85 protein-coding genes, 2 tRNA genes, 4 pseudogenes and 1 riboswitch (1 of these 92 cut by a window edge) are annotated in these 85,080 nt (G+C 57.6%); of the genes and pseudogenes, 51 read left to right on the top strand and 40 right to left on the bottom strand.

All coding sequences use genetic code 11. The annotated features are described in order from the left end of the window. Nucleotides 1-292 precede the first annotated feature (292 nt). From HMPREF1024_RS12760 to HMPREF1024_RS28830, 10 genes are all read left to right on the top strand, one after another. Nucleotides 293-580: a hypothetical protein gene (locus tag HMPREF1024_RS12760; RefSeq protein ID WP_009308682.1), complete on the top strand. Its 288-nt coding sequence runs from the start codon at nucleotides 293-295 to the stop codon at nucleotides 578-580. 39 nt (nucleotides 581-619) lie between these two features. Continuing rightward, a complete protein-coding gene (locus tag HMPREF1024_RS12765) occupies nucleotides 620-1,777 on the top strand; it encodes a phage tail protein (RefSeq protein ID WP_009308681.1) in 1,158 nt (385 codons plus the stop codon). Between the two features lie 110 nt (nucleotides 1,778-1,887). Further along, on the top strand, nucleotides 1,888-3,069 hold the full coding sequence (locus tag HMPREF1024_RS12770; RefSeq protein WP_009308680.1) for a phage tail sheath protein: 1,182 nt from the start codon (nucleotides 1,888-1,890) through the stop codon (nucleotides 3,067-3,069). Between the two features lie 13 nt (nucleotides 3,070-3,082). After that, entirely contained in the window at nucleotides 3,083-3,598 is a 516-nt protein-coding gene (locus tag HMPREF1024_RS12775) for a phage major tail tube protein (protein ID WP_009308679.1), read from the top strand. A gap of 59 nt (nucleotides 3,599-3,657) precedes the next feature. Next, nucleotides 3,658-3,933, top strand: coding sequence for a phage tail assembly protein (locus HMPREF1024_RS12780; protein ID WP_009308678.1), 276 nt, complete (start codon nucleotides 3,658-3,660; stop codon nucleotides 3,931-3,933). A gap of 32 nt (nucleotides 3,934-3,965) precedes the next feature. Continuing rightward, nucleotides 3,966-4,085 carry a GpE family phage tail protein gene (locus HMPREF1024_RS0126555; protein WP_014343413.1) on the top strand — a complete coding sequence of 40 codons (120 nt, stop codon included), beginning with the start codon at nucleotides 3,966-3,968 and terminating at the stop codon, nucleotides 4,083-4,085. Next, nucleotides 4,078-6,516: a phage tail tape measure protein gene (locus HMPREF1024_RS12785; protein WP_009308677.1), complete on the top strand. Its 2,439-nt coding sequence runs from the start codon at nucleotides 4,078-4,080 to the stop codon at nucleotides 6,514-6,516. Before HMPREF1024_RS0126555 ends, HMPREF1024_RS12785 begins: the two co-directional genes overlap by 8 nt. A 16-nt stretch (nucleotides 6,517-6,532) precedes the next feature. Next, nucleotides 6,533-7,012, top strand: coding sequence for a phage tail protein (locus HMPREF1024_RS12790; protein ID WP_009308676.1), 480 nt, complete (start codon nucleotides 6,533-6,535; stop codon nucleotides 7,010-7,012). Beyond that, nucleotides 7,012-8,178, top strand: a complete 1,167-nt coding sequence (locus HMPREF1024_RS12795) for a phage late control D family protein (protein WP_009308675.1) — start codon at nucleotides 7,012-7,014, stop codon at nucleotides 8,176-8,178. The genes HMPREF1024_RS12790 and HMPREF1024_RS12795 overlap by 1 nt, the downstream gene beginning before the upstream one ends. A 67-nt stretch (nucleotides 8,179-8,245) precedes the next feature. After that, nucleotides 8,246-8,464, top strand: a complete 219-nt coding sequence (locus HMPREF1024_RS28830; RefSeq protein WP_032420109.1) for a DNA-binding transcriptional regulator — start codon at nucleotides 8,246-8,248, stop codon at nucleotides 8,462-8,464. 155 nt (nucleotides 8,465-8,619) lie between these two features. Here the strand turns inward: HMPREF1024_RS28830 and HMPREF1024_RS12800 are convergent. Further along, nucleotides 8,620-8,695 (bottom strand) — tRNA-Ile (locus tag HMPREF1024_RS12800). Between the two features lie 124 nt (nucleotides 8,696-8,819). Between HMPREF1024_RS12800 and mug the strand changes: the two genes are divergently transcribed. Then, complete coding sequence (gene mug / locus HMPREF1024_RS12805) at nucleotides 8,820-9,326, top strand: G/U mismatch-specific DNA glycosylase (protein ID WP_002917636.1); 507 nt, start codon at nucleotides 8,820-8,822, stop codon at nucleotides 9,324-9,326. A gap of 99 nt (nucleotides 9,327-9,425) precedes the next feature. Here the strand turns inward: mug and rpoD are convergent, their stop codons facing one another. From rpoD to rpsU, 3 genes are all read right to left on the bottom strand, one after another. Continuing rightward, the gene (rpoD, locus tag HMPREF1024_RS12810) at nucleotides 9,426-11,267 is read right to left on the bottom strand and encodes an RNA polymerase sigma factor RpoD (RefSeq protein ID WP_004174339.1); all 1,842 of its coding nucleotides are present in this window, start codon (nucleotides 11,265-11,267) and stop codon (nucleotides 9,426-9,428) included. Nucleotides 11,268-11,485: 218 nt separating this feature from the next. Beyond that, complete coding sequence (gene dnaG / locus HMPREF1024_RS12815; protein ID WP_004149864.1) at nucleotides 11,486-13,231, bottom strand: DNA primase; 1,746 nt, start codon at nucleotides 13,229-13,231, stop codon at nucleotides 11,486-11,488. 111 nt (nucleotides 13,232-13,342) lie between these two features. Then, nucleotides 13,343-13,558, bottom strand: a complete 216-nt coding sequence (rpsU, locus tag HMPREF1024_RS12820; RefSeq protein ID WP_001144069.1) for a 30S ribosomal protein S21 — start codon at nucleotides 13,556-13,558, stop codon at nucleotides 13,343-13,345. 237 nt (nucleotides 13,559-13,795) lie between these two features. On the opposite strand from rpsU, the gene tsaD reads away from it, so the two are divergent. Continuing rightward, nucleotides 13,796-14,809 carry a tRNA (adenosine(37)-N6)-threonylcarbamoyltransferase complex transferase subunit TsaD gene (gene tsaD, locus HMPREF1024_RS12825; protein WP_004900709.1) on the top strand — a complete coding sequence of 338 codons (1,014 nt, stop codon included), beginning with the start codon at nucleotides 13,796-13,798 and terminating at the stop codon, nucleotides 14,807-14,809. A 44-nt stretch (nucleotides 14,810-14,853) separates the two neighbouring features. Here the strand turns inward: tsaD and HMPREF1024_RS12830 are convergent, their stop codons facing one another. From HMPREF1024_RS12830 to HMPREF1024_RS12865, 8 genes are all read right to left on the bottom strand, one after another. After that, nucleotides 14,854-16,461: a cytosine permease gene (locus HMPREF1024_RS12830; RefSeq protein ID WP_004181356.1), complete on the bottom strand. Its 1,608-nt coding sequence runs from the start codon at nucleotides 16,459-16,461 to the stop codon at nucleotides 14,854-14,856. Between the two features lie 153 nt (nucleotides 16,462-16,614). Next, entirely contained in the window at nucleotides 16,615-17,232 is a 618-nt protein-coding gene (ureG, locus tag HMPREF1024_RS12835) for an urease accessory protein UreG (protein WP_002916877.1), read from the bottom strand. 8 nt (nucleotides 17,233-17,240) lie between these two features. Beyond that, nucleotides 17,241-17,915, bottom strand: coding sequence for an urease accessory protein UreF (locus HMPREF1024_RS12840; RefSeq protein WP_016532672.1), 675 nt, complete (start codon nucleotides 17,913-17,915; stop codon nucleotides 17,241-17,243). Nucleotide 17,916: 1 nt separating this feature from the next. Then, nucleotides 17,917-18,393, bottom strand: coding sequence for an urease accessory protein UreE (gene ureE / locus HMPREF1024_RS12845; RefSeq protein WP_004215466.1), 477 nt, complete (start codon nucleotides 18,391-18,393; stop codon nucleotides 17,917-17,919). 9 nt (nucleotides 18,394-18,402) lie between these two features. Then, the gene (gene ureC, locus HMPREF1024_RS12850; protein WP_002916874.1) at nucleotides 18,403-20,106 is read right to left on the bottom strand and encodes an urease subunit alpha; all 1,704 of its coding nucleotides are present in this window, start codon (nucleotides 20,104-20,106) and stop codon (nucleotides 18,403-18,405) included. Beyond that, on the bottom strand, nucleotides 20,099-20,419 hold the full coding sequence (locus HMPREF1024_RS12855; protein ID WP_002916872.1) for an urease subunit beta: 321 nt from the start codon (nucleotides 20,417-20,419) through the stop codon (nucleotides 20,099-20,101). Before HMPREF1024_RS12855 ends, ureC begins: the two co-directional genes overlap by 8 nt. Before the next feature lie 9 nt (nucleotides 20,420-20,428). Further along, complete coding sequence (locus tag HMPREF1024_RS12860; protein ID WP_002916871.1) at nucleotides 20,429-20,731, bottom strand: urease subunit gamma; 303 nt, start codon at nucleotides 20,729-20,731, stop codon at nucleotides 20,429-20,431. A gap of 9 nt (nucleotides 20,732-20,740) precedes the next feature. After that, nucleotides 20,741-21,565, bottom strand: coding sequence for an urease accessory protein UreD (locus HMPREF1024_RS12865; protein ID WP_004174349.1), 825 nt, complete (start codon nucleotides 21,563-21,565; stop codon nucleotides 20,741-20,743). Here HMPREF1024_RS12865 and HMPREF1024_RS0126545 point away from each other — a divergent pair. Beyond that, nucleotides 21,555-21,701 (top strand): short-chain dehydrogenase, encoded by a 147-nt coding sequence (locus HMPREF1024_RS0126545; RefSeq protein ID WP_004144529.1) that lies wholly within the window; start codon nucleotides 21,555-21,557, stop codon nucleotides 21,699-21,701. The genes HMPREF1024_RS12865 and HMPREF1024_RS0126545 overlap by 11 nt on opposite strands. A 10-nt stretch (nucleotides 21,702-21,711) precedes the next feature. On the opposite strand, the gene HMPREF1024_RS31325 is transcribed toward HMPREF1024_RS0126545, so the two are convergent. Continuing rightward, on the bottom strand, nucleotides 21,712-21,831 hold the full coding sequence (locus tag HMPREF1024_RS31325) for a hypothetical protein (RefSeq protein WP_020324810.1): 120 nt from the start codon (nucleotides 21,829-21,831) through the stop codon (nucleotides 21,712-21,714). Nucleotides 21,832-21,962: 131 nt separating this feature from the next. After that, on the bottom strand, nucleotides 21,963-22,580 hold the full coding sequence (gene plsY / locus HMPREF1024_RS12870; protein ID WP_004144530.1) for a glycerol-3-phosphate 1-O-acyltransferase PlsY: 618 nt from the start codon (nucleotides 22,578-22,580) through the stop codon (nucleotides 21,963-21,965). A gap of 107 nt (nucleotides 22,581-22,687) precedes the next feature. Here plsY and folB point away from each other — a divergent pair, with 107 nt between their 5' ends. Beyond that, the gene (folB, locus tag HMPREF1024_RS12875) at nucleotides 22,688-23,071 is read left to right on the top strand and encodes a bifunctional dihydroneopterin aldolase/7,8-dihydroneopterin epimerase (protein ID WP_004150923.1); all 384 of its coding nucleotides are present in this window, start codon (nucleotides 22,688-22,690) and stop codon (nucleotides 23,069-23,071) included. 198 nt (nucleotides 23,072-23,269) lie between these two features. Then, entirely contained in the window at nucleotides 23,270-24,091 is an 822-nt protein-coding gene (bacA, locus tag HMPREF1024_RS12880; RefSeq protein WP_004144532.1) for an undecaprenyl-diphosphate phosphatase, read from the top strand. 11 nt (nucleotides 24,092-24,102) lie between these two features. Here the strand turns inward: bacA and HMPREF1024_RS12885 are convergent, their stop codons facing one another. Together HMPREF1024_RS12885 and HMPREF1024_RS12890 are read right to left on the bottom strand one after the other, a co-directional pair. Further along, entirely contained in the window at nucleotides 24,103-25,344 is a 1,242-nt protein-coding gene (locus HMPREF1024_RS12885; RefSeq protein ID WP_009308673.1) for a multifunctional CCA addition/repair protein, read from the bottom strand. Between the two features lie 61 nt (nucleotides 25,345-25,405). Next, the gene (locus tag HMPREF1024_RS12890) at nucleotides 25,406-26,026 is read right to left on the bottom strand and encodes a TIGR04211 family SH3 domain-containing protein (protein WP_002916862.1); all 621 of its coding nucleotides are present in this window, start codon (nucleotides 26,024-26,026) and stop codon (nucleotides 25,406-25,408) included. Between the two features lie 214 nt (nucleotides 26,027-26,240). Between HMPREF1024_RS12890 and HMPREF1024_RS12895 the strand changes: the two genes are divergently transcribed. The 3 genes from HMPREF1024_RS12895 to hldE are packed head-to-tail and all read left to right on the top strand — an operon-like array spanning nucleotide 26,241 to nucleotide 31,889. After that, entirely contained in the window at nucleotides 26,241-27,539 is a 1,299-nt protein-coding gene (locus HMPREF1024_RS12895) for an inorganic triphosphatase (RefSeq protein WP_009308672.1), read from the top strand. Nucleotides 27,540-27,559: 20 nt separating this feature from the next. Then, a complete protein-coding gene (glnE, locus tag HMPREF1024_RS12900) occupies nucleotides 27,560-30,397 on the top strand; it encodes a bifunctional [glutamate--ammonia ligase]-adenylyl-L-tyrosine phosphorylase/[glutamate--ammonia-ligase] adenylyltransferase (RefSeq protein ID WP_002916860.1) in 2,838 nt (945 codons plus the stop codon). A gap of 58 nt (nucleotides 30,398-30,455) precedes the next feature. Next, a complete protein-coding gene (gene hldE / locus HMPREF1024_RS12905; RefSeq protein ID WP_002916858.1) occupies nucleotides 30,456-31,889 on the top strand; it encodes a bifunctional D-glycero-beta-D-manno-heptose-7-phosphate kinase/D-glycero-beta-D-manno-heptose 1-phosphate adenylyltransferase HldE in 1,434 nt (477 codons plus the stop codon). Between the two features lie 77 nt (nucleotides 31,890-31,966). On the opposite strand, the gene HMPREF1024_RS31320 is transcribed toward hldE, so the two are convergent. Next, nucleotides 31,967-32,116 carry a hypothetical protein gene (locus HMPREF1024_RS31320; protein WP_004144536.1) on the bottom strand — a complete coding sequence of 50 codons (150 nt, stop codon included), beginning with the start codon at nucleotides 32,114-32,116 and terminating at the stop codon, nucleotides 31,967-31,969. Here HMPREF1024_RS31320 and glgS point away from each other — a divergent pair. Then, nucleotides 32,108-32,305: a cell surface composition regulator GlgS gene (gene glgS, locus HMPREF1024_RS12910; RefSeq protein WP_002916857.1), complete on the top strand. Its 198-nt coding sequence runs from the start codon at nucleotides 32,108-32,110 to the stop codon at nucleotides 32,303-32,305. The two genes, HMPREF1024_RS31320 and glgS, sit on opposite strands and share 9 nt — an antisense overlap. A 35-nt stretch (nucleotides 32,306-32,340) precedes the next feature. Here glgS and HMPREF1024_RS12915 read toward each other — a convergent pair whose 3' ends face one another. Beyond that, entirely contained in the window at nucleotides 32,341-32,613 is a 273-nt protein-coding gene (locus HMPREF1024_RS12915) for an accessory factor UbiK family protein (protein WP_002916856.1), read from the bottom strand. 120 nt (nucleotides 32,614-32,733) lie between these two features. Beyond that, nucleotides 32,734-32,885, top strand: a riboswitch (FMN riboswitch). Between the two features lie 105 nt (nucleotides 32,886-32,990). Here HMPREF1024_RS12915 and ribB point away from each other — a divergent pair. After that, on the top strand, nucleotides 32,991-33,644 hold the full coding sequence (ribB, locus tag HMPREF1024_RS12920) for a 3,4-dihydroxy-2-butanone-4-phosphate synthase (protein ID WP_004174356.1): 654 nt from the start codon (nucleotides 32,991-32,993) through the stop codon (nucleotides 33,642-33,644). 61 nt (nucleotides 33,645-33,705) lie between these two features. Here ribB and zupT read toward each other — a convergent pair whose 3' ends face one another. Next, nucleotides 33,706-34,476, bottom strand: coding sequence for a zinc transporter ZupT (gene zupT, locus HMPREF1024_RS12925; protein WP_004213783.1), 771 nt, complete (start codon nucleotides 34,474-34,476; stop codon nucleotides 33,706-33,708). A 186-nt stretch (nucleotides 34,477-34,662) separates the two neighbouring features. On the opposite strand from zupT, the gene ygiD reads away from it, so the two are divergent. Then, nucleotides 34,663-35,454, top strand: a complete 792-nt coding sequence (gene ygiD, locus HMPREF1024_RS12930) for a 4,5-DOPA dioxygenase extradiol (RefSeq protein ID WP_004174357.1) — start codon at nucleotides 34,663-34,665, stop codon at nucleotides 35,452-35,454. A gap of 44 nt (nucleotides 35,455-35,498) precedes the next feature. Here the strand turns inward: ygiD and HMPREF1024_RS12935 are convergent, their stop codons facing one another. The 3 genes from HMPREF1024_RS12935 to tolC form a co-directional block, all read right to left on the bottom strand. Next, the gene (locus tag HMPREF1024_RS12935) at nucleotides 35,499-36,659 is read right to left on the bottom strand and encodes a glutathionylspermidine synthase family protein (protein ID WP_004900674.1); all 1,161 of its coding nucleotides are present in this window, start codon (nucleotides 36,657-36,659) and stop codon (nucleotides 35,499-35,501) included. A 5-nt stretch (nucleotides 36,660-36,664) separates the two neighbouring features. After that, nucleotides 36,665-37,336: a DUF1190 family protein gene (locus HMPREF1024_RS12940; RefSeq protein ID WP_009308671.1), complete on the bottom strand. Its 672-nt coding sequence runs from the start codon at nucleotides 37,334-37,336 to the stop codon at nucleotides 36,665-36,667. A 167-nt stretch (nucleotides 37,337-37,503) separates the two neighbouring features. After that, nucleotides 37,504-38,973 carry an outer membrane channel protein TolC gene (gene tolC, locus HMPREF1024_RS12945; protein ID WP_009308670.1) on the bottom strand — a complete coding sequence of 490 codons (1,470 nt, stop codon included), beginning with the start codon at nucleotides 38,971-38,973 and terminating at the stop codon, nucleotides 37,504-37,506. Between the two features lie 196 nt (nucleotides 38,974-39,169). On the opposite strand from tolC, the gene nudF reads away from it, so the two are divergent. Genes nudF through parE form a run of 5 tightly spaced genes read left to right on the top strand, consistent with a single transcriptional unit; the run spans nucleotide 39,170 to nucleotide 43,574 of the window. Continuing rightward, nucleotides 39,170-39,802, top strand: a complete 633-nt coding sequence (gene nudF, locus HMPREF1024_RS12950; RefSeq protein ID WP_002916848.1) for an ADP-ribose diphosphatase — start codon at nucleotides 39,170-39,172, stop codon at nucleotides 39,800-39,802. Then, nucleotides 39,799-40,221 (top strand): DUF1249 family protein, encoded by a 423-nt coding sequence (locus HMPREF1024_RS12955; protein ID WP_002916847.1) that lies wholly within the window; start codon nucleotides 39,799-39,801, stop codon nucleotides 40,219-40,221. Before nudF ends, HMPREF1024_RS12955 begins: the two co-directional genes overlap by 4 nt. A 24-nt stretch (nucleotides 40,222-40,245) precedes the next feature. Continuing rightward, nucleotides 40,246-41,073: a 3',5'-cyclic-AMP phosphodiesterase gene (gene cpdA, locus HMPREF1024_RS12960; protein ID WP_002916846.1), complete on the top strand. Its 828-nt coding sequence runs from the start codon at nucleotides 40,246-40,248 to the stop codon at nucleotides 41,071-41,073. Next, the gene (gene yqiA / locus HMPREF1024_RS12965; protein ID WP_002916845.1) at nucleotides 41,073-41,648 is read left to right on the top strand and encodes an esterase YqiA; all 576 of its coding nucleotides are present in this window, start codon (nucleotides 41,073-41,075) and stop codon (nucleotides 41,646-41,648) included. The genes cpdA and yqiA overlap by 1 nt, the downstream gene beginning before the upstream one ends. Nucleotides 41,649-41,678: 30 nt before the next feature. Then, a complete protein-coding gene (parE, locus tag HMPREF1024_RS12970) occupies nucleotides 41,679-43,574 on the top strand; it encodes a DNA topoisomerase IV subunit B (RefSeq protein ID WP_002916844.1) in 1,896 nt (631 codons plus the stop codon). A gap of 72 nt (nucleotides 43,575-43,646) precedes the next feature. On the opposite strand, the gene HMPREF1024_RS12975 is transcribed toward parE, so the two are convergent. The 4 genes from HMPREF1024_RS12975 to qseB all read right to left on the bottom strand — a co-directional run bounded on the left by HMPREF1024_RS12975 (nucleotide 43,647) and on the right by qseB (nucleotide 46,735). Next, entirely contained in the window at nucleotides 43,647-43,961 is a 315-nt protein-coding gene (locus HMPREF1024_RS12975) for a putative quinol monooxygenase (RefSeq protein ID WP_004205233.1), read from the bottom strand. Between the two features lie 80 nt (nucleotides 43,962-44,041). Next, nucleotides 44,042-44,623, bottom strand: coding sequence for an NAD(P)H-dependent oxidoreductase (locus HMPREF1024_RS12980; RefSeq protein ID WP_004900659.1), 582 nt, complete (start codon nucleotides 44,621-44,623; stop codon nucleotides 44,042-44,044). A gap of 106 nt (nucleotides 44,624-44,729) precedes the next feature. Further along, the gene (gene qseC, locus HMPREF1024_RS12985; protein WP_004149844.1) at nucleotides 44,730-46,079 is read right to left on the bottom strand and encodes a quorum sensing histidine kinase QseC; all 1,350 of its coding nucleotides are present in this window, start codon (nucleotides 46,077-46,079) and stop codon (nucleotides 44,730-44,732) included. Further along, entirely contained in the window at nucleotides 46,076-46,735 is a 660-nt protein-coding gene (gene qseB / locus HMPREF1024_RS12990) for a quorum sensing response regulator transcription factor QseB (RefSeq protein WP_009308669.1), read from the bottom strand. The genes qseC and qseB overlap by 4 nt, the downstream gene beginning before the upstream one ends. A gap of 150 nt (nucleotides 46,736-46,885) precedes the next feature. Between qseB and HMPREF1024_RS12995 the strand changes: the two genes are divergently transcribed. From HMPREF1024_RS12995 to HMPREF1024_RS13020, 7 genes and pseudogenes are all read left to right on the top strand, one after another. After that, nucleotides 46,886-47,281 carry a YgiW/YdeI family stress tolerance OB fold protein gene (locus tag HMPREF1024_RS12995; RefSeq protein WP_002916833.1) on the top strand — a complete coding sequence of 132 codons (396 nt, stop codon included), beginning with the start codon at nucleotides 46,886-46,888 and terminating at the stop codon, nucleotides 47,279-47,281. 77 nt (nucleotides 47,282-47,358) lie between these two features. Further along, nucleotides 47,359-48,227: pseudogene (locus HMPREF1024_RS0126530) on the top strand (GyrI-like domain-containing protein). Between the two features lie 121 nt (nucleotides 48,228-48,348). After that, complete coding sequence (gene parC, locus HMPREF1024_RS13000) at nucleotides 48,349-50,607, top strand: DNA topoisomerase IV subunit A (protein ID WP_004181324.1); 2,259 nt, start codon at nucleotides 48,349-48,351, stop codon at nucleotides 50,605-50,607. A gap of 191 nt (nucleotides 50,608-50,798) precedes the next feature. Further along, nucleotides 50,799-51,536 (top strand): 1-acylglycerol-3-phosphate O-acyltransferase, encoded by a 738-nt coding sequence (gene plsC / locus HMPREF1024_RS13005; RefSeq protein ID WP_002916826.1) that lies wholly within the window; start codon nucleotides 50,799-50,801, stop codon nucleotides 51,534-51,536. An 83-nt stretch (nucleotides 51,537-51,619) separates the two neighbouring features. After that, a complete protein-coding gene (gene ftsP / locus HMPREF1024_RS13010; protein WP_004144547.1) occupies nucleotides 51,620-53,032 on the top strand; it encodes a cell division protein FtsP in 1,413 nt (470 codons plus the stop codon). Between the two features lie 33 nt (nucleotides 53,033-53,065). Continuing rightward, a pseudogene (locus HMPREF1024_RS13015) lies at nucleotides 53,066-55,397 on the top strand (YgiQ family radical SAM protein). Beyond that, a complete protein-coding gene (locus tag HMPREF1024_RS13020; protein ID WP_004144550.1) occupies nucleotides 55,397-55,924 on the top strand; it encodes a GNAT family N-acetyltransferase in 528 nt (175 codons plus the stop codon). The pseudogene HMPREF1024_RS13015 and the gene HMPREF1024_RS13020 overlap by 1 nt, the downstream one beginning before the upstream one ends. A 35-nt stretch (nucleotides 55,925-55,959) precedes the next feature. Here the strand turns inward: HMPREF1024_RS13020 and dkgA are convergent, their stop codons facing one another. Beyond that, the gene (gene dkgA, locus HMPREF1024_RS13025; RefSeq protein WP_002916796.1) at nucleotides 55,960-56,787 is read right to left on the bottom strand and encodes a 2,5-didehydrogluconate reductase DkgA; all 828 of its coding nucleotides are present in this window, start codon (nucleotides 56,785-56,787) and stop codon (nucleotides 55,960-55,962) included. 145 nt (nucleotides 56,788-56,932) lie between these two features. Beyond that, nucleotides 56,933-58,096: an alcohol dehydrogenase gene (gene yqhD / locus HMPREF1024_RS13030; protein WP_004144551.1), complete on the bottom strand. Its 1,164-nt coding sequence runs from the start codon at nucleotides 58,094-58,096 to the stop codon at nucleotides 56,933-56,935. A 196-nt stretch (nucleotides 58,097-58,292) separates the two neighbouring features. On the opposite strand from yqhD, the gene HMPREF1024_RS13035 reads away from it, so the two are divergent. Further along, on the top strand, nucleotides 58,293-59,192 hold the full coding sequence (locus HMPREF1024_RS13035) for an AraC family transcriptional regulator (RefSeq protein WP_004144552.1): 900 nt from the start codon (nucleotides 58,293-58,295) through the stop codon (nucleotides 59,190-59,192). Nucleotides 59,193-59,241: 49 nt separating this feature from the next. Here the strand turns inward: HMPREF1024_RS13035 and yghB are convergent, their stop codons facing one another. Further along, nucleotides 59,242-59,901, bottom strand: coding sequence for a DedA family general envelope maintenance protein YghB (yghB, locus tag HMPREF1024_RS13040; RefSeq protein ID WP_002916791.1), 660 nt, complete (start codon nucleotides 59,899-59,901; stop codon nucleotides 59,242-59,244). 131 nt (nucleotides 59,902-60,032) lie between these two features. Further along, complete coding sequence (gene metC, locus HMPREF1024_RS13045; RefSeq protein ID WP_004149836.1) at nucleotides 60,033-61,220, bottom strand: cystathionine beta-lyase; 1,188 nt, start codon at nucleotides 61,218-61,220, stop codon at nucleotides 60,033-60,035. 42 nt (nucleotides 61,221-61,262) lie between these two features. Between metC and HMPREF1024_RS0126525 the strand changes: the two genes are divergently transcribed. The 8 genes and pseudogenes from HMPREF1024_RS0126525 (at nucleotide 61,263) to HMPREF1024_RS13075 (ending at nucleotide 67,771) form a co-directional block, all read left to right on the top strand. After that, on the top strand, nucleotides 61,263-61,478 hold the full coding sequence (locus tag HMPREF1024_RS0126525; RefSeq protein ID WP_014599264.1) for a hypothetical protein: 216 nt from the start codon (nucleotides 61,263-61,265) through the stop codon (nucleotides 61,476-61,478). After that, on the top strand, nucleotides 61,471-62,202 hold the full coding sequence (exbB, locus tag HMPREF1024_RS13050) for a tol-pal system-associated acyl-CoA thioesterase (RefSeq protein ID WP_004174395.1): 732 nt from the start codon (nucleotides 61,471-61,473) through the stop codon (nucleotides 62,200-62,202). Before HMPREF1024_RS0126525 ends, exbB begins: the two co-directional genes overlap by 8 nt. 6 nt (nucleotides 62,203-62,208) lie before the next feature. Next, the gene (gene exbD, locus HMPREF1024_RS13055; protein ID WP_002916785.1) at nucleotides 62,209-62,634 is read left to right on the top strand and encodes a TonB system transport protein ExbD; all 426 of its coding nucleotides are present in this window, start codon (nucleotides 62,209-62,211) and stop codon (nucleotides 62,632-62,634) included. A gap of 204 nt (nucleotides 62,635-62,838) precedes the next feature. Beyond that, nucleotides 62,839-64,257 (top strand): glycoside-pentoside-hexuronide (GPH):cation symporter, encoded by a 1,419-nt coding sequence (locus HMPREF1024_RS13060; RefSeq protein WP_002916782.1) that lies wholly within the window; start codon nucleotides 62,839-62,841, stop codon nucleotides 64,255-64,257. Nucleotides 64,258-64,270: 13 nt separating this feature from the next. Beyond that, nucleotides 64,271-65,794: a glycoside hydrolase 43 family protein gene (locus tag HMPREF1024_RS13065; protein ID WP_009308665.1), complete on the top strand. Its 1,524-nt coding sequence runs from the start codon at nucleotides 64,271-64,273 to the stop codon at nucleotides 65,792-65,794. Between the two features lie 106 nt (nucleotides 65,795-65,900). Continuing rightward, a pseudogene (locus HMPREF1024_RS0126520) lies at nucleotides 65,901-66,396 on the top strand (TIGR00645 family protein). A 121-nt stretch (nucleotides 66,397-66,517) separates the two neighbouring features. Further along, nucleotides 66,518-67,405: a YghX family hydrolase gene (gene yghX, locus HMPREF1024_RS13070; RefSeq protein ID WP_004144560.1), complete on the top strand. Its 888-nt coding sequence runs from the start codon at nucleotides 66,518-66,520 to the stop codon at nucleotides 67,403-67,405. Nucleotides 67,406-67,483: 78 nt separating this feature from the next. Beyond that, a complete protein-coding gene (locus tag HMPREF1024_RS13075; protein ID WP_002916743.1) occupies nucleotides 67,484-67,771 on the top strand; it encodes a DUF2623 domain-containing protein in 288 nt (95 codons plus the stop codon). Between the two features lie 72 nt (nucleotides 67,772-67,843). Here the strand turns inward: HMPREF1024_RS13075 and yghU are convergent, their stop codons facing one another. Beyond that, entirely contained in the window at nucleotides 67,844-68,710 is an 867-nt protein-coding gene (yghU, locus tag HMPREF1024_RS13080) for a glutathione-dependent disulfide-bond oxidoreductase (RefSeq protein WP_002916742.1), read from the bottom strand. A 47-nt stretch (nucleotides 68,711-68,757) separates the two neighbouring features. Beyond that, on the bottom strand, nucleotides 68,758-69,318 hold the full coding sequence (locus HMPREF1024_RS13085) for a thioredoxin domain-containing protein (protein ID WP_009308659.1): 561 nt from the start codon (nucleotides 69,316-69,318) through the stop codon (nucleotides 68,758-68,760). Between the two features lie 20 nt (nucleotides 69,319-69,338). Here HMPREF1024_RS13085 and HMPREF1024_RS31315 point away from each other — a divergent pair, with 20 nt between their 5' ends. From HMPREF1024_RS31315 to HMPREF1024_RS13095, 3 genes are all read left to right on the top strand, one after another. After that, nucleotides 69,339-69,461: a hypothetical protein gene (locus tag HMPREF1024_RS31315; protein ID WP_004217169.1), complete on the top strand. Its 123-nt coding sequence runs from the start codon at nucleotides 69,339-69,341 to the stop codon at nucleotides 69,459-69,461. A gap of 76 nt (nucleotides 69,462-69,537) precedes the next feature. Next, nucleotides 69,538-71,403 carry a bifunctional glutathionylspermidine amidase/synthase gene (gene gss / locus HMPREF1024_RS13090; protein ID WP_009308657.1) on the top strand — a complete coding sequence of 622 codons (1,866 nt, stop codon included), beginning with the start codon at nucleotides 69,538-69,540 and terminating at the stop codon, nucleotides 71,401-71,403. 145 nt (nucleotides 71,404-71,548) lie between these two features. Beyond that, on the top strand, nucleotides 71,549-72,730 hold the full coding sequence (locus HMPREF1024_RS13095) for a PLP-dependent aminotransferase family protein (RefSeq protein WP_009308655.1): 1,182 nt from the start codon (nucleotides 71,549-71,551) through the stop codon (nucleotides 72,728-72,730). Between the two features lie 176 nt (nucleotides 72,731-72,906). Here HMPREF1024_RS13095 and HMPREF1024_RS13100 read toward each other — a convergent pair whose 3' ends face one another. The 3 genes from HMPREF1024_RS13100 to HMPREF1024_RS13110 all read right to left on the bottom strand — a co-directional run bounded on the left by HMPREF1024_RS13100 (nucleotide 72,907) and on the right by HMPREF1024_RS13110 (nucleotide 74,328). Further along, nucleotides 72,907-73,095 (bottom strand): hypothetical protein, encoded by a 189-nt coding sequence (locus HMPREF1024_RS13100; protein WP_002916738.1) that lies wholly within the window; start codon nucleotides 73,093-73,095, stop codon nucleotides 72,907-72,909. A 199-nt stretch (nucleotides 73,096-73,294) separates the two neighbouring features. After that, nucleotides 73,295-73,639: a hypothetical protein gene (locus HMPREF1024_RS13105; protein WP_004185642.1), complete on the bottom strand. Its 345-nt coding sequence runs from the start codon at nucleotides 73,637-73,639 to the stop codon at nucleotides 73,295-73,297. A gap of 86 nt (nucleotides 73,640-73,725) precedes the next feature. Next, nucleotides 73,726-74,328: a short chain dehydrogenase gene (locus HMPREF1024_RS13110; RefSeq protein ID WP_009308651.1), complete on the bottom strand. Its 603-nt coding sequence runs from the start codon at nucleotides 74,326-74,328 to the stop codon at nucleotides 73,726-73,728. Between the two features lie 97 nt (nucleotides 74,329-74,425). Between HMPREF1024_RS13110 and HMPREF1024_RS13115 the strand changes: the two genes are divergently transcribed. Further along, nucleotides 74,426-75,337, top strand: coding sequence for a LysR family transcriptional regulator (locus HMPREF1024_RS13115; protein WP_004188550.1), 912 nt, complete (start codon nucleotides 74,426-74,428; stop codon nucleotides 75,335-75,337). On the opposite strand, the gene HMPREF1024_RS13120 is transcribed toward HMPREF1024_RS13115, so the two are convergent. Together HMPREF1024_RS13120 and HMPREF1024_RS13125 are read right to left on the bottom strand one after the other, a co-directional pair. After that, nucleotides 75,338-76,486 (bottom strand): PLP-dependent aspartate aminotransferase family protein, encoded by a 1,149-nt coding sequence (locus tag HMPREF1024_RS13120; protein ID WP_004174416.1) that lies wholly within the window; start codon nucleotides 76,484-76,486, stop codon nucleotides 75,338-75,340. A gap of 10 nt (nucleotides 76,487-76,496) precedes the next feature. Beyond that, a complete protein-coding gene (locus tag HMPREF1024_RS13125) occupies nucleotides 76,497-77,873 on the bottom strand; it encodes a cystathionine beta-synthase (RefSeq protein WP_009308648.1) in 1,377 nt (458 codons plus the stop codon). A gap of 642 nt (nucleotides 77,874-78,515) precedes the next feature. On the opposite strand from HMPREF1024_RS13125, the gene HMPREF1024_RS13130 reads away from it, so the two are divergent. The 4 genes and pseudogenes from HMPREF1024_RS13130 to HMPREF1024_RS13145 all read left to right on the top strand — a co-directional run. Next, complete coding sequence (locus HMPREF1024_RS13130; protein ID WP_004150912.1) at nucleotides 78,516-78,809, top strand: DUF1778 domain-containing protein; 294 nt, start codon at nucleotides 78,516-78,518, stop codon at nucleotides 78,807-78,809. Beyond that, the gene (locus tag HMPREF1024_RS13135) at nucleotides 78,806-79,291 is read left to right on the top strand and encodes a GNAT family N-acetyltransferase (protein ID WP_009308645.1); all 486 of its coding nucleotides are present in this window, start codon (nucleotides 78,806-78,808) and stop codon (nucleotides 79,289-79,291) included. The genes HMPREF1024_RS13130 and HMPREF1024_RS13135 overlap by 4 nt, the downstream gene beginning before the upstream one ends. A 703-nt stretch (nucleotides 79,292-79,994) precedes the next feature. Further along, nucleotides 79,995-80,588 (top strand): hypothetical protein, encoded by a 594-nt coding sequence (locus HMPREF1024_RS13140; RefSeq protein WP_004188553.1) that lies wholly within the window; start codon nucleotides 79,995-79,997, stop codon nucleotides 80,586-80,588. A gap of 96 nt (nucleotides 80,589-80,684) precedes the next feature. Then, a pseudogene (locus tag HMPREF1024_RS13145) lies at nucleotides 80,685-80,901 on the top strand (transposase); the annotation flags it as partial. Between the two features lie 333 nt (nucleotides 80,902-81,234). Here the strand turns inward: HMPREF1024_RS13145 and HMPREF1024_RS13150 are convergent. Both HMPREF1024_RS13150 and HMPREF1024_RS13155 read right to left on the bottom strand, forming a co-directional pair. Beyond that, nucleotides 81,235-81,310, bottom strand: a tRNA-Phe gene (locus HMPREF1024_RS13150). A gap of 105 nt (nucleotides 81,311-81,415) precedes the next feature. Beyond that, entirely contained in the window at nucleotides 81,416-82,129 is a 714-nt protein-coding gene (locus HMPREF1024_RS13155) for a DUF554 domain-containing protein (protein ID WP_009308640.1), read from the bottom strand. A gap of 419 nt (nucleotides 82,130-82,548) precedes the next feature. Here HMPREF1024_RS13155 and HMPREF1024_RS13160 point away from each other — a divergent pair, with 419 nt between their 5' ends. Next, nucleotides 82,549-84,687, top strand: a complete 2,139-nt coding sequence (locus tag HMPREF1024_RS13160) for an ornithine decarboxylase (protein ID WP_009308638.1) — start codon at nucleotides 82,549-82,551, stop codon at nucleotides 84,685-84,687. Between the two features lie 43 nt (nucleotides 84,688-84,730). On the opposite strand, the gene HMPREF1024_RS13165 is transcribed toward HMPREF1024_RS13160, so the two are convergent. After that, nucleotides 84,731-85,080, bottom strand: the 3' portion of a protein-coding gene (locus HMPREF1024_RS13165) for a nucleoside permease (protein ID WP_004144787.1). It continues 904 nt past the right edge of the window; the window shows 350 of its 1,254 coding nt (coding positions 905-1,254); its start codon lies beyond the right edge, outside the window — the gene reads right to left on this strand; the stop codon is at nucleotides 84,731-84,733.

The raw sequence follows: 85,080 nt of genomic DNA, 5'->3' as shown, positions 1-85,080 counted from the left end.
GCATGCGACTTTCAGAATCGAAACCACGTCAATGGCGCTGACGACAGGAGGCGCGGTAGTGATATCAGGGCTTCCGTTCACGGTTGCTGCACTGAGTGACGGGGGATTAACAGTTTCCCCGATAATTTGCAGTCGCGCAGGCTCTGCCATATTGCTTGCGCAAACGAACCCGACAACGAGGGACATCTTGCTGCTAACAAATAGCTCGCCATCCGCTTTCTCAATAACCGGCGGAACCGGTTTAACTATTTACGGTTCAGTTCAGTACGTTCTGACAGAATAAGGATTTGCCATGTTTACGATAGAGAAAGAAGTTGCAGTTAAACAGGTTACTTCCGATGGTATCGCGGTTGGAACTGCGACGCTAAAAGTCACCCTGACATACACCATCGAGAGGATCGAGCTTGAAGGGGCGAACGGTATCGCTTTTTACACTGTTACGTCTGGCGCGGATGCTGAGGGTGCGAGGAACTACATCCCATTCATTTATTCAGGGAACGGTGATCCACTGCCTGAAGCCGAGGCAGCATTAAAAGAATCGCAATCCCGGCACGATGACATGCAGAAGCGCACCACCTGACGCTCATGATTCAGGACAAACAAGGCGGAAAAATTAGAGATGAGCAAAATTTTTAAATCGCTAATAACGGTTGCCGGTTCGGAAAAGATAGCCGCCGCAATCGTTAGCGGGGAAAAGGTCATTTTCTCGCAAATGTCTGTCGGCGATGGCGGAGGGAGTGCAACAACCCCGAGCGACGGTCAAACCGCGTTAGTTAACGAGCGCTTCAGGACACAACTGAATAGCCTGAAATTATCCGATACTGAAAATATCATTATTGCCGAGATGATTATCCCGCCGGAGGTGGGCGGGTTTACCATCCGGGAGGCGGCGCTGTTTGATGACTCTGGCGCGTGTATGGCGGTCGCCAACGTCCCGGAAACCTACAAGCCCGCACTCGCAGAAGGTTCAGGGCGTTTTACCATTCTCCGCATCTGGCTGGCGGTAAGCAGCACTGAAGCTGTAGAGCTGGTTGTTGACCCTGGCATTGTGCTGGCAACCGTTGAGGATGTGATTAACGCTGGTAACGAGATTAAAGACTATGCCGACGAACAGCTGGACGAGCATGCAAAATCAAGAAATCACCCGGATGCCACACTGGACGAAAAGGGCTTTACCCGACTCAGCAACGCCATTAACAGCAAAGACCAGGACAAAGCCGCCACGCCACTGGCCGTAAAGCTGGCTATTGAATCAGCAATCCGTTCAGCCTGGGAGCTGGATAATCCTGTTGGCACGGTGAAATTTTACGCGCAGAACGTCAACCCTAACAAGCGTTATCCGTGGTCAGAGTGGGTTTACACCGGCGAAAATAAAACAATCCGCGTGGGCAAAGCTGACGGCTCGGATGTCGGCGCGACCGGCGGCAGTGATACCGTCACGCTCCAGCGTACTAACCTGCCAGCTGTACAGATTGATGTGAGCGGTGAAACCAGCGAGCAGATAGAGCAAAAACTGACAACCACGAAAAACGGTAAACATAATCATGGTGGTGTGGCCGGTAAAGATGACCCGTGGGAAATTGGCGGTGATGTGCGGCAGCTCTTTAACCCGAAAGAGCTGGGTGTGACCGATGACGCCGGAGAGCACGACCACGAAGTCACGGTGCCGGCGCACAAACACACGACCCGTGGCAAAACCGCCAACCTCGGCGAAGGTAAATCGTTCAGCGTGGTGGAAGCCCACACCCTGCTGATGTGCTGGAGCCGCGTTGCCTGACCCTGTGACGGTCATTCCTGTTGTACCGTCCCTGTTACAGCGGGGATGACTCGTCACCCTTTCCTACACGACTGAAAATAATGCTCACCCTTAACCACGGAGTTAAACGGATGAGCGATTTTCATCACGGCGTCCAGGTTGTCGAGATTAACGACGGCACCCGCGTCATTTCCACCGTATCAACAGCGATTATTGGCATGGTCTGCACGGCCAGCGATGCCGATGCCGCCACCTTCCCACTCAATAAGCCGGTACTGATTACCAGCGTGCAAAGCGCCATTGCGAAAGCGGGTACAAAAGGCACCCTGGCCGCATCCCTCCAGGCAATCGCCGACCAGTCGAAACCGGTCATTGTCGTTGTGCGCGTTGCCGAAGGTACCGGCGACGATGCCGAGGCTCAGACTATCTCTAATATCATCGGCGGCACCGACGAAAGCGGCAATTACACCGGGCTGAAAGCGCTACTCACGGCGGAGGCCGTCACCGGCGTTAAACCGCGCATCCTTGGCGTGCCGGGTCTCGATTCCCTTGAGGTTGCGACCGCGCTTGCGCCGATTTGCCAGAAGCTGCGCGCCTTTGGTTATATCAGTGCCTGGGATTGCCAGAACATTTCCGAGGCGATGCTCTATCGCGAGAATTTCAGCCAGCGTGAGCTGATGGTTATCTGGCCGGATTTTTTGGCATGGGATACCACGGCGAACGCGACCGAAATCGCCTGGGCGACCGCCCGCGCGCTGGGCCTGCGCGCCAAAATCGACCAGGACACCGGCTGGCATAAAACCCTGTCAAACGTTGGCGTGAATGGCGTCACCGGCATCAGCGCGTCGGTCTTCTGGGATTTGCAGGAATCCGGCACCGATGCCGACCTGCTTAACGAGGCAGGCGTTACCACGCTCATTCGTAAAGACGGTTTCCGCTTCTGGGGCAACCGCTGCTGCTCCGATGACCCGCTGTTCCTGTTTGAGAACTACACCCGCACCGCGCAGGTTATCGCTGACACAATGGCCGCTGGTCACATGTGGGCGGTCGACAAGCCGATCACTGCCACGCTGATTAAGGACATCGTTGCGGGTATCAATGCGAAATTCCGCGAGATGAAAACGGCGGGCTATATCGTCGATGCGACCTGCTGGTTTGATGAATCGGCCAACGACGCGGCGACCCTCAAAGCCGGGAAACTGTATATCGATTACGACTATACGCCGGTTCCCCCTCTCGAAAACCTGACGCTACGCCAGCGCATTACCGATAAATACCTGGCGAATCTGGTGTCATCGGTTAACAGCAATTAAGGAGCCCTGACCAATGGCAATGCCGCGCAAGCTCAAATATCTGAACACGTTTCTGGATGGCGTCAGCTATCTCGGCGTTATCGAGTCCGTCACCCTGCCAAAGCTGACCCGTAAGCTGGAAAATTACCGGGGCGGCGGGATGTCAGGCTCAGCCCCTGTCGATTTCGGCCTCGACGATGACGCGCTGGCGATGGAGATTTCCCTCGGCGGCTTCCCTGATGATGCGATCTGGTCGCTTTATGGTGCCGTCGGTACCGGGACGCTACTGCGCTATGCAGGCTCTTACCAGCGGGACGATACCGGCGAAACCGTGGCGGTGGAAGTTGAGACCCGTTTCAAGGTGAAGGAAGTCGATAACGGCGAGAGCAAACAGGGCGAGGATACCAGCAGCAAATTATCGCTGGTCTGCACGTACTACAAGCTGACCATGAACGGTCAAGAGCTGGTAGAAATCGACGTCCTCAACATGATTGAGAAGGTGAACGGCGTCGACCGACTCGACCAGCACCGCCGCAATATTGGCCTGTAATTTTCCCCGGCCAGCATGCCTGGCCGGTTAATCCCGAATCCGTAAACAGCGAGAAAATCATGAGCAAACAAAACATCGTCAGCCTGGAAAACCCCATCAAACGCGGCGAGCAGGTCATCGAAAAAATCACCCTGATGAAGCCCAACGCCGGAACCCTGCGCGGTGTCAGCCTGGCCGACGTTGCGCGCTCTGAAGTCGACGCCCTGATTAAAGTGCTGCCGCGTATGACCAGCCCATCACTTACCGAGTCGGATGTCGTCATGATGGATTTACCCGATTTGATGGCGCTGGCAACAAAGGTGATTGGTTTTTTGTCGCCGAATTTGGCGGATTAAATTTTCCGAAAGATATGTCGGTCGATGACCTGATGGCGGATATCGCGGTGATTTTTCACTGGCCGCCATCAGAGTTATACCCCATGAGCCTGACCGAGCTCACCACCTGGCGCGAAAAGGCGCTACAGCGAAGCGGAAACACGAATGAGTAACGACGTTAAATTGCAGGTATTACTCAAGGCTGTTGACCAGGCGACCCGCCCGTTTAAAACCATCCAGACAGCGAGCAAAACGCTGTCTGGTGATATCCGGGACACTCAAAAATCACTGCGTGAACTGAATGGCCAGGCATCCCGTATTGACGGTTTTCGCAAGGCAAGCGCGCAACTCGCCGTTACCGGTCAGGAGCTGAAGAAAGCTAAGCAGGAAGCCGCCGCGCTGGCGATCCAGTTTAAAAATACGGAACAGCCGACGCGCGCGCAGGCGCAGGCAATGGATGCCGCACGTAAAAGCGCCGCCGCGCTACAGCTTAAACACAACAGCTTACGGCAGGCTGTACAGCGCCAGCGGCAGGAACTCAGCCAGGCGGGAATTAATACCCGTACCCTGGCCGCGGATGAACGCCGGTTAAAAACCAACATTAGCGAAACGACAGCACAGCTCAATCGTCAGCGTGAAGCGCTGGCGCGGGTCAGCGCGCAGCAGGCAAAGCTCAATGCTGTTAAGCAGCGATATCAGGCCGGTAAAGAGCTGGCAGGAAATGCGGCCGCAATGGGTGCCGCCGGTGTCGGTATGGCGACGACAGGCACGCTGGCCGGTGTTGCACTGATGAAACCGGGTTATGATTTTGCGCAGAAAAATTCCGAGTTACAGGCTGTACTCGGTGTGGCGAAAGACTCCGCAGAAATGACGGCTTTGCGAAAACAAGCCCGACTGCTGGGCGACAATACTGCCGCCTCTGCCGATGATGCTGCCGGAGCTCAGATTATCATCGCGAAAGCGGGCGGCGATGCGGCAGCAATCCAGGCTGCGACCCCCGTCACGCTGAATATGGCGCTCGCTAACCGGCGGACGATGGAAGAGAACGCACAGCTTTTGCTCGGTACCAAAAACGCTTTCCAGCTTTCAAATGACCGGGTAGCCCATATCGGCGATGTGCTTTCAGCAACGATGAATAAATCAGCGGCCGATTTTCAGGGATTAAGCGACGCCTTAACCTATCTGGCCCCAGTTGCCAAAGCTGCGGGAGTAAGCCTCGAAGAAGCCGCCGCCATGACGGGTGTGCTTCATGATAACAATATCACGGGATCGATGGCCGGTACCGGGAGCAGCGCTGTCGTCAGCCGGTTACAGGCCCCAACAGGTAAGGCATGGGCGGCATTAAAAGAGCTGGGGGTTAAGACGGCAGATAGCAAGGGCAACATGCGGCCCGTATTTACCATTCTGAAAGAAATCCAGGCCAGTTTTAAAAAGAATAAGCTCGGAACAAGTCAGACAGGCGAATACCTGAAAACGATATTCGGCGAGGAAGCGCTGAAATCGTCTAATGCCCTGTTAGACGCTGCGGCCAGCGGGAAACTCGATAAGCTGACAGCGGCATTTAAAGCCTCGGACGGCAAGACCGAGGAGCTGGTTAAAGTCATGCAGGATAACCTCGGCGGCGACTTCAAAGAGTTTCAGTCTGCGTATGAGGCTGTTGGCACAGACCTGTTTGACCAGCAGGAATCCTCATTACGCAAACTGGTGCAGACTGCGACCGGTTACGTGCTCAAACTTGATAAGTGGATCCAGCGAAATAAAGAGCTCGCGCAGACGCTTGGGGTGATTACCGCCGTGGCGCTTGGCGTGGTGGGTATGATTGGGGCCATTGGGCTGATTGCCTGGCCGGTTATAACGGGAGTTAATGCCATCATCGCCGCTGCGACGGCGCTCGGTACCGTATTTACAACGGTGGCCGGAGGCATCATTACCGCTATTGGCGCGATTTCCTGGCCGGTTGTCGCTGTTGTGGCCGCGATTGTCGCCGGGGCATTGCTCATCCGTAAATATTGGGAGCCCATCAGCGCATTTTTCGGCGGAGTGATTGAAGGGATGCGGGCCGCATTTGCGCCAGTAGCTGAACTGTTTGCGCCGCTTAAACCGATGTTTGACTGGCTGGGCGGAAAACTGAAAGCCGTGTGGGACTGGTTTAACAACCTGATTGCGCCGGTCAAGTCATCGCAGGAAACCTTAAACAGTTTTCGTGATGCCGGTGTGTTGTTCGGTCAACGGCTGGCGGATGCCTTAACGCTGCCGCTGACGGCATTTAATAAGCTGCGCAGCGGTATTGATTGGGTGCTTGAGAAACTCGGCATTATTAATAAAGAGTCCAGCACGCTTGACCAGACTGCCGCAAAAGCGAACGCAGCCACGCAGGGTAACTCTTATATTCCGGCAACCGGCACTTACGGTGGCTATCAGGCATATCAACCCGTCACCGCACCGGCGGGACGTTCTTATATAGACCAAAGTAAAAACGAATATCACATTGACGTTCAGGGGGGCGGCAGCGGTACGCAGCTCGATCGCCAGCTACAGGATGCGCTCGAAAAATTTGAGCGTGAAAAACGCGCCCGACAGCGTGCCAGCATGAACCACGACTGACAGGAGGTAACGAAAAATGATGCTTGCACTCGGCATGTTTGTTTTTATGCGCCAGACGTTGCCACACCAGACGATGCAACGCGATGCAGAATATCGGTGGCCGTCAAACTCCCGCGTAGGTAAGCGGGATTCTTTCCAGTATCTGGGGCCGGGGGATGAAAAAATTACCCTGGCCGGTGTGTTGTACCCTGAGCTCACCGGCGGAAAGTTGACGATGACGGCCATTCGTTTAATGGCTGACGAGGGGCGCGCCTGGCCGTTACTGGATGGTACCGGCACGATTTACGGTATGTACGTCATCAATAATATCAGCGAGACAGGAAGCCTGTTTTTTGCTGACGGAACGGCGCGCAAAATTGATTTTACGCTGACGCTCACCCGCGTGGATGAATCCCTTGCGGCGCTGTATGGCGATATCAGCGAACAGGCAAAATCACTGATTGGCAAGGCGGGAAATATGGCCTCATCAGTGTCCGGCATGGTGGGGATTAGCTGATGCTGGATATGCTGAATCTGAATGCGGGTGGCGAACTGACGCCCGATTTTATGCTGATGCTCGACAGCAAAGATATTACCGGCAACATCAGTAATCGGTTGATGAGTCTGACCATGACAGACAATCGCGGATTCGAGGCCGACCAGCTCGACATCGAGCTTGATGATGCTGACGGGCTGGTCGAGCTGCCGTTACGCGGTGCCGTACTGACGCTTTACCTCGGGTGGAAAGGCTTTGCGTTGATTGGTAAGGGAAGTTTTACCGTCGATGAGGTTGAACATCATGGCGCGCCAGATACAGTGACAATCCGCGCCCGTAGCGCCGATTTTCGGGGAACGCTTAACTCACGTCGGGAAGAGTCCTGGCATGACAAGACGCTCGGCGAGATCGTGGCAGCAATAGCGACACGTAACAAACTGACGTCGAGCGTTATACCGGAGCTGGCCGGAATAAAAATTCCGCATATCGACCAGTCACAGGAATCGGATGCCAAATTTTTGACACGGCTCGCCGAGCGAAACGGCGGTGAGGTTTCGGTAAAAGCGGGAAAGTTACTTTTCCTCAAAGCCGGTCGTGGGGTTACAGCCAGCGGAAAAGCCATTCCGCAGATAACGATCACCCGCAGCGATGGCGACCGCCATCAGTTTTCGATTGCTGACCGTGGGGCATATACCGGCGTTACGGCAAAATGGTTGCACACCAAAGACCCGAAACCACAAAAGCAAAAGGTTACGTTAAAACGCAAACCCAAAGAGCAGCATTTACGCGCGCTACAGCACCCCAAAGCCAAACCGGTAACGAAGAAAAAAACGGTGAAGGCGCCGGAAGCCAGGGAGGGCGAATACATGGTCGGCGAGGATGACAACGTGTTTGCCCTGACGACAATTTTTTCAACCAAAGCGCAGGCCATGCGAGCCGCCCAGGCTAAATGGGACAAACTGCAACGTGGGGTTGCTGAGTTTTCTATCAGGCTGGCGACGGGGCGAGCAGACCTTTACCCGGAGACGCCGGTGCAGGTTTCAGGCTTTAAGCGCGTCATAGACGAGCAACCGTGGACAATTACTAAGGTTATGCACTCTCTGAGTAATAGCGGATTTACGACGAGCCTAGAGCTTGAGGTTAGATTGTTGGATGTAGAGTACGGGACTGAAGGGGAGGAAGAATAAAGCTATTCTCAAATAGTGAAAAATTGAGTATCATTTATTCACTTTATGTGAATTGTTGGGGTGTGAAATGTTCCATTGTCCAAAATGCCAGCACGCGGCACATGCGCGCACCAGTCGCTATCTAAGTGAGAATACCAAAGAGCGTTACCATCAATGCACTAACATAAATTGCAGTTGTACGTTTGTAACGATGGAATCGGTGGAGCGTTTTATTGTTACACCAGGTACGATAGTACCGGCCCCACCTCACCCGACTGTTGGTGGTCAGCGGCCATTGTGGCTCTGATAAATTTCCGCTAAATGCCCGCCGTGCGCGGGTTTTTTATGCGGCATGGAAAGTGGCGGTAAAAATTCACCGCCATTTTATCGCCATCCAAAAACGAGACAACAAAAAAGCCACTCAATTGAGTGGCTTAATTATATGATTTTAAAGCTAAAATTTGGTGGCCCCTGTTGGGTTTGAACCAACGACCAAGCGATTATGAGTCGCCTGCTCTAACCACTGAGCTAAGGGGCCGTGGCGAGGGATTATAAAGTAACTGGCGATTGCAATCCAGCGTAAAGCGCGCAGCTGCTGTTTTTATAAACAATGCATTTTCAATCCTTTATAATCATGTTTTAGCCATACAGCCGGAGAAAACATGATTAGCGATATCCTTGCGCCGGGCCTGCGCGTTGTCTTTTGCGGTATCAACCCGGGGAAGTCCTCCGCCCATACCGGCTTTCATTTTGCCCATCCTGGCAATCGCTTCTGGAAGGTCATCCATCAGGCCGGGTTCACCGATCGGCAGCTCAGGCCGGAAGAGGAGCTGCAGCTGCTGGATACGCGCTGCGGCATCACCATGCTGGTAGAGCGTCCGACGGTGCAGGCTAGCGAGGTCGCCTTGCAGGAGTTACGCAGCGGCGGCCGTGAGCTGGTGCGGAAAATTGAGGAGTATCAGCCGCAGGCCCTGGCGGTGCTCGGCAAGCAGGCCTTCGAGCTGGCCTTTAACCAGCGCGGCGCGAAGTGGGGGAAACAGGCCATGACCATCGGGACGACCCAGGTGTGGGTGCTGCCTAATCCCAGCGGCTTAAACCGGGCGACGCTCGATAAGCTGGTGGCGGCCTATCGTGAACTGGACGATGCGCTGGCAACCCGCGGCCAGTAGCGGAGAGAGGCGACTTTCCCGGGATGGCCACCTGAACGCCATAAAAAAAGCTCCCCGTAGGGAGCTTTTTAACAGGCTGTAGACGATGCCCCGCGACGATTAATCGTCGAGGAAGCTACGCAGCACTTCAGAACGGCTCGGGTGGCGCAGTTTACGCAGCGCCTTCGCTTCGATCTGACGGATACGTTCGCGGGTAACGTCGAACTGTTTACCCACTTCTTCCAGCGTGTGGTCGGTGTTCATGTCGATACCGAAACGCATACGCAGCACTTTCGCTTCACGAGCGGTGAGGCCGGCCAGCACGTCATGCGTTGCCGCGCGCAGGCTCTCGGTGGTCGCAGAATCCAGCGGCAGCTCGAGGGTGGTATCCTCGATGAAATCCCCCAGATGCGAATCTTCATCGTCGCCGATCGGCGTTTCCATGGAGATAGGCTCTTTGGCGATCTTCAGCACTTTACGGATTTTGTCTTCCGGCATCAGCATACGCTCAGCCAGCTCTTCCGGGGTCGGTTCACGGCCCATCTCCTGCAGCATCTGACGGGAGATACGGTTGAGCTTGTTAATGGTCTCAATCATATGCACCGGAATACGGATGGTGCGCGCCTGGTCCGCGATAGAGCGGGTGATGGCCTGACGGATCCACCAGGTGGCGTAGGTCGAGAACTTGTAGCCGCGACGGTATTCGAACTTATCGACCGCTTTCATCAGACCGATGTTGCCTTCCTGAATCAGGTCGAGGAACTGCAGACCGCGGTTGGTGTATTTCTTGGCGATAGAGATAACCAGACGCAGGTTCGCTTCAACCATCTCTTTCTTCGCACGACGGGCTTTCGCTTCGCCGATGGACATGCGACGGTTGATATCTTTAACCTGCTCGATGGTCAGGCCGGTCTCTTCTTCAATCTGCTGCAGCTTCTGCAGGCCGCGCTGCACATCTTCTTTCACTTCCAGCAGCTTCTCAGACCACGGCTTGTTCATTGCCACCGCGGCGTTGAACCAGGTTTCGCTGGTTTCGTTGCCGGTGAACAGGGTGATGAAGTTTTTCTTCGGCATTTTGCACTGCTCAACGCACAGCTTCATGATGATACGTTCCTGAGTACGAACGCGATCCATCATGCTGCGCATGCTGTTGACCAGGTAATCGAATTGCTTCGGCACCAGGCGGAACTGCTTGAAGACTTCAGACAGCTTCAGGATCTCTTCCTGGGCGGCGGCATGGCTACGACCTTTGGCTTTGATGGTGTCGCGCGTCAGCTCGTACTGGGTACGCAGCTCGGCGAATTTCTCACGGGCCAGCTCTGGGTCGATGCTGTTGTCGTCATCGCTGTTGTCGTCGGCGTCTTCATCTTCGTCTTCGTCTTCGTCGTCATCCATCTCTTCCTGAGACAGCTCGGAGCCAACGTGGGTGGCGGTTGGCGCCATATCTTCTTCGGCGTTCGGATCGACGAAACCGGTGATCAGATCGGACAGACGGGCTTCTTCCGCTTCAACGCGGTCGTACTGCTCAAGCAGGTAGGTGATCGCTTCCGGATATTCGGCAACGGAGCACTGCACCTGATTGATGCCGTCTTCGATGCGTTTGGCGATGTCAATTTCGCCTTCACGGGTCAGCAGCTCTACGGTACCCATTTCACGCATGTACATACGCACCGGGTCGGTCGTGCGCCCGATTTCGGATTCCACGCTGGAGAGCACCTGCGCGGCGGCTTCGGCAGCATCTTCATCCGCGGTGTTTTCGGCAAGCATCAGATCATCGGCATCCGGTGCTTCTTCCATCACCTGAATACCCATGTCGTTGATCATTTGGATGATGTCTTCGATCTGATCGGAATCGACGATATCTTCCGGCAGATGGTCATTGACCTCGGCATAGGTCAGATAGCCTTGCTCCTTACCACGTTGGACAAGAAGCTTCAGCTGTGACTGCGGGTTTTGCTCCATAAGACGGTATCCACACTTAATTCGTTTGATTGGTGTCGGCAGACGGGCTGTCGACATTTAAAGCGAGGGCGTACTTATATTATTGCCGCTGCGCCTCTGCGCGGCTGTCGGGGGCTTCCCGATCGATACTCGGCACTTAAGCCGTTAAATATTTTTCCTTCACGTTGTTCTGCGTTTTCTTACTGCTTTGATACAACGTGAAGGATATTGTCTGTCATTTATTTTTTCGCCAGCTCCTGGCTGATGGTCCAGAGCTCCCGGCGTTCTTCACTGCTTAAACCGTGTGTGCGATCGCGAGCTATCAACTCTTCCTGTCGCAGTTCCAGCAGTGAATCAAACATATGGTTGAGCGAGTCGGTGAAGGTTTGTTCAGCGATGTCTTTATCTGCTATATCGTCCCACATCGACAGTTTTTCAAGGGTTGCCGCCTCTTTTGTGCCGCGATATTGCTCTAAAAGTTGCCCGGTTGTCAGACCAGGCTGCGCCAGACAGCTCTTCACCAGTTCGCTGAACAGGCTCAGTCCCGGCATTTTGCGCGAGTCCAGTCCCTCCAGCGGCGGGACTAACGGCGCCAGATCCGGGTTTTGCACCAGCAGTCCTATCAGTATACGCATGGTCGTGCGTTTTAGCTGCGGTGCGGGACGCGGCGCGCCATTTTCCGCCTGTTTTGGCATTAATCGTTCAAGCTGCGCGTCATCTAAAATGCCCAGCTTATTGCCCAACTCCTGACGCAAATAGATGCGCAGCGTTTCGCCCGGGACCTGGGTTATCAGCGGCAGCGCCAGCGTGCTCAGCTGCGCGCGCCCGTCCGGAGTACTCAGATCGACCTGCGGCAGCAGGCTGTTAAACAAGAACGTGGAGAGCGGCTGAGCCTGCTCCATCCGCGCCTCGAACGCCGCTTTGCCCTCTTTACGCACCAGCGTATCCGGGTCTTCGCCGTCAGGCAGAAACATAAAGCGTAGCTGGCGACCATCGGTCATGTACGGCAGCGCCGTCTCCAGCGCGCGCCAGGCGGCATCGCGGCCGGCCCGGTCGCCGTCGTAGCAGCAGATGACGTTATTGGTCACCCGGAACAGCAGCTGGATATGGTCGGCCGTGGTCGAGGTACCCAGCGAGGCCACGGCATAATTAATGTCGTACTGCGCCAGCGCCACGACGTCCATATACCCTTCGACAACCAGCAAACGCGGTGGTTCGGGGTTATCCTGCTGCGCTTCATACAGGCCATACAGCTGGCGGCCTTTATGGAATATGTCGGTTTCCGGGGAGTTCAGATACTTCGGCAGGGCATCGCCCAGCACCCGTCCGCCAAACCCAATCACCCGGCCTCGCTTATCGCGGATGGGGAACATCACCCGTTCGCGGAAGCGGTCGTAACTGCGTCCCTGATCGTTGGTGACCAGCATGCCGGCATCAATAAGCGACTGGCGGTTTTCCTGATTGCCGCCAAACCGTTTTAAAACGTTATCCCAACCTGGGGGAGCATAGCCGATGGCAAAGCGCGTAATCACCTCGCTGCTTAACCCCCGTTTCGCCAGGTACTGGCGCGCAGGATCGGCGGCGGGCTGCATCAGAGACTGTTGATAAAACGCATTCAGACCATCCAGTAACTGGTAGAGGTTCTGCCGTTGATGGCGCTCTATCTGGCTGGGTCCGTTGCCTGCTTCATAAGGCACTTCGAGGTTGTGCATGGCGGCCAGCTCTTCGACCGTTTCCACGAACTCGAGCTTGTCGTAGTTCATCAGGAAGTCGATAGCATTGCCGTGCGCCCCGCAGCCGAAGCAGTGGTAAAACTGTTTTTCACCGTTGACGGTGAAAGAGGGGGTTTTTTCGTTATGGAACGGACAGCACGCGTGAAAATTTTTGCCCTGCTTTTTCAGCTTTACCCGCGCATCGATCAGATCGACGATGTCGGTTCTGGCAAGCAGATCGCTAATAAATACACGTGGAATTCGTCCAGCCATAAGCCCCGTTATTTCTGATGACTATAAACGAAAATAAGCCGCGCATTCCTTTCGGAAGCACGGCCTTACAACTACAACTCGGTCTGAATTGAGAGCGTCGCTCTCAACAGATTAGTACAGACGAGTACGGCGTGCGTTTTCGCGAGCCAGTTTCTTCGCGTGACGTTTCACTGCAGAAGCTTTAGCGCGCTTACGTTCGGTAGTCGGTTTTTCATAGAACTCACGACGACGAACTTCCGCCAGAACACCTGCTTTTTCGCAGGAACGCTTGAAGCGACGCAGAGCTACGTCGAACGGCTCGTTTTCACGTACTTTAATTACCGGCATGTGCCTCTCACCTTTGATTAATTCGGTTTGCCGCTGGCCGCAATGCCAGCTTATTTCAAAATGGTGCGGAATTTTACTGCAACTACTGCTGCTTTGTAAAGCACCGGCGCCTTTTTTGAAAGGGACTTTTATAAGGGTGAGGAGTATACACGAAGAGAGCACCAGGGGTGAGCAAAGTTTTACATCGCCGGTCATTGGACCTACACTGCGCGGTATTGAAGCGAGGTAAAACAACTCATGCGTGTACTGGGCATTGAAACATCCTGCGATGAAACCGGCATCGCGATTTATGACGACCAGCAAGGTCTGTTAGCCAACCAATTGTATAGTCAGGTGAAACTGCATGCGGATTACGGCGGCGTGGTGCCGGAGCTGGCATCGCGCGACCACGTGCGCAAAACGGTGCCGCTGATCCAGGCGGCGCTGAAAGAAGCCGGTCTGACGGCGAAAGATATCGACGCCGTCGCCTATACGGCGGGTCCAGGCCTGGTCGGCGCGCTGCTGGTCGGGGCGACCGTTGGCCGGGCGCTGGCCTTCGCCTGGAACGTGCCGGCGATCCCGGTACACCATATGGAAGGGCATCTGCTGGCGCCGATGCTGGAAGATAATCCGCCGGCGTTCCCGTTCGTCGCGCTGCTGGTTTCCGGCGGCCACACCCAGTTGATTAGCGTCACCGGTATTGGTCAGTATGAACTGCTGGGCGAGTCGATTGACGATGCGGCGGGCGAAGCCTTTGATAAGACGGCGAAACTGCTGGGACTGGATTATCCCGGCGGGCCGATGCTGTCGAAAATGGCGTCCCAGGGCACCGAAGGCCGCTTTGTCTTCCCGCGGCCGATGACCGACCGTCCGGGGCTGGACTTCAGCTTCTCCGGCCTGAAGACCTTCGCCGCCAACACCATTCGCAGCAACGGCGACGATGAGCAAACCCGCGCCGACATCGCCCGGGCGTTTGAGGATGCGGTCGTCGATACGCTGATGATTAAATGTCGCCGCGCGCTGGAGCAAACCGGCTTTAAGCGTCTGGTGATGGCGGGAGGCGTGAGCGCCAACCGTACCCTGCGGGCGAAGCTGGCGGAGATGATGCAAAAACGCGGCGGCGAGGTGTTCTACGCTCGCCCTGAGTTCTGTACTGACAACGGCGCGATGATCGCCTACGCCGGCATGGTGCGTCTGCAAACCGGCGCCAAAGCCGAGCTCGGCGTGACGGTTCGCCCGCGCTGGCCGCTGGCCGAGCTGCCTGCCGCCTAACGCATCCTGAAACAGGCCGACGTCACGTCGGCCTGCCTTCCTGACTACTCCATACTTTTACACAGCGAGCAGATGGCTCCCTGATGCTTGTGCGAGTGCATCACGTCCGGGCGCTCGTACTCTTCCTCACAGCTAACGCATTGATACACGGTGGTGGAGGCGTTCCCCGCCGCGTCATAGCGCGGCTCGGCGATGCCGTCATCCACCTGCTTAATATAGTAGCGCCCGCGGGTAAGGAGCCCCATCAGCGGGGTCATGACAAAGGCAACGACCAGCGCAATCAGCGGCGAGAACGGCGCCAGCGTCGCCCCCAGCAGACCGAAGAAGGCGCAGATCGACAGCCCGGCGGCCAGACCAAAGGAGACCACGCCCACCGGGTTAACGTTGTAGATCATGCCGCGACGATACTCCGGCTGCGCCGGCGCCAGCTTGAGCAAGCCTTTATTAAAGGTGATGTCGGTCGCCACCACCACGACCCAGGCGATGGCGAAGTTGGAGTAAAAGCCGAGGATCCACGACAGGGCGCTGAACATATCGCCCTCCATCAGCGCCAGGGCAATCGCCAGGTTGACCACCACAAAAATAATCCGTCCCGGATAGCGTTTGGTGGTGCGGGTCCAGGCGCTGGTCCACGCCAGCGAGCCGGAGTAGGCATTGGTGACGTTAATTTTGATCTGCGAGATCACCACCAGCACCACCGCCAGCGTCAGGGCCAGCCAGCCGGGCACCAGGTTATCGAAGACGCTGACGAACTGCTGCACCGGTTCGGTATTGTGCACCGCCGGGAAACGGGTCAACAGATAGAAGCCGAGGAAGGCGCCGATGATCTGTTTGATCGCGCCTAACACCACCCAGCCCGGGCCGGCGGAAAAGACCGCCAGCCACCAGCTTTTACGGTTCTCCGCGGTCTTAGGCGGCATAAAGCGCAGGTAATCAATTTGCTCGCCAATCTGCATGATCAGCGACAGGCATACCCCGGCGCCGAGCATGATGGCGGTGATATCCACCGTCGACGCGCTGTTTTTACCGGCGAAATGCAGGAAGCCGTCCACCAGCTGCGGATCTTTGACAATCAGCCACACCACCGGCACCACCATCAGCACCAGCCACAGCGGCGTGGTCCACACCTGCAGGCGGGTCAGGGCTTTCATGCCATAGACCACCAGCGGGAGCACCATCAGGGTGGCGATCAGATACCCCATCCACAGCGGGATCCCGAGGCCCACCAGCAGCCCCTGGGCCATGATCGAGCCTTCGAGGGCGAAGAAGATAAAGGTGAAGCCGGCAAAAATAATGCTGGTGATCACCGAGCCGAAATAGCCGAAGCCGGCGCTGCGGGTGATCAGGTCAAGGTCAATGTTGTAGCGCGCGGCGGTGATCGCCAGCGGAATGCCGGTGAGGAAGATCACCAGCGCCGCCACCAGGATCGAATAGATGGCGTTGCTGGTGCCCCAGGCCATACCGATGCTGGCGCCGATGGAAAAGTCGGCCAGATAGGCGATGCCGCCCAGCGCGGTGACCGCGACGACGCCCGGACCCCAGCGGCGGAAGCTCAGCGGGGCGTAACGTAAGGTGTAATCTTCTAAGGTTTCCCGGGAGCCGGAAGTCCGCGTTGTCGCGGGTAATTCAGGGTTAAGATCAAGTGATGACATAGTCATTCCTTAATGGTTAGGCATGACTTGAATTAGCAAACCTTATGCCATATTGCAGGGCAGGCGTGGCGCGGAGGTGGAGGCAGGATGATATAAAGAGAGAGCAGAGGCTGCACCATCCGGACGCGCTTGCGCCCGGCTGGTGCAACAGGCCTATTTGCCAAGCATGCCTTTGTCTTCGAGGAAGGCGATAATGGTGCTCAGGCCGTCGCCCTGCTTCAGATTGGTGAAGGTCCATGGGCGATCGCCGCGCATACGCTGGGTATCGCTCGCCATCACCTCCAGCGACGCGCCCACATAGGGGGCAAGGTCGGTTTTATTGATCACCAGGAAATCGGATTTGGTGATCCCCGGTCCGCCTTTGCGCGGGATCTTCTCCCCTTCGGCCACATCGATGACGTAGATGGTCAGATCCGCCAGCTCCGGGCTGAAGGTGGCGCTCAGGTTATCGCCGCCGCTTTCCACGAAGATAAGGTCGAGGTTACCGAACTTTTCACTCAGCGCTTCCACGGCGGCGAGGTTCATTGAGGCATCTTCGCGGATCGCCGTATGCGGGCAGCCGCCGGTTTCCACACCGACGATGCGTTCAGGCGCCAGCGCGCCCGCTTCGGTGAGGATGCGCTGATCTTCTTTGGTATAGATGTCGTTAGTGACCACCGCCAGCTGCCAGGTATCGCGCATCGCTTTACACAGTGCTTCCAGCAGAGCGGTTTTACCGGAACCGACCGGGCCGCCGACGCCGACGCGCAGCGGGTGTTTATAAGAGTTCATGGCTTCTCCTAGGAACGGAATAATCGAGAGTATTGGGTTTCATGCCGGGCAGAGGCGATGGCGGCGAGCGGAGTGGCCGATCCGATATCGCCGTCCGGCGCGGCCAGCGCGCGGGGCATCTCGGCCGCGTAGTGGTCACAAAGACGTAAAATCAGCTGCTGGGCGGCCTGCTGGCCGAAGGGGACCAGCTTGACGCCGGCCATCACGGCGCTCTCAATCCAGCTGTAGCCCAGGCTGAGGGCCATCTCGGGCAGGGCGATACGCCAGCGCACGCCGAGCCAGGCCATCCCGGCGAGCTGGCTTTGCTGGCACAGGGAGCGCCACGGCGGCGGACAGTCCGGCTGCCAGTCGCTCAGCAGACGGGCAAACGCCGCGCCGCGGTTGCGCTCTTCCTCCCGCAGTTCACGAGTTTCCCGGCAGGCCAGCAGATAGGCGGTCCAGCGCTGGGCCGCAGCGATATCGCCTTGTTCGCAGGCGCGGTACAGGCGGGCGAACAGCGGCAGGTCAACGGTAAAAAAGCCTTCCGTCATCTGGCGTCGCTGCCAGCGCTCGAAGGCCGCGACGTCCGGCACCCAGCCGGCTTCCACAGCCCACTCCAGCCCCTGGGACCAGCTGTAACCCCCTACCGGCAGGTTGCTGCTGGCCAGCTGCATCAGCCGCAGGCGTTGTTCCGCTGTCGACATGCTAGTGGCTGTGAGCGTGGTGGTCATGATGAGCATGATGATGACCGTGGCTCTCGCTGGCGTAAGCGCCGGCTTCCGGCTCGAACGGCAGCTGGCCAAAGGTCACCGTCAGGCCGAACTGGCGCAGCATATCGTCCAGCACGTGATCGTGATGGTAGCGCAGCTCGCCAGGCATGATCTGCAGCGGCACGTGACGGTTGCCGAGGTGGTAGCAGGCCTTCGCCAGCATAAACGGATCGTCGCAGCGCACTACCGACACCCCTTCATCAGCGGCAATCACCTGCACAAACTCGGTGCCTTCTTCGTTGCTGAGCACATCGCCGCCGCGCAGCAGCAGGCCGCGGGGCAGCAGCAGGCCGGCTTCCCGGCCATCGTTGAGGGTGACCTTAACCCGGCTTTTGACGCGAACATCAATCGGCAGCGTAACGCTGGCGGTCGCGGCGCTGGGGATCTCCAGACGTTGAGTTAAATAAAGCATCCGCTCTCCTTAAAACAGAAAATATCGTTGCGCCATCGGCAGAACGTCTGCCGGCTCGCTGGTGATAAGTTCGCCATCCACCCGCACCTCATAGGTCTGGGCGTCGACGGTGATGTTAGGCTGCAGGCTGTTGTGCACCATGTCGGCTTTCTGCACCGTACGGCAGCCTTTCACCACGGCGATCGCGCTGCGCAGGTTCAGCCGCTCGGCAACGCCATTGGCTGCCGCCGCCTGCGACAGGAAGGTGAGGCGGCAGTGATGGCGGGCGCTGCCCAGCGCGCCAAACATCGGGCGGTAGTGCACCGGCTGCGGGGTCGGAATAGAGGCATTGATATCGCCCATCGGCGCGATGGCGATCATGCCGCCTTTGATCACGGTGGCCGGTTTCACGCCGAAGAAGGCTGGTGACCAGACCACGAGGTCAGCCAGCTTACCCACCTCAATGGATCCGACTTCGTGTGCGATGCCGTGGGTCAGCGCCGGGTTGATGGTGTATTTGGCGATGTAGCGCTTCACGCGGAAGTTGTCGTTATCCCCGGTCTCCTCCGCCAGCGCTCCGCGCTGCACCTTCATGCGATGCGCCACCTGCCAGGTGCGGAGAATCACTTCCCCGACGCGGCCCATGGCCTGCGAATCGGAGGAGGTGAGCGAGAAGGCACCGAGATCGTGCAGCACGTCTTCCGCAGCGATGGTTTCCCGGCGAATGCGCGACTCGGCAAAGGCCACGTCCTCAGCGATGTCCGGGTCCAGATGGTGGCAGACCATCAGCATATCGAGATGTTCATCGATGGTGTTGAGGGTGTAGGGCAGCGTTGGGTTGGTGGACGACGGCAAAATGTTCGGGTGGGCGCAGGCGGTGATGATGTCCGGCGCATGGCCGCCGCCGGCCCCTTCGGTATGGAAGGTGTGGATGGTGCGCCCGCCGATGGCGGCGAGGGTGTCTTCCACAAAACCGGATTCATTCAGGGTGTCGCTGTGCAGGGCGACCTGGATGTCCATTTCATCGGCGACGGTTAACGCACAGTCGATCGCCGCCGGGGTGGCGCCCCAGTCCTCATGGATCTTCAGGCCAATAACGCCCGCCGCCACCTGCTCGCGCAGGGCATCCGGCTGAGAAACGTTGCCCTTGCCCAGCAGGCCGATATTGACCGGCAGGCTGTCGGCCGCCTGCAGCATGCGTGAGATATACCACGGGCCCGGGGTGCAGGTGGTGGCATGGGTGCCCGCGGCCGGGCCGGTGCCGCCGCCGACCATGGTGGTCACGCCGGAGACCAGCGCCTCTTCCGCCTGCTGCGGACAGATCCAGTGAATATGGGTATCGATCCCGCCGGCGGTGACAATTTTTCCTTCGGCGGCAATCACTTCCGTCGAGGCACCGATGGGGATGGTGACGTTGGGCTGGATGTCGGGGTTACCGGCTTTGCCGATGGCGAAGATCCGGCCGTCCTTCACGCCGATATCGGCCTTAACGATCCCCCAGTGATCGACGATCAACGCGTTGGTGAGCACCAGGTCGACACAGTCGGCGGCCAGCATCTGCCCCTGGCCCATGCCGTCGCGGATCACTTTGCCGCCGCCGAATTTGACCTCTTCCCCGTAGGTGGTCAAATCGTCCTCCACCTCGATCCACAGCTCGGTATCGGCCAGGCGCACCTTGTCGCCGACGGTGGGGCCGAACATATCGGCATAGGCCTGGCGTGAAATATTACTCATCGTTTACCTCCAGAGGGCCCATGACCTCGCCGCGGAAGCCGAAGACGGCGCGGTGACCGGCGAAGGCCACCAGCTCGACCTCGCGTTTCTGGCCGGGTTCAAAGCGTACCGCCGTGCCCGCCGGGATATTCAGGCGATAGCCGGCGGCCTGCTGACGGTCGAACTTCAGCGCCGGGTTAACCTCGGCGAAATGGTAGTGCGAACCGACCTGAATCGGCCGATCGCCGTGGTTCTCAACGACCACGCGACAGGTTGCCCGGCCGGTATTCAGGGCTATCTGACCGGGCTTAACGTGATATTCACCGGGGATCATGGCGCTACCTCAGATAATCGGGTTGTGAACGGTGACCAGCTTCGAGCCGTCCGGGAAGGTGGCTTCGACCTGGATATCCGGGATCATTTCCGGGACGCCCTCCATCACCTGCTCGCGGGTCAGGACGTGACGGCCTTCCTCCATCAGCGAGGCCACGCTTTTGCCGTCCCGAGCGCCTTCCATAATAAAGGCGCTGATGAGGGCCACGGACTCCGGATAGTTGAGCTTCAGGCCGCGGGCCAGGCGACGCTCCGCCACCAGCGCGGCGGTAAACAGCAACAGCTTGTCTTTTTCTCGGGGGGTCAGTTCCATAACGTTCTCTTAAGTCAGCCAGATTCGGGGAAGTACGGGAGATTTACCGGTGAGATGAGGGCGCAGAAACTGCCATACGTCGCGCATCACCCGCTGGCAAATCAGATTATCGTCACTGAGGAAACGCACCGTCAGCAGGCGGTCGGTCAGGCTGGCGCCGGCGTAGAGACCGAGCGGCGCCAGCGCGTCGCGCACCCCGTCGAGCAGGGCATCGGTAGCCGGATAGCACAGCAAAGTGCCGACCCAGGGACGTTCGGCGACGCTGGAGAGCTCTCCCTCCTGCAGCTGCAGGCGCTCGACCAGCAGCGGCTCATCGTCCACCCATACCTCCAGCCGGTTGCTGAGGGTGCCGTGGCTGAAGGTTTCGCCAATCACCGGGCGGCCAAGGCAGAGCAGATCCCAGGCCAGCAGCCTGCTGGAGGCGCAAAGATGAAAGGTAGTGAACAGCCGGGCATTGGCCCCGGGAAAGAAGATGGCATCCTGCGGGAGCCACTCCAGGGTCGCCTGCGGGGCAAGGGTCAACTGCTGGCGAACTAGCGCTTGCGCGCCGCTGCTGCGGTAAAACTTGCTGGCGCCAGGCATGGTTATCAGCGTATGGCAGCCGGGGGCAAGGTGCGCGCTAATTGTCAGCTCATCACCGCCGACGATGCCGCCGGGCGGGTGAAGCAGATAGAGGTGACAGGTCTCTTCTTCCGGGTAAAACGGGCGCTGGACGGTCAGCGGGCCGACGTGTTGGGCGCTGGCGAGAACGGTCTTGCCGCCGGCCTGCTGAAAGCGGAGATCCAGCGTGGCCTGCCAGCCTTTTTTGAGTGGTGGTAACACGGTGCCGTGCAATGTTGCGCCCCTGCAAAATCAAGATAAAACAGCAGCAATGAGTATTGATCGGCGGGAGTTTATCCCGGTCATACGAAACGCTTATGTCATCCGTAACCCGGAGCGTCGCGACGGGCGCGAGGGGAAAGCGGCATAACCGCTCCGGATTATTCACCCGGATAATCTTTGCCGTCAATATCCTGATCCGCAGCCTGGGCGCGGCGGAAAAGGCGGCGGATCGGGTTGCGCCGCGCCGCCAGCCGCCAGCGCAACTTTTGCCTTTCCATGCTGCTAACGTATTGTTACAAAAGGAGGATGTGGCGATGATCGCCTTTGATGGCGAGGAAGCGTAAAAGGGCGGATGAAAGGCGCGATTAGCGCAGGGGAGTTCCCCGCCTGGCGGAGCCGGGAGGGGAGATTACTTCTGCTCTGGCGTTTTTTTCTTCTTCACGCGGGTCCAGATTTTGCTCTCCTGGCGGCGCCACAGACGCTGAATGTTGTCGTGATGGCGCAGGAGGATCAGGCAGGAGAGCATCGACACCGGAAAGGTGTACTGCGGTTTGAACCACCAGACGTAGAACGGGGCGATCAGCGCGCTGACGATAGCGCCCAGGGAAGAGTAACCGCTGAGCAGGATGGTCAGCAGCCAGGTCCCGGCCATCACCCCGGTGAGATCGAGCCCGATGGGGGCGATAGCGCCGAAGGCCGTGGCGACACCTTTACCGCCGCGGAAATGAAAGAAGACTGGCCAGATATGGCCCACGCAGGCGGCAATCGCCACTAACCCCAGCCAGAACGGCGTAAGGCCCAGCGCCCAGGCGCCCCACACCGGGAGCATGCCCTTCAGCACATCAAAAATAAGTACCGCTACGGCCGCCCCTTTTCCGCCAATTCGTAGTACGTTAGTGGCCCCGGGGTTGCCTGAGCCGCTGTCGCGTGGGTCGGGCAGGCCAGCAAGGCGACATACCAGAATGGCGCTGGAAATGGAGCCGCAGAGGTAGGCGAGGAGTACCAGTCCAGGCGCGATTGCACTCATAACGCTGTTCCGTTTTGAAAATGTCGTTGTATTCTCTGCATCTGTGGATAATACGCATAATTCGCCGGAAGTGGTATCCGGTTTAGCTAAAAAGCAGGCAGGGCGTGATGGATATTGTATTTATAGAGCAACTTTCGGTAATCACCACCATTGGTGTTTATGACTGGGAACAAACCATTGAGCAGAAGCTGGTGTTCGATATCGAAATTGCATGGGATAACCGCAAGGCGGCCGCCAGCGATGATGTCAGCGATTGCCTCAGCTATGCTGATATCAGCGAGCGCGTGATCGCGCATGTGGAAGGGGGAAAATTTGCGTTAGTGGAGCGGGTGGCGGAAGAGGTGGCCGACCTGCTGCTGGAAACATTCCAGTCGCCATGGGTGCGCATAAAAGTCAGCAAACCTGGCGCCGTGGCTCGCGCGGCAAACGTCGGGGTGATTATTGAACGTGGCCTTAATCTGAAACAAAACTTTTCAGGTCATACTTGTTAAACAAATTGCGTTTATACCGGTCATAGCATCCGGTCATCAGGCAATTTTACTGGCGATGTCCTTCCAGAACGGTGGACGAATCCGCGTGTACTTCCTGTGCGCTGCGGATTACGCGCACTCTGGCAGCCGGGTTGTGCCTGTTGAACGATACCGTGTTCCTGGTTTTTTTCATTTTACTTTTTTAAAGGGTTTAATTGGATGAGCGATATACACTCGCTGCTGGTGGCGGCAATATTGGGTGTGGTTGAGGGTTTGACAGAGTTTTTACCTGTTTCCAGTACCGGTCATATGATTATTGTTGGTCACCTGCTGGGGTTTGAAGGTGATACCGCAAATACCTTTGAAGTGGTGATTCAGTTAGGTTCGATACTCGCCGTGGTGGTGATGTTCTGGCGTCGCCTGTTCGGCCTGATCGGCATCCATTTCGGGAAACCGCCGGCGCATGAAGGCCAGGGCAGCGGCCGTTTGTCGCTTATCCATATCCTTCTCGGCATGATCCCCGCGGTGGTGATGGGGCTGATTTTCCATGACACCATTAAATCCTTGTTTAACCCGGTGAACGTGATGTACGCCCTGATTGTCGGCGGCGTATTGCTGATTGCAGCGGAAGTGCTGAAGCCGAAACAGCCGCGCGCGGTCGGGATTGACGATATGACCTACCGTCAGGCGTTCGTCATCGGCTGCTTTCAGTGCCTGGCGCTGTGGCCAGGTTTCTCCCGCTCGGGGGCGACTATCTCCGGCGGCATGCTGATGGGCGTCAGCCGCTATGCGGCCTCGGAGTTCTCTTTCCTGCTGGCGGTACCGATGATGATGGGCGCCACCGTGCTGGACGTCTACAAGAGCATCGGCTTCCTGAACATGGGCGACGTCCCGATGTTCGCCGTCGGCTTCGTGATGGCGTTTATCGTGGCGCTGATTGCGATTAAAACCTTCCTGCAGCTGATCAAACGGATCTCGTTCATTCCGTTCGCTATCTACCGCTTTATCGTCGCGGCAGCGGTGTACGTGGTCTTCTTCTAAGGCCTGCGCCCTCAGCCTTGCGGCTGGGGGCAACGCTGTTCCTTCCACTGCGCTACCGCCGCAATTCTCCGCCGCGTCAGCTCCTCGTGAATTTCCGCCCCTTTAAAGCCCGCCGCCACGACCTCTTTAGTGGAGACCGACTGCGCCACTTCCCAGGCCTCCAGTAGCAGGCGCCCCTGCGGGTAATCGCTGGCCTCGAAACCGGTGCGTCCGCGGACGTCGGCTTCGCTGGTGAGCGCGATCTGCTGCACGCGCTGCGGTTTGCGCCACGCGTCAATGCTGTCGAAGAGTTTGACGAGGGTTTTCGGCTGCAGAATTGGCAGGGTGTGGATTAGGTCATGGTACTCCGCCACCAGTTTCGCGAGATCGCGGATATCGTTCGGCACCCGCAGACGCGCGCAGAGCTGCTCCACCAGCTTGACTCCCGCCGGACCATGGCCGTGGTGACGCGGCCAGAGCGCCTTCGGCGTCAGCCCTTTGCCGAGGTCATGGCACAGGGTGGCGAAACGTACGTCGACATCCGGCGACAGCATCGCGGCCATCGTGACGGTCATCAGGGTGTGCAGGCCGGTGTCGATTTCCGGATGCCATTTCGCCGGGGCCGGCACGCCGTACAGGGCGTCAATCTCCGGGAACAGCACCTTGAGGGCCTGACAGTCGCGCAGCGTCTGGAAAAATACCTGCGGGTTGCGAGTAGTTAATGCGCTTTCCGTCTCCTTCCACACCCGCTCCGGCGTTAAATGCGCCAGCTCGCCGGCCTCAACCATCGCGGCCATCAGGGCCTGGGTCTCTTCGGCAATGCGAAAACCGAGGTGGGCGTAGCGGGCGGCAAAGCGCGCGACGCGCAGCACGCGCAGCGGATCTTCACTAAACGCGGGAGAGACATGGCGCAGCAGGCGCTGACGGAGATCGTTCTGTCCGCCGTAGGGGTCGATAATTGCGCCGTCGGCATCCTGGGCGAGAGCGTTGACCGTCAGGTCGCGGCGCAGCAGATCGGCTTCGAGGGTGACGTCCGGGGCGGCATAGCAGGTAAAACCGGTATAGCCCGCGCCGGATTTGCGCTCGGTGCGGGCCAGGGCATACTCTTCCCGGCTTTGCGGATGGAGGAACACGGGAAAATCGCGGCCTACCTGTTGATAGCCCGCGTCTAGCATCTGTTGCGGGGTGGCGCCCACCACCACCCAGTCTCGGTCTTTGACCGGCAGCCCTAACAGCGCGTCACGCACCGCGCCACCGACCAGATAACTCTTCACGCCTGATTCTCCCGTATCCGTTTTTCGCAAGATGATACGTAAGTCTGGCAGAGAAGACGAATTAGTTCATCCACCGGTCTTTACGTTTGCGGCTTGGCACCAGATGCGGCAGCACCAGACCGAGCAGCAGACCGACGCCCAGCACACCGCCGCCGTACATAAACCACTGCATGATAATGGTGCGCTGTTTATCATCAAGCTGCAGATTTGCCGCATTCACCTTCTTCTGCGCGACAACCAGCTCGTTTTTCAACTTTTGGTTCTCGTCCTTCAGCGCGTTAATCACGCTGTCGCTGCCGGCGACTTTCTTCTGCATATCCGCCGTGCGCTGGTTCCAGGTGGCATCGATGTTATTCAGCTTATCGGTCAGCGTTTTGACCTGGTTTTCCAGATCCGGGACGCGGGTACGCAGGCTGGGCTCGTTGCTCAGCTCTTTCAGCGGGATCCAGGCGGTACGGCCGTTGCTATCGCGAATTTGCGCGTAACTGGTGCTGTCGTTCGTTTGCAGTACCGACACTTCTTCCCCGGCGTTGATGGTGCCGACCAGACGATAATTATCGCCCGGGCCGCTGCGAACCCAGGTGTTCAGCTCATCGGAAACGTAGCGCTTTTCTTCTGCGTGAACCGCCGTGGCGGCGCTAAGCGCGAGCAAAGTAAAAGTAATCAGGCGTAATTTTGGCATCAGGTCATCGTTTGGTCATAAAAAGTGGAACGATAGTAGAGGCATCGCCAGAGCGACGCAAAGTTTTCCGCCACAATCGGAATCATCCAGGAGGTGGCCCGGCAAAAAGCGCGTTGCATGGCGATTCACCGCAAAATACTATCTACTGACAAAAAATATTGTCGTAAGTTCGCCGCAATTTGTCGGCGCAGCACAGAAGCGGAAGAATTCAGTCATGGCTCAAGAAATCGAACTCAAGTTTATCGTCGCTCAGGATGGGGTAGAGACGCTGCGCGAGCAGCTCAATGCGCTCGAGGCGAAACATACGCCCGCGGGCCAGTTGCTGAACATTTATTACGAAACCGCCGATAACTGGCTGCGTCGTCACGATATGGGGCTGCGCATCCGCGGCGATCAGGGGCGTTATGAGATGACGCTGAAAATCGCCGGTCGGGTGGTCGGCGGCCTGCACCAGCGCCCGGAATATAATATTCCACTGGATAAACCGGAGCTGGCGCTTGAGCGCCTGCCGGCGGAGGTCTGGCCGCAAGGGGAACTTCCGGCCGCGCTGGCGGAGCATGTCCAGCCGCTGTTCAGCACCGATTTTGCCCGTGAACGCTGGGTGATCCAGGAAGGAAAGAGTGAGATTGAGATTGCCCTCGATCGTGGCGAAGTGAAGGCGGGCGAACATCAGGAGCCGATCTGCGAACTGGAGCTGGAGCTGCTCGCCGGGGAGACCGCCGATCTGCTGCGCCTCGCGCATCGTTTGCTGGAGAGCGGCGTCCTGCGTCAGGGGAGCCTGAGCAAAGCCGCGCGCGGGTATCATCTGGCGCAAGGTAACAATGAGCGTCCGGTGACCCGGCTGGCGGTGCTGCCGGTGGCAGCGAAGGCCAGCGTGGAGCAGGGGCTGGAGGCGGCGCTGGAGAGCGCCCTGGCGCATTGGCTGTATCACGACGAGATCTGGCTGCGCGGCAACGCAAAAGCCAAAGCGGAAATTCTGCTGGCGATAGCCCGCGTGCGCCATGCCCTCGTGCTGTTCGGCGGCATCGTGCCGCGTAAGGCGACCACCCACCTCCGCGCGTTGCTGAACGACGCCGACGCCGTTCTGCTGGCTGCGGACACCGCCGACGAAGCGTTATTCCGCACCGAGGTCGTTGGCGCCAAACTGGCCCTGACCGAATGGCTGGTCCAGCGCGGGTGGCGTTCGTTCCTCAACGAGGCGGGAGAGAAAAAAATAGCCGGATCGTTCAAACGGTTTGCCGATATTCACCTCTCGCGGGTGGCGGCCGAGCTGCGCAGCGCCGTGCAGCATCTGGCGATAGAAGATGCCGCTGACCAGTTGCCGAAGCTGTCCCGCGACATCGACAGCGTCCAGCTGCTGGCGGGCGCCTATGGCGACGCCGTCGCGCCCTGGCTGGAGAACTGGCAGGAACTTCAGCGTGCGATAGAGCATGACGACCGCAGCGTGTTTGAATATTTCCGTCGCCAGGCGCTGGCTGCCGAGCCGTTCTGGCTGCATAGTGGAAAACGATAATTACAGGCCAGGGAGCCCTTATGATGCCGCTTTCTCCGCAGTTACAGCAGCACTGGCAGACGGTCGCTGACCGTCTGCCAACGGATTTTCCCGTTGCCGAACTGAGCCCACAGGCCAGGTCGGTGATGGCGTTCAGCGATTTTGTCGAACAGAGTGTGATCGCTCAGCCGGGCTGGCTGAATGAGCTTGCGGACTCCGCGCCGGCGGCGGAAGAGTGGCGGCATTACGAAGCCTGGCTGCAGGAGCGCCTGCAGGCCGTCACTGACGAAGCGGGGTTGATGCGAGAGCTGCGTCTCTTCCGCCGCCAGATGATGGTCCGCATCGCCTGGGCGCAGGCGTTGTCGCTGGTGCGCGAAGAAGAGACGCTGCAGCAGCTGAGCGTCCTGGCGGAGACCCTGATTGTCGCCGCCCGCGACTGGCTGTACGCCGCCTGCTGTAAAGAGTGGGGAACGCCATGCAACGCCGAGGGTCAGCCGCAGCCGCTGCTGATCCTCGGGATGGGAAAGCTGGGCGGCGGCGAGCTGAACTTCTCTTCCGATATCGATCTGATCTTTGCCTGGCCGGAGCATGGCGCCACCCGCGGCGGCCGCCGCGAGCTGGATAACGCCCAGTTCTTTACCCGCCTGGGGCAGCGGCTTATCAAGGCGCTCGACCAGCCGACGCAGGACGGCTTTGTTTATCGGGTGGACATGCGCCTGCGGCCGTTTGGCGACAGCGGGCCGCTGGTGCTCAGCTTTGCGGCGCTGGAAGATTATTACCAGGAGCAGGGGCGGGACTGGGAACGCTACGCGATGGTGAAAGCGCGGATCATGGGCGATAACGACGGCGCCTACGCCAGCGAACTGCGCGCGATGCTTCGCCCCTTCGTCTTCCGCCGCTATATCGACTTCAGCGTGATCCAGTCGCTGCGTAACATGAAAGGCATGATCGCCCGTGAAGTGCGGCGTCGCGGGCTGAAAGACAACATCAAGCTCGGCGCCGGCGGCATTCGTGAAATTGAATTTATCGTTCAGGTCTTTCAGCTGATCCGCGGCGGTCGCGAACCTGCGCTGCAGCAGCGCGCGCTATTGCCGACACTGGCGGCGATTGATGAGCTGCATCTGCTGCCGGAAGGCGACGCGACGCTGCTGCGCGCGGCCTATCTGTTCCTGCGCCGGCTGGAAAACCTGCTGCAAAGTATCAACGATGAACAGACCCAGACCCTGCCACAGGATGAACTGAACCGCGCCAGACTGGCGTGGGGGATGCATACCGATGACTGGGAGACGCTGAGCGCGCAGCTGGCGAACCATATGGCCAACGTACGGCGGGTGTTTAATGAACTGATCGGCGATGACGAGGCTCAGTCGCCAGATGAGCAGCTGGCCGAGTACTGGCGCGAGCTGTGGCAGGATGCGCTGGAAGAAGATGACGCCAGTCCGGCGCTGGCGCATTTAAACGACGCCGACCGCCGCAGCGTGCTGGCGCTGATTGCCGATTTCCGCAAAGAGCTGGATCGGCGCACCATCGGCCCGCGCGGCCGCCAGGTGCTGGATCAGCTGATGCCGCATCTGTTGAGCGAAATCTGCTCGCGCGCCGATGCGCCGCTGCCTCTGGCGCGGATCACGCCGCTGTTGACCGGGATCGTCACCCGCACCACCTATCTTGAACTGCTGAGCGAATTCCCCGGCGCGCTGAAACACCTGATTACGCTCTGCGCGGCATCGCCGATGGTCGCCAGCCAGCTGGCGCGCCACCCGCTGCTGCTGGATGAGCTGCTGGATCCCAACACCCTCTATCAGCCGACGGCGACCGATGCCTATCGCGACGAGCTGCGTCAGTATCTGCTGCGGGTGCCGGAAGAGGATGAAGAGCAGCAGCTGGAGGCGTTGCGCCAGTTCAAGCAGGCGCAGCAGCTGCATATCGCGGCGGCGGATATCGCCGGCACCCTGCCGGTGATGAAGGTCAGCGATCATTTAACCTGGCTTGCCGAAGCGATCCTCGACGCGGTGGTGCAGCAGGCATGGGGGCAGATGGTGGCTCGCTACGGCCTGCCGACCCACCTGCACGATCGCCAGGGGCGCGGCTTCGCCGTCGTCGGCTACGGCAAGCTCGGCGGTTGGGAGCTGGGCTACAGCTCCGATCTCGACCTGGTGTTCCTCCATGACTGCCCGGCGGAGGTGATGACCGACGGCGAGCGGGAGATTGACGGCCGTCAGTTCTACCTGCGGCTGGCCCAGCGGATCATGCATCTGTTCAGCACCCGCACCTCGTCCGGTATTCTCTACGAAGTGGACGCCCGGCTGCGCCCTTCCGGCGCGGCGGGGATGCTGGTTACCACCGCTGACGCGTTTGCCGACTATCAGCAGAACGAGGCCTGGACGTGGGAGCATCAGGCGCTGGTGCGCGCCCGCGTGGTCTATGGCGACCCGGCGTTGCAGGCGCGCTTTGACGCCATTCGTCGCGATATCCTGACCACCCCGCGGGAGGGCGCAACCCTGCAGACCGAGGTTCGCGAGATGCGCGAGAAGATGCGCGCCCACCTCGGCAACAAGCATCCCAATCGTTTTGATATCAAAGCCGATGCCGGCGGGATCACGGATATTGAATTTATTACCCAGTATCTGGTCCTACGCTATGCCAGCGACAAGCCGAAGCTGACCCGCTGGTCTGATAATGTGCGTATTCTCGAGCTGCTGGCGCAGAACGACATCATGGACGAAGAGGAAGCGCGCGCCTTAACGCACGCGTACACCACCTTGCGTGACGCGCTCCATCACCTGGCCCTGCAGGAGCTGCCGGGACACGTGGCGCCAGAGGCCTTCAGCCGGGAGCGCGAGCAGGTCAGCGCCAGCTGGCAGAAATGGCTGATGGCTTAACTATAAAATCGGGTGTGCTATTATCGCGCGCAAAGTTTGCGTCTCGCAGGAGAGAGTCATGAAAGTAACGCTGCCGGAGTTTGAACGTGCAGGAGTGTTGGTGGTGGGTGATGTGATGCTGGACCGCTACTGGTACGGCCCCACCAGTCGTATTTCCCCGGAAGCCCCGGTGCCGGTGGTGAAGGTGGAAAATATCGAAGAACGTCCTGGCGGCGCGGCAAACGTAGCGATGAACATTGCCTCGCTGGGGGCAACCTCGCGCCTGGTGGGATTGACCGGGATTGATGACGCCGCCCGCGCGCTGAGCCAGGCGCTGGCCAACGTCAATGTGAAGTGCGACTTCGTCTCCGTCCCGACTCACCCGACTATCACCAAGCTGCGGGTGCTGTCGCGCAATCAACAGCTGATCCGCCTCGACTTTGAAGAGGGCTTCTCCGGCGTCGATCCGCAGCCGATGCACGAGCGCATTCAGCAGGCGCTGGGCTCTATTGGCGCGCTGGTCCTTTCGGACTATGCCAAAGGGGCGCTGACCAGCGTCCAGACCATGATCCGACTCGCACGCGAAGCGGGCGTGCCGGTGCTGATCGATCCGAAAGGCACCGATTTCGAACGCTATCGCGGCGCGACGTTGCTCACCCCGAACCTCTCTGAGTTTGAAGCGGTGGTGGGCAAGTGCCAGGATGAAGCGCAGATCGTTGAGCGCGGCATGAAGCTCATCGCCGAATTCGAACTGTCGGCGCTGCTGGTGACGCGCTCTGAGCAGGGGATGACGCTGCTGCAGCCGGGGCGTCCGCCGCTGCATATGCCGACCCAGGCCCAGGAAGTGTACGACGTGACCGGCGCCGGCGACACGGTGATTGGCGTGCTGGCGGCGACCCTGGCGTCCGGCAACACCCTGGAAGAGGCCTGCTATTTCGCTAACGCCGCGGCGGGCGTGGTGGTCGGTAAGCTGGGTACATCCACCGTTTCCCCTGTCGAGCTGGAAAACGCGGTCCGCGGCCGGGCTGAGACCGGCTTTGGCGTGATGAGCGAAGAGGAGCTCAAACAGGCGGTTGCGGCGGCGCGCAAGCGCGGCGAGAAAGTGGTGATGACCAACGGCGTCTTCGACATTCTGCATGCCGGTCATGTCTCCTATCTGGCGAATGCGCGCAAGCTGGGCGACCGTCTGATCGTGGCGGTCAACAGCGATGCCTCCACCAAACGTCTGAAAGGCGAAACCCGCCCGGTGAACCCGCTGGAACAGCGGATGATCGTGCTGGGGGCGCTGGAAGCCGTCGACTGGGTGGTCTCCTTCGAAGAAGATACTCCGCAGCGCCTGATCGCTGGCATCCTGCCGGATCTGCTGGTCAAGGGCGGCGACTACAAACCGGAGCAGATCGCCGGCAGCGAAGAGGTCTGGGCGAACGGTGGCGAAGTGCTGGTGCTCAACTTTGAAGATGGCTGCTCAACTACCAATATTATTAAGAAAATACAAAAAGATAGCGACAAATAAGCTTTTCGCTATTCACCGGTTTGTACGGTGAAGCATCACGGCCTGCGATAGACGTATCGCGGGCCGTTTTTATTTAATCATGTGGAAAATGATTTAGCGCAATAAATAATCATGTTAAGCGCATTTTTCGTACAAATCGCGTTAAGGTAAGCGTAAATACTGAAGTGAGTAAAAGGCATATGACTTATCAGAACATCCACCGCTGAAGGAGTATGCGCATGAACCATAACGATATGTATTCAATGAAGAATTTTGATTTTTTGGCGCGGAGTTTCGCCAGAATGCACGCCCAGGGCCAGCCAGTTGATCTTCAGGCCATTGTCGGCAATATGGATGAAGAACATCGTGAATGGTTTTGCCAGCGCTATGAACTGTACTGTCGCCAGGTGAGTAGTCAGGCGGAAGCCGCCCATTAAGCCAAACGCAAAACGGGCCCCCAGGGGCCCGTTTTTTACTGCTGCTCTTCGCTGCCCGGCGTCGCCGCCGGGCGGTTTTCGAGGTCATTCAGGCGCTGCTCCAGCAGCGCCAGTTTTTCCCGGGTCCGCAGCAGCACCTGAGTCTGCACGTCAAACTCTTCGCGGCTAACCAGATCCAGACGGGTCAGCTGCGACTGCAGCGCCTGGCGGATTTTCTTCTCAACATCCTCACCCAGATCGCGAAGTCCTTTTGGCATCGACTCATGGACCTGGCGGGCGATTTGTTCAATTTTTTTCGGGTCAATCATGGTGGTTTCCTGCTCGGGTCGGATGATTGATCATTGTAGTGCGAACCAGGCCGCCTATAAACCAGAAATGTTTGAAGCTTATGCATTGCCGAGGATAGTCAATAGCGTTATAGTTATCTCGCTTATTCTCAGGGCGGGGCGAAATTCCCCACCGGCGGTAAATCAACCATGGCGTTGAAAGCCCGCGAGCGCTTCCCGTGACTACGGGAAGGTCAGCAGATCCGGTGTAATTCCGGGGCCGACGGTTAAAGTCCGGATGGGAGAGAGTAACGGCACAGTCGGGCCTAGGCCCGCTCGCGTTGACTTTTGCCGCTAAACCGGCGCTCCTAAGACTGCCCTGATTCTGGTAACCATAATTTTAATGAGGTTTTTTTACCATGAATCAGACGCTCCTTTCTTCTTTTGGTACCGCTTTTGAACGTGTGGAACACGCTTTGGACGCCCTGCGCGAAGGCCGCGGCGTGATGGTGCTTGATGATGAAGACCGTGAAAACGAAGGCGATATGATCTTCGCCGCCGAAACCATGACCGTTGAGCAGATGGCGCTGACCATTCGTCACGGCAGCGGCATTGTGTGCCTGTGCCTGACCGAAGATCGCCGCAAACAGCTGGATCTGCCGATGATGGTAGAGAACAACACCAGCGCCTACGGCACCGGCTTCACCGTGACCATCGAAGCGGCCGAAGGTGTGACCACCGGCGTCTCCGCTGCCGACCGCGTGACCACCGTCCGCGCGGCCATCGCCGACGGCGCGAAACCTTCCGATCTCAACCGTCCAGGTCACGTCTTCCCGCTGCGTGCGCAGCCGGGCGGCGTACTGACCCGCGGCGGCCACACTGAAGCCACTATCGACCTCGTGACCCTGGCTGGCTTTAAACCGGCAGGCGTGCTGTGCGAGCTGACCAATGACGATGGCACCATGGCCCGCGCGCCGGAGTGCATCAAGTTCGCTCAGCAGCACAATATGGCGGTAGTCACGATTGAAGATCTGGTGGCCTATCGTCGCGAACATGAGCGTAAAGCCAGCTAAATAGCGGTTCGCTACGCCCAAGCACAGCCCACTTGTTAGTGGGCTGTGTTGTTTCTGCGCTTTAACCGATGCCCATCGTCTGGAGTACCACCAGGCTCAGCCCCATGACCGACATCCCGCACAGGACGCCGTAGCTTGGATTGCTTTGCGGATCGATCTCTTTCGCCAGCGGCATCAGTTCATCGACCGACAGCGCCACCATAATCCCGGCGACGGCAGCCATGATCGCGCCCATCACCAGCGGCGAGACCAGGCTCCCCAGAATCAACCACGCCAGCACGCCGCCCAAAATTTCCGCCATGCCGGAAAGCCCGGCCCAGAGCACCGCTTTGCTGCGCGAGCCGGTGGCGGCATACACCGGTCCGGCAACCGCCAGTCCTTCCGGAATATTGTGCAGGGCGACGGCAAGGGCGACGCCCATGCCAAGCTCGAGGTTGTTGCTGGCCGTGACATAGGTGGCGATCCCTTCCGGAAAGTTATGCAGGCTGATCCCCAGCGTCAGAAGAATAGCGGTGCGGCGTAAGTTGCGCGGGCGCGGCATGGCGGGAATCATCAGATCCTGCGGGTGGGCGTGCGGCAGCAGGCGGTCAAGGCCAAAGTAACCCAGCAGGCCGACAACAAACATTCCGTAGCCGAGCAGCGGCGACATGCCCTCGGCGGCCAGCGCGGCAGGCAGCATTTCCATCAACGAAATTAATAGCATAATCCCGGCGGCAAAGCCGAGGGAGAAGCCAAGCAGGCGGTTAGAGGGTTTCTGGCCAATCACGCCGAATATGGCGCCAATGAAGGTTGCGCTACCGGCTAACAGCGTCAATATTAAGGGTGATGACATCGCTTCTCTCCCTGTGAAAATAATTACATACGAGTATATTGCCTGAGGATGCGCGTACGGGACACGTCCCTTTACCGCGAATTACATTCAAATTTTCTGACGATCATCATCATGGTTATCTGAGTTTATCCTGGCGCAAAAGCGCGTAATGTGAGCACATCACATTGACACCCTAAGGATATCATCATGTCCCGTACCCGAATGCCCGCGTTGTTTCTCGGCCATGGCAGCCCAATGAACGTGCTGGAAGACAACCGTTATACCCGCGCCTGGGCTCAACTGGGCGAAACCCTGCCGCGTCCGAAAGCGATCGTGGTGGTCTCTGCGCACTGGTTTACGCGCGGTACGGGCGTAACGGCGATGGAGGCGCCGAAGACCATTCATGACTTCGGCGGTTTTCCGCAGGCGCTGTATGACACGCATTATCCGGCGCCGGGCTCTCCGGCGCTGGCGCAACGGCTGGTGGAGCTGCTCTCGCCGGTGCCGGTCACCCTCGATACAGAAGCCTGGGGATTTGACCATGGCTCGTGGGGCGTGCTGATTAAAATGTATCCGCAGGCGGATATCCCGATGGTTCAGTTGAGCATCGACAGCACCAAACCGCCGGCCTGGCATCTCGAAATGGGGCGGAAGCTGGCCTCGCTGCGTGATGAAGGCATTATGCTGGTGGCCAGCGGCAACGTGGTGCATAACCTGCGCACCGCCCGCTGGCATGGCGAGAACACGCCGTACCCTTGGGCAGAGTCCTTCAATAACTACGTGAAGGCGAATCTGCAATGGCAGGGGCTGGACGAGCAGCACCCGCTGGTTAACTACCTGGCACACGAAGGGGGCTCGCTCTCCAACCCGACGGCGGAGCATTTCCTGCCGCTGCTGTATGTCCTGGGGACGTGGGATGGCGTTGAGGCGATGACGATCCCAGTCGATGGCATCGAGATGGGCTCGCTGAGCATGCTGTCGGTGTTGGTTGGCGCCTGATGATAGCGCGCTCCGGCGGCATTTACCGTCGCCGGAGCGCGGCATTATTCGACGAAAATGTGCGGATAGAAGCGCGACAGATCCTGGGTGATCAGCGCCCGGTCTTCGCGAATACCGATCCCTGCAGGCTGGTCGTTGATGAGCCAGCTGCCAATCAGCGTATAGCTATCGCCAAACTTCGGCAGCGGGTAAAACGCCTGCACGATGGTGCCTTCTTCCCCGTACGGGCCTTCTACTGCCTCCACCACTTTGCCATTTTCAACGATCGACACGTTAGCGCCTTCGCGGGAGAAGATTGGCTTAATGACGTACTTCTCCATCTCCGGGTGAGCATCTTCGCTGAAGTAGGCCGCCAGCAGATTAGGGTGATTGGGGAACATCTCCCACAGCATCGGCAGCAGCGCCTTGTTGGAGATAATGCTTTTCCACGCCGGCTCCAGCCAGCGGACGCCAGCGTCTTCCAGCTTGGTGGAGAACATCTCCCGCAGCATAAACTCCCACGGATAGAGCTTGAACAGATTGCCAATCACCTGATCCTGCAGATCGGTAAACTGGCCTTTTTCGCCCAGGCCGATATCTTCAACGTAGAGGAATTCCGTCGCCAGCCCCGCTTCAGCGGCGCAGTCCTGCAGATACTGCACGGTACCGCGATCTTCAACGGTATCGCGGCAGCAGGCCATATGCAGCAGCTGAAAGCCAAACTGCTCGCGCAGCTCGCCGAAGCGATCGATCAGCTTTTCCTGCAAACTGTTGAACTGGTCGCTGCCCGCCGGCAGCTTGCCGGCGTTGAGCTGATCTTCCAGCCAGATCCACTGGAAGAAGGCCGCTTCATACAGCGAGGTCGGGGTGTCGGCATTGTTCTCCAACAGCTTCGGTTCGCCGACGCCATCCCAGGCCAGGTCGAGACGTGAGTAGAGCGACGGCTGGTTGGTTTTCCACGACTGGCGCACAAAACCCCAGGTGTGTTTAGGGATGCGGAATTTGGTCATCAGCTCATCGCTGGCGATCACTTTTTCCACCACCTGGAGGCACATCTGATGTAGCTCAGCGGTGACCGCTTCCAGCTTTTCCACCTGCGCGAGGGTCAGCTTGTAATACGCCTCTTCGCTCCAGTAGGGCTCGCCGTACATGGTATGGAAGTTGAAACCGTACTCGGTCGCTTTCTCGCGCCAGTCCGGGCGCTCGGTAATACTGACTCTTTCCATGTTGCTTAGCCGCCCATTGAGCGAGAAGAGGACGTTGAGCCTGCGGCGCTACGCTGCATGGTCGACTGTTTCGCTACCGACTCGCCAAAGCCGCCGCGGGTGACGGCGGTGGTGGTGGCTGGCTTCGGCGCCATCGCGGTTTTCGGCACATTTATGGTGCGGCCCGGCTGGGCGGCGCCATAGCTCTTGCCGCTGGCGTCAGTGTACTGACCGTAGGCCGGGCTGGCCGGATTTTTCGAGCTGAACAGCGGCTGCTGTTGCGCCATGCCGCCGCCCATCAGGCGGCCCATCATGTAGCCGGCCATCAGCGGCATCCAGAAGCTGCCGCTGCTTTGCGCCTGCGCCTGGTTTTCCGGGGCGACGCCCGCCTGGGCTGGCGTCTGCTGGCACTGGCCTTCGCCAAACTCGGCGACGCAGTCTTCGCGGGTGGCATACTTCGGCGCAGTGCGCTCTGCCTCTTTTACCGCGTTGGTGTAGGCCGTGGTGCATTCGGCTGCTTTGCCCGGGTTGGCGGCGGAGCAGTCATCGGCGTTCTGGTACAGCGACACCGTTTCGTCGCTTTTTTCACAACCGGCGAGCATAAAGACCGCGGTAACGGCCAGCGCGACCGGCGTCAGATGGCGTGCGCTCCAGCTTTTGCGGAACGACGAATGATTAATATTTTTTGTCCGTTTCATATTTGTCTTCCAGGACCCAGTGGTATGGCGTGTGTTAACGCTCAGGATAGAGGATGAGTGGTGGAAAATGAAGCGAAGAGGGGCGCTAAGCGGGGGATCTTTACGTTGCCTTACGTTTAACGCATCGCCTGTCCGACGGACAGGCGATGCGCATCACAGTATGAGAATTACTGACGGAACGGATTGCTGCCGCTGCTCTGGGTGGTCCGTGCGGACACCGGCTTCACCGCCGCGGTAGTGTTGCCGTAGCCATCAGCGGTGGCATCCTGTTGCGGATTTTCCGGCGCGACGCTATCTGCGGAGGTGGAGATGGGTTTACCCAGCGTGTTGTTCAGGGCGACCAGATCCTGCTCGTTCAGGGTACCTAACGCCGATTTAATGTTCAGCTCGTTGATCAGGTAGTTGTAGCGCGCATTCGAGAGCTGCTGCTTAGCGTTATACAGCGTAGTGGTGGCGTCGAGGACGTCAACGATAGTACGCGTACCCACCGAGTAGCCTGCTTCCATGGCATCCAGGGAGCTTTGCGCGGAGACCACCGCCTGTTTGTAGGCGTTGATGCTGCTGATGGAGGCGTTCACGTTGTTAAACGATGAACGCACAGTCTGCACGACGCTGCGGTGGGCGCTTTCCAGCTGCTCGCTGGCGCCAACGAAGTTGTATTGTGCCTGCTTGACCTGCGAGGTCACCGCGCCGCCCTGGTACAGTGGCAGAGAGAAGTTCAGGCCGATTTGGTTCTGCCCGTTATCACTGTCGTTGTAGGCGAGCGGGGTATTGGTTTTCGAACCGTTGTAACGCGTATTCGAGACCCCGGTAGAGGCGGAAAGGTTCAGGGTCGGCAAATGGCCGTCCTGCGCCTGACGAATCTGCTCGCGGGCCAGGTCCTGGCTCAGACGCGCCTGCAGCAGCGACAGGTTGCGGTTCTCCGCTTCCTTCAGCAGGGCGTTGACCGCCTGCGGCTTGTTGGTTTTAAAGCCGTTCACGTTCAGGGAGGCCAGCTCCGGATAGTAATTACCGGTGACCTGACGCAGTCCTTCGACGGCGTTGTCGAGATCGTTACGCGCGGTGACTTCGTTCGCCAGCACGGCATCGTATTGTGAACGGGCGTTCTGTACGTCGGTGATCGCCACCAGGCCTACGTTAAAGCGCTGCGTGGTTTGATCCAACTGGCGGTAAATAGCCTGTTTCTGCGCTTCGGTATAGGAGAGCGTGTCGATGGCGGCCAGCACTTTAAAATAGGCCGTCGCGGTATTCAGAATCAGTGTTTGCTGATCGGTCTGATACGTGACATCCTGAATCCCTGCCGTTTTTTCCTGCAGCGTCAGGGCGCGCCATTTCGACATATCAAACAGAACCTGCGTTAACTGCAGCGAACCGCTGGTGACGTTAGAGTTGACGCCGTTGCTGTCGCGATAGCCATTGGTATAGGTATAATCCGCTCCCAGCCCAAGCTGAGGCAGTAATGGACTGCGCGCTTCGTTGATCTTTTCGAACGCGGCGTCACGATCGGCTGCCGATTTACGCAGATCGGGGTTGCTGATGCGTGCCTGCTGGTAAACCTGAAGCAGGTTTTCCGCCTGGCTCATGGCGCTGAACCCGGTCAGGCTCAGGCCGATAAGAATGGGGAGCAATTTCTTCATTTGCATTCCTTGTTGTGAAGCATTTAGCGCTGGTCTAATTCTAAGAAAAATTCCGCTGATTGTATCGATTCTGCCGCCGTAAAAAGTTGGCGTTACGTGCCATCCGGCGGTAATTTGCACCAATCTAACATACGGACCGTAAAACGGTAGCCAAACGGTTTGGAAATCCCTAATTTCAGATTCGCAGGACATGACAATGAGCAAACCCACGCAGCAGGGAATTACCTTCTCCAAAAATGATGTAGAAATTATTGCACGCGAAACGCTATATCGTGGTTTTTTTTCGCTCGATTTATACCGTTTTCGCCACCGCCTGTTTAACGGCGGCATGAGTGGCGAAATCACCCGTGAAATTTTTGAGCGCGGGCACGCCGCCGTCTTGCTACCCTTTGACCCGGTGCGCGACGAAGTGGTGCTGGTCGAACAAATCCGTATCGCCGCCTATGATACCAGCGAGAGCCCGTGGCTGCTGGAGATGGTCGCCGGCATGATTGAAGCGGGTGAAACGGTGGAAGATGTTGCCCGTCGGGAAGCGCTGGAGGAGGCCGGGCTTGAAGTTGGGCGGACGAAACCAATATTAAGCTATCTGGCCAGTCCCGGCGGCACCAGCGAACGGTTATCGATCCTGGTGGGAGAAGTTGATGCATCGACGGCAAAAGGCATTCACGGCCTGGCCGAGGAAAACGAGGATATTCGGGTGCATGTGGTGAGTCGGGAGCAGGCTTACCAGTGGGTAGAAGAGGGGAAAATCGACAACGCAGCCTCTGTCATCGCCTTGCAATGGCTGCAATTGCATTATCACAATTTACGAAATGAGTGGACAAAATGAAGCGTTATACACCTGACTTCCCTGAGATGATGCGCCTGTGCGAGACCAATTTCGCGCAGTTGCGCCGCCTGTTGCCGCGAACGGATGCAGCGGGTGAGAAGGTAAGCTATCAGGTGGGAAGCGCGCAGTATCGGTTAACGATAGTTGAATCGACCCGCTACACTACTCTGGTGGCAATAGAGCAGACTCTGCCTGCAGTGAGCTACTGGAGCCTGCCATCGATGACCGTCCGCCTCTACCATGACGCCATGGTGGCCGAAGTGTGTTCGAGTCAGCAGATCTTTCGCTTCAAAGCGCGATATGATTATCCTAATAAAAAGTTGCATCAACGCGACGAAAAGCATCAAATTAACCAGTTTTTGGCCGACTGGCTGCGTTACTGTTTAGCACATGGAGCGATGGCGATTCCGGTTTGTTAGCGTCGTTAAACCTAAGGACACCATTTGGAAAGCCTGTTAAACCTACCTCTGGCTGGTGAGGCCAGAGTCAGGATATTACAAATTACTGATACTCACCTGTTTGCTGAAAAGCATGAGACGTTGTTAGGCATCAATACCTGGGATAGCTATCAGGCCGTACTGTCGGCCATTCATGCCTCACAGCGTCCATGCGATCTGATTGTCGCAACAGGCGATCTGGCGCAGGACCACTCCTCCGCGGCCTATCAGCATTTTGCTGAGGGCATCGCGAGTTTTGCTGCACCCTGCGTCTGGCTACCGGGCAACCATGATTTCCAGCCGGCGATGTACAGCACCCTGCAGGAGGCGGGCATTTCCCCTGCCAAGCGCGTGTTTCTCGGCGATCGCTGGCAGATCCTGCTGCTCGACAGCCAGGTGTTTGGCGTTCCCCATGGCGAGCTGAGCGACTTCCAGCTGGAGTGGCTCGAACATAAGCTGGCGGAGGCGCCGGAGCGCTATACCTTACTCCTGCTGCACCATCATCCGCTGCCGGCCGGCTGCAGCTGGCTGGATCAGCATAGTCTGCGCAACGCCGGCGCGCTGGACAGCGCGTTGAGCGCCTGGCCGCGGGTGAAGCATCTTTTGTGCGGCCATATTCATCAGGAACTGGATCTCGACTGGAATGGCCGGCGCATGATGGCGACGCCGTCGACCTGCGTCCAGTTTAAACCGCACTGTGCCAATTTCACTCTGGATACGGTGTCACCGGGCTGGCGCTGGCTGGAGCTTCACCCTGACGGGACGCTGACCACCGAAGTGTGCCGCCTGGAAGGCGCCGCGTTTCATCCGGATATTGCTTCAGAAGGCTACTGATGGCGACGCTCCTTTATCTGCACGGCTTTAACAGCTCTCCGCGCTCGGCGAAGGCGACGGCGTTAAAAACCTGGCTGGCGCAGCACTATCCTGAGATCACCATGGTGGTGCCGGAGTTGCCGCCTTACCCGGCGGAAACGGCGGAGCTGTTGGAGTCCATCGTGCTGGAGCACGGCGGCGAGCCGCTGGGGGTCGTAGGGTCGTCGCTGGGCGGCTACTACGCGACCTGGCTTTCGCAGTGCTTTATGCTGCCGGCGGTGGTGGTTAACCCGGCGGTGCGGCCGTTTGAACTACTAAACAATTTTCTCGGCCACAATGAGAATCCATACACCGGGCAGCAATATGTGCTAGAGTCTCGCCATATTTACGATCTCAAAGTCATGCAAATCGACCCGCTCGAAGCGCCGGATTTACTCTGGCTGCTACAGCAGACCGGGGATGAAGTGCTTGATTACCGCCAGGCCGTTCATTACTACGCCTCTTGCCGGCAGACGGTAGAGGAGGGCGGTAATCACGCATTTGTCGGCTTTGACGATCATTTCACTCAGATTATCGAATTTCTCGGCCTGCGCTAAACGGCCCTGAACGACCTACGAATACACACCATGACGCAATCTTCATATAATGCTGATGCCATTGAGGTACTCACCGGGCTAGAGCCGGTGCGCCGCCGTCCGGGCATGTATACCGACACCACTCGTCCTAACCATCTTGGTCAGGAAGTTATTGATAACAGTGTGGATGAAGCGCTGGCAGGCCACGCCAAACGCGTGGAAGTTATCCTTCATGCCGACCAGTCCCTGGAGGTCATTGACGATGGTCGTGGGATGCCGGTCGACATCCACCCGGAAGAGGGCGTGCCGGCGGTTGAGCTGATCCTCTGCCGGCTGCATGCGGGCGGTAAGTTTTCCAATAAAAACTATCAGTTTTCCGGCGGCCTGCACGGGGTGGGGATCTCGGTGGTCAACGCCCTGTCAAAACGCGTGGAGGTCAACGTGCGTCGCGACGGTCAGGTCTACAGCATCGCCTTTGAAAATGGTGAAAAAGTGGAAGACCTGCACGTCACCGGCACCTGCGGCAAACGCAATACCGGGACCAGCGTCCATTTCTGGCCGGACGAAAGCTTCTTCGACAGCCCGCGCTTTTCCGTTTCACGTCTGACCCACCTGTTAAAAGCGAAAGCGGTGCTGTGCCCGGGCGTGGAAATTGTTTTCCGCGACCAGGTGAACAACAGCGAGCAGAGCTGGTGCTATGCCGATGGCCTGAACGATTACCTGAGCGAAGCGGTGAACGGCCTGCCGCTGCTGCCGGAAAAACCNTTCGTCGGCGCCTTCTCCGGCGAGACGGAGGCGGTGGACTGGGCGCTGCTGTGGCTGCCGGAAGGCGGCGAACTGCTGACCGAAAGCTACGTGAACCTGATCCCGACTATGCAGGGCGGGACGCACGTTAATGGCCTGCGTCAGGGGCTGCTGGACGCGATGCGTGAGTTCTGCGAGTACCGTAATATCCTGCCGCGCGGCGTGAAGCTGTCAGCGGAAGATATCTGGGATCGCTGCGCCTACGTGCTGTCGGTGAAGATGCAGGATCCGCAGTTCGCCGGGCAAACCAAAGAGCGCCTGTCGTCGCGCCAGTGCGCGGCGTTCGTCTCCGGCGTGGTGAAGGACGCCTTCAGCCTGTGGCTGAATCAGAACGTGCAGGCCGCGGAGCTGCTGGCGGAGATGGCCATCTCCAGCGCCCAGCGCCGTCTGCGCGCGGCCAAAAAAGTGGTGCGCAAAAAGCTGACCAGCGGTCCGGCGCTGCCGGGTAAGCTGGCGGACTGTACCGCCCAGGATCTGAACCGTACCGAGCTGTTCCTTGTCGAAGGAGATTCGGCGGGCGGCTCAGCCAAGCAGGCGCGCGATCGCGAATATCAGGCGATCATGCCGCTGAAGGGCAAGATCCTTAATACCTGGGAAGTCTCCTCCGATGAAGTGTTAGCTTCGCAAGAAGTGCACGACATTTCGGTGGCGATTGGTATTGACCCGGACAGCGATGATTTAAGCCAGCTGCGCTACGGTAAAATTTGTATTCTGGCGGATGCGGACTCCGATGGTCTGCACATTGCCACCCTGCTGTGCGCGCTGTTCGTAAGACATTTCCGTACCCTCGTGAAAGAGGGGCACGTCTATGTGGCGCTACCGCCGCTGTACCGTATCGACCTCGGTAAAGAGGTTTACTACGCGCTAACGGAAGAAGAAAAAACCGGCGTGCTGGAGCAGCTAAAGCGCAAGAAGGGCAAGCCAAACGTCCAGCGCTTTAAAGGGCTCGGTGAGATGAACCCGATGCAGCTGCGCGAAACCACCCTTGACCCGAATACCCGCCGCCTGGTGCAGCTGGTGATCAGCGATGAGGACGAGCAGCAGACCACGGCGATAATGGATATGCTGCTGGCCAAAAAGCGTTCGGAAGATCGTCGCAACTGGCTGCAGGAGAAGGGCGATATGGCGGATCTGGAAGTGTAAGTCTGTACGCTGCGCCAGACGTAAAAGGGAGCCTCAGGCTCCCTTTTTCATGGCATTACTGAGTCGGCGGACTTAAACGCCGGCCTGCAGAATACGGATGGTGGTCTCCAGCACATCGCCTTTGACCGCTTCCGACCAGGCTTTCATGTGCGGGGTTTGCAGGTGTGCTTCAAGATGCGCGACGCTTTCCCACTGCTCGACCATGACGATAGAGTCGGGCGCCGTGGTCTGGAAGCTGACGCCGGCGGCATGATCCACCATAGGCGCATAGCCGTGGCAGCCGGCCTCCTGCAAAACGGTCGGAATAATTTTCGCGAACTGATCGAGAACCGCCTGGCGGTGGTGCTGGCCCGGGCGGGTACGGATTTCTGCAATCACTGTTAACATGGTTAACTCAACTCCTTCTGTGTGGATCTCGTCATACTCCAGGTTCGAATAACTCGAAATATGTAGAGCTAGACCTCTAGTTAACCAAAAATTTCCGCCAGATGCTTGCGATATTCTGCGATATACCGTGGGACATCAGGCATTTTAATCACGTCGTTGGCGATAAAGGTCGGCAATGCCTCCATGCCGAGGAACTGATTGGCTTTATGGAACGGCAGGTAAACGCCGTCAACGCCGACGCCGTGGAAGAACTGGTCCTGGTCGGTGAAGGCTTCCATCGGCGCGTTCCAGGTCAGAGAAAGCATATATTTTTTCCCCTGCACCAGGCCGCCGGAGCCATATTTTTTGCTGGCGTCGGAGCGGGTACGGCCATCGCTGGCGTACAGCGAGCCGTGGCCTTCGGTAAAGACGTCATCCATATATTTTTTCACCGTCCACGGAGCGCCCATCCACCAGCCCGGCATCTGCCAGATCACCACATCGGCCCACAGGAAATTCTGTACTTCTTCTTTTACGTCGTACTCGCTTTCGGCGCGAACGCTTTTAACATCGTGCCCGGCGTCGCGCAGATAACTCTCCGCGACCTCGGTCAGGGTGTCGTTCAGTTGACCATTAGAGTGCGCGAACTTTTTCGCCCCATTGATAATCAGGATGTTGCTCATTTTTTACCCTCATATATGAAAATTTGCCGACGATCTTACCCCGCGAAGCGGGGCAGTAAAATGAGCAAAATGTGCAAAGTCTTTTGCCAAATGAGCAATAATCTCGCTACCAGTACACGCGGGCCTCGAAGCCGCCGTCGCGCGCGTTGGCAAAATCAACCTGCATGCCGTGCAGCGAGGCGATGCGCCGGACGATCGACAAGCCCAGGCCGCTGCCCGGCGCCTCCTGCCCCGGCGGACGATAAAAACGCTCGCCAATGCGCGAGAGCGCCTGCGGGCTAATGCCTGGGCCGTTATCGCGCACCCGGAACTCGCGGGCGTTGAGCGTGATATCGACCTGGCTGCCGCGCGGGCTATAGCGTACGGCGTTATCCAGCAGATTGCGCACCAGCAGACTGAGCAGCAGCGGCTGGCCGGTGCGGACGATATGGCTGGCATTAAGATGCAGGCGCAGCTCAATCCCGGACTGCTGCGCCGGGTGATACATCTCCATCACTGCCGACTGCAGCAGATCGGCGATAGCGACCTGCTGCACATCATCCAGTTGGGCGAGCGAGTCCAGCCGCGACAGCGTCAGCAGCTGATCCACCAGTCGGGTGGCGCGATCGATCCCCTGGTGGAGCTGATCCAACGCTTTCTCACGCCCTTCGGGATCGTCCAGGGAGAGTTGGGCGACTTCGGTCTGTACCTTCAGCGCCGCCAGCGGGCTGCGTAGCTCATGGGCGGCATCAGAGGTAAACCGACGCTCGCGCAGCATGGCGTCGTGAGTGCGTCGGAACAGCTGATTCAGCGCTTCGACCAGCGGGCGAACTTCGGCGGGGATCTTCTCCACGCTGAGCGAATCCGCCGAGTCCGGCGCGCGCAGGCGCAGCGTGCGCGCCAGATTTTTCAATGGCGCCAGCTCGCGGCTTAACAGCACGATGAGCAGCACGAACATCAGCGGCAGGGCAACCATCCACGGGGTGAGCTGCGAGGTCACGATATCCATCGCCATTTCGCGCCGGTAATCCCACTCCTGGCCGACGGCGATGCGGTAGCGGCCGTCGGCGGTGGTTAACCACAGGAAACGCCACTCGTCATCGTCGTCACGCAGATAGCCATCGCTGAATCCCTCGCGCTGCGAATTCCACTGAATATCCTCTCCGTTCTCGCCGTCATTAAGCACCATTTTGCCGTCGCGGGTGAAGATGGCGAACGCCAGCGCGTCGTCGTCGATGTGCCCGTGGCGTACCTTTTTCTTTTCCCCGAGCAAGGCGGGCGGGGCGCGCAGTTCATCGAAATGCATGACGCTCAGGCGGCGAGCGAACAGCAGCTGCTGGGTATCGAACAGCTTATCCAGCTTTTTGCTGGTCTGCTGCCAGGCGATAACGCTGGCCATCCCCCAGGCGGCGGTGGTCAGTACGGCAAACAGCAGCGTCAGGCGCAGGCGCAGGCTCAGGCGGGCAAGTCGTTTCATGCGTCACCCAGGGTATAGCCGATGCCGTGGACGGTACGGATAAAGTCGCTGCCGAGCTTGCGGCGCAGATGATGGACGTGAACTTCCACGGCGTTGCTGGAGACCTCGTCGTCCCAGGTGTAGAGCTTTTCCTCGATAAGCTTACGCGGCAATACGCGCCCGGCGTTGCGCATAAGCAGTTCCAGCAGGGCGAACTCCTTCGGCTTCAGCGCCAGGCTTTCGCCGTCGAGGCTGGCGGTTAAGCGGTTCGGATCGAGGATCACCTTGCCGTGGCGCAGTTCGCTGCTGCTCTGGCCGTGCGCGCGGCGGATCAACGCTTCGAGGCGCGCTGCCACCTCAATCAGGGCGAAAGGTTTGCACAGGTAGTCATCGGCGCCCAGGCGCAGGCCCTCCACCCGCTGGCTGAGGGCATCGCGGGCGGTGAGGATCAGCACCGGCTCATGGCAGCCTTTATCGCGCCATTCGCGCAGAATATCGAGGCCATCGATGCCGGGTAGGGTGAGGTCAAGGATTGCGGCGTCGTAGGGGGCGCTGTATAAGGCATTTTTGCCCTCCAGCCCGGCGGTAAACCAGTCAATGCTAAAGCCCATTTTGCTCAGCCCGGCTTTGATGCCGTCGCCGATAAGCTTGTCATCTTCCACCAGTAATATGCGCATGTTTCCCTCCGACGATCCCGTTTCTTTGCGCAGTAAACCGCGTTGAAGCGGGTGATGTACAGCATTAAAATTTCTTTTTTCCGCTTAAGAAGTCGTTAAGTTTTGTCGGGCGTAATAGGAGCCATACCAACACAAAAGGGAGAATATAAGATGAAAAAAATTGCTGCGATGACCGCGATTATTGCTTTGGTTTCCATGCCGGTACTGGCCGCCGGGCAGGGAGGATTCACCGGACCGTCGACTACCACTACCACCCAGGCTGGCGGCTTCACCGGGCCGAGCGGCGCGGTGACCACCGTGGCGAACGCCAAGTCGCTGCGTGATGACACCTGGGTGACCCTGCGCGGTAAAATCGTCGAGCGCATCTCTGATGACCTGTATAAATTCCAGGATGCTTCCGGGGTGATCAATGTCGATATCGACCACAAGCGCTGGAACGGCGTGACCGTCGGCCCGCAGGACACAGTAGAAATTCAGGGGGAAGTCGATAAGGACTGGAACTCGGTAGAAATCGACGTTAAACAGATCCGTAAAATCGCGCCATAAGTCTCCGTCGGATAAGCGCAAGATCGGTCAGGAATCGCGATCCTCGCTCTGTCAGAGTATGTCGCGAGGAGGAGACGATGAACGATATTAAGGCCAGCCCGGCGTATGTCGGGCGCTTCCAGCGCGTCTGTAGGTACATTGCGCGCCATCTTGATGAGCCGCTGTCGCTGGAGACGCTGAGCGCGATAGCGCACAGTTCGCCTTACCATTTTCACCGGCAATTTAGCGCCTATACCGGCATTCCATTGTACCGGTATATTCAGTGGTTGCGTCTGCGACGCGCCTGTTGGCGCCTGGCGTTCAACCCCCGCGATAAAGTCATCGATATTGCCCTTGATGCCGGATTTCAGAATGCGGAGTCGTTCAGTCGTGCCTTCCGTACCGCGTTTGACCAAAGCCCGACCCAATTCCGTCAACAACCGGACTGGGCCGAGTGGCATCGACGCGTACCGAAACATACGCTACAGGAGCAAACGTCGATGGACGTCAACATTATTTCGTGCCCCTCCACCCGGATAGCCGTACTGCAACATCGCGGTAGCCCGGACCTTGTCAACGCCACCGCCGCGCGTTTATCGCCTGGCGTAAGACGAGCGGATTATCGCCCGTCGCCACCAGCGATACCTGGGGGATCGCCTGGGACGATCCGCAGACCACCCCGCAGGAGGCATTTCGTTTTGATATCTGCGGTACGGTCGATCGGCCGGTTGGTGAAAACGCCTTTGGCGTGATTAACGGCGAAATCCCCGGCGGACGCTGCGCCGTCGTGCGCCATCACGGCTCGCTGGACACGCTGGCGAACAGCGTTTGGTTTCTCTATCGCGACTGGTTACCCGCTTCAGGCGAGACGTTACGGGATTTTCCGGTGTACTTCCGTTACCTCAATTTTGTCCATGAGGTGGCTGAGCATGAACTGCAAACCGATATTTATCTGCCGCTGGCCTGATTAAGCGTGACGGAATCCTCAGCCGATCTCACGGCCTGTGACTCAGGGCGTGAGATCGGGTATTATCGCGGGTAGTTTTGCCGTCCGAACGGTCGGTACCCAGATTGAGGATCCACGATTAATGAGCGATATGGCAGAGCGCCTTGCGCTGCATGAATTTACGGAAAATGCTTACCTGAACTACTCCATGTACGTGATCATGGACAGGGCATTACCGTTTATTGGCGATGGCTTAAAACCGGTCCAGCGTCGCATCGTCTATGCGATGTCCGAGCTGGGGCTGAACGCCAGCGCGAAATTCAAAAAGTCCGCCCGCACCGTCGGCGACGTGTTGGGTAAATATCACCCGCACGGCGACAGCGCCTGCTATGAAGCGATGGTGCTGATGGCGCAGCCGTTCTCTTACCGCTATCCGCTGGTGGATGGTCAGGGAAACTGGGGGGCGCCGGACGATCCCAAATCTTTCGCCGCCATGCGTTACACCGAATCCCGCCTGTCGAAGTATGCCGAGCTGCTGCTCAGCGAGCTGGGGCAGGGGACGGTCGACTGGGTGCCAAACTTTGACGGCACGCTGCAGGAGCCGAAAATGCTGCCAGCGCGTCTGCCGAACATCCTGCTGAACGGCACCACCGGCATCGCGGTAGGCATGGCGACCGATATTCCTCCGCACAACCTGCGGGAAGTGGCCAAAGCGGCGATTACGCTGATTGAGCAGCCGAAAACCACCCTCGACGAACTGCTGGATATCGTACAGGGGCCGGATTTCCCGACCGAGGCGGAGATCATCACCTCGCGGGCGGAAATTCGCAAAATCTACCAGAACGGGCGCGGCTCAGTGCGCATGCGCGCGGTGTGGAGTAAAGAGGACGGCGCGGTGGTGATCAGCGCGCTGCCGCATCAGGTCTCCGGCGCCAAAGTGTTGGAGCAGATTGCGGCGCAGATGCGCAATAAAAAGCTGCCGATGGTTGACGATCTGCGCGACGAATCGGACCACGAAAACCCGACCCGTCTGGTGATTGTCCCGCGCTCCAACCGGGTGGATATGGAACAGGTGATGAACCACCTGTTCGCCACCACCGATCTGGAGAAGAGCTACCGCATCAACCTCAATATGATCGGCCTTGACGGCCGCCCGGCGGTGAAAAACCTGCTGGAGATCCTCAGCGAGTGGCTGGTGTTCCGTCGCGATACCGTGCGTCGCCGTCTAAACCATCGGTTAGAGAAAGTGCTGAAGCGCCTGCATATCCTCGAAGGTTTGCTGGTGGCGTTTCTTAATATCGATGAAGTGATTGAGATCATCCGCACTGAAGATGAACCGAAGCCGGCCCTGATGTCGCGCTTTGGCATCAGCGAAACCCAGGCGGAAGCGATTCTGGAATTAAAACTGCGCCACCTCGCCAAACTGGAAGAGATGAAGATCCGCGGCGAGCAGAGCGAGCTGGAAAAAGAGCGCGACCAGCTGCAGGCGATTCTGGCGTCTGAACGTAAGATGAACAACCTGCTGAAAAAAGAGTTGCAGGCCGATGCCGATGCCTTCGGCGACGACCGTCGCTCGCCGCTTCACGAGCGTGAAGAAGCGAAAGCGATGAGCGAACATGACATGCTGCCGTCTGAGCCGGTGACTATCGTTCTGTCGCAGATGGGCTGGGTGCGCAGCGCCAAAGGACACGACATTGACGCCCAGGGCTTGAGCTATAAGGCGGGCGACAGCTGGAAAGCCTCGGCGAAGGGCAAGAGCAACCAGCCGGTGGTGTTTATCGATACCACCGGACGCAGCTATGCCATCGATCCGATTACTCTGCCTTCCGCGCGTGGCCAGGGTGAACCGCTTACCGGCAAACTGACCCTGCCGCCGGGCGCGACCGTGGAGCATATGCTAATGGAAAGCGACGATCAGAAACTGCTGATGGCTTCCGACGCGGGCTACGGTTTCGTCTGTACCTTCAACGATCTGGTGGCGCGCAACCGTGCCGGTAAAGCGCTAATCACCCTGCCTGACAACGCGCACGTGATGCCGCCGCTGGTGATTGAGGATGAGTCCGATATGCTGCTGGCCATCACCGCCGCCGGGCGGATGCTGATGTTCCCGGTCAGCGATCTGCCGCAGCTGTCGAAAGGCAAGGGCAACAAAATTATCAGCATTCCGGCGGCGGAAGCCGCAGCCGGCCAGGACGGTCTGGCACATCTGTTTGTTCTGCCGCCGCAGAGTACGCTGACCATTCACGTCGGCAAACGGAAGATCAAACTGCGTCCGGAAGAGCTGCAAAAAGTCACCGGCGAGCGCGGCCGCCGCGGTTCGCTGATGCGCGGGCTGCAGAAAATTGACCGCGTGGAAATTGACTCGCCGCGTCGTGCCGCGGCAGGCGATAGCGAAGAGTAAGCGCGTCTCCTCCCGTCTTTGACGGGAGGAGACGAAAAAATGCCGCAAAATCGTTGTTTATTCAGGCGTTGCGATTAACAATGTCCATCATCAGGGACCCAGGAAGAACGGTCCCGGCCTGCGCAGAACTTGTGAGCCTGCCTTCTGCCAGCAGCGAATAATTCTAAGCGGTTTGGGTTTTAGAGGTAGCTATGCTATTCATTTTTCGAGTAATTTTCGTGGTCATTTATTGCATCGTAGTGTGCGTACTTGGCTGTCTGTACTGCTTGTTCAGCCCACGTAATCCAAAACACGTTGCCACTTTCGGCCATCTGTTTGGCCGTTTATCTCCGGTATTTGGCCTCAAGGTAGAGCTACGCAAACCCGCCGACGCGGAAAGCTATGGCAACGCGATCTACATCGCTAACCACCAGAACAACTATGATATGGTGACGGCGTCGAATATCGTGCAGGCTCCGACGGTCACCGTAGGTAAAAAGAGCCTGCTGTGGATCCCGTTCTTTGGCCAACTGTACTGGCTGACGGGCAATTTGCTGATTGACCGTAATAACCGAACCAAAGCGCACGGCACTATTGCCGAAGTCGTCAACGCTTTTAAAAAGCGTAAAATTTCGTTCTGGATGTTCCCGGAAGGGACCCGTAGCCGCGGCCGCGGCCTGCTGCCGTTTAAAACCGGGGCTTTTCACGCGGCTATTGCCGCTGGGGTGCCGATTATTCCGGTGTGTGTCTCGAATACATCGAATAAAATAAAGCTCAATCGCTGGAACAACGGTCTGGTGATTGTGGAAATGCTGCCGCCGGTAGATACCACTCAGTTTGGTAAAGACAACGTGCGCGCGCTGGCGACGCATTGCCGCGAGCTGATGGCCGCCAAAATCGCTGATCTGGACAACGAAGTGGCCGAGCGCGAAGCGGCTGGAAAGCAATAAGACAGGAAACGCCGCCAACGCGCGCGTATTGCTGGCGGGAAACGAATTCCCTTTTTCATTTGTCAGTATGTCATGGAGTTAATATGTCACTCAGTCGGCGTCAGTTTATTAAGGCTTCCGGCGTAGCGCTGTGCGCTGGCGCCGCGCCGCTGAAGGCCCATGCCGCCGGCCAGCAGCCTGCGCTGCCGGTTCCGCCGCTGCTGGAATCTCGTCGCGGCCAGCCGCTGTTTCTGACGCTGCAGCGTTCCCACTGGTCGTTTACCCCCGGCACCCGCGCCCCCGTCTGGGGGATCAATGGCCGCTATATGGGGCCGACGATCCGCGTCTGGAACGGAGACGACGTCAAGCTTATCTACAGCAACCGCCTGACGGAGAACGTGGCGATGACCATCCGCGGTCTGCAGGTGCCTGGCCCGCTGATTGGCGGCGCGGCGCGCATGATGTCGCCGAACGCCGACTGGGCGCCGGTGCTGCCTATCCGCCAGAGCGCGGCGACGCTGTGGTATCAGGCCAACACGCCGAACCGGATGGCGAAACAGGTTTACAACGGTCTGGCGGGCATGTGGCTGGTGGAAGACGAGGTCAGCAAGAACCTGCCGATCCCTAACCACTATGGCGTCGATGACTTCCCGGTGATTATTCAGGATAAACGGCTGGATAACTTCGGCACGCCGGAATATAGCGAACCGGGCAGCGGCGGCTTTGTGGGCGACACGCTGCTGGTTAACGGCGTGCAGAGCCCGTATGTTGAAGTGTCGCGCGGCTGGGTGCGCCTGCGCCTGCTGAACGCTTCCAACTCCCGGCGCTATCAGCTGCAGATGAGCGATGGCCGACTGCTGCATGTGATTTCCGGCGATCAGGGGTTCCTGCCGGCGCCGGTTTCGCTCAAGCAGCTATCGCTGGCCCCGGGGGAGCGGCGTGAAATTCTGGTCGATATGACTAACGGCGATGAAGTGTCCATTACCTGCGGCGAAGCGGCGAGTATCGTCGACCGTATCCGCGGTTTTTTTGAACCGTCAAGCATCCTGGTCTCCACGCTGGTGCTGACGCTGCGTCCGACCGGGCTGCTGCCGCTGGTGACCGACAGTCTGCCGGTGCGCCTGCTGCCGACCGAGCTGCTCTCCGGTACGCCGATCCGCAGCCGGGATATCACCCTTGGCGACGATCCGGGCATCAACGGCCAGCTGTGGGATCCGCAGCGTATCGATATCACGGCGCAGCAGGGGACCTGGGAGCGCTGGACGGTGCGCGCCGACCGCCCGCAGTCGTTCCATATTGAAGGGGTGATGTTCCAGATCCGTAATGTCAACGGCTCGTCTCCTTTCCCGGAAGATCGCGGCTGGAAGGACACCGTGTGGGTCGACGGGCAGGTTGAGCTGCTGGTCTATTACGCTCAACCGTCGTGGCCGCACTTCCCGTTCCAGTATCTGAGCCAGACGCTGGAGCTTGCCGATCGCGGCTCGATCGGCCAGATGCTGGTGAATCCCGCGCCGTAATCTCTTTGACCCTGGCCGGCGCACGGTCAGGGTTTGAGAAAATCCTCCTTCATTTCCACTATCATTCCGGCTTATAATCCACGCCCTTTTGGTTATTTTTTTATTCATTTTCCCCGGAAGCAATATGAGCGCAATATCCCTGATCCAACCGGATCGTGACCTTTTTCCTGGCCGCAATACTGGGCTGCCTGTTTTGGCCCTGCGCCCTTTTTACCGATGTCGCGTGAAGAGATGGATCAACTTGGCTGGGATAGCTGCGACATTATTCTGGTCACCGGCGACGCCTATGTCGACCACCCGAGCTTCGGGATGGCTATCTGCGGCCGCATGCTGGAAGCGCAGGGTTTCCGGGTAGGGATCATCTCCCAGCCGGACTGGAACAGCAAAGACGACTTTATGCGTCTGGGCAAACCGAACCTGTTCTTCGGCGTGACCGCCGGCAACATGGACTCAATGATCAACCGTTACACCGCCGACCGTAAACTACGTCATGACGATGCCTATACGGCGGGTAACGTGGCGGGCAAACGTCCGGACCGCGCTACCCTCGTCTACACCCAGCGCTGTAAAGAGGCGTGGAAAGATGTGCCGGTGATCCTCGGCGGCATCGAAGCCAGCCTGCGTCGTACCGCCCACTATGATTACTGGTCCGACACCGTGCGCCGCTCGGTGCTGGTGGACTCCAAGGCCGATATGCTGATGTTCGGCAACGGCGAGCGTCCGCTGGTGGAAGTGGCTCATCGCCTGGCGATGGGCGAAACCATCGACCAGATCCGCGATGTGCGCAATACCGCCATCATGGTGAAAGAGGCGCTGCCGGGCTGGAGCGGCGTGGACTCCACCCGTCTGGATACGCCCGGTAAAATTGATCCCATCCCGCATCCGTACGGTGAAGATCTGCCGTGCGCCGATAACAAACCGGTCGCGCCGAAAAAACAGGAAGCGAAAAGCATTACTGTGCAACCGCCGCGGCCCAAACCGTGGGAAAAAACCTATGTGCTGCTGCCTTCCTTCGAGAAGGTGAAAGGCGATAAGGTCCTGTACGCTCACGCCTCGCGCATTTTGCACCACGAAACCAACCCCGGCTGCGCCCGGGCGCTGATGCAAAAGCACGGCGAGCGCTACATCTGGATCAACCCGCCGGCAATCCCGCTCTCCACCGAAGAGATGGACAGCGTCTTCGCGCTGCCGTACAAGCGGGTGCCGCATCCTTCCTATGGCGATGCGCGTATTCCGGCGTATGAGATGATCCGCTTCTCAATCAACATCATGCGCGGCTGCTTCGGCGGCTGTTCGTTCTGCTCGATCACCGAGCACGAAGGACGCATAATCCAGAGCCGTTCTGAGGATTCGATCATTAATGAGATCGAAGCCATTCGCGACACCGTGCCCGGCTTTACCGGGGTGATCTCCGATCTCGGCGGGCCAACGGCCAACATGTATATGCTGCGCTGTAAATCGCCGCGCGCTGAGCAGACCTGCCGCCGTCTCTCCTGCGTCTATCCGGATATTTGCCCGCACATGGATACCAACCATGAGCCGACGATCAATCTTTATCGCCGCGCTCGCGAGCTGAAGGGCATCAAGAAGATCCTTATCGCCTCCGGGGTACGCTATGACATCGCGGTCGAAGATCCGCGCTATATCAAAGAGCTGGCGACCCACCACGTCGGCGGCTATCTGAAGATCGCCCCGGAGCATACCGAAGAGGGACCGCTGTCGAAGATGATGAAGCCGGGAATGGGCAGCTACGACCGCTTTAAAGAGCTGTTCGACACCTATTCGAAGCAGGCGGGTAAAGAGCAGTATCTGATCCCGTACTTTATCTCCGCTCATCCGGGCACCCGTGATGAAGATATGGTGAACCTGGCGCTGTGGCTGAAGAAGCATCGCTTCCGTCTCGACCAGGTGCAGAACTTCTATCCGTCGCCGCTGGCGAACTCGACCACCATGTATTACACCGGCAAGAACCCGCTGGGTAAAATTGGTTATAAGAGCGAAGAGGTGGTGGTGCCGAAGGGCGATAAACAGCGCCGTCTGCACAAAGCGCTGCTCCGCTACCACGATCCGGCAAACTGGCCGCTGATCCGTCAGGCGCTGGAGGCGATGGGCAAGAAGCACCTGATTGGCTCCCGCCGCGACTGCCTGGTGCCAGCGCCAACCCTGGACGAAATGCGTGAAGCGCGTCGCCAGAACCGCCATACTCGTCCGGCGCTGACCAAGCACACGCCGATCGCCCATCAGCGCCAGACGCCTGCCGCTGCGGGCGCGAAAAAACGCGTTAAGCCGAAGGCCGTATCACGCTAAGCGGCTGGCCCGGCGGGATCGCTCGCCGGGAACATCTGTGAAAAAAGGAGAGAGGTGATGACGCCGGTCATCCTGTCGCGACAACAACTGGACCAGCTCTGGGAGATAGACCGCAGCGAAATTATCGATACGCTCTACCGTCTCGATAACGGTCAGCTGCGGGCTTATCGGGAATATTATGACGTGCGTGGCTGGGACCCTCACGATCGTCAGGTTTATACTCCGATTCACGAGGCCTGTTACGATCGCGGCGGTATTTTTTTCGCCTTTTTTGACGATGAGCAGATGATTGCCGCAGCGGCGCTGGATACGCTGCCTCGCGGCATGAATGGCGAGCTGCGCCAGCTATTATTCTTTTATGTCGGGGCGGGAAAGCGCGGCCAGGGCTGGGGGCGGCGACTGTTTCAGTATGCCCTGCACCAGCTGCCAGAAATGGGGGCGTCCGGCCTCTATATCTCGTCGATCCCCAACAAAAACACCGTCGATTTTTATCTGGCTCAGGGATGTCGCTTAGCGGATAAGCCCGACCCGGCGCTGTTTGCGCTGGAGCCAGAGGATATTCATCTGGTCTGCGATCGCCTTTAACGCCGAGGCGCTAAAGGCGATGGCAAGAGAGAGCATTATCCGCCGAACTGATCCGGGTCAGGACCGAGACGTTTACCCTGGTCCAGCTTCGCGATCGCTCCCAGCTCATCTTTGTCGAGACGGAAGTCCCAGACGTCAAAGTTTTCCGCGATACGCGACGGCGTGACGGATTTCGGGATCACCACCAGACCGCTGTCGAGATGCCAGCGGATGACGATTTGCGCCGGCGTTTTGCCGTACTTATCGGCGAGCTGGTGGATGACTTTTTGATCGAAGACGCCTTCGCCGCCCTGGGCCAGCGGGCTCCAGGATTCGGTCTGGATCTTGTGGGTGGCGTTCCACGCGTGCAGCTGACGCTGCTGCATAAGTGGATGGAGTTCTATCTGATTGATCACCGGGGCGACGCCGGTTTCATCAATCAGCTTCTGCAGATGCGGTACCTGGAAATTACACACGCCAATGCTTTTGGTCAGCCCCTGCTGCTGCAGCTCGATCAGCGCCTGCCAGGCCTCGACGTAATGGCCGATAGCCGGTACCGGCCAGTGGATTAAATAGAGATCCACATAGTCCAGCTTCAGTTTGCTGAGGCTCTCTTTCAGCGCCTCGTGCGGCCGTTTTTGATCGTCGTTCCACAGCTTGGTGGTGATGAAGAGCTCATCGCGGTTGACGCCAGCGCTGTGCAGCGCATTGCCGACGCCGGTCTCATTTTGGTACGCGGCGGCGGTGTCAAAAGAGCGATAACCGACTTCCAGCGCCTTATGAATGGCGGAGACGACTTCCTCGTTGCCAGCTTTCCACACGCCGAGACCCAGCTGCGGCATCAGGTTGCCGTCGTGCAGTTTTATAACGGTTGGATGTGTCATGCCTTCCTCCTGTTAATGAACTCGGCGAAGCAGGATCCGCCGAGGGGTAGCATTAAGTCTGGACGAAATAGCTAAAAACGGTAGTAAAAACACCTCTCCCCGGCGTTTGTTTAACGTAAGGAGAGGTGAATCAGGCGGGGAGCGCTTAGCGTGCAGCCTCGTAAATACGGCGGCTGACGTCCAGGGTGATATCCTGATGTTCGCCAAGTTTAGTCATGCCGTGCTCTTCCAGTTTCGCCAGCAGCGCCGGGATGGAGCTACCGTCGAGACCGTAATCGGAAAGGCGGGTCGGCACGCCCATCTGCTCGAAGAACTGACGCGTTGCGGCGATGGCGGCATCGATACGTTGGTCGTCAGAGCCTTCGGTAATATTCCACACGCGCTCGGCATACTGCAGCAGCTTCTCGCGCTTGGCATCGCGTTTCTCATTCCACAGCGCCGGCAGCACGATAGCCAGCGTCTGGGCGTGATCCAGGCCGTGCATCGCCGTCAGCTCGTGGCCGAGCATATGCGTCGCCCAGTCCTGTGGCACGCCTGCGCCGATCAGGCCGTTCAGCGCCTGCGTCGCCGCCCACATAATATTGGCGCGCACGTTATAGTTCTCCGGTTCCTGCAGGGCTTTCGGGCCATCCTCGATCAGGGTCAGGAGAATGCCTTCGGCGAAACGGTCCTGGATTTTGCCGTCTACCGGGTAGGTCACGTACTGCTCGACGGTATGGACGAAGGCGTCAACCACGCCGTTCGCGACCTGGCGCGGCGGCAGGGTATAGGTATAAACCGGATCGAGGATCGCGAACTGCGGCTGGACGTGCGAAGACATAAACGCGCGTTTGTCGCCGGTGGTTTTCCGCGATATGACCGCGCCTTTGTTGGATTCAGAACCGGTCGCCGGCAGAGTCAGTACCGAGCCCATTGGAATGGCGCTGGCAATTTTGCTGCCATAGGTTTCCAGAATTTCCCACGGATCGATATCCGCGTCGTAGTGGGCTGCTGCAGCGATAAACTTGGTGCCATCCAGCACCGAACCGCCGCCGACCGCCAGCAGGAAGGTCACTTTCTCTTCCCGGGCGAGTTTCACCGCATTCATCAGGGTTTCGTAAGACGGGTTCGGCTCGATGCCGCCAAATTCAAGGACATCCAGGCCATTCAGAGCGGTGAGGACCTGATCCAGGACGCCTGTTTTTTTGACGCTGCCGCCGCCGTAGGTGATCAGTACGCGGGCTTCCGCCGGGATCTGTTCACGCAGCTTTTCAATCGCGCCTTTGCCAAACAGAATGCGGGTTGGGGTATGCAGGTCGAAATTATTCATTGCTTAAGTCCTCCAAAGAGTAAAACCGTCGACAGGGACGATACCGCTGCCCGATGAAGGTTATTGTGGTCCTGGCGCCGTTGACCCTCAATGCACATTCCTGCCGATGTCTTGCCTATTTCTCCATATGGCTGGAGAATTTGTAGCGGCCTGCGCACAATGTACAGGTGAAGAAACATCGGGAGAGACGGTGGCAATGCAACACGCAGAGATATGTCGGACATTAACGGAGAAGATTAACCTGCTGAAAGATAAGCACGAAATGTTAAGTTCGTTGCTGCCTGACGTCCGTTTGCTGTACGGAACGCAACCGGGGCCCCGGACGCCGGTGATGTATCAGCCGGGGATCGTTTTTCTCTTTTCGGGCCATAAAATTGGTTATATCAATGAACGGACTTTTCGCTACGATACAAACGAATATTTACTGCTGACCGTGCCGCTACCTTTCGAGTGCGAAACCTTTGCCACCCCGGAGGTGCCCCTCGCCGGGATGCGCCTGAACGTCGATATCCTGCAACTGCAAGAGCTGCTGATGGATATTGGCGAAGATCCGCTGTTTCAGCCCGCGGTCGCCTCCAGCGGGATAAACTCCGCGGTACTCTCGGAGGATATTCTGTGCGCTGCCGAACGGCTGCTTGACGTGATGGAGCGGCCGCTGGACGCACGGATCCTTGGCAAGCAAATCGTCCGCGAAATTCTGTATTATGTGCTGACGGGGCCCTGCGGCGGCGCGCTGTTGGCGCTGGTCAGCCGGCAGACCCACTTCAGCCTGATAAGTCGCGTGCTCAAGCATATCGAAAGCCAGTACACCGAAAACCTCAGCGTCGATCGGCTGGCGGCGGAAGCGAATATGAGTGTGTCAGCTTTTCACCATAATTTTAAAGCGGTGACCAGCACTTCTCCTTTGCAGTATCTGAAAAACTACCGTTTGCACAAAGCACGAATGCTGATGATCCATGACGGCATGAAGGCCAGCGCGGCGGCGATGCGCGTGGGATATGAAAGCCCTTCGCAGTTCAGCCGCGAGTTTAAGCGCTACTTCGGTTTGACGCCGGGAGAAGACGCCGCGCGTATTCGCACGATGCAGGGGATGTAATACCGGGAAAGGGCGGCCGGGCGGGCGCAGGCCCCCCGGCAGGTAAGCGTCAGGCGCTGCAATATTTCTTTTTAATGACCACGAACAGCGTGCCGAGCAGGCCAGCCAGCAGCAGGGCAATCGGCAGGATCATCAGACAGGTCATCACCTGATCTTCATGGCGCTTCACAAACGGGATCATGCTCAGCGCATAGCCAAGACCCGTCACCACACAGACCCACAGCAGGGCGCTCAGCCAGTTGAAGAACTGGAAGCGGCGGTTCGGCAGGCCAGAAATCCCGGCCATGGTTGGCAGCAGGGTGCGGACAAACGCCAGAAAACGGCCCGCGAGCAGCGCCAGCAGGCCGTGGCGGTCAAACATGCAGGTGGCGCGCTGATGGTACTTATGCGGCAGATGCGCCAGCCAGCCTTTCACCGTTTGCGTATTGCCCAGCCAGCGCCCTTGCACATAGCTCAGCCAGCAGCCGAGGCTGGCGGCGGCGGTCAGAATGGCGATAGTGGGCACAAAGTCCATGACGCCTTTAGCAATCAGCGCGCCGGCGAGCAGCAGCAGGCTGTCTCCCGGTAAAAAGGAGGCGGGCAGCAGCCCGTTTTCCAGAAACAGGGTCGCGAACATAACCAGATATACAACGCCCACAACGTGAGGGTTCGCCAATGCGGCAAAATCATGTTGCCACAGCGCGGCGACAATCTCTTGAATGACAACCATGGACTTTCCTAAGTGGTACCGTATTGTTGACTAGTGTACTCCTGAAGAGGCCCGAGCACCTTGATCCCGGGCGCAACAAAAGCGGCCGCTTTGCTAAAAAGCGTCCGCTATTGTTGCCACTGACTGTCACTTTACACGATACGCGCGAAGCCCGCTGCTAAATCCGCCTGCAGATCGTCAACATTTTCGAGACCAATGTGCAGGCGGATCAGCGTGCCGCTGAAGTCGACTTCAGCATCCGGTCGAATGTGGGCGATTTGCTCCGGCTGGTTGGCGAGAATCAGCGACTCAAAGCCGCCCCACGAATAGGCCATACTGAACAGGCTGAAATTGTCGAGGTACTCCGCCAGTTCGGCATCATTGAGGCGCTTGCTGAGCACAAACGAGAATAGCCCGCTGCTGCCGGTGAAATCACGTTTCCAGAACTCATGACCTTTACTGCCGGGCAGGGCGGGGTGGTTTACCCGCGCCACCTGCGGGTGCTGCGCCAGCCACTCGGCGATGCGCAGGCTGCTTTCATGATGCTGACGCAGGCGCACGCCCAGGGTGCGCAGGCCGCGGCTGGTCATATAGGCAGTATCGGCGTCCAGCATTTGCCCCATCAGGTAGGCATTTTCACGCAGCTGCGGCCAGCAGCGCGCGTTCGCCACCGCGGTGCCCACCATGGCGTCGGAATGGCCGATCAGGTATTTGGTGCCTGCCTGAATGGAAATATCAATGCCAAAATCCAGGGCTTTAAACAGGATCCCCGCCGCCCAGGTGTTATCGATCATGATAATCGCTTCCGGGGCGACCTGACGCACGGCGGCGACTATCGCCGGCACATCGTGCACTTCCATGGTGATCGAGCCGGGCGATTCGAGGAACACCACGCGGGTCTCAGGGCGAACCAGACGGGCGATATCGGCGCCGATTAAGGGATCGAACCAGCTGGTGGTGACGCCGAGTTTGGCGAGAATTTTGGTACAAAAGTCCTGGCTTGGCTCATAGGCGGTATTGGTCATCAGCACATGGTCGCCTTGCTCGACAAACGCCAGGATAGTGTTAGCCACCGCCGCGGCGCCGCAGGGGAAGAGGGCGCAGCCGGCGCCGCCTTCCAGCTCGCACATCGCTTCCTGCAGCGAGAAATGGGTCAGGGTGCCGCGACGACCGTAGAACAGCTCGCCGTTGGCCCGATTGCGGGTGGCGTGCTTTTTGGCCTCGACGGTGTCGAAAACCAGCGATGACGCGCGCTGGATAACGCTGTTCACTGAGCCCTGGGTGTACTTTTTGCTCCGCCCGGCGTTGACCAGCGCGGTATCAAGATGTTTATCAGCCATGTTGACGAACCTGTTTTTATACGTCTGGACGTCTAAACTAACATGAATCTGCTTTTCTATACCAGCGCACCGCCGATACAGGCGAAAATTTTACCAGGCCCGCGGTTAGCCGCTTTTTTACTGCGTAAGCGCAAGGAAAATAAACGTGATTTGCTGCACAGTGTAAATACTAATGAGAACCACTATCAATTCGATGTCGTTTTGATATTATTGTGGGCAGATTTTGTGATTATCGTCGTGGAGATAGAGCGTGGGTAATAATTTGATGCAGGCGGATCTCTCCGTTTGGGGTATGTATCATCATGCCGATATTGTCGTTAAGGTGGTGATGATTGGCCTGATTCTGGCGTCGGTCGTCACATGGGCCATCTTCTTCGGTAAAGGGGCGGAAATCCTCGCCAGCAAGCGTCGCCTCAAACGTGAACAGCAGCAGCTGGCGGAAGCCCGCTCTCTCGATCAGGCCAGCGATATCGCCAGCGCCTTTGAGGCGAAAAGCCTCACCACCCAGCTTATCAATGAAGCGCAGAACGAACTCGAACTCTCTGCCGGTGCCGAAGACAATGAAGGCATCAAGGAACGAACCGGTTTTCGCCTTGAGCGCCGCGTTGCAGCGGTCGGTCGCCATATGGGTCGCGGTAACGGCTACCTGGCGACCATCGGCGCCATTTCCCCGTTTGTGGGTCTGTTTGGTACCGTCTGGGGCATCATGAACAGCTTTATCGGCATCGCCCAGACCCAGACCACCAATCTTGCGGTGGTAGCGCCGGGCATCGCAGAAGCGCTGCTGGCGACGGCCATCGGCCTGTTCGCCGCCATCCCGGCGGTGGTCATCTATAACATCTTCGCCCGCATGATCGGCAGCTACAAGGCCTCGCTCGGCGACGTCGCCGCTCAGGTACTCCTGCTGCAAAGCCGCGATCTGGACCTCAGCGCCAGCGGCGTGAAGCCGGTGCGCAGCGCGCAGAAATTACGGGTAGGTTGATCGGCTATGGCGATGCGTCTTAATGAAAACCTGGACGATAACGGCGAAATGCATGAGATCAACGTGACGCCGTTTATCGACGTCATGCTGGTTCTGCTGATTATCTTTATGGTGGCCGCGCCGCTGGCGACGGTCGACGTGAAGGTCAATCTGCCGGCCTCCTCCAGCCAGCCGCAACCGCGACCGGAAAAACCCATCTACCTGTCGGTGAAGGCGGATAAGAGCATGTTCCTCGGCAACGACCCGGTTACCGAAGCGAATATGATTAACGCCCTGGATAGCCTGACCGCCGGCAAAAAAGATACCACCGTCTTCTTCCGCGCGGATAAAACCGTCGATTACGAGACGATGATGAAAGTGATGGATACCCTGCATCAGGCGGGCTATCTCAAGATCGGGCTGGTGGGCGAAGAGACCGTCAAAGCGAAGTAACCTCCCCCTTTCCACTTTTCTCCTCAGGCTGGCCTTGCGCCAGCTTTTTAATAGGTGGCGCAATAACTTGTAAGACCAATCTTATAGATGTGTGACAACTTTCTCAGTTAACAGAAAACATAAACCCGATGCGAAAAATGACAATAGGATAGTTTTTATCCTGCCTCTACAGTGAATACCACTTCATCTGAGAGGGATTATATTGTGAATCACGATAATAAACTGTCATTTGCGGAGAAGCTGGGATATGGCATGGGGGATGCAGCCTGCGGTATCGTTTACTCTTCGGTAACCATGTTTCTGACATGGTTTTATACGGATATTTACGGGCTTTCTGCTGCCGCAGTCGGAGTGATGTTCCTGGTGACGCGGGTTCTGGATGCGATTACCGATCCGCTAACCGGCATTGTTGCAGACCGTGTAAAGACCCGCTGGGGCCATTTTCGCCCGTGGCTTATCTGGTTTGCCGTACCTTATGCCGTGCTGGCGGTAATGACCTTCACGACTCCGGAATTTGGCGCATCGGGTAAACTGGTTTATGCCTACCTGACCTACACCTTACTCATGCTGTGTTACACCTTTATCAATATTCCCTACTGCGCATTGGGCGGAGTCATTACGCGTGATGAGAAGGATCGCCTTTCAGCCCAGTCATATCGTTTTACGATCTCATCTCTGGCCGGTCTGATGGTTTCTGTCGCAACCCTGTTCCTGGTGGATTTTTTCGGTAAAGAAAATAAGCAGTTTGGTTTTCAGGCGACAATGGGAATCATGGGCGCGATCGCTATTGTAATGCTGGCTTTTTGCTTCTTCTCTACCAAAGAACGCGTGGCTCCAGCTGTTGAACAGCAGGGGAGCATACGCGAAGACCTCCGTCAGCTGCTGGCGAATGACCAGTGGCGTATTGTGGCGATAATTACTTTTTTCTCCAGTATGGCCGGGGTTATGCGCAGCGCCGCCACGCTCTATTATGCAACCTACCTGATGTTAGGCGGTGTGGAGTCAGCGGCGGGAACGGCCATGAAATCAGCATTTGTTTCCACCAGCGTCGTTGGCACGATTATCGGCAGCATCGCCGCCGGATGGCTGGCCAAGCGCTATCGCGCGGTATCGCTGTTTAAAAATATCAACCTCCTGCTGGTCCTGGTTGGCGTCGTAATGTTCTTTGTGCCGCCGACCTGGCTGCCGGTGGTGTTCCCTTTATACTTCCTGGTCGGCTTCTTCCATCAGATGTACCAGCCGTTTAAATGGAACATGATGGCCAACGCTGCCGATTATGGCGAATGGAAGTTTGGCCGTCGCATCACGGGATTATCCTATTCCGGTAATCTGTTTGCTTTGAAAATGGGCATGGCGGTTGCTGGCGCCGCCGTAGGTTTTTCGCTTGGGCTATTTGGCTATCAGGCGGGCGTAACGGCGCAGACTCCGCTGGCGACAATGGGAATTGTGGGGCTGTTAACCCTCGGTCCATCACTATCTTACCTGCTCCTGTGGTGGCTGGCGCGTTTCTATAAACTGGATGACAAAATGATGCAGACAATTCAGCGCGAGCTGTCCATGCGTCAGCAGCAGGGGCATTCAGAGACGCATTTGCCGCTAAACGCCGTTCCGGAAAAGGCCTGAGGAGATGCGAAATATGACCCCTTCTGAATACCAGAATCCTATCTTATGCGCCGATTATTCCGACCCGGATATCGTGCGCGTAGGCGATGATTTCTTTATGGTCTCTTCCAGTTTTAACCATGTGCCCGCTTTACCGATCCTGCATTCAACGGACCTGGTTAATTGGACTATCATCAACCACGTTATGGATGAACTGCCGCTACCTGGTTATGACCGGTATCAGCCGGGTAAGGGCGTATGGGCGCCGTCGATTCGCTGGCACGATGGCAAGCTGTGGGTCTGCTTCAGCACGCCAGATGAAGGTATTTTTATCTGCCATACCGAGGATCCGTGGGGGAAATGGAGCGCTCCGCACTGCCTGCGCGAGGCCAGAGGTTGGATAGATCCCTGCCCGTTCTGGGACGACAATGGTCAGGCCTGGTTGGTACATGCCTTCGCCCATAGCCGCAGCGGCATCAAGCATAAACTGCAGTTGTTTGCGATGGCGCCGGACGCCAGCGAATTGCTGGGCGAAGGGCAGATTATCTATGACGGCTGCTGCGATTTACCTACCCTTGAGGGTCCAAAGGTTTATCAACGCGCCGGTTGGTACTACATCTTTGCTCCTGCGGGCGGGGTTGAAAATGGCTGGCAGACGGTACTGCGCGCGCGCCAGATGACGGGGCCCTGGGAAGCCAAAAACGTGCTTTTCCAGGGAAACACCTCGATAAATGGACCACATCAGGGCGGCTGGGTGGAGGGTGAGGAGGGCGAATGCTGGTTTGTTCATTTCCAGGACTTACACCTCTATGGCCGCGTGGTTCACCTCCAGCCGATGTCCTGGGGTAACGATGGCTGGCCGCGTATCGGTGAGCAGATTGGCAACTGCGGCGTCGGACAGCCGGTTTTACGTTGGCCGCGTCCTAAAGGGTTAACGCCTTCACCGGCATTGGCGCCGCAAACCAGCGACTATTTTGCGCAAGGCCAACCGGGAATACAGTGGCAGTGGCAGGCTAACCCCAGCCCTGAGTGGCTGCTGCCGGCGGAAGGCGAACTTCGATTACGCTGCGTCCCATTATCCGAAGTCGATGGACAGAGAGCGTTATACTGGGCGCCGCAGCTGTTGCTGCAGAAATTCCCGGCGCTAACTTTTAGCGCGAAAACAAGCGTAACGTTATATGCCGCTCAGGACGGTGATGCCGGAGGCCTGATCGTATACGGCGAACGCTACGCCGCTTTGCTGGTGGAGTTTGGGCAAGGGGGTTACCGGCTCGTGTGGCGACACGGTTGGATGAGCGATGCGGGCGTGGTGCGCGAAACTCGTCAGGTTCTTGCTGAGCTTAAGTGCGGCAAGTGTCAGCTGCAGGTGGCCGTAGGCGAAGGCGGCCTGTGTCAATTTTCCTGGCGAGCCGAGGAGGAGTGGCGGAAGGTTCCTCTTTGTTTTGCTGCCGGGAAGGGAAAATGGGTCGGCGCGAAATTTGGCCTGCTGGCTGCTTCAATGGTTGGCCTACAAAGCGAGGGCTACTCCGCTTTGCAGGACTTTGAGGTCATACTTTAAAGAAACCGTTTCTGGCCGCCTGTAGATGACGCTGGCGGCTGATGTTGCATAAGCGTTACCCTGTTGCGATATAATGGCGGCCGTTTATGTTAACTGACAGGATCTTATGGAACGCTTTCTGGAAAATGCTATGTACGCCTCGCGCTGGCTGCTGGCGCCGGTTTATTTTGGCCTCTCGCTCGGTCTGATTGCGCTGACCATCAAATTTTTTTCAGGAGATCTTCCACATACTGCCGCATATTTTTAGCGTCAGTGAGTCGGATATGATTCTGACCCTGCTGTCGCTGGTGGATATGACCCTGGTGGGCGGTTTGCTGGTGATGGTGATGTTCTCCGGGTATGAAAATTTTGTCTCGCAGCTGGATATTAACGAGGGTAAAGAAAAACTCAGCTGGCTGGGCAAAATGGACGCGACTTCGCTGAAAAATAAGGTTGCCGCCTCCATCGTGGCGATCTCCTCTATTCACCTGCTGCGGGTGTTTATGGATGCGAAAAACGTCCCGGACAATAAGCTGATGTGGTACGTGATTATCCACCTGACCTTCGTGCTTTCGGCCTTTGTGATGGGCTACCTTGATCGTCTGACCAAAGTGAAACACTGATCCCTTCTCTCCCGGCGGTGTTAGCCGCTGGGCTGTTTCTCCCCGTATCATGCTTTTCTGGGCTGGCGTATGTCCGGGCTTCTGCTTTGCTTAAAGAGCGCTTAACAACGGAGGCAGGGTGATGACGCGATTAACGGCCAAAGATTTCCCGCAGCAGTTGCTCGAATATTATGACTACTATGCCCACGGCAAAATCAGTAAACGCGAGTTTCTCCAGCTGGCGGGGAAATATACTGTCGGCGGGATGACCGCGCTGGCGCTGTTTAATCTGCTGAAGCCCGATTATGCCCTGGCAGAGCAGGTACCGTTCACCGACCCGGATATCCGCCCGGAGTATATTCATTATCCCTCTCCTGACGGTCACGGCGAAGTGCGGGCTTACCTGGTGACGCCGACAAAAATAGCCGACAAAGCGCCCGCTGTGGTGGTGGTGCATGAGAACCGCGGCCTGAACCCCTATATTGAAGATGTAGCCCGGCGGGTAGCGAAAGCGGGGTACATCGCGCTGGCGCCGGATGGCCTGAGCGCCGTCGGCGGCTATCCGGGGAATGATGATGAAGGCCGCGCCCTACAGCAGAAAGTCGATCCCGTGAAGCTGATGAATGATTTTTTTGCGGCGGTCGCGTTTATGGCGAACTATCCACAGGCGACGGGGAAGGTCGGTATCACCGGTTTTTGCTACGGCGGCGGCGTCAGCAACGCGGCGGCGGTGGCTATCCCGGAGCTGGCCTGCGCGGTGCCGTTTTACGGTCGCCAGCCGCCGCTGAAGGAGGTTGATAAAATTAAAGCACCGCTGCTGCTGCACTATGCCGGCCTCGATAGCGGCATTAATGAAGGCTGGCCTGCCTATGAACAGGCGTTGAAGGAACACCATAAAGTCTACGAGGCCTATTTCTATCAGGGCGTGAATCACGGCTTTCATAATGATTCCACGCCGCGCTACGATCGGGCTGCGGCTGATCTGGCCTGGCAACGCACGCTGGCATGGTTTGAGAAGTATTTACGCTAGCGCAACCGTCATAAATAGCGCTACCGCTCGCTCAAAAAAACGCTATATAATTTATTATATAACGATTGGGAGGGCGCGATGGAAAATCATTTTGGCAAAGGCTTAATGGCGGGGCTACAGGCATCCTATGCTGACACCGCCGCGCATGCGGCGAATTTTTGCGCCGACTATAAACGCGGGTTTGTGCTCGGCTACTCGCACCGCATGTTTGAAAAAACCGGCGACCGCCAGCTCAGCGCCTGGGAAGCGGGGATCCTCACCCGTCGCTATGGCCTGGACAGGGATATGGTGATGGATTTCTTCAAAGAAGGTGGGTCGGGTATGGCGATGCGCTATTTTCTGGCGGGCTATCGGCTGGAAAGCTAAACAGGACGGCTTCGCAGGCGGAACCGTCCTGTAGTGGGAACCCTTTCCCGTCAACGGGAAAGGGTGAAGATCTTACGCCTGGCGCTTATCTTCCGTTTGGGTGTCAAAGTCGCGGGCGTCATGGCGCTCATGCAGCTGCTCATTGAGCGGGCCGTTGGTGCGGTTGACGATGCGTCCGCGCTTGACGGCCGGGCGGTTGCCGACATCCTGCGCCCAGCGCAGCACGTTTTTATAGCTCCCGGCGTCGAGGAACTCCGCCGCGTTATAGACATTGCCCAGCACTACGTTGCCATACCACGGCCAGACAGCCATATCGGCGATGGTGTACTCCTCGCCGGCCACATAGCGACCGCGGGCGAGCTGTTTGTCCAGCACGTCGAGCTGGCGTTTGGCTTCCATCGTAAAGCGGTCGATCGCGTACTCGATCTTCACTGGCGCATAGTTATAGAAGTGGCCGAAGCCGCCGCCGAGGAACGGCGCCGCGCCCTGCAGCCAGAACAGCCAGTTGAGGGTTTCGGTGCGACCGGCAGGATCTTTCGGCAGGAAGAAACCAAATTTTTCCGCTAAATACAGGAGAATGTTGCCGGACTCAAATACCCGGGTCGGCGGCGTGGTGGAATGGTCGCTGAGGGCCGGGATCTTCGAGTTCGGGTTGATCTCGACAAAGCCGCTGGAAAACTGATCCCCTTCGCCAATGCGTATCAGCCAGGCGTCGTACTCCGCGCCGCTGACGCCCAGCGCCAGCAGCTCTTCCAGCATGATCGTCACCTTCTGGCCGTTGGGCGTGCCGAGTGAGTATAGCTGGAGCGGATGGGTTCCCACCGGCAGGACGCGTTCATGAGTCGCGCCGGAAACGGGACGGTTGATGTTGGCGAACGCGCCGCCGCTGTTTTGCTTCCATTCCCACACTTTTGGTGGCTGGTAGTTTTGCTCTGACATGCTGGTTTGCCTTTTTCGTGGATGTACAAAAAGTGTAGCAGGTGACCTCAGGCCATAATCCGCGCGGCCCACACGCTGACATCATCGCCGCTGCCCAGATCCGGCTGCACCAGGCCGTTGACCATAAAGGTCGGCGAGACATGGATGCCGTTCTGACGGGCGTATTTACTGTGCCACTTGATCACGTCCTGCAGCTCCGGGCGGGCAAAGGCGGCCCCCAGCAGCACGTGACTGTAGCGTTCAATGCGCTCAATGATTTGCTGCGGCGTGGCGTTCATATTCGGCCCGCTGCAGTGATCGGTAAACTCAAACTCTTCCCGATGGCCGGCCACGGCCTGCATCACCTTATGCGCCTGCTCTCTGCCGTGCGGCAGGGTGGACGCGGCGAGGATGCAGCGGACGATAACCCCGGAGAACAGATGCCACGGCTGCGACTGCAGGCGTATCTTGATGGTCACGTTATCGGCGCCGACCTCATCGAGCAGATCGTCGAGTTTATTAAACGCGCGGACAGAGTAGGGGCAGGTGGGCTCAAGGAACACCTCAAACGTCCGCGGGCCGTGTCCCCAGACCAGCGGTTGGGCATTCAGATGCGAGGGTGTGCTCATTGTCGACTCCTGATGTTGCGTTGTTTTTTTGTTATATCACCGATAACGATATCACTTTTGTTTCCGGCTGCAGGGTTATTTTCCTTAACGGCACGATTAGCGAAACGAATGAGTGGTATCATCGTTACACCTCTGTCTGGTAAGTGCCTGCGGCAGGATAAGAAGAGGGAGTTTTGTTTCGCCAACTGCCCGGGCTGCATTAATTTGAGGTCAGGCTAAATGAGCAAAGGATCGACAAGCAGTGACGCCCCGTTTGGGACATTGTTAGGCTATGCACCCGGTGGCGTAGCGATTTATTCATCGAATTACAGTAGCTTAAGTCCGCAGGACTACCCGGATGACGCGACGTTTCGCAGCTACATCGGCAATGAGTATATGGGGCATAAATGGCAGTGCGTGGAGTTTGCGCGCCGCTTTCTGTTCCTGACCTATGGCTTTGTCTTCACCGATGTGGGGATGGCTTATGAAATCTTCTCCCTGCGTTTCCTGCGCGAAGTGGTCAATGACAATATTCTGCCGCTGCAGGCCTTCGCCAACGGCTCCCGCCGTCCGCCTATCGCTGGTTCGCTGCTGATCTGGCAGAAGGGGGGCGAGTTTAAGCACACCGGCCATGTGGCGGTGATCACCCAGCTTGTCGGCAATAAGGTGCGTATCGCCGAGCAGAACGTGATTCACTCGCCGCTGCCGCAGGGCCAGCAGTGGACCCGCGAGCTGACCCTCGAGGTCAACGACGGCCGGTACACCATCAAAGATACCTTTGCCGATACCGAAATTTTAGGCTGGATGATCCAGACCGCCGATACCGAACACAGCCTGCCGCAGCCGGTGCTGCCGGGCGAGGCGATGGCCATCAAAGGCGCGCGGCTGCCAAACAACGGCCAGTTTCGCGGTAAATGGCTGAACGAGAAAGACCCGCTGCAGAAAGCCTACGTGGCAGCCAACGGTCATTTCATCAACCAGGATCCCTATCAGTATTTCACCATCAGCGAAAGTGCCGAACAGGAGCTGATCAAAGCCACCAACGAGCTGCACCTGATGTATCTGCACGCCACCGATAAGGTGATGAAGGATGACAACCTGCTGGCGCTGTTCGATATTCCGAAAATTCTCTGGCCTCGTCTGCGCCTCTCGTGGCAGCGCCGCCGTCATCATATGATCACCGGGCGCATGGATTTTTGCATGGACGAGCGCGGGCTGAAGGTGTACGAGTACAATGCTGATTCCGCTTCCTGCCATACCGAAGGCGGGCTGATCCTCGAACAGTGGCTGAAGCAGGGCTACTACGGCACCGGCCACAATCCGGCGGAAGGTCTGCTCGATGAGCTGGCGGGGGCGTGGAAACACAGCCGGGCGCGGCCCTTCGTCCACATCATGCAGGACAAGGATCTGGAAGAGAACTACCACGCGCAGTTTATTCAGCGTTCGCTGACCCAGGCCGGTTTTGAGAGCAAAATTCTCTTTGGCCTTGATGAGCTGCGCTGGGACGCTGCCGGTCAGCTGATCGACGCCGACGGGCGGCTGGTCAACTGCGTCTGGAAAACCTGGGCATGGGAAACCGCCATTGAGCAGGTGCGCGAAGTCAGCGCCGAGGAGTACGCGGCGGTACCGATTCGTACCGGACATCCGCAGAATGAGGTGCGGCTGATTGACGTCCTGCTGCGTCCTGAAGTATTGGTATTCGAACCCCTGTGGACGGTGATCCCCGGCAACAAAGCCATTCTGCCGGTGCTGTGGTCGCTGTTCCCGCATCATCGCTATCTGCTGGATACCGATTTTGAGGTTAACGACGAGCTGGCGAAAACCGGCTATGCGGTGAAGCCTATTTCCGGGCGCTGCGGTAACAATATCGACCTGATCGGCCCTCAGGATGAACTTCTGGATAAGACCAGCGGCCAGTTTGTCGATCGCAAGAATATCTACCAGCAGCTGTGGTGCCTGCCGAAAGTGGACGGTAAGTACATTCAGGTGTGCACATTTACCGTCGGCGGTAACTACGGCGGTACCTGCCTGCGCGGCGATTCGTCGCTGGTGGTGAAAAAAGAGAGCGATATCGAGCCGTTAATCGTTTTGAAAGACAAAGCATGACGTACGAAACCCGGGTAGCGGCATACCCCTGTCCGGGTGACAACGTACTGAAAAGGATAGCCCCGGCATGGTAAGCGCCGCCGGGGAGCACCTGCAACAAAGCCAAGATAATTAACACAACAACAAGACAGAAAAGGAAAATAGTATGCACGATCGGCGTCTCGCCGCCCGCGCGGGTGAACTCAAGCCCTCCGCCGTCCGCGAACTTCTCAAGCACAGTAAACTGCCCGGCGTGATTTCGCTTGGCGGCGGCATTCCGGCCCCGGAACTGTTTGATACCGAAGGCCTGGAGCTGGCGGTGCAGAAGGTGATGAGCGAGCGTTTTAATGACGCATTCCAGTACGGTCTGACGGAAGGCTACCCGCCGCTGCGCCAGGCGGTGAGTGAAATTTGCCACTCCCGTGGCGTCGCCTGTTCAGCCGCCCAGGTCTATATCACCTCCGGCTCGCAGCAATCGCTGGATATCGTTGCCCGTACGCTGCTCGATCCGGGCGATACTATCGTCGTTGAGCGTCCCACTTATCTGGCGGCGCTGCAGGTATTTCAGCTGGCGCAGGCCAATATTCTCAGCGTTGACACCGACGATGACGGGATGCTGGTGGAGCAGTTGGCCGACCTGCTGGAGACCACCCGCGTCAAAGCTGTTTACCTGGTGCCGACGTTCGGCAATCCCGGCGGCAAAACGCTGAGCGAGGCGCGTCGTCGCCGGTTGGTTGAGCTGGCGAAAAAATATGATTTCGTCATTCTGGAAGACGATCCCTACGGCGAAATTAGCTTTACTGACGCCGTTCGGCGCCCGCTCTATCAGCATGCTGTCGAGCTGGGCTGTGAAGATCAGGTGGTTTACACCTCGACTTTTTCGAAAATCCTCGCGCCAAGGATGCGCATCGGCTGGATCGTCATGCCGGACTGGCTGGCGCAGCAGACGGTGATTGTGAAGCAGGCGGCGGATCTGCATACCAATATGCTGTCGCAGGTGATCACTGCGGAATACCTCAGTCTGAACCGGCTGGATAACCAGATTGCGTTGATTCGCGAAGACTACCGCAAGAAGTGCGTGGCGCTGGCCGATGCGCTGGAAAGCCGCCTTGGCGAGCACCTGGAATTCAGCCGCCCGCAGGGGGGGATGTTCCTGTGGGCGCGTTTCCGCTATCCGTTCGATACCATGGAATGGATGAAGAAAACGCTGGAAAACGGCGTGGTGTACGTCCCGGGTGAAGCGTTCTATCACGATAAGCCGGATACCCGTACCCTGCGTCTTTCTTACTCCACGGTGTCAGAAGCCGGATTGCTGACGGCCGTTGAGCGGCTGGCGGCCTCCCTGTAACGTCTCTGCTGTGCGCCGCTTTTCGGCGGCGCGCAGCCCTGCGTGACGTTAACGTCCAGCGCAGGGTCAATCCGTTTCGGCGATCCGGTCATCGAGCCAGACCAGCATCAGCGCTGCGAGAAAAGCCAGCGCAAAGGTTCCAATAAACAACCACATAGACGTCCCTCGCGGGTTAATTATTTTGCTGATTCTACCGGAGAGCGATCGTTGCGGTCGGCGATGGAGATTTTAGTTCCGGCGGAATGGCTGGCGAGAGAGAAAAAGTCATCGGCATCAATATCGAAGTTAAGAATAATTTCCCTGTATTTTCCACCGTTAATTAACGCTTTGGCTTCTTTAACACTACTGGCAATAATGACAGGCATCAGTTTTATCTCATTTTGAAAACTGTGAAGCAAAATAAGAGTTAGTTCGTACCAGATCAACTACTTTTTATCGTATTCCGCCGCAGAAAAAACGTCGTACTGTGACGCGACGACGACCGGATATTTTGTGACAGCGATCCGGTCACCAACAGCACAATCTTATTCGACGCTGGCGATATGCTGCAATTTTGCCAACTCGTCAGGATGATTTCCCCTGTTGTTTTTCGCGCAATATCTCGCCGCAGCGCTGCTTGTCCTGACGCAGCGCCTGCTGTTCCTGCGGGCTGAGCTGGCGCCAGGTATCCAGCATCCGCTGCCCCAGCGCCGGAAGGTAATGGGTTTTATGCAGCGCGTAGTCAGAATTTCCCCCCTCGACGATATTCTGCATATCGTGGAGGAACTGGCGGCTGTCGTCATGATCGATTATGCAAAATACCGCCCGGTAGTAAGCTTCATCTTCCTCGGTGTAATGCGGGGTGAACCACCAGACCAGCAGCGCGATAAGCGCCAGCAGCGGGATAATTAAGGATAATTTTTTCAACATCAGTTTTTCGGCCGGAGACAATCAGCCGTCAGTGTACCTGCAACGACGGCCTGATGTAAGCGCCGGCCCCGGCGAGCCGGCACAGGCTAGTAGCCGACCGGGTAGATGCGGCCGGTCTGAACGCCTTCAATGCTGCGGCGATAGGCCTGCGCCACGGCGGCGGCGGGAACGCTGGGGAAGCCCGGGAAAAAGTCGCCGTAGGCTGCCAGCGACTCGCTGAGTACGGTGGGGCTGATGAGATTGATGCGGATCCCGCGCGGCAGCTCGCAGGCGGCGGCGCGGACAAAGCCTTCCAGACCGGCGTTGACCGTCGTGGCATTGACCCCCTGAGCAATGGGTTCCTGCGCGACGATACCGCTGACCAGGGTAATCGACCCCCCGTCGCGCAGAAAATGCTGGCCGACCAGCGCCAGGCGAATTTGCCCCAGCAGCTTGTCCTGCAGACCGAGGTTGAACTGACTGTCGGTCATGGTGCTTAACGGCCCAAAGTGCAGATTGCCGGTGGTGGAGACGATGGCATCTACGTCGCCCGTTTGGGCAAATAGCGCCTCGACGCTCTCCTGCGAGGTGATATCCACCTGATAATCTCCCCGGGTGCGGCCGACGCGGATAACGTCATGTCTCTGACTCAGTTCTTCGCTGACCGCGCGACCGATGGTGCCGCTGGCACCGATAACGATAATTTTCATGGCAGACTCCTGATGAGGTGAGAGGCTATTTTTTAATAAAAGTAATCTCGGATAAACTGGCTAAAAGTTAGAACATTACTAACCAGAGGTTAGCAATATGGACAAATTACGAGGGATGGAGACGTTTATTGCCGTGGTGGAGTGCGGCAGCTTTACCGGGGCGGCGTCGCGCCTGGGGCTGTCGGCGGTGATGGTTGGGAAATATATCGCCCAGTTGGAAAGCCAGCTGGCGACGCGTCTGCTGGAGCGTAACACCCGACGCCAGAGCCTCACCGACGCCGGGCGAGTCTATTTTGACGAAGCGAAACGGGTGATGGAGCAGGTCTCCATCGCCGAAAGCGCGGTCGAGCGGCTGCGGCTGGCGCCGGCCGGCACCCTGCGGGTGAGCGCTCCCACCTCGTTCGGCGCCAGCGTGATCGCGCCCCTGACCGCCACCTTCCTGCAGGTCTGGCCTGCGGTCCGGGTGGAACTGGATCTGACTAACCGGATGGTCGATCTGGTGGATGAGGGGTTCGATCTGGCGATCCGTATCGGCGAGATCCATCAGGAGGATCTGGTGGCTCGCTACCTGGCGCCGTATCGGATGGTGATCTGCGCCGCGCCGGCTTATCTGGCGCGTTACGGGACCCCCGGGACGCCAGAGGATCTCGCCGATCATCTCTGCCTGTCCCATACGGTCTGGACCGCCCGCAACGAGTGGCGGCTGCCGGGCGTAGAGGGAGAAGTGCGCTGGAAACGCGATGCGGTTTTGCGCTGCAACGATGGCTACGCGCTGCGCCAGGCGGCGATCGCCGGGGCCGGGCTGCTGATGCAGCCGGAGGTACTGCTGGCCGATGCGCTGGCCAGCGGCAGCCTGGTGCGCGTGCTGGAGGCGTGGACTCCGCAGCCGCGGCCTGTGCATCTGCTCTGGCGCCAGGATCGTCGGCCCCTGCCGAAGCTGACGCAGTTTATCGCCCACCTTCAGCAGGGAATGGCCGACGCGCTGACAACGACCCGCGCGTCGGAATAATCACTCCGCCCGCAGCGCCTGCTGCCAGTCGGCAATCAGATCGTTGGGATCTTCGATCCCCACCGACAGGCGGATCAGCTGCGGTGTGATACCGTTCGCCAGGCGTTTCTCCAGCGGGATCGAGGCATGGGTCATGCTGAAGGGCTGGCTCACCAGACTCTCCACGCCGCCCAGGCTCTCCGCAAGCGTAAACCAGCGCAGCTTGCTGATGATGCGCTCGGCGTAACCTTCATCGCCCTTCACCACCACCGAAATCATGCCGCCGGGCAGGGCCATTTGCTGGCGCGCCAGCTGATGATGCGGGTGCGAAGCCAGCCAGGGAAACCAGACTCGCTCCACTTCCGGCTGCTGTTCCAGCCATTCGGCGAGCTGCAGCGCGTTCGCGCTGTGGCGCTCCATCCGCAGCGCCAGGGTACGGATGCCGCGCAGCGTCAGGAAGCTGCTGAACGGGTCAAGCACGCCGCCTACCGCATTCTGCAGATAGCCAAGCTTTTCCGCGAGCTCGGAGTTATCGCCAACCACCGCCAGGCCGGCGACGACATCGGAATGGCCGTTGAGGTACTTGGTCGCGGAGTGCACCACAATATCAAACCCATGCTCCAGCGGGCGATGGATCGCCGGCGAAGCAAAGGTGTTATCGGCGACGCTGATCAGGTTATGGCGGCGCGCGATGGCGGCGATGGCGCTGAGATCCGCGAGCTTCAGCAGCGGGTTGGTGGGCGTTTCCACCCAGATCATGCGCGTATCGGGGCGGATCGCCGCTTCAATTCCCGCCAGGTCGTCGGGTTTCACCCAGCTCACCTGCAGACCAGCGCTACGGCGGCGAACGTTTTCCAGCAGGCGGTAAGTGCCGCCATACACATCATCGACCGCCACCAGATGACTGTCCTTATCCAGCAGCTCCAGCACGGTGGAGATGGCGGCCAGCCCGGAGGCGAACGCGTAGCCGCGCGTGCCGTTTTCCAGGTCGGCGATCGCCGTCTCCAGCGCGTGACGGGTGGGATTCCCGCTGCGGGAATATTCATAACCGGTATGCTGCCCCGGCGCTGGCTGAGCAAAAGTGGAGGTGGCATAAATCGGCGGCATCACTGCGCCATGGCTGTCGGTGAAGGTTCCGCTATGTACACTCAGGGTGTGGATAGATGACATAAAAAATTCCTTATTGTGCGACTCGGTTACGCCAGGCGGTCAATACATCGCTGCGGGTGACCAGGCCAAGAAAACGCGTGTTGTCAGCGATCACCGCCACCAGACCGCGATCGAGAATGGCCTGCAGTTCACTCTCTGGCGCACGCTTATCGAGAGTTTCAACATGGCGGCTCATCGCTTCGCTGACCGGCAGGGAGAAGCGTTGGCGATCGCCCTGTACGTGGCGGATCAAATCCCACTCATCGACGATGCCGACCACGCGGCCATCCTCCAGTACCGGCAGTTGGGAGATGTCATACAGCCGCATGCGGGTAAAGACCGCGGCCAGGGTGTCGTCCGGCGCGGCCGTGACGGTAGCGCCTTCGTCATGGCGCAGGGCGATAAAATCACTGAGATCGCCCTGTTCGGGGCGGGCGATCAGTCCTTGCTGGCGCATCCAGTCGTCGTTGAACATTTTGGACAGGTATTTATTGCCGCTGTCGCAGGCGAAGGTCACCACCCGCTTCGGACGGCTTTGCGTCCGGCAGTAGCGCAGCGCGGCGCTGAGCAGGGTGCCGGTGGAAGAGCCGGCCAGCACTCCTTCGACCTGCAGCAGCTGGCGCGCGGTGTGGAATGCTTCGCAGTCGCTGACGCGATACGCGGTATGTACCCCCTCCAGCCTGGCCAGCGGCGGGATAAAATCTTCGCCGATCCCTTCGACCAGCCAGGATCCCGTTTCGCCGTAGCGTCCGGTATCGACCTGATCGGCAAGGATGGAACCCGCCGGATCGGCGAGAATAAATTCCGTTTTCGGCGAGTGCTCAGCAAACCAGGCCTGAAGCCCACCCAGCGTGCCGCCGGAGACGACGCCGACGACGATGGCGTCGATGTCGCCCTCCAGCTGCTGATAAAGCTCCGGCGCAGTGGAGGTGGCATGGGCCAGCGGATTGGCGTCGTTATTAAACTGGTCGATATAAAAGGCGCCCGGCGTTTCATCGGCAAGGCGGCGGGCATAATCCTGGTAGTAGGCCGGGTGGCCTTTATTGACGTCGGAGCGGGTGAGCAGCACCGTCGCGCCCAGCGCCCGCAGGTGAAAGATTTTCTCGCGGCTCATTTTGTCCGGCACCACCAGGATCAGGCGGTAATTTTTCTGCGCCGCAATCAGCGCCAGACCGAGGCCGGTATTGCCGGCGGTGGCTTCGATAATCGTTCCCCCGGGCGCCAGTTTTCCCTGGCGCTCGGCTTCATTAATCATCGACAGCGCAACCCGATCTTTAATTGACCCGCCGGGGTTCTGATTTTCCAGTTTTAAAAACAGACTGCAGGGCCCGGTATCCAGTTTGTGCAACTGGAGCAGGGGAGTATGACCGATCAGGTCGCTCACGGAATGAAACAGTGACATAACCATTTACCCACTCGTTTAAGATTTTTGCATACTATAACTGTGAAAACGGTTATTTAAAGAATATTTCTCTGTCATTTAGCGCAAAATGGAATATAAGATGCTATTTGGCCATCTGGAGGGAAAGCAGGGCAGCCACCTGGGCGGATCGATTTCCAGAAAAGGGCGTTTTTAGCCGCTTTTAGCGGGAAAATGGCGATTTTAATCAGTGTGTTATCTGATATCTGAAAATGTGTTTGCGAAAAGATTCTATGGAGAATAGGCCTGCGCTTGTCGTTAACTAGCAGCGGGCTGGCCAGGAGAAAAACGCAGCAGGGAAATCACGGGTTAACGCAGTTCGATGGAGAGTCCGGATGCAGAAAAGCAAAAACCCGCCTTGTGGGCGGGTTCTTTAAATAGTGGTGCCCGGACTCGGGAACATTCAGTACTCTATTAACTTGAAATTTATCATAAATCTGTTTTTGGTTGATTATCAAAACTCAGAGTTAGACCCATAATTTTACTTTCAAATCAAAATACTAGATTTGAATATTTAAAGGCATGTCCGGTTCGATACTCCGATTCGATTCCTTATAAATTTATCGTAATGACATCTGCGTTACGCGTGTTGTATACTTAATATCCACAGAAACACAAGAGGACAAGACGATGCCAGCCGCAAACAGCATGTCCATAAAACGCGAAACGTTAAATCTGCGCATTAAACCTGCCGAACGCGATCTTATTGATCGGGCGGCGAAAGCCAGAGGGAAAAACCGCACAGACTTTGTGCTGGAGGCCGCCCGCGCTGCCGCTGAGGAAGCGCTGATTGAGCAACGCATCATTATGGCCGATCCGCAGGCTTATCAGGAATTTCTCGCTCGTCTGGATCAGGCTCCTGCACCTAATGCCGCACTGCGTAAAACTATGCAGACCCCTGCGCCGTGGGAACAGGAAGAATGATCTCGGCACCAGAACCGCTTCATGCCGGGCATATTCTTACCCCGTTTTGCTGCGGTATAGATTCCATGGATCACTGGCTGAAACAGCGGGCGATGAAAAATCAGGTTACTGGCGCATCCCGCACCTTTGTCTGCTGCGACGACGCGAAGGTGATGGCTTACTACTCACTGGCTTCCAGCGCTGTGACGACAAATACTGCGCCGGGTCGTTTTCGCCGCAATATGCCTGACCCGATCCCGGTTGTGGTACTGGGTCGTCTGGCGGTGGATAAATCACTACATGGGAAAGGTGTCGGGCGGGCCCTGGTACGTGATGCCGGGCTGCGTGTGATTCAGGTGGCGGAGACTATCGGCATTCGCGGGATGCTGGTTCACGCCCTGTCGGATGAAGCACGGGATTTTTACCTGCGGGTGGGGTTTGAGCCGTCGCCGATGGATCCGATGATGTTGATGGTGACGTTGAGGGATTTGGTTAATGCCTGATGGGTATTATTTATAATTACAAGGGAATCTGAAGTGTTTGTTAAACCCGTAGCGATTCAGTCCCACATGTATCGTCGGTCAGATTATCAACCTGGGACCACGGTCCCATCTGCTCATTTTAGTACTATTTAGTCTGTGACTATGGTCCCAACTGACGGTCAGAAGGCTTCCAACTGTATGTCAAATTTATGCATAACAGTCTGAACCAAGTAATGCAGATTTGTCGTACCGTGACTGGCTATCAAGCTCTTTGAACGCGAATAGACGTGGATGCAGATCTAAGTAATAAGCTCCCCGCTGTAGCTGGGAAAATCCGACAAAGGATGTTCTATATGGACTCACAGGATGTATTGTATATCGTCCGATGTTACGGCGTCGTCAAGCGGTCCTTTACCGCTCCAGGTCACCAATTAGCATATGGAAGCTTAAAGGTCGCCGATGGCGAACTAGATAAGGTTGCCTGCAAAATTCACCGCACAGGTGAAAACAGCCCAGTTAGTCACGACAAGCCATAAAATTAAAATGAATTGACGACGCCGTGCAAATCACATTTTATCGCCGCTATGAACGCTGTGTTCCGGAAACGACAAAACGGGGAGGGGATGAATAAACCTGCATGTTCTAAGTAATAATTTGTTGCTATGTTGAACGCGAAGGATGATAATTGCTAACAGGAAGCTAATATTACTAAAGGGAAATTTAGATGCCTTCAATTCTCGCAAGGTTGTCAGTTTGTATTATTCTGTCATTGTTTATGGTTTCTTGTTCGGGAAGTTTTGATAAAACTATTGATTATCAAGACGCTAAACAGATGCCCGGCTATGGGTATATAGTCATGGATTTCAGACTGGCAAATGAAATGGCGTATGGCAATGGCTATATTCCAGGAAAAACAAACTATACAATTTCTTATAAAAATAAAGGTGATATTTTTTTTGTTGATATTCAGCATGCTGATTTTCGTAATAGAATATTAAAGGCATACATACCATATATGAAAGGCTATACCTTAATAGGTATAGGGAGAAGTTATTGGTATCCTTTTTTTAGATGTGATAAATGTGACAATGAGCCACAGTTAAAATTTTTATATATAAACATTGTAAAATCAGTGGATGAAGCATGGTGTAGTGAAACAACTTATAAAAATTTACGATCATTTAATGCAATGGACGGTTGCTCCCAAATGGTAGGTGTAGAAGAATCTAGAAAAGTTACAGGAGATGTTCTTATCACCCCAGAATTAAAATCTGATTTCCAGGGGATGTTCACCCCTTATCTGAAGCCAGGACGTTAATCACGAGGCTTTTAAGTTGATCTCCTCCCAGAAAAGAGTGACAGGATAAACTGAAGTCTACGGTTTTTCTTCCATCTCACAGAGAGGCATATCGCCATGAAAAAGACCCGTTATACCGAAGAACAGATTGCATTTGCACTGAAGCAGGCCGAAACCGGCATCTGTGTCGGGGAAGTCTGCCGAAAGATGGGCATTTCTGAAGCCATTTTTATAATTAGAAGAGAAATTCGCTGCTCTGGGCGTAACTGAACTTGAATTGCGTCGTCTGCGGCAACTGGAGGATGAAAATCAGCGGCTGAAAAAGCTTGTGGCTATAAGACCTACCGGGGCGGAGTCAGCTCACCCTCAGTTGTACCCTCGCAATGGACATGATGCGGGTTGAAGTTGATTGAGTTGGGTGGAGTTAAGGGATTGAAGAGATGTTGATTTCTGCGGGCTTGGAATGCAAAAACGGACCTCCGTGGAGGTCCGTTGCTATGAATTTGGTGCCCGGACTCGGACTAACGCCGCAGGCGTTGAACAGCGCGCGTGTCGCGCTGGCCCCGAAGGGGTGAGCCGCTGTGCGGCGAATAATCGAACGCAGTTCGATGGAGAGTCCGGCTACAGAAAAGCAAAAACCCGCCTTTTGGGCGGGTTCTTTAAATAGTGGTGCCCGGACTCGGAATCGAACCAAGGACACGGGGATTTTCAATCCCCTGCTCTACCGACTGAGCTATCCGGGCAACGGGGCGCATTAAACCGTAATCGCCGCGCCTCGTCAATGAAATTTATCTGTTTTGCAGCAGACTGAACAATCTATCACCATATTGCGCTAAAAGCACGCGTCTTCAGGCAAAAAACAGCGTCCAGGCCGCGGAAATCGGCATCGCCAGCACCAGCGCAGGCAGCATATTCACTACGGCAAACATTTTTATCCCGCAGATGCGCAGCCCGGTGGCCACCAGCAGCATGCCGCCGACGGCGCTGAAATCCGCCAGCATCATCGGCGTGGTAAGCGGCATAATGATCGCCGCGCAGGCTGCAAGAGTCAGCTGGATAAGCAGCATCGGTACGCTGATGGCGGCGACGGCAATGCCCAGGGTGCAGGCGAAGATGGTGGCGGTGAAAAAGTCGAGAAACGCTTTGGCAATCAGAATGCTGGCGTCGCCGGTCATCCCTTCGCGCATGGCGCCGAAGACGCCGGTGCCGCTGGCGCAGAACAGGACGATAATCGCCACATAGCTCTGAATATAAGACTCATGAGCCGAAGCCTTTTTCTTGCCTTTCGCTGACATCAACTGCTGGAGTTTACTGACCAGCGTATTGATGCCTTTTTCCATATTGCATATTTCGCCGAGCAGCGTCCCCACCAGGGTCGACAGCACCATCACCGGCAGATTGGCGTACTTAATGACCAGTAAAATGCCGATGCCCAATGACGCCAGGCCAAAAATAGAGGTCATTGCGGTGCGGATCCGTTCCGGCAACCGTTGGCTGAGTAAGGCGCCCAGCACACCGCCGACCAGCACCGCGCTGGCGTTAATAAAAGGTCCTGTAACCACGCTGACTCCTGTTAAAAATCCCTGATAACCGCATTATTATGGCGTTAACTTACCGGGAAAGCTTGTGTATCCGTGATATAAGTGCATACGGTTTTCATCTTGCGCCTGTTCGGGAAAGGTGCCATGATTGCGCGAATTTTCTCCTCCCTGATATGAGGCCGCCGATGACGACACAGCCATTATCTCGCCAGCGACGCCGCGCCCAGATGCGCGGGCTGCCTCATCTTGCTACGCTTACCCCTCTGTTCACCATGCGGTGAAGGACACGTATGCTCACTGTAGGGCAACAGTAAGATCGGACGCGTCTGCTTTTACTGATGTCCGGCGGTTGGAGCTGAATCCGTCAGACCCGGACACATCGTTGGGCAAGGTCTCCCTTGTCTGAGGTTTTTACACTCCCGATACGGGCATTTGCGCTTATGAAATCCATGCACATTGCCGCCAGCTGCGAGCTGGTCACCCGCTTGTCCACCCACCGTCGCGTTGTGGCGCTGGACAGTACCGATTTTACCGATGTGGCGGCAGTCGTCATCTCCGCGGCCGACAGTCGCAGCGGCATCCTTACTCTCCTCAGGCGTAGCGGATTTAACCTGCCGGTCTACCTGCTGAGTGAGACGGCGGTCGACAAGCCGGAGGGGGTGCAGGCGGTGATCGCCGGTAAAGATCAGGAGTGGCTGGAGCTGGAGGCGGCGGCCTGTGATTATGAAGCGCGTCTGCTGCCGCCGTTTTTCAATACCCTGACCCAGTACGTCGAGATGGATAACAGCACCTTTGCCTGTCCGGGGCATCAGCACGGGGCGTTTTTCAAAAAGCACCCTGCAGGCCGTCAGTTCTATGACTTTTTTGGCGAAAATGTCTTTCGCGCCGACATGTGCAACGCCGATGTGAAATTAGGCGATCTGCTGATCCACGAAGGATCGGCCAAGCACGCGCAGAAGTTCGCTGCGAAGGTGTTCAACGCGGATAAAACCTACTTCGTCCTCAACGGCACCTCGGCGGCCAACAAAGTCGTGACCAACGCGCTGTTGACCCGCGGCGATCTGGTGCTGTTCGATCGCAACAACCACAAGTCAAACCATCACGGGGCGCTGATCCAGGCGGGGGCGACGCCTGTTTACCTGGAAGCCGCGCGCAATCCGTTCGGCTTTATCGGCGGCATTGACGAGCGCTGCTTTGATGAGCATTACCTGCGGGATCTCATCCGCGAAGCGGCGCCTGAGAAAGCCAATGCCTCCCGCCCGTTTCGTCTGGCGGTGATCCAGCTGGGGACCTACGACGGCACGGTCTATAACGCCCGCCAGGTGGTGGATAAGATCGGCCACCTCTGCGATTACATCCTGTTCGACTCGGCGTGGGTGGGCTATGAGCAGTTTATCCCAATGATGGCCGACTGCTCGCCGCTGCTGCTGGAGCTGACCCCCGACGATCCGGGTATTTTTGTCACCCAGTCCGTGCACAAGCAGCAGGCCGGCTTCTCACAGACGTCGCAGATCCATAAAAAGGATAACCATCTGCGCGGCCAGGCGCGTTTCTGTCCGCACAAGCGGCTGAATAACGCCTTTATGCTGCATGCCTCCACCAGCCCGTTCTATCCGCTGTTCGCCGCACTGGACGTCAACGCCAAAATTCATGAAGGTGAGAGCGGCCGCCGCCTGTGGGCCGAGTGTGTGGCGCTGGGCATTGAGGCGCGCAAAGCGATCATCGCCAACTGCAAGATGATCCAGCCCTTTATTCCGCCAGTGGTGGCGGGGCGTCCATGGCAGGATCACCCGACCGAGGCGATCGCCCGGGAGCGCCGCTTCTTCAGCTTCGAACCCGACGCGCGCTGGCATGGTTTTGAAGGCTACGCGGACGACCAGTATTTTGTCGACCCGTGCAAACTGTTGCTGACCACCCCGGGCATTGACGCTGAAAGTGGGGAGTACAGTGAGTTTGGCATCCCGGCAACCATTCTGGCGCATTATCTGCGTGAAAACGGCATCGTGCCGGAGAAGTGCGATCTCAACTCGATTCTGTTCCTGCTGACGCCGGCGGAGAGCGCCGAAAAAATGGCGCAGCTGGTGGCGATGCTGGGGCAGTTTGAACAGCATATTGAAGCGGATACGCCGCTGGCCGATGTGTTGCCGACCATCTATAACAAATATCCGGTGCGTTATCGCGACTATACCCTGCGCGAGCTGTGCCAGGAGATGCACGATCTGTACGTTAGCTTTGACGTGAAGAGCCTGCAAAAAGAGATGTTCCGTAAACGGAGCTTCCCAAGGGTGGTGATGAATCCCCAGGATGCCAACCACGAGTTTATTCGCGGCAACGTTGAGCTGGTGCGTCTGAGCGAGGCGGAAGGCCGCGTCGCGGCGGAGGGGGCGCTGCCGTATCCGCCGGGCGTGCTGTGCGTGGTGCCCGGCGAGGTCTGGGGCGGCGCCGTGCTGCGCTATTTCCTCGCGCTGGAGGAGGGGGTCAATATGCTGCCTGGCTTCTCGCCGGAGCTGCAGGGGGTTTACAGCGAGACGGATCCGGACGGCATTAAGCGGCTGTATGGCTACGTGCTGAAGGGATAAAAAAACGCCCCGCCGAACAGGCGGGGCGTTTTACTTTTGCCGATCACACGCTCTGCTGGGCGGCGGTCGGTTGTCTGACGTGTTTGTATTTGAACAGCGCCACGAAGGCAAAGGCCAGCACCAGCGAATAGCCGGCGAAAATCAGCCACACGCTCTGCCAGTCAGTGATCCCCTCGACGGTAAAGTGTTCGACGACTTTGCCGCTCACCATCCCGCCGAGAATACAGCCGAAGCCGTTGGTCATCATCAGGAACATCCCCTGAGCGCTGGCGCGGATTTCCGGGCGCACCTCTTTCTCAACGAACACCGAACCGGAGATGTTAAAGAAGTCGAAGGCGCAGCCGTAGACGATCATCGACAGCACCAGCAGTACAGTGCCGAACGGCGTCGGGT

Source organism: Klebsiella sp. 4_1_44FAA, assembly GCF_000238715.1.
In the GTDB taxonomy this organism is placed as follows: Bacteria; Pseudomonadota; Gammaproteobacteria; order Enterobacterales; family Enterobacteriaceae; genus Klebsiella; species Klebsiella pneumoniae.
The sequence above is the reverse complement of the archived record's forward strand: the minus strand, read 5'-3'. Positions and strand labels throughout refer to the sequence as shown.

Excerpts from the sequence above, each read along its gene's own strand:
- yghB (WP_002916791.1), bottom strand. The coding sequence starts at position 59,901 with ATGGTTGTCATTCAAGAGATTGTCGCCGCGCTGTGGCAACATGATTTT.
- HMPREF1024_RS13020 (WP_004144550.1), top strand. The coding sequence starts at position 55,397 with ATGACGCCGGTCATCCTGTCGCGACAACAACTGGACCAGCTCTGGGAG.
- HMPREF1024_RS13065 (WP_009308665.1), top strand. The coding sequence starts at position 64,271 with ATGACCCCTTCTGAATACCAGAATCCTATCTTATGCGCCGATTATTCC.
- yghU (WP_002916742.1), bottom strand. The coding sequence starts at position 68,710 with ATGTCAGAGCAAAACTACCAGCCACCAAAAGTGTGGGAATGGAAGCAA.
- metC (WP_004149836.1), bottom strand. The coding sequence starts at position 61,220 with ATGGCTGATAAACATCTTGATACCGCGCTGGTCAACGCCGGGCGGAGC.
- tolC (WP_009308670.1), bottom strand. The coding sequence starts at position 38,973 with ATGAAGAAATTGCTCCCCATTCTTATCGGCCTGAGCCTGACCGGGTTC.
- tsaD (WP_004900709.1), top strand. The coding sequence starts at position 13,796 with ATGCGTGTACTGGGCATTGAAACATCCTGCGATGAAACCGGCATCGCG.
- HMPREF1024_RS31325 (WP_020324810.1), bottom strand. The coding sequence starts at position 21,831 with ATGGAAAGGCAAAAGTTGCGCTGGCGGCTGGCGGCGCGGCGCAACCCG.
- HMPREF1024_RS13100 (WP_002916738.1), bottom strand. The coding sequence starts at position 73,095 with ATGCCTGTCATTATTGCCAGTAGTGTTAAAGAAGCCAAAGCGTTAATT.
- nudF (WP_002916848.1), top strand. The coding sequence starts at position 39,170 with ATGAGCAAACCCACGCAGCAGGGAATTACCTTCTCCAAAAATGATGTA.
- HMPREF1024_RS12915 (WP_002916856.1), bottom strand. The coding sequence starts at position 32,613 with ATGATTGACCCGAAAAAAATTGAACAAATCGCCCGCCAGGTCCATGAG.
- qseC (WP_004149844.1), bottom strand. The coding sequence starts at position 46,079 with ATGAAACGACTTGCCCGCCTGAGCCTGCGCCTGCGCCTGACGCTGCTG.
- hldE (WP_002916858.1), top strand. The coding sequence starts at position 30,456 with ATGAAAGTAACGCTGCCGGAGTTTGAACGTGCAGGAGTGTTGGTGGTG.
- HMPREF1024_RS12795 (WP_009308675.1), top strand. The coding sequence starts at position 7,012 with ATGCTGGATATGCTGAATCTGAATGCGGGTGGCGAACTGACGCCCGAT.
- HMPREF1024_RS12895 (WP_009308672.1), top strand. The coding sequence starts at position 26,241 with ATGGCTCAAGAAATCGAACTCAAGTTTATCGTCGCTCAGGATGGGGTA.
- plsY (WP_004144530.1), bottom strand. The coding sequence starts at position 22,580 with ATGAGTGCAATCGCGCCTGGACTGGTACTCCTCGCCTACCTCTGCGGC.
- HMPREF1024_RS13035 (WP_004144552.1), top strand. The coding sequence starts at position 58,293 with ATGCAACACGCAGAGATATGTCGGACATTAACGGAGAAGATTAACCTG.
- HMPREF1024_RS12760 (WP_009308682.1), top strand. The coding sequence starts at position 293 with ATGTTTACGATAGAGAAAGAAGTTGCAGTTAAACAGGTTACTTCCGAT.
- HMPREF1024_RS12975 (WP_004205233.1), bottom strand. The coding sequence starts at position 43,961 with ATGTTAACAGTGATTGCAGAAATCCGTACCCGCCCGGGCCAGCACCAC.
- HMPREF1024_RS13095 (WP_009308655.1), top strand. The coding sequence starts at position 71,549 with ATGCACGATCGGCGTCTCGCCGCCCGCGCGGGTGAACTCAAGCCCTCC.
- gss (WP_009308657.1), top strand. The coding sequence starts at position 69,538 with ATGAGCAAAGGATCGACAAGCAGTGACGCCCCGTTTGGGACATTGTTA.
- mug (WP_002917636.1), top strand. The coding sequence starts at position 8,820 with ATGATTAGCGATATCCTTGCGCCGGGCCTGCGCGTTGTCTTTTGCGGT.
- HMPREF1024_RS28830 (WP_032420109.1), top strand. The coding sequence starts at position 8,246 with ATGTTCCATTGTCCAAAATGCCAGCACGCGGCACATGCGCGCACCAGT.
- rpoD (WP_004174339.1), bottom strand. The coding sequence starts at position 11,267 with ATGGAGCAAAACCCGCAGTCACAGCTGAAGCTTCTTGTCCAACGTGGT.
- glgS (WP_002916857.1), top strand. The coding sequence starts at position 32,108 with ATGAACCATAACGATATGTATTCAATGAAGAATTTTGATTTTTTGGCG.
- glnE (WP_002916860.1), top strand. The coding sequence starts at position 27,560 with ATGATGCCGCTTTCTCCGCAGTTACAGCAGCACTGGCAGACGGTCGCT.
- dkgA (WP_002916796.1), bottom strand. The coding sequence starts at position 56,787 with ATGACACATCCAACCGTTATAAAACTGCACGACGGCAACCTGATGCCG.
- HMPREF1024_RS12830 (WP_004181356.1), bottom strand. The coding sequence starts at position 16,461 with ATGTCATCACTTGATCTTAACCCTGAATTACCCGCGACAACGCGGACT.
- plsC (WP_002916826.1), top strand. The coding sequence starts at position 50,799 with ATGCTATTCATTTTTCGAGTAATTTTCGTGGTCATTTATTGCATCGTA.
- HMPREF1024_RS12995 (WP_002916833.1), top strand. The coding sequence starts at position 46,886 with ATGAAAAAAATTGCTGCGATGACCGCGATTATTGCTTTGGTTTCCATG.
- HMPREF1024_RS12840 (WP_016532672.1), bottom strand. The coding sequence starts at position 17,915 with ATGTCGACAGCGGAACAACGCCTGCGGCTGATGCAGCTGGCCAGCAGC.
- HMPREF1024_RS12785 (WP_009308677.1), top strand. The coding sequence starts at position 4,078 with ATGAGTAACGACGTTAAATTGCAGGTATTACTCAAGGCTGTTGACCAG.
- HMPREF1024_RS0126525 (WP_014599264.1), top strand. The coding sequence starts at position 61,263 with ATGAATCTGCTTTTCTATACCAGCGCACCGCCGATACAGGCGAAAATT.
- bacA (WP_004144532.1), top strand. The coding sequence starts at position 23,270 with ATGAGCGATATACACTCGCTGCTGGTGGCGGCAATATTGGGTGTGGTT.
- rpsU (WP_001144069.1), bottom strand. The coding sequence starts at position 13,558 with ATGCCGGTAATTAAAGTACGTGAAAACGAGCCGTTCGACGTAGCTCTG.
- yqhD (WP_004144551.1), bottom strand. The coding sequence starts at position 58,096 with ATGAATAATTTCGACCTGCATACCCCAACCCGCATTCTGTTTGGCAAA.
- HMPREF1024_RS13075 (WP_002916743.1), top strand. The coding sequence starts at position 67,484 with ATGGAAAATCATTTTGGCAAAGGCTTAATGGCGGGGCTACAGGCATCC.
- HMPREF1024_RS12860 (WP_002916871.1), bottom strand. The coding sequence starts at position 20,731 with ATGGAACTGACCCCCCGAGAAAAAGACAAGCTGTTGCTGTTTACCGCC.
- HMPREF1024_RS12935 (WP_004900674.1), bottom strand. The coding sequence starts at position 36,659 with ATGGAAAGAGTCAGTATTACCGAGCGCCCGGACTGGCGCGAGAAAGCG.
- ureG (WP_002916877.1), bottom strand. The coding sequence starts at position 17,232 with ATGAACTCTTATAAACACCCGCTGCGCGTCGGCGTCGGCGGCCCGGTC.
- HMPREF1024_RS12775 (WP_009308679.1), top strand. The coding sequence starts at position 3,083 with ATGGCAATGCCGCGCAAGCTCAAATATCTGAACACGTTTCTGGATGGC.
- yghX (WP_004144560.1), top strand. The coding sequence starts at position 66,518 with ATGACGCGATTAACGGCCAAAGATTTCCCGCAGCAGTTGCTCGAATAT.
- HMPREF1024_RS13135 (WP_009308645.1), top strand. The coding sequence starts at position 78,806 with ATGATCTCGGCACCAGAACCGCTTCATGCCGGGCATATTCTTACCCCG.
- HMPREF1024_RS13105 (WP_004185642.1), bottom strand. The coding sequence starts at position 73,639 with ATGTTGAAAAAATTATCCTTAATTATCCCGCTGCTGGCGCTTATCGCG.
- ureE (WP_004215466.1), bottom strand. The coding sequence starts at position 18,393 with ATGCTTTATTTAACTCAACGTCTGGAGATCCCCAGCGCCGCGACCGCC.
- HMPREF1024_RS12765 (WP_009308681.1), top strand. The coding sequence starts at position 620 with ATGAGCAAAATTTTTAAATCGCTAATAACGGTTGCCGGTTCGGAAAAG.
- yqiA (WP_002916845.1), top strand. The coding sequence starts at position 41,073 with ATGGCGACGCTCCTTTATCTGCACGGCTTTAACAGCTCTCCGCGCTCG.
- HMPREF1024_RS13120 (WP_004174416.1), bottom strand. The coding sequence starts at position 76,486 with ATGTCATCTATCCACACCCTGAGTGTACATAGCGGAACCTTCACCGAC.
- dnaG (WP_004149864.1), bottom strand. The coding sequence starts at position 13,231 with ATGGCTGGACGAATTCCACGTGTATTTATTAGCGATCTGCTTGCCAGA.
- HMPREF1024_RS12855 (WP_002916872.1), bottom strand. The coding sequence starts at position 20,419 with ATGATCCCCGGTGAATATCACGTTAAGCCCGGTCAGATAGCCCTGAAT.
- ribB (WP_004174356.1), top strand. The coding sequence starts at position 32,991 with ATGAATCAGACGCTCCTTTCTTCTTTTGGTACCGCTTTTGAACGTGTG.
- exbD (WP_002916785.1), top strand. The coding sequence starts at position 62,209 with ATGGCGATGCGTCTTAATGAAAACCTGGACGATAACGGCGAAATGCAT.
- HMPREF1024_RS31320 (WP_004144536.1), bottom strand. The coding sequence starts at position 32,116 with ATGGTTCATGCGCATACTCCTTCAGCGGTGGATGTTCTGATAAGTCAT.
- HMPREF1024_RS13085 (WP_009308659.1), bottom strand. The coding sequence starts at position 69,318 with ATGAGCACACCCTCGCATCTGAATGCCCAACCGCTGGTCTGGGGACAC.
- HMPREF1024_RS13140 (WP_004188553.1), top strand. The coding sequence starts at position 79,995 with ATGCCTTCAATTCTCGCAAGGTTGTCAGTTTGTATTATTCTGTCATTG.
- ureC (WP_002916874.1), bottom strand. The coding sequence starts at position 20,106 with ATGAGTAATATTTCACGCCAGGCCTATGCCGATATGTTCGGCCCCACC.
- HMPREF1024_RS12790 (WP_009308676.1), top strand. The coding sequence starts at position 6,533 with ATGATGCTTGCACTCGGCATGTTTGTTTTTATGCGCCAGACGTTGCCA.
- zupT (WP_004213783.1), bottom strand. The coding sequence starts at position 34,476 with ATGTCATCACCCTTAATATTGACGCTGTTAGCCGGTAGCGCAACCTTC.
- HMPREF1024_RS12940 (WP_009308671.1), bottom strand. The coding sequence starts at position 37,336 with ATGAAACGGACAAAAAATATTAATCATTCGTCGTTCCGCAAAAGCTGG.
- HMPREF1024_RS12890 (WP_002916862.1), bottom strand. The coding sequence starts at position 26,026 with ATGCCAAAATTACGCCTGATTACTTTTACTTTGCTCGCGCTTAGCGCC.
- HMPREF1024_RS13160 (WP_009308638.1), top strand. The coding sequence starts at position 82,549 with ATGAAATCCATGCACATTGCCGCCAGCTGCGAGCTGGTCACCCGCTTG.
- HMPREF1024_RS0126555 (WP_014343413.1), top strand. The coding sequence starts at position 3,966 with ATGGCGGATATCGCGGTGATTTTTCACTGGCCGCCATCAGAGTTATAC.
- folB (WP_004150923.1), top strand. The coding sequence starts at position 22,688 with ATGGATATTGTATTTATAGAGCAACTTTCGGTAATCACCACCATTGGT.
- HMPREF1024_RS12980 (WP_004900659.1), bottom strand. The coding sequence starts at position 44,623 with ATGAGCAACATCCTGATTATCAATGGGGCGAAAAAGTTCGCGCACTCT.
- HMPREF1024_RS13130 (WP_004150912.1), top strand. The coding sequence starts at position 78,516 with ATGCCAGCCGCAAACAGCATGTCCATAAAACGCGAAACGTTAAATCTG.
- HMPREF1024_RS12780 (WP_009308678.1), top strand. The coding sequence starts at position 3,658 with ATGAGCAAACAAAACATCGTCAGCCTGGAAAACCCCATCAAACGCGGC.
- ygiD (WP_004174357.1), top strand. The coding sequence starts at position 34,663 with ATGTCCCGTACCCGAATGCCCGCGTTGTTTCTCGGCCATGGCAGCCCA.
- ftsP (WP_004144547.1), top strand. The coding sequence starts at position 51,620 with ATGTCACTCAGTCGGCGTCAGTTTATTAAGGCTTCCGGCGTAGCGCTG.
- HMPREF1024_RS13125 (WP_009308648.1), bottom strand. The coding sequence starts at position 77,873 with ATGGTTATGTCACTGTTTCATTCCGTGAGCGACCTGATCGGTCATACT.
- qseB (WP_009308669.1), bottom strand. The coding sequence starts at position 46,735 with ATGCGCATATTACTGGTGGAAGATGACAAGCTTATCGGCGACGGCATC.
- HMPREF1024_RS12955 (WP_002916847.1), top strand. The coding sequence starts at position 39,799 with ATGAAGCGTTATACACCTGACTTCCCTGAGATGATGCGCCTGTGCGAG.
- HMPREF1024_RS12770 (WP_009308680.1), top strand. The coding sequence starts at position 1,888 with ATGAGCGATTTTCATCACGGCGTCCAGGTTGTCGAGATTAACGACGGC.
- parC (WP_004181324.1), top strand. The coding sequence starts at position 48,349 with ATGAGCGATATGGCAGAGCGCCTTGCGCTGCATGAATTTACGGAAAAT.
- HMPREF1024_RS13110 (WP_009308651.1), bottom strand. The coding sequence starts at position 74,328 with ATGAAAATTATCGTTATCGGTGCCAGCGGCACCATCGGTCGCGCGGTC.
- HMPREF1024_RS13115 (WP_004188550.1), top strand. The coding sequence starts at position 74,426 with ATGGACAAATTACGAGGGATGGAGACGTTTATTGCCGTGGTGGAGTGC.